Raw genomic sequence first — 115,343 nt, forward strand, 5'->3', positions numbered from 1 at the left:
ACCCAGCCTGACGATCCACCTGGTCCTCCCACGCGTGCAGTCACCACTGCACCGCCGCATCCGTACCGTCGCCAAAACCCTGGCACACGAGCTGCACTGGCTGCCGGACTGACGCGCAGCAGGTCACGCGAGACGCACGTCGGCGGTGGCGAGGCCGAAGACCTTGCGGCCCGCGGACTTCGCGGTAATGACGACGACGGCGGTCCTGTTGAATGTCCGACACGACCTCGCCGCGCTGGCGGATCAGCATCCGATATTGGCCTTTGCGATCTGCTTGCCTGGAGGTCGGGTCGCTGCGCCCTGTATTCGGCATTATGGTGCGTTCGCCGACCATCTAACCGGTGCGATCAGCAGGCCGGACCCACACAGCCACAGCCAACAACGGATCGCGGCTACTGGGCCTGGGGCTCGCCCACCGCCGGCCCGATCACGACCTGTGCAAGCACCCCCGGCAGATCGATGCCCAAATGCCGGGTCACCTCGCACAACGCGTTGTCCAGCGCCACCCGCGTGGACCCCGGCCGCGGGTGCAGCCGCAAAACAGTGTTCCGTCAGTAGGATTCCGGAGTAGCTCGCGAAAGTTTAGGCGTTGCACCGTGATTGGACGGGACTCCAGATCGTGCCGAAGAATTCCGGCAGGCTCCGCAAGGACGACGCCCATCACGGGCCGGAGTCTGGCCGAGGCGAAGTAGGGGCACGACAGATTCGGCGAGTCCGAGACGGTGTGCGGTATTCCTGCCGTCCTCGAGGATGCGCAACCGACCCCATCCGGCACTCAACTCCTCACCTCATCGAACCGCAGGTTGGCCGGATGCCCAGCGGGTCAGCGTTGCGAGGGCGGCGGCGCGGTCCGGGGCGGTGAGGTTCGCGGGCCGGGCGAGGTGGTGGGTGGTCGGGGCTATGTATACGGAGGAGTCTCGCGTGGCGGGGCCGGGTTGGAACGGCTCGGAGCGGGTTGGGTCGTATTCGCCGTAGACGAACAGCAGTTCCGACCCGGTTCGGCGCCCCCCTTTGCCCGACACCAGATGCACTACTGCCGGGATTCCATTGTCGCGGTCCGCATCCGGCTGATCTGCGGTGCCATGTTGCCGGTGATCGGCCATCTTCGCTCCTGAGGGTTCGGCGCATGCCCTCCATCGTCACGATGCGTGACGGTCAGCGATTCGGCCGATCGGCCGAATCCCGCAGCTGAACGGCCGATCCCCGAGCCCGGCCCGGGGCTTGGTCGACGGCTCGATCGCGCGACCACGCCACGCACTCCACGACCGCTCGATCCGCTCTCGAGCCAGATTCCCCATAGCGGGCTATTGGTGGCCGGTCAGGGTCCGGAATGCTGCGGCGATGCGGTCGATGCGTGCCTGCTCGACTTCGGGTCGGGGGTAGGTGGTGCGGAAGATGGCTTCGCCGTCGAACATGTGGATCAGGGAGGTAGCGATCAGGCGGGCGATCTCCGGTGAGACGTCGGGGGTCAGGGTGGTGACCGCCAGTTCTTCGATCTCGTTGATCAGCGCGCGGGCGACGGGTTCGAAGCGGGCGCGGAGTTCGGGTTCGGTACGGGCGGCCACGAACAATTCCAGCCACACGGTATTGGTGGTGTCGCGGATCTCGGTGCGCAGGATGTGCATGAGGGCGGCCAGGTCGACCGGGTGAGAGGTGTTTTCGGGGATGCGGAGGTTCTCGACCGCGGCCATGTGCCGGCGGCGGACCTCGTCCGCGGCGGCCACCACCAGATCGATGCGGGAGTCGAAGTGCCGGAAGATGCCGGCCTTCGATATGCCTGCGCGGCTACTGATTTCACCCAGGGAGGCGTTGTGGTAGCCGACTTCGGCGATGGCCTCGATGGTGGCGTCGACGAGTTTGGCGATGGTGGCGGCGCTGCGTTCGGCCTGGGTGCGTCGCGCGGTCGTCACTTACCCTCCAGCTCGTAGGAATCGGCAAGGCTCTGCCGTCGCCGATCGACGATCGACGATACCGGGAGCAGCGGCGTCCTCAGCCGCAGCGGGCGGGCACGCCCGCCAGACCGGCGGTGACGTGCATCGGGACGTTGGTCCGGACATAGGTCATCTGTCCGCCCGCACTACACCAGGAGTCGACGAGCCGATCGCCAGAATCCGTGGATGCTTCCGATATTCGGTGCCGGGCGAGGTCGTCGATGTTGGTGAACATGATCCACATCGGCGTCGCCGGGCGCCGTTCGATGTCCGGGCGCCGATGCCGAGACTGCTGAGGTTCATCGGGTGTCTTCCGTTCTGCGGTGTCGGGCAGCCATGCGCTGCCCGAACCCCACTTGACACTTAGTGACCGATCGGTTGCGATGTGCATGTGAGCTACGACACGATCATCAAGGGCGGCCGCTGGTTCGATGGCGCCGGTTCCCCTTCCACCATCCGCCATCTCGGCCTGCGCGGGGACCGTGTCGTCGCGATCTCCGCGATGCCGCTCGACGAGACCGGGTGCTCGAATGTCATTGATGCCGAAGGCAAGTGGGTGATGCCGGGGATGATCGACATCCACACCCACTACGACATCGAGGTCCTGCGCGCGCCGGGGTTGACCGAGTCGGTGCGGCACGGCATCACGACAGTGCTGCTGGGCTCGTGTTCGCTGTCCACGGTGCACACCGGAGCCGTCGAGGCCGGTGATCTGTTCGGCCGGGTCGAGGCGATTCCGCGACGGCATGTGATCGAGGCGGTATCGGGGAAGACCTGGAGAACTGCGCGCGAGTATGTCGCCGCGCTGGAAGCGCTGCCGCTGGGTCCGAATCTCGCTGCGATGCTCGGTCATTCGGATATTCGGACCGCGACCATGGGCCTGGATCGCGCGACTCGCAAACGGGTGCGACCCACCGCGGCCGAGCAGGCGGCGATGGAGGCCGCGCTGACCGAGGCGCTCGACGCCGGGTTCGTGGGGATGTCGGCGCAGCAACTGCTGTTCGACAAGCTCGACGGCGAAGTGGCCCGATCGCGCACGCTGCCCTCAACCTACGCCAAGGGCCGGGAACGGCGGCGGCTCAACGCGATTCTGCGGCGACGCGGCCGCGTGCTGCAGGGCGGACCGGACGTCACCTCGCCGCGCAGCATCGCGGCAATGACGTTCAGCAGCGTCGGCCTGTTCCGGCAGCGGCTCAAGACCACCCTGCTCTCGGCCGCCGACCTGAAGGCGAATCCGCTGCTGGTGTACCTGATCGGGGCGATCGCGCGCGTGGTGAACGCGCTGGGCGGCGACTTCCGCTGGCAGCATCTGCCGGTGCCGTTCGAGGTGTACGCCGACGGCATCGATCTGGTCATCTTCGAGGAATTCGGTTCCGGCGCAGCCGCTTTGCATCTGGCCGACCACGTGCAGCGCAATGCGCTGATGCAGGACGAGGCGTACCGCCGCCAGTTCCGCAAGGACTACGACTCGAAGTTCGGGATCCGGGTGTGGCACCGCGACTTCTTCGACGCCGAGATCGTCGACTGCCCCGACGACACTGTGATCGGCAAGACGTTCGGCCAGGTCGGTGAGGATCGCGGCGGTCTGCACCCGGTCGACGCGTTCCTGGATCTGGTGGTCGCGCACAGCACCAAACTGCGCTGGCGCACCACGATCTCCAACCACCGGCCCGCGATGCTGAACCGGATCAGCGCAGATCCCTTTGTCCAGCTGGGGTTCTCGGATGCGGGCGCACACCTGCGCAATATGGCCTTCTACAACTTCGGCCTGCGCTTCCTGCGCCGCGTACATCGCGCCGAGCAGTCCGGACACCCGTTCCTCACCCTCGAGCAAGCGGTGCACCGGATGACGGGCGAGCTGGCCGACTGGTATGGCCTCGACGCCGGGCACCTGCGCGAGGGTGACCGCGCCGATCTGGTCGTCATCGACCCGGCGGGCCTCGACGACTCACTCGACGCCTACGCCGAATGCGCGGTCCCCACCTACGACAACCTGCCCCGCATGGTCAACCGCAACGACCAAGCCGTCTCGGCCGTATTCATCGGCGGCCACTACGTCTTCGGCGACGGCATGCCCGCCGAGTCGCTGGGCACCCACCGTACCGGCCGATTCCTGCGAGCGGGAATTTGACGGGTACCGTGGAGATCGCCGTCGAAGGCGGGTGTATCCGGGGCAGGCTCGAAACGGATGTTGTTGCCTGGCAGGCGATCCCATATGCCGCGCCGCCGGTGGGCGAACTGCGCCTGAGGTCACCGCGGCCGGTACGGTCATGGCGTCGGGTCCGGGACGCTACGAGGTTCCGGGACGCACTACTGTCACATCCGCTCAGCTCTCCGCTGGGCACATTCCGGCGGCGGCGCAGAAGTCCCCGACGAAGTGCGCGGTCTGCCCGGGGGTGCCGCTACATCCGGTCAGAAGCAGGAGCCAGTCGCAGCAGCAACCAGATTCGACAAACTTGCAGTCCGTTACCTCGCCGCCGTTCACATCGCGGCCATCAACCAATGGCTACGAAACGAGTGAGGGCGGGAAACTGCCCGCCACCCACCACTTTCAAAACACGGCCTATGTGTACTGACCATGGACGTTGGTGACGGCGTGGCGAGCTGACATGGCGAAGACCTCCGAGTGAAGTGCGAGCTGTCGAGGAACGCATTCACTTCCGGAGGTTCTTCGTGTCCCACCGTAATGCCCCGTTGTCAGAGTTGGGTCGGTTGCGGCTCGCGCGTTGCGTCGTCGAGGAGGGTTGGCCACTACGGCGGGCCGCCGAACGGTTCCAGGTCGCACACACCACCGCCAAACGGTGGGCCGACCGCTACCGTGACCACGGCGCGGCCGCGATGGCCGATCGCTCCAGCCGACCGCGCCGCAGTCCGAATCGGACACCGACACGGATCGAACGCCGGATCGTCAAGGTCCGTCTGTTGCGCCGGTGGGGACCGGCGCGGATCGCTTACCTGCTGGACTTGAATCCCGCTACGGTGCACCGGGTTCTGCGGCGCTACAAGCTCGCCCGATTGGCGCATCTGGACCGAGCCACCGGCCGGGTGATCCGCCGCTACGAGCACCCCGCACCCGGTGATCTGATCCATCTCGACATCAAGAAACTGGGCAACATTCCCGACGGCGGCGACCACCGTATCCACGGCCGCCGCGCCGGGCAACGTCACCGCACCCGCACTGCCGGCAGAACCCTCGACCGCAGGTGAGTACACCTAGGCCGACGCCGGCAACCCGTCCTCGCGCTGGCCCGGACACGGTCTGCGCCCGAACCGCCACCCTGCCCGTGACCGACTGCCGGCGGCTCACCGATCACCGTCTCGTGCAGCAGACGGCCCTTGTCGCCGGCGACCTCACCGTCACCGCCAACTTCGGCACCCGGGACTACAAGGGCTTGTCCGGCGGCTGTGTCGATGTCCGATCGAAGGGCGATCCCACTCTGCGACGACCGTGCCCCGCCCGATGAGCGTCCTCCAGCGCGACGACCGGCGCCGCGCGGCCCGAACATGCGGCGACGGCGAGTGCCCAACTCGTTGATCAGCGAGGGAGGATCAAGAGCATGACCATCGAGGAGTTCATCGAGGCCCGGATCGACAAGCAGCAGGAAGCCGCTGAATTCGCCCTGCAACTCGAGCACGACTTCCGCGATTCCGGCCGGGTAATCAAGTACGAATGGGTCCGTTTCGTACGCCGGCCCGGCGTTCACACCGGGTCGTCGTCGGTGTTCGTGCCGGGCGCGCCCACACCGGCCCAATCGCTGCGGCAGTGCGCGGCACTGCGCCACGCGATCGCCGCCATCCGGCTGTCGCATGCCCAGCCCGACGGGTCCGGCCTCGATGAGGCGAACCTGGAACGAGATCTGCGGCCGATCGCCGCCATCTGGTCCGACCATCCCGGCTATCGACGCGAGTGGGCCATCCACCCGGGAGGATCGAACGGCTTCCCACCGCACTGATCCGTGACCGGCCGCACCGTCCGGTTATAGCCTGTAAAACAACCCCTCAACGGCGAGCTGATGAACAGGGTGATGGCGATGGCGCGGTGCGACCTGGTGATTCGCGGTGGCACGGTGTACGACGGCACCGGGAAGCCGCCGGTCCGGGCCGATATCGGCGTGGCCGACGGCAAGGTCACGGTCATCGGCGGCGAGATTCCCGAGGGTGATCGCACGATCGACGCCGCCGGCAAGTGGGTGATGCCCGGCATGCTCGACGTGCACACCCACTACGACGCCGAGGTGCTCGGAAGTCCCGGTCTCGGGGAATCGGTCCGGCACGGTGTCACCTCGGTGGTGCTCGGGAACTGTTCGCTGTCGACGGTGTATTCGGAGGCCGAGGACTGCGCCGACCTGTTCGCCCGGGTCGAGGCGCTGCCGTGGGACGCGGTGCATTCGGCCGTGAAGGAGCACAGGGAGTGGGACGGCCCGCACTCGTACGCGAAGGCCATCGCCGACCGTCCCCTCGGCGCGAATGTCGCTGCTTTCCTGGGACATTCGGATATGCGCGTCACGGTCATGGGTCTGGGCCGGGCGGTGGATGTCGCGGCCCGGCCGACGGAGGCCGAGCTGACCCGGATGTGCGGCATGCTGGAGGACGCGCTCGACGCCGGATTCCTGGGCCTGTCCACGATTCGCAGTTCGTTCTCCAAGCTGGAGGGCGTCCGATTCCCCACCCGGCAACTGCCGTCCACATATGCCACCTGGCGTGAATACCACGCCCTCAACACGATCCTGCGCCGCCGCGGCCGCGTACATCAGAGCACGCCCAACCTCACCGCGCGCGCCGAGATCGTCCGCTACTTCGCCGAGAGCGCGGGCCGATTCCGCAAGCCGCTCAAGACGACCCTCATCGCCGGCATGGACGTGAAGGCCGACCGCACGGTCGCCCGGGCCGCCACCACCGCGGCCTGGATCGTGAACACCGTCGGCGGCGCGCGATTCCGGTGGCAGCATCTGCCGGTCCCGTTCGAGGTGTACGCCGACGGCGTGGATCTGGTGGTGTTCGAGGAGTTCGGTTCCGGCGTGGCCGCCCTCAATATCCGCGATGTCATGAAGCGCGGTGAACTGCTGGCGGACGAGTCCTATCGCCGCGACTTCCGCAAGGACCTGGCCAAGAAGTACGGCCCGCGAGTGTGGAACCGCGACCTGTACGACGCGGTGATCGTCTCCTGCCCCGAGCAGGAGGTCGTCGGCAAATCCTTCGGCGCGGTCGCCGACGAGCGCGGCATCCACCCGGCCGACGCCCTGCTTGATCTGGCGGTGACGCACGGCCCGAAACTACGGTGGCGCACCGTCATCGCGAACGATCGCGAGGAGGTCCTGGACCGCCTGCAGCGCTCGCCGATGATGCAGGTGGGTTTCGCCGATTCCGGTGCGCACCTGCGCAATATGGCCTTCTACAACTTCGGCCTGCGCCTGCTGGAACGTGCGCATCAGCGCGGTTTCCTGCCGCTCGAGACCGCGATCCACCGGGTCACGGGCGAACTCGCGGACTGGTACGGCCTGGACGCGGGATACCTGAGGGCCGGCGGGCGCGCCGATATCGCCGTCATCGACCCCGCGGGTTTCGACGGCTCCAGCAGCGCCTACGCCGAGGCCCCGTTCCCCGGCGTCGCGGGCCTGCGGCGCATGGTGAACCGCAATGACGGTGCGGTGGCCGCCACCGTGGTCGGCGGCCACCTCGTCTACGAGTACGGAGAGTTCGCACCGGGTTTCGGCACCACGCTGCACGCGGGCACCTTCCTGACCGCGCAGCGCTGACGGCTACACCAGTTCGGGTATCCGGCCGCGCGCCCGGTATTCCTGTGGCGGACAGCCCTGCCAGCGTCGGAAGGCCCGGATGAAGGAGGCGGCCTCGGCGTAGCCGAGTCGTCCCGCCACCTGTTCGGTGGTCATATCGGTCCGGTTGAGCAGTTCTTCCGACAGCGCCTGCCGCACCTCCTCGAGCAGCGCACGGAAGGAGGTGCCCTCCTCGTGCAGCCGCCGCGACAGCGTGCGCGCACTGACGAACATTTCCGCGGCCACCGCCGACTGGTCCGGGATCACCCCCGGATTACGCACCAGCAGATTCCGCACCGCGCCCGCGACGCCGGTGCGAACGTGGCGTCGCGCCAGCAGATCCCGGCACATCTGCTCACACATGCTGCGCGCCCACTCATTGGCCTCCGGTAGCGCCACGTCCAGGTGGGCGGCGTCGAAGGCGAGCTCGATACGCGCCGCGCCGAAGTCGGGCTCGACCCCGAAAACCGACCGATATCGCGCGATATCGGCGGGTGCCGCATGACGGAAACTCAAGCGCCGCACCGGAACTCCCACCGTGAACAGTTCCCGGCTGATCACTTGGACACCGGCCATGACCCGCTCGGCCAGAAACGCGCGAAGGTCCTCGGGCAGCCCCTGATCGTCGAACCGCAGCCGCCCCTCGCCGCCCGACTCCTCGAAGCTCAACCGTCCGAAGGCGAAGGCAGGCTCGACACAGTGCAGGGCGACCTGCACGGCGTCCCGCAGCGTGCGGCTGGCCAGCAGAGCCAGCCCCCACGGCCCGTGCAGTGAGATGCGGTAGCGGAGTCCCGCCTCCATCCCCAGCCCCGGTTCGTCCCCGAACCGCGAGAGGAGGTTGCGCACGACCGTAAGCTCCTGCCGCCCAGAGAGTTCCGCATAGCGATCGATCACCGCCTCGGGCGCTACGCCCGTACCGGTCAGGCACTCGCCGGCCGGCATGCCGCGTTCCAGCGCGAGCCGCGTCATGATGTGCACGCCGGAGGTGTTGCTGACTAGATCCAAGTCGAACATGTACGCGTCGTCCTCTTCGACTACTCCCGACCAATTCTCTGTTCCCCATCGGGTTGGCGAAACATATCAACGAGAGACCGTCCGGTGTGGCGCATCCGACAGATTCGGATGCCACATATGACGAGTTTCCGGCGACACGCGATTCGTCACGTAACAGCCGCTGCACCCGTGCGATTCACCCACATCAGGTCCGGACGACGACCAGCAATCGAGGTCTTCCCACCATGAGTTCCACCGCCATACTGCTAGTTCCGGCACTCGCGACCCCTGCGTTCGCTGTCGGCATCTGGCTCGGCATCCGGTCGGTTACCGGTGAGGCGGCTGCCGAGCGCCGCCAGGCCCGCTGCATCACGGTCCTGCGCTCACCCACCTGGCCGGAGTCCCGCCGCGCCCGCTAGCGTCTCCCGTATGAGCAGCAATACGACCCGAACCGTGGTTGTCACCGGCGCGTCCTCCGGCATCGGCAAGGCCACCGCCGCTGCCTTCGCAGCCCGCGGGCACAGGGTGATCGGCACCAGCCGCAATCCCGACTCCATCGCCGCCGCAGACCGGGTTCCCGGCATCGAATACCGCGCGCTGGACATCACCGATCTCGACTCGATCGACAAGTTCACCACCGAACTCGGTGCGGTGGACGTGCTGATCAACAATGCCGGGGAGAGCCAGGCCGGACCGCTGGCCGAGTTGCCCCGCGAGGCCATCGAAAGGCTGTTCCAGCTCAACGTGTTCGGTGCGGTCTCGCTGACACAGGCGGTGTTGCCCGGAATGCGGGAGCGTGGCTATGGGCGGATCGTCATGGTCGGGTCCATGCTGGGTAGCTTCCCGATGCCCTACCGGTCGTCGTATGTGGCAACCAAGGCGGCAATACGCGGGTTCGCGACAGCGGCTCGGTTCGAAGAGTCGCCGTTCGGCGTTTGGATCACCACCGTCGAACCCGGCCAGATCAATACCGGGCTGAGCGAACGACGGATGAAGTACCTCGCCGAAGGCTCGCCGCACACTGCGGACTTCACCAAGTTCATGGCGAAGCTCGACAGCCAGATGAGCAAGGGGATCCCGCCGGAGAAGGTCGCGGAAACCATTGTGGCAGCGGTCGACTCGGATCGGCCGGAGCCGTTGTATGCGGTCGGAAGCAATGCGCCGCTGATGTTCGCTATTCGCCGCATCCTGCCCCGTACCGCGATGGAGCGGTTGATCGCTATCGCTCAAGGACTCAAACGATAAGAACGGCGATCAGCGCCAACCGCTGTGCCGAGTTGGGCCGTCGCTTGCCCCTCCGCGGTGCGACGGCCTGCCGGTGTGGTCAAGACCGATCCGTCAACCGCATGTCCCGGCCGATTATCTCGCGCATGATTTCCGAAGTCCCGCCATAAACGCGAGTAATCCGAGCATCAGCCGCGGCCCGGGCAATCGGATACTCCCGCATATACCCATACCCGCCGAACAACTGCTGACACCGATCGATACACCGGAATTCCATCTCCGAGGCCCACAGCTTGGCCTTGGCAGCATCGGCCGGTGTGAGACGGCCGGCGTTCAACTCGAGCACACACTTGTCGATGAACGCCTCCGCCACCGAGACCTCGGTGGCAACGTCGGCCAGCGTGAACTTGGTGTTCTGGAATCCCCCGATCGCCTGCCCGAAAGCCTCACGGCCACGCACGTATTCGACGGTCGTGCGCAGTGCGACCCGGGCCCGTGCCAAGCAGGCCACCGAGATCTGCATGCGTTCCTGAGCCAGGTTCCGCATCAGGTATTCGAACCCGCGCCCCACCCCACCGAGCACGTTCTCCTTGGGCACGCGAACGTCGGTGAAGATCAATTCGGCCGTGTCCTGCGAGTGCAGCCCGAGCTTGTCGAGGTTACGACCGCGTTCGAAGCCTTCCATGCCGCGTTCCAGCACCAGCAGGGTCACCCCCCTGTGCCGTTCGGCCGAGGTCCGCACCGCCGTGATCACCAGATCGGCATTGATCCCGTTGGTGATGAACGTCTTCGCGCCGTTCACCAGGAAGTGATCGCCCATATCCACTGCGGCCGTGCGGATCCCGGCGACATCGGACCCCGCGCCCGGCTCGGTCATACCGATGGCCGCGATCAGCGTCCCCGCCACGAATCCCGGCAGCCACCGCTGCCGCTGCTCCTCGGTCGTCAGTTCCACGAGATAGGGCGTGCAGATGTCATTGTGCAGCGCGAAATTCAGCCCGACTCCAGCGCTGTCGCCCTCCATGAATTCCTCGATGAGGATCTGATTGAACCGGAAATCCGAAACTCCGAGGCCGCCGTAGATCTGCGGCACCGCGAATCCGAGGAGCCCCAACTCTCCGGCCCGCGCGAAGACCGAGCGCGGCACGATCCCCGCCTCTTCCCATTCCAGATAGTGCGGCGCGACCTCCTTGCGCACGAATCCCCGCGCCAGTTCGGCGAATGCCCGATGATCGTCCCCATAGTGCCCACGCTCCATGAACCCCATCGTCGAGGACGATTCCCGTCCTGGACTAGAGATTCCCGGCCACACTCGATGGCTCGGCACGGTCGACGGATCCCCGCCGAAGTCCGGGCACGTCCGGGACCGAGACGAGGCACGTGGAGTTGCTCGAGCACCAGGCGACCCGCAGCCGAAAGCTATAGTGGCCCAACGTGGTTAGATTGACCGCACCTCTCCGCCGATCGTGGTCGACGACCGCTACTACATCGACGGCGGAGTGTGGTCGCCCACCAATGCCGACCTCGCTTCCGACGCGGAGGTGCTCCTGGTCATCGAGCTACTGGCGCACCAGGCCCCGCGCGAGCAACTTCAGGCCGAACTCGCGAAGACCACGGCTGACATCGTCCTGCATTTCGGCCCCGACGCCGCGATGATCGAGGTGTTCGCGGCGTTCGCCGCCGATCCGGACCCGCTGGCGAGCTGGCCGTCCGCTTTCCAGGCCGGTGTCCGCCAAGCACCCGACCTGGCCGAGCAGTTGGCGGACTCGCCCTGGCTGTCGACCGGTCGGTAGTCGTTCTCCAACCTGCGAGTGGGGCGGGCCACGCCCGCCCCACTCGCAGACCACGGCCTATTCGTCGACGGTGAGGACCGTGCCCGCGGCGACCGTCAGATTGCCCTCACGGACCGCGAAGCCCAGGCCCGGCTCCAGCGGGACCGCCCGGTCGAGCGTGACCGCCACCTCGACGGTCTCGCCCGGCATGGCGCGGCCCTCCGGCACCGCCACCTGACCGGAGACGTCGCCGGTGCGGACGAAGAACTGCGGCCGGTAGCCGGTGACGATCGGGGTGCGCCGACCGCCCTGGGACGCCGTGAGCAGCCGCACCCGGGCGGTGAACCCGGTGTGCACCGCTACGCTGCCGACCGCCGCGACGACCTGTCCGCGCGCCACCTGACCGCGTTGCACGCCGCGCAGCAGCAGCGCCACATTGTCGCCCGCCTCGGCCGATTCCATGGTCCGGCCGAAGGTTTCGAGGCTGGTGACCACCGACTCGACCGTGCCGCCGAAGCCGAGCACCGCGACGCGGTCGCCCACCTGTACTCGCCCGCGTTCCACCGCGCCGGTCACGACAGTGCCACGACCGGTGATGGTGAGCACGTTCTCCACCGGCATGAGGAACGGCGCGTCGATGTAGCGCTCGGGCATCGGCACATAGTCGTCGACGGCGTCCAGCAGCCGCAGCAGCTGCACCGACCAGTGCTCGTCGCCCTGCAGCGCCCGCAACCCGGACACCGGGACCACGGGAGCGCTGTCTCCGTCGTACCCGTTGGCGGACAACAGCTCTCGTACCTCGAGCTCGATCAGCTCCAGCAGCTCGACGTCGGCGATGTCGGCCTTGTTCAGCGCGACCACGATGTGCTCGACACCGACCTGCCGGGCCAGCAGCACGTGCTCGGCGGTCTGCGGCATGACGCCGTCGTCCGCCGACACCACCAGGATGGCCCCGTCCAGCTGGGCCGCCCCCGTGATCATGTTCTTCACGAAGTCGGCATGCCCCGGCATGTCCACGTGCGCGTAATGCCTTGTGGCCGTCTCGTATTCGACGTGCGCGATATTGATGGTGATGCCGCGCTCGATCTCCTCCGGCGCCCGGTCTATGCGGTCGAACGGGACGAAGGCGGTGCCGCCGCGCTCGGCCAGCACCTTGGTGATGGCGGCGGTCAGCGTGGTCTTGCCGTGGTCGACATGCCCCATGGTGCCGATGTTGAGGTGCGGCTTGGTGCGGACATAGGCCTGCTTGGCCATGACTGGTTCTCCATCTGGGAGTCAGGGATTCGAGGGGACCTCAGCAGCGAGCCGACCTTCCCCGTCTGAGGTCCCGGGACGTCCCGGAGAAGGTCAGCGTCGTGCGCCGTCGAATGCGAAGACCGCCGGGGCAGCAGCCATCGCACCCGCGACTGCGGTGTATGCGATGGACTGTGCGAACATGCCGACGATGGTGCCGGGCGAACCGGTTCAGGCGCAATCGGTTTTCGCGACCGCCGCCCCGCGCTACGGCACCCGCTCCCGGAAATCCAGCCGCACCCCATGGCATCCACCTCGGCGCGGACCCGCCGCACCACCAGATCCGCGGCCACCCGATACGACCGCGCCGCCTCACCGTCACCGCGCAGCTCGGCCAGATCCGCCAGCCGGGCGTCCATCGAGCCGAGATACAGTGCGCCACTGTCGAATCCGACGAGCGTGCCGCTGTAGGGCCGCAGCGTCGTCAGCAACTCCCCCGCCACCTCGCACAACTCGTTTCACGGATAACCGCCCTGGGCCACCCGAAACTTCTGGTCATAGACAATGCTCATCGGATCAGCGATTCCATAGCTATCACCTACCTGGAGCGATCTCCGGCCGCTGCGCCGGCCTGCACCGCCACAGTGTCGGCAGGGCGGTCGGACCGTCACGAAGGGCTCGGACGGGAGAGCGGCCGCGTCAGACCGATGCGGGTTCGGGGCGGCCCGGGCGCCGGGTCGCGGCGAGTTCGGCCGCCACCAGCAGCCAGACCACACCGGCCACGACGAGCAGTATCCGGCCCAGCATCCGCGCCCACGACAGCGACAGTTCGCCGCCGGTGGACATCAGCGCGACCGAGGTCATCCCGAGTGGGAACACGGTGGCCCAACGGCGCACATCGTAGTTGGGCCGGAACCGAACCACTTCTGCCACAACGAGAACCACGTACAGGGATAAATTGAGTCCGACGAGCGCCAAGGTCAGCGTCCGTAACCCGTGGTGCAGGAACACCGGCCAACCCTGCCATCCGTAGAGCTTCGACGCGGCCAGCGCGGAGATGGCCGGCGCACCGGTCATGACCCACTGGTCTCCGGCCCCACGCCAGATCTCGGTGATGTCGAAATGCGCGAATGCCGCCACGTACAACAGCAATCCGAGCACTAAGAGAGCCAGCGCCGCCACCGCCGGCCAGTCACCCACCCCGCCCTGCGCCAGGGTGATGCCCAGCACAGCCAGTCCCTCGGTCGCCACGCAGACCAGGAACACCGCGCCCGGCATGCGCCGGTTCCAATGGCGGAGCACGAGAGTGATCGCCACCGGCCATACGACCGCGACGAACACGAGCAGTACGGTGGCCGCGAAGTCCCAGCCGAGCAACGAGGTTCGTGTGCCGAGCACGGTCGTGGCCGCCACCGCCGTCAATGCCGCCGGGGTATCGGCCACGGCTTCCCAGCTGCGGTGCAGCAGCCGGGACGTGAGGTCACCGGCGAGCACGACCCACACAACAGCTGCGAGCACCAGCGCCGCCATCGACAAGGTGTCGAACCCGCCCATATCCAGTCCCACGGAGAGGATTCCGGTCGCCATCACGAAAGCGCCCATGGCCGCAGGCAATTCCTGCCGCCACTGCCCGGATTCGCCGGTGTCGCGGAGCGTGAGCGCGGCCGGCACCGCGGCGGCCAGGATCACCAGTGCCGAAACGAGCAGCGCCACATCGAGTCCGTGATGGAAGGCCGACGTCCCGGTCTTCAGCACGTCCGGCACCTTCGCCGCGTATTTCAGCATGGTGCCCAGGTCCACCCCGGACGGAATTCGGCCGCGTTCGACGGCATCGATGGCGGTGGGTTGCAGTTCGGTCGGCAGCCCCAGCTCGGTGAGCCGCTTCTTCAGATCCGCGATGAGGAACGCGTTCACCAGCGAACCCAGCACCGCGACACCGACCGCCGCGCCGACCTGCCGCATGGTGTTCGTGGCGGCGGCCGCCATGCCGGAATGCGCCCCGGGCACGCTGCTCAGGACCGCCGAGGTCAACGGGACCACGGCGACCCCGAAGCCGAGACCGGCGACCGCCAGTGCGGCCGCCAGCGGAGTGAAGCCCACCACCCCCTCGAGCGAATTGCGTGTCAGGAGAATGCCCGCCGCGCTCACCACGCATCCGGCGATCATCGGCGTGCGGGCGTCGGTCCGCGCCACCCAGAAACCCGCGGCCAGCGATCCCACCATGATCGCGACGGCCATCGGCGCGAACACCGCGGCCGTGCGCGCGGCCGAGTAGTGGATCATCACCTGCAGATACAGCGCGGTGAAGAAGAAGATCGAGAAGACGCCGAAGTAGATCGCGAATGCCACGCTCAGCGCACTCCGCACCGATGGCAGGCGCAGATACCGGAAATCGAAGACGGGATTGCGCACCCGGGTCTCGACCGCTACGAAGCCGAGAACGGCCAGTCCGCCCAGAATGAACAGCGTGACCACCGACGGCGCGCCGTAACCGCGGTTCTCCCCGCTGATCGCCGCGTAGATGACGGTGCCGAGTGCGACCGCGCCCAGCAGGGATCCGGCCCAGTCGATCGGTCCCGGTTGCGGGTCCGCGCTCTCGGGGACGTAACGCAGCGCGACCGCCAGCACCACTCCGCCGACGATCAGGTTGAGCCAGAAGATCGACCGCCAGCCGTAGGCGTCGACCAGCACCCCGCCCAGCACCGGACCGGCGGCCAGCGCGAGACCCGACACCGCGGCCCACACGCCCAGCGCCTTGGCCCGTGCCCGCGGGTCCGGAAAGACCTGGCGCAGTATCGATAACGTGCCCGGCTCGGACGCGGCAGCGCCCAGCCCCATGACCGCGCGCCCCGCGATCAGCGTCGGCACGCTGGTGGCCAGCGCCGAAATCACCGATCCCGCACAGAAGATCGCCAATCCGGCGATCATGACCTTCTTGCGTCCCCAGCGGTCGCCGAGAGATCCGGCGGCGAGCATGAGACTGGCGAAGACCAGCGTGTAGGCGTTGACCACCCACTGCAGCAGCGCCACATCGGTGCTGAGCTCCGACCGGATGTCGGCCAGCGCGACGCTGACCACGGTGGTGTCGAGGAAGGTCACGAACAGGACCGCGGTGAGGGTGGCCAGCGCGATTCCGGGGCGCGCCGCGCCGCGCGACGTGTCACCGATTGCCACGACCACAGGTTACGTGGCGGGCATTACCGGCCGTCCGGTTTCGATGGGCGTGGCGGACGGCCGGACCGCCCCCACCCTGGCCACCCTGTTCGCACCGGGACCGGTCAGTCAATAGAGAACGTTTATTCGCTTTTTATGGGCTCGTGGGAGCGTGCACACACGCGGGTTCCCCGGGTCTGCAACACCCGGGGTTCTCGCGCGCGATGAGGTCATGGCCGCGTGCGTGCGAGGGGTGCGCAGACGGCTCATGCGGGTCCGGACAGCCGCCGCCGGCACGGCCGGCGGCGCCTCCGGTCCACTCCCCCGGCTCTCTCAGGACAGGTCCGCGTCCAGGCGCATACCCAGTCGGCGCAGGTGCGCGGTGGCGCCACCCGCTTCGAACTCGGCGCGTTTGGCCGCGGTGAAGTAACGCTGCATCGGATAGTCCGAATAGATGCCGGTACTCGCGTGGATGTGGACGGCGGTGTGGGCGACGCGGTGCCCGGCCTCGGCCGCCCAGAATTTCGCCACGTCGATCTCGGATTCCGCCGGCAGCCCGTGGGATTCGCGCCAGGCGGCCTGCCAGAGGGTCAGGCGGACGGCTTCGACATCGATGTAGGCGTCGGCCAGGCGCTGGCGCACGGCCTGGAACGAGCCGATGGGTTTGTCGAATTGCTTTCTGGTGCGGGCATATTCGCAGGTCATCTCCAGCGCGCGCGCCAGGATGCCGAGTTGCAGGGCGCAGGCGGCCACCGCCGCGCGGCGCCGGGCCCAGGCCGCGGCCTCGGGCGCGGTGATCACGTCCCGGTCCGGGACCAGCACCTCGCGCAGTTCCAGGATCGCCGCGTCCGTCCCGTTCACCACGTGCTGCCCGGTGACCGTGACGCCCGCGGTGTCCCGATCAAGCAGGAGCAGCATCGAATCCGAGCCGGAGCCGGCCTCGACGAGGAAGCCGTCCGCGAAGGCCGCGGCGGCCACGACCGATTGCGAACCCGAGATGCGCCGGCCGCTTCCGTCCCGCTCGGCCTCGAACGAGACGAAGTCGCGTGCGAGCGCCGGTGCCAGGGTCGTCTCGCCCTGAAGCAATGGCCGCACCCAGCGCTCGATCTGCGCGGCATCGCCGAATTCGGCCAGCGTCGCCGCGACCACCGCGATACTCGTGGAATACGGTGCGGGAGCGACGGTCCGGCCGATCTCGGTCAGCAGTCCGCACTGTTCGAGCAGTCCGTAGCCACCGCCCGCCACCCGCTCGGGCAGTGCCGCCTCCAGCAGGCCCGTGCCCGCCATGGCCCGCCACAGGTCCGGGTCGAAGCCGGTATCGCCGGGCCGGGGATGGCGGCCGGACCAGTCCGCGAGCAGTTCACGAGCCAGCCCCGACAGTTCCCGCTGCGCTTCGGTGTATTCGAAATCCATGGTGCTACTCCTCTTCTCAGCGGGTGACGGGCAGGCCGAGGGCGGTCTTGGCGATGATGTCGCGCTGCACCTCGTTGACGCCGCCGCCGAAGGTCAGGATGAGCGCGGAGCGGTGAAAGCGTTCGAGGCGCCCGCGCAGCAGCGCGCCCGGGGAATCCGCCCGGATCACCGCCTCGGCGCCGAGCACCTCCATGAGCAGCCGATACCCCTCGAGGGCGAACTCGGTCCCGAAGACCTTGGTGGCGGAGGCATCGGCCGGTCCGAGTTCACCGCGATCGGCCGCCCACGCGGTCCGCCAGTTGCGCAGCTTCAGATATTCGGCGTGCGCGTGCACGCGGGCCAGGTGCAGCCGCACCCATTCGGCGTCCATGACCCGGGACCCGTCGGGCAGGACGGTGGCGCGCGCCCACTCGGTCACCTGCCGCAGCGATTCCCGCAGGGGCGCGGCCGAGGCCAGCGCCACGCGTTCGTGATTGAGCTGATTGGTGATCAGCGCCCAGCCCTGGTTCTCCCCGCCCACCAGGTTGGCGGCCGGCACCCGCACCTCGGAGTAGTAGGTGGCGCTGGTGCCGACCCCGGCCATGGTGTGCACCTTGGTCCACGAAAACCCCGGGGCCGTCGTGGGAACGATGAAGATCGAGAGCCCGGCGTGCTTGCCGGCGCCCGGATCGGTGCGGGCGGCCAGCCACACGTAGTCGGCGTATTCGATGAGACTGGTCCACATCTTCTCGCCGGTGATGACGTACTCGTCCCCGTCGCGCACGGCGCGGGTGCGCAGCGCGGCCAGATCCGTCCCGGCGTCCGGCTCGGAATAGCCGATGGAGAAGTGCAACTCGCCGCGGGCGATACGCGGCAGGAAGAACGCCCGCTGCTCGGCGGTCCCGTAACGCATGATGGTCGGCCCGACCGTATTGACCGTGAGATACGGCAGCGGCACGCCCGCGGCGGCGGCCTCGTCCAGGAAGATCAGCTGATCGAGCATCGAACGGCTTTGTCCGCCATGCTCTTCCGGTCGGCCGAGCGCCAGCCAGCCGTCGGCGCCCAGTCGGCGCACCACCTCCTTGTAGACGGTCCCGTCGCCGTGCTCGCCGCCGGGACCCGCGCGCAGACCGGCCCGCACCTCGGGTGTGACGAGGTCGGCGAAATACTCGCGCAGCCGCTTGCGCAGTCGGTTCTGTTCGTCGCTGAAACTGATGTGCATAGGCTGAAAGGTAGGAAGCCGCGAGGCCCGATCCGCCCGCCTGGCAGGAAGCTGCCAGATCCGCCGGGCGCGACCGGGCCCCGTGTCACGATCGGGGAAGTGATGCAGCGACAGCAGACCGGCGCCCTCGCCACCGGCATCGTCCGGTTCAGCCAGGAGGGGCACTGGGATCAGGATGTCCACCACCTGCTCCGGCATGCCCGGCGGGAGGCGGTGGTGGCGGTCTCCAACCCTACCCACTCCAGCGATCACCTGCGGCTCGGGCAGGTGGTCGTAGACGATCTGCTGGCCGCGGGCAAACAGGTCCGACTGCTCTACTCCCCCGACTATCTGGAACTGCGCGACCGCCGCCCCCTGCTGCGGCACTCCTCGCAGGGCGCGCAGATCCGGGTCACCGACAACGACTTTCACAATGTGCTGATCATCGATCGTGCCATCGCGGTGCTGTGGAGCGGCGCGGGAGCCGACCAGCCCTACGCCTACCTGGTGCGCGAACCGGCCCTGCTGCGCGCCCTGCACCAGTTCGCGCTGCTGAGCTGGCAATCCGGCCACGGCCTGGCCGGGCACCTCGACACCGCGGGCATCGAGATCACCCCCACCGACCGCGCCGTCCTCAACGCCCTCAATCTGGGGCTCATCGACGAGGCCGCCGCCCGCCGCCTCGGCATGTCGCTGCGCAGCTACCGCCGTCACATCGCCGGCCTGATGATCCGGCTCGAGGTGCGCAGCCGCTTCCAGATCGGTGTTCGCGCAGCGCAACTCGGCCTGCTCGACGACCTCCCGCACCCTGTCGCATCTCCCTGACGCACCCGGTACCACTGCCGATAGCACCGGCGGAGACCGCGCCTCTCACGGTGGTTGCGGATCCGCCGCGACCACCTGACAGGGGCAGCGAAGAGTGTTGCCGGGCAGCGGTTTCGGCATCGATATTGACTGAATGAACGTGGTGGCCGCGCTCCGGCTCAATATGACCAATGTCGACGACCCGGTGGCCGGGCATCGGGAACGGTATCGGGCCGCGCTGGAGATGGCGGAGTACGCGGACCGGGCCGGGTTCGCGGTGGTCAATTGCGAAGAGCACCACGGGTCGGGCACCGGGTGGCTACCGGCGCCACTACTGCTCGCCGCGGCGGTGGCAGCGCGCACCGAGCGGATGCGGATCAGTATCGGGGCGCTGCTGGTGCCACTGTACGAGCCGGTGCGGCTGGCCGAGGATCTCGCGGTGCTCGACAATCTGTGCGGCGGGCGGCTGACGGTGGTCGCCGGAATCGGCTACCGGCCAGCGGAATACGCCGCGCTGGGGCGGGACTTCAGGCGGCGGGGCAAGCTCATGGACGAGGCCCTGGAGATCATGTTCGCGGCCTGGGGGAAGGAACCCGTTCAGCTCCACGGGCGGCCGTTCGACGTCACGCCCAAGCCCTGCACCGAACCCCATCCACAACTGCTCATCGCCGGGATGAGCGCGGCGGCCGCGCGCCGGGCCGCGCGCTTCGGGCTGCCGCTGTCACTGCCGATGGCCATGCCGGAGGTCGAGGAGCTCTACTACGCGGAGCTGTCCCGCTGCGGCACAACGGGTTTCGTCCACAAGACCGAACCCGGCAGCAAGCTCACCCTGCTGCACCCGGATCCCGACACGGCCTGGCACAGCTACGGTCCACACATCCTGACCGAGATCCGGGAGTACGCGTCGTGGCGGCGTGACGGGGTGCCGCGCCCGCACGAGACCGTGCCGGATTCGGTGGAGGCGCTGCGGGCGCACGGCTACCTGGAGATCCTCACGCCCGAGGAGCTACGGGACCAGATCGCGGCCGGGCGTACCGAAATCCTGATCAATCCGTTGATCGGTGGTCTGCCGATCGAGGAGGGCTGGGCCGCGCTGCGCCTGCTCGGCGACGAGGTGCTCGCACGCCTCGACCTCGCACCGACCGTCGGCCGATCCGCATCTGCTGGCCAATCATCCTGAACCGCATACCTTTTCGCTTCCGAAGTACCCGATCGCAAGGACGAGCATGACCGATCTGCGCCCCGGGCGGCTCACGGCCGCCGCCAAGAAGTTCCTGACCTGGGACCCGAACCCGGCCGTCTTCGGCGTCACCATCCCCTGCCCGGTCCCGGTGGCGATGGGGCTGGAAGACGCTCAGCGGCTGGTCAATACGCTCATCGACACGCACGAGGCGCTGCGCAGCCGCTACAGCTACGGCGAGGGCGCGGCCTGCGAGATCGAGCCCGAATCCGGCGGCGTCATCGACCCGGCCCGCGTCGACGTGCGGACCATCGATATCGAGAGCCTCGATCCCGGCGCGCTCATGGAGCTGATCGAGACGGAATCCGCCGCGGCCAACCTGCGGCTGGATCCGCCCGCCGGCAAGGTCGTCACCGCGGTCCTGTTCACCCGCTCCCAGGACATGAACATCCTGCTGTTCACCGCCCATCACGTCGCCATCGACGGGGTCGCCATGTGGGTCCTGTGGGACGATATCGCCACCTATGTCCGGCAATGGGAAGCGGCAGAACAGATCTCACTGCCGCCCGAGTCGACCACCGGCTCGGAATGGGCGGAATTCCTCGACGACTACGCGCCCACCCGGGTCGGCGAACGGGACTACTGGCTGTCCACCTCCGACAGCGAGCCCAATCAGCAGATCCGCGCGGCCACAACGAAATCGGCGCACTTCGACGGCGTCATCGACGGCGCGCTCGCCCAGCGCCTGCTGGTCGACCTGCCCGGCGCCTTCGACGCCAGCTACACCCGGATCCTGCTCGTCGCACTGGGTCTGGCCATCGAGGACGCGACCGGCACGGCGCGACCCATCCAGGTGCAGAAGCACGGCCGCTACAGCCGCCTGCGGCCCGGCACCGACCTGTCGCGCACCGTCGCCTGGATCTCCGACGACTACCCGTGGCTGCTGCGGCCGATCCCGGGCAGTCTCGAGACGCGTCTGCGGGACGCCCTCGTCACCTATCCGCCGCACCCGGAGGACTTCACCCTGCTGTGCTGGCATCACCCCGAAAGCTGGCCGCACTTCCTGACCTACAACTTCCCCAAGTTCTACTTCAACTTCCTCGGCGACGTGGGGGTGTGGATCCCAGACGCGCAGTCGCGGGAACAGGCCCGGCTCACCATGTTCGACCTCAGCATGTTCCTCGGCACCAGCAAGCCCGAAGGCGTTGAGCAGGTGCACTATTCGGTGCACTCGCCCGACGGTGGGCTGGGCGCCGAGCGCATGCGGGCCATCGTCACCCGCTGGCTGTCGATCATCGAGACCGTGGAGCCGCGCTGAGCACGGGTGAAGGCCGTCGAGTCCCACCCGGCCACTTCCGCCCCGCCCGGGCACCGCTCACACCGGGTTCCGCGTCCCGGCTGTGGTTAGATTGCGCGCAGTTTCGCCCGAGGTTAGCTATGCATCGACACTATTAACGCTGATCAGCGGTGGAGGCGGGCCTTTGAACGTGCTGCGCGGGCACAAGACGCTGTTGTCGAATCTGTCTCTGATCCTGCTCTTCGCGGTCGGAGCCGGCTATCTGCTCATCCACGTGGCGCGTGTGCGCCCACCGGGCGGCAGTTACACCGTCACCGTGCAACTGGATCGCTCGGGCGGTTTACAGGCGGGCAACGACGTCACGTGGCGCGGGTTCCGGGTGGGCTCGGTCAAGCAGATCGCGATCCGCGACGGCGGCGCCGGGGTGTCGGCGGTCGCGGAAATCGAGAACAAGTACCGGATCCCGGCCGATGCCCAGATCGCGGTCTCGGCGCTGTCGGCCGCTGGCGAGCAGTACATCGACTTCCGGCCGAATACCGACAATCCGCCCTATCTGCGCGATGGCCAGGTGGTGCGATTCGACCGCGGCCGGATCTCCACGCCGACGCCCGTCTCGGAGACGCTGACCGATACCAGCGAGCTCATCGCACAGGTCGATCCGGAGAAGCTCGGCGTGATCCTCGACAATCTCGACACCGCGCTCAGCGGCGGGCCCGATCAGCTGCGCGGCCTCATCGACGGATTGAGCATCGCCACCACGGGTTTGGACAACCGGCTGCCGCAGACCATCAGCCTCATCGAGAATCTGCGCGTCATCGCCGGCACCACCTCGCACGCGCAGCCCGATCTCGCCACGCTGACCCACAATGCGTCCGGACTGGTCGACCAGGCCCGCGCGGCCGACAGCGAACTGCGGCGATTACTCGACCACGGGCCGGGAGAGCTGGGTGTCGCCGAGGCGGTCCTGGACCGGGACATGGATCCGATCCAGAGCCTGGTCACCAATATGTCGGCCATCGTGCGGTCCGCGCTGCTGCGGCAGCCCGCGCTGCGCGCCCTGTTCCCGGCGCTGGTGGTCGGGACCTCCGCGATGGGCGTGCCCGCCCACGACGGCGAGTTCTACACCATCGTGGACGCCTGGCTGCGGCCGTGGTGCAACTATCCGACCCGGACCGTGCCCGCGTCCATCGCGACCGTGCCGATCTTCAACCGCTGGAACTACTGCGACAATCCGCCCGACGACCAGCAGATTCGCGGGTCCGCCAACGCACCGCGCCCGGACGTCCCCAACAATGGCGCGCACCGGCCGACCGGGGCCGACCCGAATGATCGGACGCTGCCGCCGGTTCGGTGACACCTTGCATACCGATTCGGCGAAATCGGGCGTGTCGGCGCGCCTGCCGCGGTTTATCCCGCGAATCTCGTTTTCCACCCGTCAGAATGATCATCGGTACCCAGTGGTCCCATGCTTGTGCCAACGAAGAATGTCCCTTGCCCTGACAGCGGCATCGAACAGGGCGGCGGGCCGAGGCTAGGAGAGGGTCGAAACTCGATGATGAGCAGAAGTTCCCTCGGCTTGGCGGCGCGATCGGCGGTCATCGCCGGTGTGGCGGTCGCAGGATTCGCGGCGGCGCCCGCGCAAGCCGATCCATTGTGGCCGGGCGGACCGGATGTACCCGGTGTTCCGGCGATCGTCCCGGGCATCGCGCCCGGCGATGTCAACGCGCCGTGCCAGACGGCGGGCACTCGTGCCTGCCTCAAGCTCGGCAGCAATGAAGCGTGGCTGATGGACAACGGCAAGGTCGTCTTCGGCCCCACGCCGATCTCGCACGGCATGCCCGGATTCGAGACGCCGCCGGGGGTGTTCCACGTGTCGTTCAAGAAGCCGTTCCACTGGAGCACCATGCACAACGCTCCGATGGAGTACGCGGTGTTCTTCAACGGGGACATCGCCTTCCACATCGGACCGGTGGACAAGAAGTCGCACGGCTGCATCCGGATGACGCCGGACGGGGCGCGCGAATTCTTCAACTATCTGAACCCGGGCGACACGGTCGAGGTAGTGCCGTAAAGGCGACCGGAATCGGGATGGGAGGGCCCCCTCCGGCAGCTGTCCGGAGGGGGCTCGCTCATCTCCGGGTAGCGCCGGAGATCCGCGCGGCTAGGCCGCGCAGTTGTGGTACGAGGTCACCAGCCAGCGTCCGTCGCGATGAATCAGGGTCCAGGTGGCCACGATCCAGCCGTCGGCGGGCGGCTCGGACCGGCCCGCGAGCACCACGGCGCTGCGGCTGACCACGATGGCGGTGCCCGGGACCGGGAAACGCACCTGCTGCGGTTCGTCGACGGTGTGCGAATCCTTCAGCGGGCCCGCGAAACCGGCGGCCATGGAGGCCCGGACCGCCTCGCTGCCGACGTTCACCACGCCGCGCACGACGGAGGTGGCGTCGGGGTCGTAGTCGGCGATGAAGGCGTCGGCGTCATTGGCGGCCCAGGCGCGGTAGAGGTTCTTCAGGACATCGAGGACGGCCTCGCGGTCGGTGTGGCCTGCGGTCTCGGTCGGGTGCACAGCGGTGTCGGTCCTGGTTTCCTCCTCGGATGGCGGCCGCGGTGAGCGGCTCACGAGTACCTACCGGCGAGGTGTGCCCGATTCATCGCGGCGGGTGTACAAATTTCGGCAGAGCCTGGATTCGAGGAGTGAGGGCATGGCGAACACGGACTTCGAAGCGGACACCGGCCGCTACCGACGGGAATTGCTCGCGCATTGCTACCGCATGCTCGGGTCCGTCCACGACGCCGAGGATCTGGTGCAGGAAACCTATCTGCGGGCCTGGCGAGCCCGCGACAGCTACGACGAGAAGCGGGCCGGGATGCGAACCTGGCTGTACCGCATCGCGACCAATGCCTGCCTGACCGCGCTCGAACAGCGCGGGCGGCGGCCGATGCCGTCGGGACTCGGCCACGAGCCCGGCGACGATCCGCGCGAGACGCTGGTACACGGCGGGGAGATCCCGTGGCTGCAACCGATTCCGGACTCGCTGCTGGGCGATCCCTCGGAAGCCGCTGTGGCCCAGGGCAGTCTGCGGCTGGCGCTGGTCGCGGCCATGCAGCAGTTGCCCGCCAAGCAGCGGGCGGTGCTGGTGCTGCGCGAGGTGCTCGGCTGGCCCGCCGCCGAGGTGGCGCGGGCGCTGGACATGACCCCGGCGGCGGTGAACAGCGCGCTGCAGCGGGCACGGAAGACACTGGACCAGAACGGCATTCGAGAGGACGAGGTGTCCGAGTCCGCCGAGCAGCGGTCGGTGGTGGACAGCTACGTCACGGCCTTCCGCAATGCCGATCTGGCGGCGCTCGAGAAGCTGCTGTCCGACGACGTGATCATGGAAATGCCGCCCATGCTCAATTGGTACCTGGGGCGTGCGGCCTACATCGGTTTCATGGCACGCGTTTTCGACATGAACGGCACCGATTGGCGCCTGGAGCCGATCGGAGCCAACGGCCAGCCGGCACTGGCGGCCTACATCCGCGACGGCGACGGGTACGCCCTGCACACGCTGCAGGTCTTCACGATCCGCGACGGCCTGGTCACGAATCTGATCGCCTACCAGGTCGAGGAGATCTTCCGGCTCTTCGACCTGCCGGCCCGATTGCCCTGAGCCTCAGTCGTTCTCACCGACCGATACCAGCAGACCGTGGTCGTGCGCGAAGGCCGCGGCCTCGGTCCGGCTGGCCACGCCGAGCTTGGTGAGAATCCGGGAGACGTGCACGCCGGCGGTATTGGCACTGATGAACAGTTCGGCCGCCAGACCACGATTGCTCATGCCCCTGGCGACCAGCCGGAGCACGTCCAGTTCGCGCGGGGTCAGGCCATGCCGGCCGGATGTGGTGCCGCCCTGCGTTTTCGGTGCCGCTACGCCGTGCGCGGTGGTGAGGCGGGCCCGTTCGGCCAGCCGCTCGGCCGCCGCCAGCAGCGGCTGCGCGCCCAGCCGGGTCGCGATCTCGGTGGCCTCCCGCAGGTCCGCGTCGGCTGCGGCGCGATTCCCCTCGGCCGCATGCGATTCCGCGGCGTCGATCAGGGCGGCGGCCACCTCGAGCGGTCGTTCGAGCGCACGCCAGGCGGCGGCCGCCTCCGTCCAGCGGGCCGCCGAACCAGCGAGGCGCGCGGTGAACACGGTGCGGTAGGCCGCATCGACCGGCGATGGCGCGGGCAATGTGTCGCCCAGGGCGAGCAGTTCCGCGGGCGCGCCGACGGTGCGGGCGGCCAGCGCCACCAGCGGCCACGCGTCGTGCGGATGCGCGAACAGCGTTGCGACACCGTCGTCTTCGGCGAGCACCCCGGCCAGCGCCGCCGCCGCGCCGGCCTCGTCGCCCGCCACCAGGTCCACTGAGCAGTTCAGCGCGACGAGTTCGAGCCGGTACTGCGCGGCCCACCGGCTGTCACCGAGCAGGCGACCGGCTTCGGCCGCCGCCTCCCGCGCGTCGTCGACGTTCCCTTCCGCCAGCGAGATTCGCGCGAAGCACAGGGTCAGCGCCGCCCGGCTCAGGGGCGGCAGCTGGTCGAACTGCGTCTCGTCGACCACGGCCCGGGCCTCGTCCCAGCGGCCGAGCGCGGCCAGCGCCTGCGCCCATTTGACGAACAGGATCGGCGCGGATTCGGAGAACCGGAACGACTCGTGCGCCGCCCGCAGCCCCTGCCGGACCGCGGTGATCGCGGCGTCGTATCGACCGGCGGCGACCAGCACGGCCGACTCCCAGGTGGCGACATCGACCACGATCCGGGCGTCCCCGGCCGCGGCGGCCGCCCGATGCGCCTCCGCGAAATGATCCAGCGCCCAGTCGGTTTCGTCCGTACTCGCTCCGACGATCGCCAGCGCGTCATCCGCCGCTCCTTCGGCGGCCGCCGCGGCGCCCGCCAGCCCGAGATGGGCGTGCGCCCGCGCCACGAGCGCGTCCGCGCCGAGTCGCCGCGCGATAGCCAGCGCCGCACCGGCGTCCGCCGCCGACCCCGCCGCATCCCCTCGGAAGATCCGCGCGGAGGCCGACTGCACCAGCGCCTCGGCGCGCTCGGATCCGGCCGATTGCACCGGCAGCAGCGCCAGCGCCCGCGTCAGATCCGTGCCGGGCCCGGCCCCGGTGGTGCCCCGCAGATACGCCCGCCGCCGATACATGCGCGCCACCCGCTCGGTCGCGCGCGAATCGTCCTCCCCGTCGCCCGCCGACCGGCCATCGGACCTCGATTGGGCTGCGCCAGCGGCGGACTCGGCCACGAGGGGGATCCGCGGGGGCGGCGCCGTATCGCCCGCCGGGTCGAGCATGGCCAGCGCGGCGTCCGCGGCGGCGATGCCGCGCTCGGTCGCGCCGCAGGCCACGGCGACGTCGACGACCTGTTCCAGCACAGCAAGTTTCGTGGTGGGCAGGATCCGCGCGGCATCGGCCACCCGGTCCCAGAGCACGAGGATCTGTTCCAGCAGGCGGAGCCGTTCGGGGTGGGTGGCCGGGACGGCGGTGGCGGCCGACCAGTAGGCACGCAGGGCCTGCTCCAGGTCACCGGCGGCGCGGGCGTGGCGGGCCAGATCGGCGCGGGATTCGGCGTCGAGGGCGTCGCCGCGGGCGCGCAGGGTCGCGGCCGCGCGGGCGTGCAAGCGGGTGCGCTCGCCGGGCAGCAGCTGATCGTAGACGGCCTGGCGGATGAGGCCGTGCCGGAATTCGTAACCGGTGTCGGTGGTGTGCAGCAGGTGGCGGTCGACCAATTCCCGTAGCGCCCGGTGTAGTTCGTCCGGGGGTAGGTCGACGGCGGCGGCCAGCAGTTCGTGGTGGACCGGGGAGCCGAGCACCGCGGCCGGGGGCACCACGGCGAGAGCCGGTGCGGAGAGGCCGGATTGGAAGCCGAGCAGCAGGTCGGTCAGGTCGGCGGGCAGGTGGTCGGGACACTGGCCCAGCGCCTCGACGAACAGCGGGTTACCGCCACTGCGCTCGAAAACCCTGGTGATGAGCCCGGGTTCGGGCTCGCGGGCGAGCAGGGCGGCGAGCTGACGGCCCACCTCGTGCCGGGTCAGCGGGTGCACCTCGAGCACCCTCACCCCCGGGTTGCGGCGCAGTTCGGCGACCAGACCGCGCAGCGGACCGGCCTCACCGGGACGGTAGGTGCCGACCAGCAGCGCATCCGCGTCGGCGAGATTGGCGGCCAGGAAGGTGAGCAGTTCACGGCTGGCGTCATCGGCCCAGTGCAGATCCTCGAGAATGAGCACCACCGGCCGGGTCATGGCCAGTTGTTCCAGCAGCGTGAGGATTTCGCCGAACAGGCGGATCCGGTCGGCCTCCGGGGCGGCGCCGCCGGTCTGGACGGCCAACTGGGGCAGCCAGTTCGCCAGTGCCGGGTGCGGCGGAAGCAGGGTGGCCACCGCCTCGGCGCCGAGCTGCCGGACCAGTCCGCGCAACACCGTCAGGAAGGGCGCGTAGGCCACGCCACCGGTCCCGAGCTCCGGGCAGCGACCGAGCAGCACCAGCGTGCCGGCGGCCAGTCGCTCGGTGAACTCGCCCACCAGCCGGGATTTCCCGATGCCGGCCTCACCGGCGATCAGCACGGTCTGCGTGCCGGCGTCACCTACCGCCTCGACCAGCGCGGACACCTCAGCCGCCCGCCCAACCAGGACACTACTGCCGGGAAAACTCACCACTCCATGATCATGCCGCGACACGCACAATTCGCCCACTCGACAGGCCATTTCGCAGTCCGTTCACAGCTTCACGGGGCTTATAGTGCACGCGGCGCTATCGCCGGAGCTATCGGTATGTGGATGGGCAGGAATGACGGTCGAGAACCCGACAAGGGTGTCGGTGCACGAAGCGTGGGTGGCAACGGATCGCGACGGTGGCCGGCGGTGGTGGCCGGTGATCCTGACGCTGGTCGTGATCCTGGTGGTCGCGGCCGCGGTCGCGGGATGGATGATCGGCGGGCGCGGCGACCGGTCACCCGCGGCGGCGGCGCGCGCCGATCTGGACGCCGCCCGGGTGGCGCTGATCAACGCGCCCGGGGCGCATTACACCGGCCGCCTGACCGTGCCAGGCGGCAAGAAGGCGACCATCGACCTGCGGGTCACGAATGTCGGCGACGCGTCGGGAACCCTGGAGTTCGCACCGGGAAAACCGCTGTCGTACCTGAGAATCGGCGGCAAGACCTTCGTGCAGGGCAACACCGAGGCCTGGATCGGATACGGCTTCTCCGCCGACGACGCCGCCCGTTCCGACGGACAGCAACTGCTCGAACCCCCGGCGATCGGCGGCCTCGACGTGCCGGCGACCCTGACGCCCTCGGTCCTCGGGCGGCAGCTGGACCCCAATGCGGAAGCGCGCAAGGCGGTCACGGCGGGACCCTCCATCGCCATTGACGGCCGGCGGTCCACCCCGCTCATCAGCGGCGCGGTCACCACCTACGTGAGCTCCGGGCAGGTCGATCGGATCACCGAGCGGGCCTTCGACATTCAGGTGGCGCCCATGACCACGGACGAGGTCGCCGGGCTCTACGGCGACCTGCGGACCGCGGCCGCCGCGACCGAGAACGCCACCGACTCGGAAACCAAGATCACCGTCGCGGGCAGCTGGAGCGACCCGTGCGGACCGGACTGCACCGCGATCGAAACCCTGTCCAGCGCACGGCAACCGTTCGACGCGGCGACGGTCTCCGCGCCACCGGCGGACGACATCCCCGTGTGGTATCAGATGGTCCTCAACGTCAACGGGATCGTCATGCCCACCCCGCTGTGCACCGGCGTCCTGCCGATACCGATGAACGCAACGGCGACAGTGTCCTGTCCGTTCACCATCGAGGCCGAGGGCGGAACCGTCGACGCGGTCCTGAAGAACCACCCGCTGATGGGCCGGGTCCGTGCCGACGCCCTCGTCACCGCCGTCGACGGCAATGCCACGCGCAGCAGGGCCAAGACCGCGTGCCCGGTAGAACGGGTCGAGGGGTCCGCGTTCTGGACCAAGCCCGGCTGCTGATCACGGGGCGGTCAGGAACCCCTCGACGATTCGGCGCACCTTGCCGACCGCGCTGTCGTCGCCCAGGCGCAGTGCGGTATTCGCCGATCCGAGCACGGCGTCGATCTGGAAGGCCGCCAGATCGGCGTCCAGGTCGGCGATCTGGCCGTGGTCGCGGGCGTAGGCCAGCTCACCCGCGAGCAGATCGATCCAGTCCTGCTGATTGGCGGCCAGCGCATCGCGCACCGGCCCGGGGCGGCTGTCGAATTCGGCCAGGTTCGCGGACTGGAAGCAGCCGCCCGCCAACCGGGGCGCCACGGCATAGTCGTCGATCCAGTGCTCGATCAGGGCCCGGAGTCGTTCGGCCCCACGGGGTTCTGCCAGCGCGGGCCGGACGACGGTGTCCTGGAAGACCGTGCGGAAGTAGTCGATGGTGGCGAGCTGCAGGGTTTCCTTGGTGCGGAACAGTGTTTGGATGCCCGCCTTGCTGAGCCCGGTGTCGGCGGCCAGGCGGCCGAAGCTCAAGCCTTCCAGGCTGTCCAGCGAGGCGATGTCCACGGCCCGGCCGAGCACCACCTTGCGGGTGCGCGAGCCGCGCAGCAACCGCTTGTCGGTGATCTCGGTGTCGTCGGCGGCGGCTGCCGGAACCGGGTTTCCCATACGGCCGATCGTACTCCCGAATGTCCCCACGACCCGCCGCCCGGCTCGGCGCCCCCTGGCGGAACCGGTCAATGCATATTGCCGCACAAGGTGACCCGGGCTACAGTTACGCTCCAGTAGGAACGCTGGCGTTCCCAGAGAGCTGTGGAGGATCGCGCATGATCAAGGCAACGCAACCCCTCACGGCCGCACCGATTTCCGGACCGCTGCGCGATGCCCGCGGCCTGTCCACCGCCCTGGTCGCGCACTTCGCCGAACATGTGGCCCGCTGCGGCACCCTGCCCGGGGACGCGCTGCGCGGGGAGGTCACCGCCGTCACCCGTACCTGCCTGGAACTCGCCGCCGGAGTCCTCGAGGACCGAGACGTGAGCGCCAAAGTCGAACGGCTGCAACGCGCGGGCGCGGACTGGGCGCGCGAGGGCATCCCCATCGGGACCATCCACCGCGCCGTGCACGACGGCTTCGCCCTGGGTTTCGATCTCATCGTGGACGCCACCGGGCCCGAGGACTACGCCCGGCTCGCGGTCACCGCGCGCCGGCTGTTCGAGGTGCTGGCCATCGTGGACTCGGCGTTCGCGGTGGCCTATGTGCGCGAGCACCGGGCGGTGGTGGCCGAGCATCACACGGCGGTGCACACGGTGGCCTCGGCGCTGCTGGCCGGGCACCCCACCTCGACCATGGCCCGGGCCGGCGGCCTCGAGATCGACGAGTCGTATTACGTGCTGGCCCTGAGCATTCCGCCGCATCCGGGCGAGGACGATCCCCGTGTCGACGGCGAGGTGGTGGCCCGGCGCAAGCTGCGGCGGGTCCAGTCCGAGCTGGCCCGTGGCGGTCAGGGCCGGGCGCTGTCGCTGCTCAGCGCCGACGGCGGCACTGTGCTGCTGCCCGCGGGCGAGGTGACCGCGGCCGAGCTCGACGGCCTGGTCGACGGATTGTCCACGGCCGCACAGGTTCCGGTGACCGCAACCGTCATCCACGCCGAGACACACCGCATTCCGGACGCCGCCGAGCAGGCACACGAACTGCTGGACATGGTGCACCGGCTCGAATGCGCGCCCGGCCTGCACCGTTTCGACGATCTGGCCATGGAGTACCAGCTGACCCGCCCGGGCCCGGCCCGCGAATACCTCGGCACCCTCCTGGATCCGCTGGACGCCTACCCCGAACTGCTGGAAACCCTGCGCCGCCATATCGGCAACGACCTGAGCCGACGGCATACGGCGCGCGTGCTGGGCGTGCACACCAATACCGTCGACAATCGGCTCAAACGGATCGGGCAGCTCACCGGATTCGATCCGGCCCAGCCGTCCGGACTCTGGTACCTGCGGTCCGCACTGGTGGCGCGGAGCTATCGGAAGTCCGAGCGGGTGCGGATCGGGCGGCCCGACACCATGGTCGCCACCAGCCCGGCGAAGTGACGGTGCTCGGACAGGGCGCGCCGCGAAGCGGCCACCGACCAGACGGTGCGCACCTCGGAGGCCGGCAGCGGGCGGTCGGCGAGCCGGTCGGCCAGCCAGTCCACCATCACCGGAATCGCGATGAACTGCAGGGGAAGATGGGTGCTGAGCCGGTCGCGCAGATAGCGGACGTGCCCGCCGCGGGCGTGATAGCGCCGCACGTGCGCATCGACATCGGCGACCGCGATCACCTCGTCGTTGACGCCCTGGACGACGAACAGCGGCATGGCCGGTGCCTGCGCGCCCGGCTGGATGTCCTCGAGCACCGCGCGCATCTCGGGCCGTGTCAGCAGCGCGCCGAGGCCGCCTTTGATGTGCCGGTTGGCATTTCGCCCGGCGTAGCGCGCCAGCAGCGGGAAGGTCGCGATCGATTCCGCGCAGTCGAGCAGGTCGAGGTACTCCGCCGACACCAAACCCTGCACGCAGCCGTCCAGTTCCGGGTAGGCACGGCGCAGCCCGGAGGTGAACACCATTGCGAATCCCGCGAAGGGCGAACCGTTCAGGCGCACGAAGGCCGAGGCCGGATCGCCCACGGGTGAGCCCGCGACCGCGCCCGCGATATCGAGTTCGGGCGCGTAGCTCGCCGCGAGTTCCGCGGCCCACACGGTGGCCAGACCGCCACCGGAGTAGCCCCACAAGCCCATTCGGGTGCGCGGGTGCAGGCCCAGCGGCGCGAAGCGCAGCGCCGCGCGCAGCCCGTCGAGGGCGCGGTGCCCGGGCTCGCGGGCCGCGCCGAAGTGACCGTTGATGCCCTCGTGATCGGGGACCGAGACCGCCCACCCACGCGCCAGCGCGGCCGCGATGAGCGGGAACTCCACCTGCGGGATGGCGCCCACCGCGCGGGCGCGATGCTGTAATGCGTAGGAGGGGAAGCACTTCGGCGCGACGGCGTCGATGGCGCACTGGAACGACACCAGCGGTCGGTCGGCGGACGGTTCGGCGTCCCAGGGCAGCAGGACGGTGGTGACCGTCGCCTCCGGCAGGCCGTTGAGATCGGTGCTGCGGTACAGCAATTGCCAGGCTCGGACGCGCTGCGGAATGCGCCCGAACAGGCCCAGCCGCACCGGCCGCCAGCGCAGGATGGTGCCCGGCGCGACCGATGCCGGGTCGATCGGCGATCGGTAGAACGGATCCTCCCCGGGTAGCAGCGGTCGTCCGCGCGGCGGATCGAATTGCGTTGGGAGACTGTCTGCTTCGACCGCATCGTCGATGGTCATCGTGGTCCTTTCGGAGAGAAGACAGGGGGCCGGGGCATGGTCCCCGGCCTCCCTCGTGCTGGTGATTCGAGAGCGAGTGCCCCCGGAAGTCGCTCAGATGTGCCCGCTGCCGCCGATCATCCAGGGATTGAAGGTGCAGACCAGGTCGGGGTGCGCGGCCGGGTCCAGGGCGTGCAGAGCGATGGAGGCCGCGCGGGGCGAGTACATGACGGTGAGATGGTCGGAGACGTCCTGGGGGCAATCCTGTTGCAGCGTGATGTTTTCCACGGTGGCATCGGGGCCCGGCGTGAGGAAGGTCCAATCGTACGGGTTGGAGATCTCGTCGTGGGTGGTGCCGACGGCGGTGTAGGCCACGCCCGGCACGGTGTCGCCGTCGGCGTTCAGCTTGGCGTAGAACGGGGAACCGAGGACCTGCTCGACATTGGACTGACCGATCAGCGGCTCGTAGAAGCCGAGAACGTTCAGGCCGAGGTTGGTGATGATGCGCCCGAGGGTGGCGATGCCGAGCAGCGAGGTGCCATGGGTGGTCGCGCCGAAGGTGATGACCTTGCCGACTTTCCCGTTCCCGCCTTCGAACTTGAGGTACTGACTGGTGACCGGCCCGCCCTGGGAATGGGCGATCACGTCGACGGCGGCGGCTCCGGTGGCGGCCAGTACCCGATCGACGAACTGACCGAGCTGTCTGGCGGAGTCCTCCATCGGTCCGACACCGTACCGGCCCGGCAGGATCGGCCCGACGCCACCGCCGCCCAGCGGCGTTTCACGGCCGAAGTTGAAGGCGAAGACACAGAACCCGGCGCGGGCGACCTGCGGGGACAGGAACGAGAAGCTGTCGTAGGTATTGAGCCAGGTGCCGTGCACCAGCACCACCGGGTTGGGGTGCTCCGCGCTCGGCGTGCAGTCCCAATCGTTGGATCCGGGCGGCGCGGCGTCCGGGTGGCTCAGGCCGTAGCCGAAAGCGGCCAGGAAGGACGACATCTCCGGGCCCACGCCGACGGTGTCGGAGGCGGTGCTGACCGACGCCGACCCCGAGCTGCTGCCGGAGTCGGCGATGGAGTCCGGCTCGGAGCTCGCCACGCCGGTGGAGAACGCAACCGCGAAGGCGGTGGCACTGGCGAATACGGCGCTGCCGAGGGTACGAAAGGTCGGCCTCATGAAATCTCCTACTGCGTCCGGCGGATCCGACCGAACGCGTCGAATCCGATTGCGACCGTAGGAGCGTGCTGTGGCGCGTGTCACCGGCGTTGTGCCAGGTGACAGCCCGGCCCGGCCTGGCCGCCGGGCGATTGTGGAGACGAACAGCAGTCAGGCCGTCGTGTTCGCGATGGCGATGGCCGTGCGGGTGAACAGGGGCGCCAGTTCCGGCAGCGCCTGCGCGCCCTTGGTGTGCAGGCAGGCGCGCACCCGATCGTCGATGCCCCCGAGCAGCATGTCGATCAGCTGCCGATCGGGTTCGCCCGCCAGTTCGCCGTCGCGCACGCCGATCTGCACCACCGCCATGATGTAGTCCGCGAATCGCTCGTGCACGCGCAGCCGGTGTTCCACCAATCCCGGTCCGGCCGCGAGGGTTTCGACATACAGCGCGCGGGCCGCCGCCGGCTGGATGGACAGGAAGCCCAGGTAGATCTCGAAGGAAATCCGCACCCGGTCGGCGAAGGTCACGCCCTCCAGACCGGTGACCGTGTCCCGCAGCTGTTCCAGCGCCGCGCCGACCGCGAGATCGTATGCGGCGGCGAAACATTCGTCCTTCCCGCCGAACACCGAGTAGAAGGTGCGCCGCGCCACCTGCGCCCGGGTCACGATATCGGCGACCGTGGTGGCCGCGAACCCGAGTTCCCCCACCGCCTCCAGCACCGCGGTGCACAGGCGCCGGTACTGCGAGGCCTCCACCTGTTCGCGGGTCAGCCCGTGCCGGCCACGCGGCAGCGGTCCCGGTTCACCGATGGTTTCCACACTCACGTCCCCAGAATAGGTTTCCACGTCACCGAGCGACTAACGGTCCGGCCAATACCAGGGCGGTTCATCCACGAGCCTCCGGCCGGCCACCGTCGTCACACCTTCCTGTCTCAGCGATTCGATCATGTTCGCCTCCTCGGCATACCCGTCGATGACCCTGATCAAATCGTCCGAACGACTCACCGCCACGAGTTGGGCATCCTCGGCAGCACGAGCGATGCGCCGGCCCAGCGGGCCGAGCAGCTCCGGATGCGTGCTGGTCTCGGGCTGCGGCGGGCAGCGGGCACGGGGCCCCGGCGTCTGTGTGCAGGTGTTCGTAGCAGCGCCATGAGCGAATGCGCTCGGGCAGCATCGGCGGGTCGGAGGCGCGCTGATCGGCCAGCACCGTCGAAGGACGCGGCACCGGACCCGTCCACGCGACCTCGGCTTCGATCTCGGGGCCGGCTCTGGACACGGATTCACCCGGAATCGGCAGGCGCGGTAGAGGCTGGATTTGCCGCTGCCATTGACGCCGGTGACCACGGTCATGTGGCCGAGCGGTACCCGCGGCGTGCGCAGGGACCGGTAGTTCTCCACGGCCAACGTGGTCAGCATGGGGTCCAGAGTATTTGCCACCAACCGGTCGCCTCTCAGTTGGCGAGTCCGGCCCGCCACTCCCGATAGGCCGCGCGCGAGCACACCGCACATGGGCGATAGCCTGCCGCTATCGCGGTGTCCACGTCGGCGAAGAAGACACGATGCGCGGTGTATCCGCCGCGGGCGAGGGCGCGCAGCGCGGCCGGGCAGTCCAGGCGGCCGTAGATCTTCAGGCGGCGATGGCCGCCCAGGACGCCGGGGGTCCGGCTGGCATACGGGCGGCCGTCCGGGCCGAGCAGGGTGTACGCCATCACCCTTCCCTTTCAGGCGTCGTGGAAGACCAAACCCAGCGTGTGGCGCTGGCCGGACCGCACCAGACTCACCCCGTGCCGCATGGGCGCGGCCGACCAGCCGCGCGCACCGCGCACCGGGCGATCCCGGGTGGTGAAGATCAGGCCGTGACCCTGGGGCAGCGCCATGGCCGCGCCGCGGGACTGGGCGCGCGGGCGCTGCTCGACCATGAGGAACTCGCCGCCGGTGTAGTCCACGCCCGGCGCGTCCAGGCCGATCACGACCTGGAGCGGAAACACCATGTCGCCGAACAGGTCCCGGTGCAGAGCGTTCCAGTCGCCGGGTCCGTAGCGCAGCAGGATCTGCGAGCCCTTCACCTGACCGGCGCGATGGCACTGGGCCAGCCACTCGTCCAGACGTTCCGGCCAGGTCCCGGGACGGCCCAGCCGGGCGGCCCAATCCCGGGCGATGGGAAGCAGTTTCGGATAGAGAGCTGCTCGAAGCTCCGCGACGATGTCAGGGAGGTCGTGGGTGAAGTAGCGGTACTCGCCCGAGCCGAAGCGGTGACGGGCCATGTCGACCGTCGAACGGAAGTGCTCCTCATCGTCGTAAAGCGCTGCGAGGGCATGGCATTCACCGGCGGTGAGCAGCGGACCGGTGAGGGCGTGGCCATACTCGTCGAGCTCGCCGGCCAGTGCCGCCCATTCTTGCTGGGTGACCCGATCGGCCCACACCGAACCGAGGGCGGCGGTCATCACGCGGTCCGCTCGAGCTCCAGCAGCCGCTGCTTGCGCTCCACTCCCCCGGCATAGCCGGTGAGCGAGCCGTCGGACCCGATCACGCGGTGGCAGGGTCGCACGATCAGCAGCGGATTCGCACCGATGGCCGAGCCCACGGCACGCACGGCGGCCCGGGACGCGCCGATGCGCGCCGCGATCTCACCGTAGGTGGCGGTGGTCCCGTAGGGGATCTCGTCCAACGCACTCCATACGCGGCGCTGGAAATCGGTTCCGGCGTTGCCGAATCGGAGGTCGAAGCTGTCCCGCTCCCCGGCGAAGTAGGCGGTCAACTGCTCCGTCACGTCGGTGAGGGCCTCCGCGTCGGCTGTCCACTCCCCCTCCACAAGAACGCTCTTGCTCCCGGCCATCGACACCGCGGTCAGTTCCACCGAGGCGCCTCGGAGCTCGCCCACCAGCAGCAGCTCCCCCACCGGGCTGGCCATCGTCGTGTACACACGCATCGCTTCCTCCTTCGTCGTCTTCTCTGTTCCGCCCCCTACTCTGGCGCAGCCGATCCTCGAGGACCGGCGGGAATCCGCCACGGCGTTTGGCGACATTCGGACAGCTGTCGACACGCTGGAATCGGTCGCGGGGCCGGAACATTTCTTCAATACCCGCGGCGGAGTGCCGCCGATGCTGAAGGCATGTTCAGACACGACAGGAATAACAGGAACCACGCGGGTGACGTGGAGAGGCTGCCGTTCGGCATCCGGCTGCTGCACGCCCTGCGCAAGGACCCGGATTGGGAGGCACTCACCGCCGCGGAGCTGGCCGCCCACACCGAGGCGGCCAATCGCCTCACCGGTTCACGAGCGGCGCGGGTGATCACCGGCTTCCCGGAGCGCGACACCGAGATCGACTGGAAGGAGGTCGCGCTGGGTGACCGCGTGATCCCCGTCCGGGTGTATCGACCGGCGGGCGAGGGGCATGGCACGCTGCCGCTCGTGGTCCACGTCCACGGCGGCGGGTTCGCGGGAACAGCGGCCCAATGCGATTGGGGGAACAGCCATCTCGCCGCGCGGCTGCCCGCCGTGATCATATCGGTCGAGCATCGCCTGCTCGCGCCGGGGATTCCGTTGTCGGCGGCGGCCGACGACGGCTGGGATGTGCTGCGGCACATCGTGGATCACGCCGGGAATTGGGGAATCGACCCCACGCGGGTGGCGGTGGCCGGGGAGAGCACCGGCGCATTGATCACCGCCCTGTCCGCGATTCGCGCCAAAGCGTCCGGACTGACACTCCGGGCACAGGTACTGGTCAACCCCGCGTGTGATCTGGCCGGGTCGTTCGATGACTATCCATCGATCTCCCGATACGCGGACAGCCCGACGCTCAACCTGCCGAGGCTGCACCTGTTCCGGCGGTTGGCAGTACCGCAGGGCTCCGACCCTCGTGCCGTCTCACCGCTGTATGCCGGCGATCTCGGCGGGCTGGCACCGGCGCTGGTGGTGGTGCCGACCCTCGACCCGCTGGCCGACCAGGGCCGCCGCTATGCCGAGCGGCTACGCGAGTCCGGCACGCCCGCACGGCTTTCCGAGTATCCCGAGGCGACGCACGCGTTCATCACGATGCCCGGCCTGGTGCCGCAGGCCAAGCCCGCGCACAGGGAGGTCACCGAGTTCCTTCGTGATCGCCTGATCGGATCGACCACCGAAATTCGACAGGCAAACTTGCAAGTTTGACTTTCGTTGTGACATTCTGGCCCGGTGGGCGCGAACGGCAGGGACAGATCAGCCGCCGAGGTGGCCGCCGCCGCGAGCGAGTTGCGCGTGGCGGCCGGCCGGCTGCTGCGGCAGTTGCGAACGGCCCGAGCCGGAATCGAGTTGACGCCCTCCCAGGCGGTGGCCTTGAGCCGGCTCGGCCACGAGGGGCCGATGTCGGTCGCCGATCTGGCGCGTGCCGAGCGGGTGCGGCCGCAGTCCATGCGCACCACCCTCGCCGCGCTGGAGGAGCGCGAGCTGGTGGTGCGCGGGCCGCATCCGACCGATCAGCGGCAGGTGCTGATGTCGCTGTCACCGGCTGGGCAGCAGTTGCTGCGACAGGCGCACGACGCGAAGGAAGACTGGCTCGCCACCGCCATCACGACCAAACTCTCACCCGGCGAACAGGATTCGCTCATCGCCGCGATCCCGCTGCTCGCCCGGCTCACCGAGGACTGACCGGAATCTCCACTCCCAGAGAAGGATTGCACCTTGACCGACACCCTGCTGGACCCCAAGACCGCCCTGGTTCTCATCGACCTGCAGCGCGGCATCGTCGCCGCCCCGACCCAGCCGCACACCGCGGACGAGGTGGTGCGCCGGGGCACCGAGCTGGTCAAGGCCTTCCGTGACAAGGGCCTGCCGGTCGTCCTGGTGCGGGTCACCTTCGCCGAGGATGGCGGTGACATGCCGCCCGGCCGCACCATGCAGCCCGGCGGCAAGTTCACCCCGCCCGCCGGCTGGGACGAGATCATCGACGAGCTCGACGTCCAGCCCACCGACATCCGAATCACCAAGCGCCAGTGGGGCGCCTTCCACGGCACCGACCTCGACCTGCACCTGCGCCGCCGCGGCGTCACCGCCATCGTCCTGGGCGGCATCGCCACCAGCATCGGCGTCGAATCCACGGCCCGCGCCGCCCACGAACACGGCTACCACGTCATCGTCGCCACCGACGCCACCGCCGACCGCGACCCCGCCGCCCACACCCACTCCACCGAAAAGATCTTCCCCCGCCTCGGCGTCACCGCCACCACCGAGGAGATCCTGGACGCCCTCACCGACCTCTGAGGGCGGCGCGCGTTCCGAACTTGCCGGCGTGGTGCTCGATTCGGTGCCGAGCCGGGCGGCGAATTCGGCTATCTGCCCATTCCCAGGTGGTGATGGGCTCGATGTCGGCCCGTGAGGGACAACCGCACAAGAAGTAGCCCACCGTGCAGTCGACTTCGAACCATCGACAGGGCCCATTCCTGGGACCGCAACGGATTGGGCCGTCGGCAGGCAATTGCCCACCGACGGCCCAGCCACACCCGCCGTCAGACATAGGTGAAGGGCAGTGCGTTGCTGATGCCGTCCAGCTCCACCTTGACGGTGACGTCCACCGTGCCTGTCCCCGTCGGGGAGATGGCCGTGATCTGGGTGTCGGAATCGATGGTGAATGTGGTTGCCTTGGTACCGAATCGCACGGTCAAGGGACCGACATTACTGAACCCGGAGCCCGCGATCACCACAGAGCTGAAAACCGTCGCAGGGCCGGAAGAGGGTGTCAGGGAGGTGAGAACAGGTGCCATGGGCCGACTCCAAATCGAAATAGAATGAAAAGGGTTTCCTTGCAACGGATGCCGTCTTGCTGCGGCAACCGCTACATATCCAGTAAGCCTCCGGCGACGACACTTCGGCAACGGATCCACAGTTCGTTCTCTTCCGGTTTCGCTACGGTTTCTACCCGGTGATTCGCGGCGGGATCGGGACAACTCACCCCCGCACCCAGCCGGTCCGCGAGGTCGCGGTAGGCAGCCGACACCCGGACCGCAGCGTCGCCGATAGCCTCGGGATCGACATGCCGCGCCCGACGGCCCGAAGACCGCGGCCTCCAATGGATCTGATCCCGGATCCAGGGGCGATCCGCTAGTCGCGGTGGGCTCGGGACCAGAGGGCGGGCCAGCCGCCGGGGGTGAGGTAGGCGGTGGGGATCAGCAGGCCGTGGTCGGCGATGTGGTTCCAGAAGATCGCGTTGTCGCGGCCGGGGTCGGGGGATCCGAGTTCCAGGGCGGCGGGCCAGGCGGTGAGCCAGGGGCCGTCGGGGTCGGAGAGGGAGGTGGTGGGGTAGCCGGGGACGGTGGTGGCGCGCGGCGCGCTGATCGAGGTCACCGGCCCGGTAGGGGTGGGGGCGCAGGTGGTGGCGAGGATGAGAGGGCAGAGCAGGTCGGCGACGGGCTGGCGGACGAGGGCGTGGGTGAAGGCGGGATCGACGCGGCGGGCCAACCGGCCGAGGGCGGCGCGGACACGCTGGGCGACCAGGTTCATGCTGCGCGCGTTAGCGATGTCGGGTTCTTTCACCAAGGCGCGCAGTCGTTTCGACGGAATAGGCGCGTCATCCGTGATGGTGTGCAGGCGCGGGTAGCGGGCGAGCAGGGCGGCGTCGAGGGATTCGATCGCCGCGGTGAGAGGGCGGCTGCCGGTGGCTGCCCAGAGGGCGGGCAGGGCGGCGGGCTCAGCGCCCAGGAAGGCCGCGCACAGACCGGACAGGCGATCGACGCCCGAACGGCGCAGGGTGGTCAGCGTTTTGGGGTCGCCGTCGGGATCCCCCGCCAGGGCGGCGAGCACGCGCAGCGCGGCTTCCGAGTCGACCATCGCCTTGCGGACGGCCTCGTGCAGCGCCGGGCCGACCTCGCGGACCGGGTCGGGCGCCGAACGCCGCGCCCGCGCGGGCGGTTCCACATTCAGCACCTCGGCCGAACCGGCCTCCGGCTCCTCGGCGGGCAGGGTCGCGGCCCAGTCCCGGACCGCCTGCCGCACCGCGGGATCCGGGTCCTCGTTGAACCGCCCGGCGATCTCGGTGACCGCCCACCCGCGCCCGGTCCGGCGCAGCTCGGCATTGACCTGGAGGACGTCCCGCTCGTCCCGGAGGGCGATCAGAATGCTGCGGCCGCGTACCGCTCGAGTCTGATACCAGTGTCCCGCAATGCAATTACCCATGTAGTCCGACCATTCCGCAAGACGCGCGGCGGTGCGAGCGATCTGAATCCGCAATGCCGTCCCGGGCAGCAGACCGCCGTCGTGCTCGAGCACCGGCTCCGCGATCTCGAACTCGCTGCTGAGCGCCGCGGCCACCACACCGCTACCCATGAGTCCGGCACACAGCCGCGCCCATTCCCGGCATCGCGCGGGCGCCGCGGCTCCGAGGTCGAGCAGCTGAGCCGCCCCTGCCACCGCGAGCGGGATGGAGTCCGAGCGCGGGGTCAGCGGATCCGGTTGCCGCGCGGGCGGGTTGGTGTCGAACACGGGAACGCGGAAGTCATACTCGAGCACTGCCGCGTCGTGCCCGCGCGCCTGCGCCATGGCGTCGGCCAGGTCGGCCAGCCACAGCAGATCGCCCGCCCGTTCGGCCGCGGTGGGGTTCTCGGCCAGCCGCATCGAAAGGCTCGGCCGCCCCAGCGTGGGCGCCAGTGGCGCACAGTGCCAGTCCTGCGGCGCGCGCTGCGCGGTGTAGCCGGCCACCGCGCGCCAGGCACGCAAGGACTCCGAATCCCAGTTCTCCGGAAGCGAAGTCGCCGGAATCTCCTGGACGAGCAGTGCCCGGCACCGCTCCTGGACAACGGTCGCGTAGGCCAGCGCGGTCCGCATCCGAGCCCGCACGAACCGCTCGTAGGCGGTGTTGCGCGGCTGCTGCTGCCGCAGCCACGCGTCGATCTCGCGCACGTGGACGGCGGGTCGCGCGGGCAGCGCATTCAACTCGTCGACGGTGTATGCGGCCGATTGCAGATCTCGACGGCTCAGCATCCCGGAGACGACCGCGATCTCGTCGCGCACCCGGTCGATGCCCGCCACCACCCCGACTTCGCGCACCGCGACCGCCGCCCGCAGCAGCACCGTCGCCGCCAGCGCGTCCTGGATCAGCCGTTCCACACAGTGCTTCCAGAGCGTCCGCCAGGTCGGACGGAACCGAATGGCCTCCAGCAGGGTGAGCGTCGCGGAGTTCGCTCCCCGGGCCAGCTCGATCATCCGCCGCTCATCGAACTGGCGATGGCGTTCGCGCAGCGCCTCCAGCCCGCTCAGATCGTTGCTCGCCACCAGTCGTTCCCGCTCCAGTACGCCCTGCTGCCGCGCGCAGACCTCCGCCCAAAGATCCAGGACCAGTTCCAGACGCCCCGGCCGCGAATACTGTTCGAGGACCCGGCGCAGATTGGCCGCCAGCACCGACGCCGCCCCGTCGGGCACCGGGTCGATGCCGTCGGGCGCGCGCAGCTCGAGCACTCGCACCAGTTGCTCGGGCCCGAGCAGGTCGGCCGCCGCGGACGCCAATACGACTGCCGCCCAGCGTCCCTCTCCGATGGCCTGTTCGGCGGCCGCGCCCACGGGTTTGGTCGCGGTCACTCCGAACAGCGCGACCAGGGTCGCCGTCCGCTCCCCCAGCCGCCAGCCGCCCCCGACCTTCAGCACCCGCAGCGCCGCCAGTACGGCGTCCCGCCGGTCCCCGCCGGCTCCGGCCAGCCGCGCGGACACAAAGCCTTCACCGAGATCGATTCCAGCCCCGGCGATTACGGTGCCGCCGAGCTCGATGAGCCCGGCCAGGTCGGCGCAGGCGATGGCCACCCGCGCGGGATCGCTGTCCCGCCCGCCCAGGACGACGGCGGCGCCCTCGGGCCCGTCGTGGTCGATTTCCTCCCCGGTCTCGACCAGCCATGCGCGCCGATCACGTTCCGCGACGACACCGAAGGCCAACAGCACTGCCAAACCCGAACTCCCACCGATGAATTGCCGCGGGTGGCGGCACAGTCTCCCGCCCCGACCATACGATCGGGGCGCGAGCTCGGCAATCGAGTTTTCCGGCCGTTCACAATCGGCGGGCGTCGATCATCCAGATCTGGATATTGGCGGATTCGTGGGTGGAGCCGATCCGGCCGATCATGCGCACCAGATCGGTGACATCTTCGGTCCGGGCGAGCAATTCGACTCGCAGGCCGGCGGAGACGTCGGTTTCGAAACGCTGTCCGCGATAGCTTTGGACGCGGTTGTCACGGTCATCCACACGGTAGACCTGGGTGACCACCAGCCGCCGCACACCGAAGGCGGCGAGGGCCTGTTTGATCTGATCGAACAGGCCGGGCGGCACCACCAGCGTGAGGAGTTTCGCGTCCGCACCGCCGCCCGGGTCCATATTGTGGTAACCGACCATGCCGCCGAGCTGCAGCGGCGCCGACATCAGGATTCCTTGGCCGGAATCTCCGCATTGTCCTGCCGCACCGCCGTTTCCGCACGCGCCGTTTTCCGCACTACCGACGGTTGCGCGTGGACGAGCGCGTCATCCGGATACGCCTCTTCCTCGTGGGCTCCCACGTCACCGGTCTCGAGGATCTCATCCGGCATGCGCAGACTCATGAACAGACTGAACACCTTGAGAATGACGAAGGTGACGAAGGCATCCCAGACGATGACCGTCGCGGCCGCACCCGCCTGCCACAGCAGCAGTTTCGGATTGTGTCCGTAGAGCCAGCCGCCGTAGGTGGCATCGGCCGCGCCGCCGGTGCCCAGATACACCCGGATATTCGGGTCGGCCAGCACGCCGACCAGCATGCCGCCCGCCAGCCCGGCAACGCCGTGCGTGTGCACCACGCCGAGGGTGTCGTCGACCTTGCGGAAGAGCCGGGTCCGCCCGAGCTTGTTCCAGGACAGCCACACCAGCGTCGAGGCGATCAGTCCGATCACCATGGCCCCGAAGCTGTTCACGAAGCCCGCCGCCGGGGTGATGGCGACCAGGCCGGCGATCATGCCGTTGACCGCGCCCAGGAAGTTGGGCCGTCGCGCCGGACCGGCCAGCATGTCCCAGATCACCCAGGTCAGCACCGCGACCGCGGTGGCGAGGTTGGTATTGATCACCGCGAGTGAGGCGTCCGCGCCCGCGAAGTACGGGTCGCCGCCGTTGAAGCCGTTCCAGCCCAGCCACAGGATGCCCGCCCCGGCCGCGGCCATGGGCAGATTGTTGGGCACCGCACGTTCCCGGTCGCGGGCCAGCCGCGGGCCGATGACCGCCGCGGCCACGAAACCGGTGGTGCCCGCGGCCAAGTGGATGACGTATCCGCCGGAGTAGTCGAGCGCGCCCATTTGCGACCACCAGCCGCCGCCCCAGATGAGGAAGGCGTTGACCGAGTAGGCCAGGGTCGACCAGAGCGGGACGAAGATCAGCCACACCTTGAAATTGATGCGCCCGATCACGCTGCCCAGGAACAGCAGCGGCGTGATGGCGGCGAATACGAACTGGAAGTAGGCGAGCGTGGTCTCGGAGAATCGGAACTTGGGCATGAGTCCGTCGAGCAACGGAATCACAGCCTGCTCTTGATTATTGGTACCGAGAATTGTGTGCGGCTTGCCGATTGCGGCCCGCAGCATTCCTGGGCCCAGTTTGATCGGCTCGCCGAATCCCATCTTGAATCCCCACAGCACCCACACCACCAGGACCAGCGAGAATCCGGTGAATGCCATGAGCATGGTATTGACGGCCCACTTGCGTTGCACCAGACCGCCATACAAGATCGCGATACCGGGAATGCTCATGAGACCGACGAGAGTTGCGGCCACCAACTGCCAGGCATTGTCGCCGGGGTTCAGCCAGTCGGGATACGGTGACATGGTTCAGCGCTACCTCACCGCGGAGCGGACAGGCACCAGATCCGCTCCAGCACTAAATTACGTTGTGACATAAGGTGTCTAAGGTCACATCCGGTAAGCCAAGTGTTGTGCCGGAACGTTTCCCGGCGATTACCCGCGGTTAAATCTGGATTTCATGGTCCGGTCATTAATGCGTGCGCATTCGAAATGACCGACCCGGAAGATGAATTCCGACCGGTTCGAACTTGATCGACAGGGTGCGATCGCTACCGTACGATCTGGCTACGGGGAGCACCGGCCGGTCGAACGGGGGAAACGGAGTTGACGAGTCGCGTACCGGCGACCATTCGCAGTCGCTCGGCGGCGAACATTCGCAGCCGCTCAGCGGCGATCACTCGCAGGACCACGCAATGGGCACGGCGCTTCGCGCGCACCGCGCCCGGCGTCATCGGAGCGGTGGGCGCCGCGCTAGCGCTACTCGCTCTGCTGGGCGGTCTGGTGACCGCGAATCAGCAGAGCGCCAAGATCTCTCGCCACGACACCGTGCTGGCGCACACCGAACCGCTGGCGAATGCCGCGCAACGGCTGTACGTGGCGCTGTCCACCGCCGACGCGGCCGCGTCGACGGCCTATCTCTCCGGCGGCATCGAGTCGCCCGAGGTACGCATCCGCTACGAGAACGCGCTGACCGATGCGGCCGCCGCGCTCGCGGAGGCCACCACCGGCGCCGCGGACGCCGAGACCCGCACCATCCTGGGCCGGATTTCGGCCGAATTACCCAGCTACACCGGCTATGTCGAGGCGGCGCGGGCCAACAACCGGCAGGGCCTGCCGGTCGGCTCCGCGTATCTGCGGCAGGCCTCGGCGCTCATGCAGGGCTCGATCCTGAAGGACGCCGGCGAGCTGCAGCACATCCGCCTCGGCCAGCTGCACAGTGATCAGGACGCGATCACCGGACTGCCCTGGTGGAGCGCGGGCGCACTGGTGCTGCTGCTGGCGGCCTGCGGTTACGGCTCGTGGATTCTGGTGCGGCGCACCAATCGCTGGATCAATCCGGGCGTGGTCATCGCCGCCGGCCTGGGAGTGGTCGCCCTGCTATGGATTCTCGCCACCACGGCGGCGACCACGGCAGCCATCGACACCGGCGCCACCGCGCGCTTCGAAAAGCTGTCGCAGGCAAGGATTCTCGCCCAGCAGGCACGCACCGAGGAGACGCTGCAGCTCATCACCCGCGGTGACATCGACGCCAGCGAGCAGCGCTTCACCGCCGGCAGCAACCAGCTGCGCTCGGACCTGGCCGGCCTACTGAGCGCCGATTCCGCGGCGTCGAAGGCCTTCTCGGGCTGGCAGGACGGCCATCAGAAGGAGCTCGCCGCCTACAAGTCCAACGACTATCGCGGGGCGGTCGACCAGTCGATCAAGACCGACGGCGCGGGCTCCGCGGCCCAGTTCGCGGCCCTCGACGCCGCCTTGAAGACCGAACTCGAACGCACCCGCCAGGAAGTGCGTGACGATGTGAACACAGCCGGAAATGCCCTCACCCTCAGCCCGCTGGGCACGATGGTGCTGCTGCTGGCGGCGGCGGGATCGATTGTCGTCGGGGTGTGGCCGCGGTTGAAGGAGTTCCTGTGAAGCGGATGCGGATGCTGGTGGTGGCAGCCGTGGCGCTGCTGGCCGCCGCGTGCGGGTCGACGCCGGATGCCGCGCCCTTCCAGCTGCCGGCCGGGAGCCGGCTGCCGGCGGGCGCGACCGTCCTCACCACCGCGCCCAATCAGCGCGCCGACCAGTCCTGTAACCCGACGGCGAGCCTGCGGCCCGCGAGTCCGCAACCGCAGCCGGGGTCCATGCCCGCGCACTCGACGATGGCGAACATCGTCGCCAGCGGGAAGATCCGGATCGGGGTGGACCAGAACCAATTCCTGTTCGGTTTCCGCAATCCGGCGACCGGCGAGATCGAGGGCTTCGACATCGATCTGGCCCACGAGATCGCCCGCGACCTGTTCGGCGACCCGGGCCGGGTGGACCTGCATCCCATCGACTCCGCCGACCGCGCGGACGCGCTGGTGAAGAACGAGGTCGACCTGGTAGTGCAGAACTTCACGCCGACGTGTGCGCGCCGCCAGCAGGTCCAGTTCTCCAGCGTCTATTTCGAGACCGACCAGCGGGTACTGGTGACCAAGGGCTCGGGCATTCGCTCGGCGGCCGACCTGGGGGGCAAGAAGGTCTGCGGCATCCCCAACTCGACGACGCTGGACGCGGTGTTCGCGCTTCCCCAGCGCCCCATCGTGATCGGGATCGAGAACTGGCTGGACTGCCTGACCGCGCTGCAGCAGGGTGAGGTGGACGCCGCGAGCACCGACCTCCCGCTGCTGTACGGCCTGAAGATCCAGGACCCCAATCTCGAGGTCGTGGGCGGTCCGATGGCCACCGACGTGTACGCCATCGGAGTACAGAAGCAGAGCACCGATCTCGTGCAGTTCGTCAACGGCGTACTGGAGCGGGTGCGCAACGACGGTACCTGGCAGCGGATCTACGACAGGCGGCTGAGCGTGCTCGGGCCGTCCAACGGTCCCCCGGCGCCCAAGTACAGCGACTGAGCCGGTCATGCACGAGAATCCTGGGCACATTCTCAGCGTCGCCGAGATAGATCGGGAAATCGCCGAACGAGCACGCGAAATCGAGACCATCGCCGCGACCCTGGTCGAGCTGGACAAGCATCCCGGGCTGGTGCTGCTGCGCCGCTTCCCGCCCACCGGCGTCACCGAGCAGCACTGGGCGCCGGCACGGGCGGCGCTGGAGCTCATGTGGGAGGACTTCGGGCGGCTGGGCACCGTGCTGGATCGGGCACGGGCCGCGCGCGGGCGGCGACGCCTGGACGCGCTGGATCGGGAGGAGCTCACGCTCCTGTTGCGCGGGCAGCCGGTCGAGGTGTCGCGCAGCGCGATTCCCATGTCGGAGCGTTCGCTGAGCGGGCCGCGCGAGCAGATCGAGCTGATCGGCATCACCGAGATGCTCGACCGCATGCGCGCCGCCTTCCCGGCCGTGGTGCGGGTGCTCGACGCGGTGGAGGCGGTGCACAGCCGGGTGATGAACGATATCGCCCCGCTGCAGGCCGAGCTGACCCGCACCGGCATGTCGATTCCCGAATTGGATTCGCTGACAAACGATATCGACGAGCTCGCCATAGAGGTCGCCACCGATCCGCTGGCGCTGACCCCCGAGATGCTCGACCGCCGTCTCGGCGAGCTGTCGCGGCGCATGCGCGAGGCCGTGACGGTGCTGACCGAACTGCGGTCCATCTCGACGGATTGGGACGCCGCCATCGAGCGGGTGCGGGCGCGGGTGGAGGCACTGCACAAGACGTACGTGCGCGCCGAGCGCGCCCGCTCCGAGGTGGAGCGCATCATCCTGGCCGCGCCGCTGCCCCGGCATCCGGACGACAGTGCCGTGTACAGCGCGGAATTGACGGCGCTGGAGGCGAATCCGTCCGTGCCCAGCGTGCTGTGGGAGCTGCGCCGTCGCATCGACAGCGCGCTGGACACGGCGACCCGCATCGAACAACTCGCGCAGGGCCTGCTGGATCGGCGGGAGGAACTGAAGGGCCGCTTCAGCTCCTATCGCGCCAAGGCCGCCCGGCTGGGGGTGAGCGAGGACCAGGATGTGCTCGCCTCCGCCCGCATCGCCGCGGGGCTGCTCTCGCGCCGGCCCTGCGATCTGGCCGCGGTCACCCGCGCCATCACGGACTACCGCCAGCTCATCGCGCAGAAATCGGGAAGGCGATCATGAACTGCACCGAGCCCGGCTGCACCGGGACCATCGAGGACGGGTACTGCACCGTCTGTGGCACCGCCCCGAGCGCGGCGCCCCCGGCGAGCGCCGCCGGCTCCGACCGCTGTGCCGAACCCGGTTGTACCGGAACGATTGCCGACGGCTACTGCGATGTGTGCGGCAGCGCGCCCGCCTCGCCGTCGGCGCTGGCCACCACCGCCCGCGACGCCGGAAACACCTCGGCGATGAGCACCGGGGCGACGGTCAGCGGCCGGTCCTCCCACAGCGGTCGCTCGGTCCGCACCGGGCGGTCGGGCGCCTCGGGAGCCAGTCACAGCCGACTGGGCGCGGGCATGGTGAAGGTGCCGTCGGTGCCGCGCCGGGATCCGGCCGAGGCGGTGCTCGTCGATCCACAGGTGCCGGAGAACCATCGCGAATGCGGCAAGTGCAATCGTCCGGTCGGACAGAGCCGGGACGGTCAGCCCGGTCGCGCCGAAGGCTTCTGCGCCCACTGCGGCACGCGATTCTCCTTCACCCCCAAGCTGTCCGGCCGGGATGTGGTGGGTGGCCAGTACGAGGTGCTCGGCGCGCTGGCGCACGGCGGCCTGGGCTGGATCTATCTCGCGGTGGACCACAGGGTCGACGACCGGCCGGTGGTGCTCAAGGGCCTGCTCAATACCGGCGACGCGGACGCCATGCGCGCGGCTGTGGCCGAGAAGCGGTTCCTCGCCCAGGTCGATCACCCGAACATCGTGCGGATCTACAACTTCGCCGAGGACACCGGTCAGGACGGCAAGCCGGTCGGATACATCGTGATGGAGTACGTGGGCGGCAAATCGCTCAAACAGCTACTGCGCGAACAGCGCACGGCCGACCAGAGGTACCTGCCGCCGGCGCGGGCCATCGCCTACATCCTGGAGATACTGCCCGCGCTGGAGTACCTGCACGAGCGCGGGCTCGCCTACTGCGATTTCAAACCCGACAATGTGATGCAGACCGGGGAGCAGCTCAAGCTCATCGACCTCGGCGCGGTCGTCGGCCTGCACGACCAGAACGAAACCATCTACGGCACACCGGGATACCAGGCCAAGGAGATCGCCCGCACCGGGCCGACCGTGGCCTCGGAGGTGTACACGGTGGGCCGCACGCTGGCGGCGCTCATCATGCGCATCCCGCCGGTGAACAACGAGCTGGGCCCGCTGCCCGGGCCCGGGCTCGAACCGCTGATGGCCCGCCACGAGTCGCTGTACCGATTCCTGCTGCGCGCCACCGATATCGAGCCCGACGCGCGCTTCACCTCCATGGCCGAGATGGGCGATCAGCTCACCGGCATTCTGCGCGAGGTGCTGGCCGTCGAGGACGGGCGCCCGCGGCCGGGACTGTCGACCCGGTTCGGTCCGCCGCGCGGGGTGTTCGGCGTGGGTGACCAGCTGCCCGGCGATCCACGCGCCGTCATCGCGGCACTGCCGGTGCCGCTGGTCGATCCGAGCGACAGCGGCGCGGCGCTGCTGGCCTCCACCAGCGCCGTCACGCCCGAGGACCTGGAACACGAGATCGGCGCGGGACTGCAGGCGGTGGTCACCGGCCGGGAGGAATCGGTGGAGATCCCGCTCCGATTGATCCGCGCCGCACTGGAATTCGGCGATCCGGACGATGCGCTGCGACGGCTGGAGGAGGTGGGCGAGACGCTGTCCGGCGACTGGCGGCTGACCTGGTTCGCGGGCCTGGCCCGGCTGCTGAATCGCGATTGGCCCGCCGCCGCGGCCGAATTCGACGCCCTCTACAGCGCGCTGCCGGGTGAGGCCGCCCCGAAGCTGGCGCTGGCCGTCACCGCCGAGCTGATGGCCGCGGATGGCATGGATGCCGAGACCGCGCGCGAGCGGGCCGCCCGCTACTACGACCTGGTCTGGCGCACCGACCGCTCCTTCACCAGCGCCGCCTTCGGCGCGGCCCGGCTGCGGCGCGCGGCCGGCGACCGAGCGGGCGCGGTCCGGGTGCTCGATCAGGTCGACGCCGCCTCGGCGGTGCACACCGAGGCCGGGGTCACCGCCGTGGAGACCCTGCTGGCCGTCGCCGAGCCCGGCGAGCTGACCGAACAATTGGTTCGCGATGCCGGCAAACGCATCGATAGTCTGACCCTCGACTCGAAACACCGTGCCGCACAGGCCCGTCTGCGAGTCCTGGACGCGGCGCTGCGCTGGCTGCGCCTGGGCAGGGTGCCCACCGACCACTCCCCGCTGCTGGGGGTGGCGCTCGATCAACAAGGGGTACGCACCGGTTTGGAACGCTGTTATCGCGACCTGGCGCACGAGACCGACGACATGTGGGAACGGATCGCACTGGTGGAGCAGGCCAACGCCGTGCGCCCGAGGACGCTGCTGTGACGGCCCGCTGCCCGCACTGCGGCACCTTCGCCGCCGACACCGACCGCTTCTGCGAGGCCTGCGGCAGCAAACTCGGGATCCGGGTGATCGCCCTGCCGCCCAGGGAGTTCCGGCCCGGCTCCGGTTCGACCGTGCCGGTCGCCGAGGCGGCGCGCAATGCCCGGCTCGAACCCACCGGCACCACCGCCACCGTCGACTCCGGTCCACCACCCGACTGCTCCGGTTGCGGCGGAAGCGAATTCGATCCGGATGGCTACTGCGCCAGCTGCGGTGAGCTCGGGCCCGAACGGGACCGCTTCGAATTCGACCTGGGCACCGCGTGCTTGATCACCGACCGCGGCCTGCTGCACGCCCGCAACGAGGACGCGGTCGCGGCGGCGGTGCTGGCGGGCGCGACGCCCGACCGTCCGCACGCCGCGGTGATCACGGTCTGCGACGGGGTGTCGACCTCCGAGGATCCGCAGGCCGCCTCCGGTGCGGCGGTACGGGCCGGGCTGGACGCCTGCCTGGCCGCCCTCGCCGCCGGCCGGCCCGCCGAGGACTGCGTGATGGCCGGGCTCGCCGCGGCCGCCGACGCGGTCAAGGGAGTCGGCACGCCGGACGGCAGATCCCCGTCGTGCACCTATGTCTCGGCGATCGTGCAGTTCGACACCGACGGCGGCGCGGACATCACCGTCGCGAATGTCGGTGACAGCCGCGCCTATTGGCTGCGCCCCGGCGACGACTCCGACCGGCTCACCGTCGACGATTCACTCGCGCAGGCCATGGTCGACCAGGGCCTGCTGGACGCCGCCACCGCTATGGACGGCCCGCACGCGCACGTGCTCACCCGCTGGCTGGGAGCCGACAGCGAGCAGCAGTGGTCGCCCACCTGCGTGCGCACCCTGCGCACCGACGCGCCCGGGGTGCTGCTGGTGTGCACCGATGGGCTGTGGAACTACCTCCCGGAGGCAGCGGCCCTGTCCCGCTTCACCGGCTCGCTGCCGCCGCTACCCGCGGCGCGCGCCCTGGTGGAGCACGCGCTCGGCGCGGGCGGCAAGGACAACATCACCGTCGCCCTCGTTCCCGTACCGTCCCTCGCACCGTCAGGAGACACACCGTGACTTTTGCTGAGAACCAAGGTATTTCGGTCGCCATCGACCAGAACGCGTTCCTCGCCGAGGGGGTGCGCACGGTCGACGCCGTCGTCACCGTCGAGGCCACCGGCGACATGGTGGTGTCGGTGACCCCGCCGCCGCGGGTCGAGATTCTGATCATCGACACCTCCGGGTCCATGGGCGCGGCCGACAAGTTCGCGGGCGCGCGCCGGGCGGCGCTGGCGGCGCTGGACGTCATGCCCGACGGCACCCGGTTCGCGATCGTGGAGGGAACCGACAAGGCGCAGGTGGTGTTCCCGCACCGCGGGCCCTCGGCGGTGGCCGACCACCAGGAGCGTGCCAACGCGCGACGCGCGCTGGACAAGCTGGTTCCCCACGGCGGCACCGCGATCGGGACCTGGCTGGGGGTGTCGCGGCTGATCGCGCAGCAGCACCCGGGGTGCATGGTGCACGCGATCCTGCTCACCGACGGCAAGAACGAGCACGAGGCGCCCGAGCGACTGGCGGAGGAGATCCGTCAGTCCATCGGTGTCTTCACCTGTGACTGCCGCGGCGTCGGGGCGGACTGGGACCCGAACGAGGTGCGGCCCATCGCCTCCGCGCTGCACGGCACGATCGATACGGTGGCGACCGCGGATCTGCTGGCCCAGGATTTCGCGGCCACCATGGCCTCGTCCATGGAGAAGGCGATTCCGGACCTGACCATGCGGGTGTGGACGCCGGTGGGCGCGAAGATCGTGTTCCTCAAGCAGGTCGCACCGTTCATCGAGGATCTCACCGCGCGGCGCACCGAGGTCGCGCCGCAGGTGGGCGAATATCCGCTGGGTTCCTGGGGCGCCGAGGATCGTGACTATCACATTCAGCTGGAGCTCGAGCCGGCCGCGCCGGATCGCGAGAAGCTGGCCGCGCGGGTGAGCGTGCTGGCCGAGGGCGAGGTCCTCGGGCAGGGTCTGGTCAAGGCGGCCTGGACCACCGACACCGAGAAGTCGGCGATCATCAGTCGCCGGGTCGCCCATTACACCGGGCAGGCCGAGCTGGCCCAGACCGTCCAGGAAGGTCTGACCGCGCGCAAGCAGGGCGACTTCGCCACGGCCACGGCCAAACTCCAGCGCGCGTACCACCTGGCCACCGAGTCGGGCAATGAGAACACCGCCAAGCTGCTGCTCAGCGTCGTCGACGTGGTGGACGAGCGGACCGGGACCATCCGCCTGCGCAACAAGATCGACCCTGCCGACGAGATCGCGCTCGACGTCCGCTCCACCAAGACCGCCCGAGTCCGCAAGGAGCCGTGATGGCGCTCTGCATCGAGGGGCACGACTCCGCCGCCACCGACTACTGCGACGTCTGCGGCGCGCCGATGGGCGGGCAGTTCGGCGGCGCCGCACCGCAACTCACGGTGTGCCCGTCCTGCGGGGCGCCGTCGGAGGGGCGGTTCTGCGAGAACTGCGGGCATGATTCGGCGCTGCCGCCGCCACCCGCGCCACCGGTGACCGGGGAACCTGAGACGACGGCCGGCGTGGCCACCGAGAACGGCTCCCGCCCGGCGGTCTGGGTCGCCACCATTTCCGCCGACCCGGCGCACTACGCGCGCATGCAGGCGCAGAAGGGACCCGATCTGGAACGGGTCGACTTCCCCGGCTACTACCCCGATCGCCGAATTCCCTTGCAGGGCCCCACCATCCTGATCGGCAAGCGCAGCGTGTCCCAGGGCGTCCACCCCGATATCGACCTCTCGATCGCGCCCGCCGATATCGCGGTCTCGCGCTCGCACGCCATCCTGCACATCGACGGCACGACGCTCACCGTCACCGATCTGGGCTCCACCAACGGCACCTGTCTCAATGACAGCCCCAATCCCATCCCCCCGAAAACTCCTGTCCCCCTACAGGAGGGCGACCGCATCCACGTGGGCGGCTGGACCACCATCACCGTGACCTCAGAACCGGGCTGATCACTCAATTCAGGCAAAACGGCGATCTTGGTCCATTGTCCAGGTTAGGCTCCCCGCTCTATGAGCTTGACCCGCCGAGACTTCGCCCGCACTACCCTGGCCGCCGCCGCAGGCGCGCTCGTCACCGGCCTGAGCGTCCCTGCGGCACAGGCGATCCCGCACGCACGAACGGTCGGCGCACCACCCCAGGCGTGGATGTCGGCGCTCCCCGACGCCACCTCCCTACTGCGCCTGACCATTCCCGGCACCCACGACTCCTGCTGCACCAGCGTCGCCAACGGCACCGAGTGGGCGCACACCCAGAACTGGTCGCTGCCCGACCAATTCGCACACGGCATCCGTTTCCTGGACATCCGCTGCAACGGCCTGCAAGACCACACCGCCGACTCCTTCGGCGTGTACCACGGCGCCTTCTATCAGGGCATCACCTTCGACCAGGTGCTCGACCAGTGCCGGGCATTCCTGGCCCGTAATCCGGGCGAAGTCCTCATCATGCGAGTCAAGAAGGAGGACGGCACCAACAACGATGTCGGCGCCAATTTCGAGCGGATCTTCGACGGCTACCTGGACACCAAGGGCTACCGCTCACTGTTCTTCCTGGAGAACCGGTTCCCCGCACTGGGCGAGGCCCGCGGCCGCATCGTCCTCATCGCTCAATTCGCCAATTCCCTGGGCTGCCTGCAATGGCCCGGCGGCGACAACGGCGTCTTCACCACCGACCACATCTACCTCCAGGACCACTACAAGAACCATGGCCTCGCCGGCGTCGACTCCGGCTCCTCCAACTTCGGCTCCTCCGGCGGCGACAAGTTCGACTACGTCAAATCCTGTCTCGACAAAGCGGCCGCCGACCCCGCCAACACCCTCGAATACATCAACTTCACCAGCTTCGCCGACAACGCCTGGCCCAAAGACAATGCGGCAGCGATCATGCCGAAGCTGGCCGACTACCTCACCACCCACAGCACCCAGTCAGCCCACTACGGCATCATCCCCATGGACTTCCCGGACCAGTACACCCGAGTCCTCGACCTCCTACTCGCCGAGAACCCTGCTTAGACCTCGACTTCGGCGAGCATCGTATCGGCGACTTCCCCTGGTCGCAGCTCGGTGGTGTCGATGATCCGGGCTTCGCCGCGATGCCGAGACCTGGCCGACTTCGTAGTCGTCGAGGTGTTCGAGACGCCAGGGCGAGTTCGGCATGGCGGGGTCGGATGCTATGCGGCGGGTGAGTTCGGCGCGCCCGGCGTGAAGAACGAAGTGGCGCAGGCGGATTCCGGCCATTTCGAGTCCCGCGCGGATCTCGTGCCAGTACTGCTGGAAGAGCACCGATTGCGGAACGATGAGCACGCCGCCGACATAGTCGAGAATCTGGGCCGCCGCCACGACCAACCGCGCCACGGCTGCCGGTCCTGGAAGTCGCGCACGGGCATTGAACCCAGAACGTGGCGGAGCATTGCTCCGACCTCCTCGGTGTCGAAGATTCTCGACTCCGGCAGTAGGCGCGCCAATTCGGCTGCCGTGGTGGTTTTTCCGGCTCCGAAGGTTGCCGTTCAGCCAGATGATCATGCTGGCCGAGGTTAGTGAGGTTCGGGCGAATGGCGGTTCGGGACGGGCGATCGCGCTCGACCGCGCCGTGTTGCGCAGGTCGGCCGCGGCTTCGATGACGCGCTGCCGATGCTGGTCGCGTGCCGACGCCGTGCCATCGGATTCGATTTCGACGGGGTCGCCGCCCTGGCCTCCGAGATCACGGGCCGAACCATCAAGCGCGTCACCGTTTCCGACGAGGACTTCCGGCAGCAGATGGTGAGCTACGGCGTCCCGCTATGGCAGGCGGACATGATGGTGGATATCTTCACCGCCGCCCGAGCCGGTGAATTCGCCACGGTCGAACCGACATTGGCGGAGTTGATCGGCCGCGAACCGATCGGCTTGGACACGGTGCTGCGCGAGGCGTTGCCCGTGGGCCGATCTTATTGCCGAAAACTCTGTAAGGTATTACAGGAATTGCTAGCGTCGGCCAGCATGACACCGCAATGCCGCCCCACCTCTTCGACCGGTCTCGCGAACGGCGGCAGGAGGGGCGGCGGGGCCGCGGCGGCGATGCTGGCGGCGCTGGCCGTGCACGGAATGGCCCCGGCCGCAGCCGAACCGGTGCCCGATTCGGGCGTCGGCGCGCATTGGGTGAGCACGTGGATGGCGGCGCCTTCGGATTCGTTCAGCGTCGTGGATCCGTCCGTAGCGCCGCAGCTTCATCTGTCGGACCAGACCTACCGGCTGATCGCGACCCCGCATCGGGGCGGTGCCACGTTGCGCATCCACCTCACCAACCGCACCCGGCCGACCCCGGTCGAGTTCACCCATGTCACCATCGCCAAGCAGTCCGAAGGCGCTGCGGTGCAGCCGGACTCGATGCGCGAGGTCACCTTCGACGGCAGCCCGAGCGTGACGGCCGCCGCGTACGGCGAGGTCCTCAGCGATCCGATCGACCTGCCCTTCGGCGCGTTCGAGCCGCTGGCGGTGAGCGTGTATGTCGCCGGACCCGCGGTCCTGCCCACCGAGCATTTCGACGCGAACGCCACCAGCTTCTACAGCCTCCCGTTCGCCGGGGACACGACCGGCGACCCCGCCGGGGCCGGCCTGCCGCTGCGCACCACCTCGATGCCGTTCCTGTCCGGCCTCGATGTCCGGGCCCCGGAGGCGGTGAGTACCATTGTCGCCCTCGGTGATTCGATCACCGACGGCTATGTCGCCTCGAACGTGCTCGGCATCCCGCAGGACCCCGTCGTCGTCGACCGCGCCCAGCGCTACCCCGATTTCCTGCAGCACCGACTGGATCAGGCCGGACTGCCCTTCAGCGTCGTCGACGCCGGCATCTCCGGAAACCGGCTCACCAGGGACGGGCTCATCCCCCAGTTCGGTCCCGCCGCGCCCACCCGGCTCCAACCCGACATCCTCGATCAGCCCGGCGTCACCGACGTCATCATCTTGGAGGGCATCAACGATCTGGGCATCCCGGTCGGCGCGAGCTACGACCAACTGGCGAGCGGCTACACCAACCTCATCGACCGATTACACGCCGCCGGCCTGCGCGTCCACCTCGGCACCATCCTGCCCGCCGCCAATGCCCTCAACGACGGCATCCTTACCTTCCCCACCGCCGACCCTGTTCGCCGGCAACTGAATTCCTGGATCCGCGGCCAGCAACTCGCCGACAGCGTCATCGATTTCGACGCTGCCCTCCGGGACCCGGCCGACCCCTCGGTGCTGGCCCCGCGCTACGCGGGAGCCGACAACCTGCACCCGAACGCCGCCGGACATCGGGCCATGGCCGACGCCATCGACCTCACCAGCTTCGGAGGCCGGAGCTGATATTCCGCCGCATCGCACCGGGAGACAATCGCATTCGGAAATTCCGGACACCCCGTCTCAGGTATTCCCCTTTGTCAGTTCGATTGCCGCGCAAATGGTCTCGAATGGATTACGATGATCTTGTGAGTGACCCGATTCCGTCGGCGAAGGTGCTGTTGGAGAGTCGCCTGCGGATGGTGCTGGACGGCAGCCCCTATTCCGTACGCTCGGTCCACGATGGCCTGCGGGTCGAACGGCCCTATGACAAGGACCGGACCCGAACCCCCTACAGCTATTCGCTGCGGCTCAACGAAAAGCACAGCCGCGCAAGGTTCTTCCGGCTCTACTGGCCGAACAGCGAGGGCGAGCGCCCACACCATTGGAATCGCGATCCCGACCGGATCGGCGAATCCATCAAATCGGAACTGGCCATGATGGGCTGGAAACTGGGACGCACCCGAAGGGAATGGCTCTCCGCCATTCTCGGCACGATCATCTGGCTCGCGCTCCCGGGCACCATTGCCGCATACTCCGGGCAGGCCTGGTTCCTTGCGATATTCGGTGCCGTTCTCCTCGCGGTCGGGACCGTCATCGTGGTCGGGGTCGTCGTCCTCCTGCGCCGGTCACGTTCCGGAGCGTGACCCACGGACCGATCCCGGAATTCGCTGCGGCACATCGCTGTTCGGACAGATCAGCGCAGTAGGTTGGCCAGTTGCCGGTAAGCAGCGCGGGTGGGCGGCGCGAGTCGGCGCCAGCTGACCGGGCCACCGGACCCCAGATGCGCGTCGTATGGGATCTCGGCCACCGCCCGGACCACATCGCCCAGGTACTTCCGGACATGCTCGGTCACGAGCGGCCCGTCCTTGGGGTGTTGCCGGGTGACGACGATGACCGCCTCGGCCAGGTGGTACTGGCTGTAGTTGTCGTCCAGCCAGATGAGCGCGGGTTTGAGCCGGTTGACAGCGTCGGGCCGGGCGGCGAGCGTGATCACCAGCGAGATCCGCGAATCCGACAGCAGCGGCGCCACCATCCGATTGGTGACCGGTGCGCCACCGTCGTACACCGGCAGACACCCCGCCTCGACCAGGTCGCGATGGACCGAGGAGTAGGTCTCGCGCCGGGGCAGCGCCTCGGGCCCGCGCGGCAATACGCCCACGCCCGAACTGTTTTCGCCGCAGCTGTCGATCACGGTGGACGGCAGACTGCGGTGGGTCATGCTCAGCCAGGACTGGACGGTGCCGGCGGCGTCGATGGTGTCGCAGCCACGGGCGGCGAGGTCACCACCCGTGGTGGTGGCGTCCACCACGATCGGCGAGTGTTCGCCGTAGTCGTAGGCGGCCGCGCCCGCGATGCCCAGGGCGGTGGTGGTCGCGCCGGAGCCGCCGGAGCTGCCCAGCACGAGGACGGGTGGCAGGTCGGCCCACAGCAGGTAGCCGTTGCGCGGGTGCATGCGCACCACGTCGGTGGGCGCTCCGGGCGGGGCCGGACGCAACAGCAGGGAAAGGTCGGTGGGAGTGGAGGAAAGAGCGGCGGGATGATCCGGGAAATTTTCGGACACTCTAGATTCCTTTGATGCGAGCGGCAGACGATGCTGCGGAATCTTCTGGTCACCACGTCGCGGAGGACGGCAACGTCGGCGTCATCCATCGCGTGCACGATCGTCGGCGCAGCCGGCCCCCTGGTCTTCTCGCCGTCGACACCCACACCGCGTCGACAAGCGACCCCTGCGCCTCGACAACTTCGCTGAAGTCTCGAGTTGTGTCCCCCCGGATACCCCCTACCCGCCTAGCTGTCGATCAAGAGTGCAAAAGGGTTGCTGTGCAGCCCCTTTCAATGTGGCCAGATATTACCTGATCTTGTCATGCCGGCAGCGATATCCACAGCCGGGGCGAAACTCCGGCACTGAATGTCAGCGCACCGCCCGGAGGGGCACAACCGCGGCCGCACCCAGCACCGAAAGCAGACCCCCGACTCGGAATAGCGGCGGGTACCCACTGATGCTCACCATCGCCGACGCCAATAAAGGCCCCAAAGCATTCAGAGCGTGCGGACGGGCAACGGGTTCCGGCCGGAACCCGTTGCCCGTCGAGGCGATCAGCCGATGTCGGAGGTGAGGGGAAGCGTGGTCACCGAGGTGCCGACGTGCAGGGTGAAGGTTCCGGGTTCGATCGCCCAGCCCTGATCGGTCCAGTGCTGGAAGGCCCGCTTCGGCAGTTCGACGGTGGCGGTGACGGATTCCCCCGCGTCCGCCTCGACCACCGTGAAACCGGCCAGCCAGCGCACCGGCCGATCGATATCGCTGCGTTCCCGCGACAGATAGGCCTGCACGACCTGACGGCCCCGGCGCGCACCGGTATTGCGGGCGGTGACGGTCGCGGTCCGGCCGGACACTGCCAGCTCGTCCAGCTGCCAGGTGGTGTAGCCGAGCCCGTGACCGAACGGATAGGCCGGGGCCACACCGGATTTCAGCCAGGCCCGGTAGCCGATGTGAATGCCCTCGGAGTAGGGCAGCGCGTTGCCGGGCGCCGGCTTGGTGTCCAGCACCGGCACGTCGGCCATGGTCTCGGGCCAGGTGGTGGGCAGCCGGCCGCCGGGTTCGGCGGCGCCGGTGAGCACATCGGCGAGCGCGGCCCCGAATTCCTGACCGGGGAACCAGGTGAGCAGCACGGCGGCGACCTCGTCGCGCCACGGCATCTCCACGGGCGAGCCGGAATTCACCACCACGACGGTGCGCGGATTCACCGCAGCGACCGCGGCGACCAGGTCGTCCTGCCGGCCGGGCAGCCGCAGCGAGGTGCGGTCGAACCCCTCGGACTCGATCTGCTCGGTGGTGCCGACGACCACCACCGCCACCTCGGAGGTCCGCGCCAATTCGACTGCCGCCGCGAACTCCTCGTCATCGGAGCGGCGGGGGCGGCCGATCGCGGAGGTGATGCCCATGGCCGGGAGGCCGCCGCCGGGCACCATGCGCACCAGCACGTCGACTTCCTGGCCCTCGGTGAGGGTGCGGGTCACGAACCGCTGCGGCGGATTCAGCAGCATCTCGACCGGATCGGCGCCCGCGGGCAGCACGGTCTCCTCGAGCACCTGCTCGCCGTCCAGCGCCAGGGTCAGGGTGCCGACACCGGCGAAACCGATCCGCCATTCCCCTGCCGCGTCGGCCCGCAGCCGTCCGCGCAGCTCGATGGCCTTGGCCTGCAGCGCGTTCGGATTGCCGAACAGCATGAGGCTGCCCGCGGTGCGATGCTCGATGTCCAGCACCCGGTCGCCGTCGAGGTACCGCAGCGACAGCCCCGGCTCGCCGGTCTCGGGATCGGTGACCAGGTTCAACGGAACCGGAATCATGTTCTCGCTCAGGTACACACCCGGCGTGTGGACCACCGGCAGCACCGCCGACAGTCCCCGCAGCGGGGAGGTGGTGTGCGCCGGAATCACGGTCGCGCTGCCGCCGCCCATGAAACGCGGTTCGGCAGCTGCGGATCCGAGCAAAGCGACCTGCGCGGGCGCGCCGAGCGGCAGCGTGCCGTCATTGGACGCGAGCACCATGGCCTTGGCCGCGGCCTCGCGCACCAGGCGCTGCGACGCCTCGTCGCTGAAAGTCGGGACGGACCGGGGCGTTCCGTTCAACGCGCCGACCCGGACGGCGAAGCGCAGGATGCGCCGCACCTTCTCGTCGATCGCGGACTCGGGCACCTCGCCCTTGCGCACGGCCGCTTCCAGCGGCGCGCCCCACAGCTCCCACGGGCCGGGCATGGCGAGATCGTCGCCCTTGGCGGCGCCGAGGGTGGAACGCACGGCGGTCCAGTCCGATACGACGACCCCGTCGAAGCCCCACTCCCCCTTCAACGGTTCGTCGAGCAGATCGTTCTCGGTCATGGTGACGCCGTTGACCGAGTTGTAGGCGGCCATGATCATCCAGGCGCCCGCCTCGACCGACCGCTCGAACGGGTACAGGTACAGCTCCCGCAGGGTCCGCTCGTCGGCGACCACGTTAGCGGTGAAGCGCTCGGTCTCGGAGTCATTGGCCACGTAGTGCTTTGGGCACGCGCTCACCCCGTGCGCCTGCACGGCCCGCACATAGGCGTCGGCGATCTCGGCGGTGAGCATCGGATCCTCGGAGAAGCATTCGAAATGCCGTCCGCCGAGCGGGGATCGGTGCAGGTTGATGGTCGGCCCGAGCACCGCGTACACGTCCTTGCGGCGGGCCTCGGCGGCGATGAGCGCGCCGATCTCGGTCAGCAGGTCGCGATCCCAGGTGGCGGCCAGCGCGGTGCCCGAGGGCAGGCTGACCGAGGGGTCGCGCTCGTCCCACTGCTCGCCGCGCACGCCGGACGGGCCGTCGGAGACCGGCATCTCGGCCAGTCCGATGCCCGGCTCGCCGGCGAAGCGGAAGAAGTTCGCGCCCGAGATCAGGCGAATCTTGGCGGGAAGATCCAGCTTCCCGAGCAGGTCGTCGATGATGTCGGTCACGCCTGTTCCTTCCAGAAGGTCACCAGGTCCGCGCTGACCTGCGCGGGGACATCCTCGTTCGGTACATGACCGGAACCGGGATAGACGGCCGTCTTCGCGCTCAACTGTGCCGCGAAGCGCTCGTGCACCTCGGGCGTCCACAGGTCGTTGGTGTCTCCGAAGGCGACCAGGATCGGCACGCCCGAATCCCGCAGCACGGCCGGATCTTTCACCGGCGGGTCGGCCATGCAGGTGAGGATGCCGATGATGTTGGCCTTCTTGGTACGCAGGATCCGCTCCCGCAGGAACTCCATCCGCTGCGGCGAGGGCTGCTGGTCGGCCTGGGCCATGACCGCGCTCATCTGCTGCCAGATGGTCTCCTGCCCACCGGCTTCCACCATCTGCGCGACCAGCACGGCGGCGGGAAGTTGATGTCCTCGACGGAGGACGGGCCCGACGCGAGCAGGGTCAGACTGCGGAACCGCTGTGGCCGTTCGATGACCGCGACGCGGGAGACGTAGCCGCCGAAGGAATGCCCGACCAGATGAATGGGCTCGTCCGGCGAGATCTGATCCACCACTACCTGCAGGTCGCCGACGAAATCGGCCAGGGTGTACCCGGTCACCTCGTCCGGCCCCTCGGATTCCCACTGCCCGCGCTGGTCATAGGCGACCGCCCGGTACCCGGCCGCCGCGAGCAGCGGCAGCATCCCCTCGAAGTCCTCCTTGGAGCCGGTGAAGCCCGGCACCAGCAGCGCGGTGCCGAGACGCTCGATCCCGGCGGGCGGCTCGACTTCCCAGGCGGCCAGCTTTCCGGCCGCTCCGCGCAGCGTGATCGGCGTGATCGGGGCCTGACTCATCGGCAATCCCTTCCCTACGTACTGCCCTGTACGGCTGGCACGAGTGTGCCAGTGGAAATCCAGTTTACCGAGCGACCATTAGGTACTGTTATCGTTTCGTGACCATAGCCCAGTTTTGCCTGATCAAGCCGCATGACTAGTGTCCCACCTCATGACGCCCCACCCCCGACGCCGCAGACGGGGCGACGACCGCCGCGAGCAGATCATCGACGAGGCCCTGAAGGCCTTCGCCGACAACGGCTATCGCAATACCGCCATCGCCGAGATCGCCGAACGCTGCGGCCTGTCGCAGCCTGGGCTGCTGTACTACTTCCCGAACAAGGCCGCGCTGCTGTCCGCGGTCCTCGACTACCGCGACCGCCTCGACTACGACCGCCTCGGGTTCGGGCAGCAGCTGCGCGGCAAGGACGCCCTCGTCCGGCTGACACAGCTGGTCGACCACAATATGCATGTGCCCGGACTGGTCCGGCTGTTCACGGTGCTCACCAGCGAGGCCGTCACGGCCGACCATCCCGCACACGAGTGGGCGCTGAATCGCTATCGCCTGCTCCAGGACTATCTCGCCGGGGCGCTGGACGCGGGCCGGGCCGACGGCAGCATCCGCGCGGATATCGACCCCGCCGCGATCGCGCGTCAGGTCTTCGCCATGATGGACGGCCTGCAGCTGCAATGGCTGGTGGACCCCGACACCGTCGACATGGCCGCCCTCTTCCGCGCCTACATCGACGAGCTCATCGCCTACATCTCCTAGCGCCTCGGCCGGCCACGGCGGAGCGCTTCAGCCGGCCACAGCGTCGCGAAAGTGCGCGGCGAGATCGAGCCCGGCGGCCTGCTCCGGCGTGATCCAGGCGTGGTCGTCGTGCTCGTCCGGGTTGAGAGTCACCACGCCGCCGCCGTTTTCGCGCACATCGAAGACGCGCGCGTGAATCCGCAACGGGCGACCGGCCACATCCATCCACTCGTGCGCCGAGCGCTCCCCGAGCACCTCGATGCTCAGCCCGGTCTCCTCGGCGACCTCGCGCACCGCGGCCTGTTCGGGCCGCTCCCCAGGCTCGACGCCACCACCCGGCAGCTCCCACCGTCCGGCCAGGAAAACCCCTGCGGCCCTGCGGATCAGCAGAATCGTGCCGTCGCGCTCGATCCGGCAGTACACCAAGTGCTTTTCTTTCACCCGATGATCATGCGCGAACGCCGCGCGCTATCAACCGCAGCACGCCGTCGGTGTATGAACCTGGCGCAACGGGATTTTCGTGCCGGGCCGGCCTGCGGCCCGGTCCCGGCTACGCCGAATCCGCCGCGTACTGGTACTTGCCGCGATCGAGTTTGCGGACGTTGCTGTTGTCGCGCTGTGCCATCCGCCCCAGCGCCACGGCCACGTGGTGGCGGGCGCTGATCGGCAGCTCCACTCCGCGCCTCTGAAGCGCCGCGATCACTTCCGCCGGAGTCCAGGTCTGCTCCGGGTGCTCGGCGAGGAAGTCGGCTACCACTCTGGGCAGCGAGCGACCCTGGGTCGGTGCCGCCGAGTCCGCAACTTCCGGCACGTCGGTCAACTGCTCGTCGCGGGCGGTATCGAGCCAGTTCGCGACGGTGAGCAGCTTCGAGCAGGCGGCGCGCAACTCGGCGCCGGGCGACCGGATGTCACCGAGGTTGTACATCGCCTGGTAGTAGCGACCGATGTTGGTCAGCAGTTCGATGACTTGCTTCTCGGTGTCGGCGACGATGGCTTCGCTGCTGCGACCCGACTGCGCGGCCGCCGCCACTGCTCCCACGTCCACGTCCGACAATCCCTTCTCTGTTGATCTACAGATGCACGGCGCTCCCGACACTAGCCAAGCGTGGCGGCCGAATTGTGAAAGACTACAAGGTCATTGCCGCCGGCGCGCCACCAACGGCGTGTCGAAGAACTGAAATGTCTGGTTCGCCCAGTAAGGTACGCCCTCCGGCCACGATCCCGCATGATCGTTCCACCTCCGGCACACCGGAGGTTTCGGTGCGGGCGCCCAGCGCGATATTCATTCGGTGGGCAGCGCGCTCGAACCAGGCGAGGAGTTCGCCGGCTACCAGATCCTACGGAAACTGGGGGCCGGCGGGATGGGTACGGTTTATCAGGCGCGCGACCGGGGCCTGCCGCGATTCGTCGCCCTGAAGCTGCTGACGCTGCCCGGCGGCGAATCGCCGCATAGGGTGCGATTCCGGCGCGAGGCCGATACTGTTGCGCGGCTGCAGCATCCGAACATGGTGACGGTGTACGCGCGCGGCGGGGAACAGGACCGGCTCTGGATCTCCATGACCTTCGTGGACGGCACCGACGTGGCGCGCGCCCTCCGGCCCGGGGCGATGGTCCCGGCCCGGGCCGGATCGCGCGCGCCGACGGCGGTATCGGTATCGGCGCGACCGTTCAGGCCAAGCGCGGCAGCGGATCACGGATCCTGATGGCGCTGTTGCTGATCATCGCCCTGGCCGACCCCCACGCTGCAGGCCCTCGGCCGGCGCGGGACCGTCCAGCAATCCACCGTCAAGGTCACCGATCCGGCGAAGGCCGACAAGGTGATCACCCTGAATCCGGCGGCGGGCGCCACGCTCGCACTCGACGCGACAGTCACCCATCGGGGTCGGCAGCGTGAGCACCTACATCCCGACCAGCTGACACGCCGCGTCCGAGCCGATGTTCTCACCGCGCGTGGCCGCGGTACCAGGCCAGCAGTTCCGGCGCGTCGACCGCCGCCGGATCCACCACTCGCGCCGGATCCACGCCTTGCAGCAGGCGTTTCACCGGGACCTCCAGCTTCTTGCCGGTGCGGGTGTGCGGAATGCCCGGGGCGGCGAGGATGTCGTCCGGCACGTGTCGCGGCGACAGCTCGGCCCGGATGGCGGCGGTGATGCGCTGCCGCAATTCGGAGGTGAGTTCGAGTCCCGGCGCGAGCACCACGAACAGGGGCATCCAATATCCGCCGTTGGGCTGCTCGATACCCAGGACCATCGCCTCGGCGATCTCCGGCAGCCGCTCGACGACCTCATAGATGTCGGCGCTGCCCATCCGGATCCCATTGCGGTTCAGAGTGGAATCGGACCGGCCGTGGACGATCACGCTGCCGTGCGAAGTGCGGGTGATCCAGTCGCCGTGCCGCCAGACGCCGGGGTGCATGTCGAAATAGGCGTCCCGGTATCGCCTGCCGTCCGGATCGTTCCAGAAGGCGACGGGCATGGAGGGCATGGGCCGGGTGACGATCAGCTCGCCGACCGCATCGAGGACCGGGTGACCGGATTCGTCCCATGCCTCCAGTGCGACACCGAGATACGGTGTGGAAAGCTCGCCGGGCCGGACGGGCACGGTGCGGGTGCCGCCCATGAAGGCCGAGACGATGTCGGTACCGCCGCTGATCGAGGAGACCGGGATATCGCCGACATGGTCGCGCAACCAGATCGACGAGGTCGCGGGGAAGGCGGATCCGGTGATCCCGATCTGCCGCAGGGCGCGCAGATCGTGGGCGAGCGCCGGGCGTGAGCCCGCCTTCTCGCAGCCCAGGACGTACCCCGGGCTGGTCCCCAGGACCGTGGCGCGGGCGCGAGCCGCCAAGGCCCACAGGGCATCCGGCGATGGATAGGCGGGGCTGCCGTCGTAACAGACCATGGTCGCGCCCGCCAGCAGCCCGGAGACCTGGAAGTTCCACATCATCCAGCTGGGGCTCGTGTACCAGAAGAAGATGTCGTCGGGCCCGATGTCGGCGTGCAGGGCGACGGCTTTCAGGTGTTCGAGCAGCACCCCGCCATGGCCGTGCACGATGCCCTTGGGCTTGCCGGTGGTTCCGGAGGAGTAGAGCACCCACAGCGGATGCTCGAAGTCGACCGGCTCGGGGGTGAGGGCGGGAGGCGTGGACGTGAACAGGTCTTCGGTGGCGTCGTTCCAGTCGAGGATGCCGGGCAGCGTGCCGCCGAGCCGGGACACCAGGATGGTGCCGCGCAGTGCGGGCAATCCGGCTCGGAGAGCATCGATTTCGTCGAGCTTGTGGTGCGCCTTGCCGCCGTAGCGGTAGCCGTCGGCGGTGATGAGCACGACCGGTTCGAGCTGGCCCAGGCGGTCGAGCGCCGCCGCGGCCGTATAGTCCTGCCCGCACGCGCTCCAGACGGCTCCGATGCTGGCGGTGGCCAGGAAGGCGATCACGGCTTCGGGGATGTTCGGCAGGTAGCCCGCCACGCGGTCGCCCCGGCGGACACCGAGTTCTTGCAGGGAGCGCGCCAGCACGGCTGTGCGGGAGAGCATTTCGGACCAGGACAGTTCCCGCTGCGGGGTGTCCTCGCTCAGCGCGATGATGGCGGGGCGATCGGTGCGCGCATGCCTGATCACCTGGTCGACATAGTTGACCCGGGTACCCGGAAACCACCGCGTGCCCGGCATGGCGGTCGAGGCGAGCACCTCGGCGGGGTCGTCGCCCAGCTCGAAGTACTGCCATACCGCCCGCCAGAATCCGGCGATGTCGTCCACCGACCACTGCCACAGTTCGTCGTAGCCGGTGGTGCGGATTCCATAGCGCCGCTGTACGAATCGGCCGAAGTCGGTGATCCGCGCGGCTTCGATATCGGCCGCGCTCGGTGTCCACTGCGGTGCGTCCGCCACGATCTCGGTCACCGGGCGCTCCATCCGCCATCCATGGTGTACGAGGCCCCGGTCACCATGCGGGCGGCGTCGGAGGCGAGCCAGCCGACCAGCGAGGCCACCTCCTCCGGTTCCACCAGCCGCTTGATCGCGTTGTCGGTCAGCATGATCCGCTCCACCACCTCCTGTTCGGGTATGCCGTGGGCCGCGGCCTGATCGGCGATCTGCTTGTCCACCAGCGGGGTTCGCACATAGCCGGGGTTCACGCAGTTGCTGGTGACTCCGTGCGGCCCGCCCTCCAGGGCCGTCACCTTCGACAGCCCTTCCAGCGCGTGTTTGGCGGTCACATACGCGGATTTGAAGGCCGAGGCCCGCAATCCGTGCACCGACGAGAGATTGATGATCCGGCCGTACCCCTGGGCGTACATGTGCGGCAGGGCCGCGCGGGTGAGCAGGAACGGGGCCTCCACCATGAGCCGCAGCATCATGCGGAAGCGGTCGGGCGGGAAATCGGCGATCGGGCTGACGGTCTGGACTCCGGCATTGTTGACCAGGATGTCGGTCTCCAGCCGCAGGTCCTCCAGCGCGGTCACATCGGACAGGTCCACCTGCCAGGTGTGCCCGCCGAATTCGGCGGCCACCTTCTCGGCCCCGTCGCCGTCGATATCGGCGACGGTGACCGTCGCGCCGCGGGCGGCGAGCTCGCGGGCGCAGGCCGCCCCGATCCCGCTCGCCCCGCCCGTCACCAAGGCCCTGCGTCCCGTCAGTTCTCCCAGGGGTCCGGTCGTCTCGGTCATGCCACCTTCACCTCACCAATGGTCTGCTTCGAACTGTGCTGCGCGGCAATGCTTTCCGCGTCGGCCCGGTCGATGGCCGCCAGATCCGCGCCCTTGGTCTCGCGGGCGAACAGGACGGCCACCACGGTCACCGCCGCCGAGGCCGCCAGGTACCAGGCGATCGGCACCGAGGACTTGTAGGTCTCCAGCAGCCGCACGGCGATGATCGGCGCCAGCGATCCCGCCACCAGCGAGGTCACCTGATAGCCCAGGGACACACCGGAATACCGCATGCGGGTCGGGAACATCTCGGCCATGATCGCCGGCTGCGCCGAATACATGAGGGCGTGGAACACCAGTCCGATGATGACGGCGGACAGGATGATCGCGTTGTGCCCGCTGTCCATCATCGGGAAGGCGAAGAAGCCCCAGGTGGCGGCGGTGAGTGCGCCGACCAGGTAGACCGGGCGGCGTCCGATGCGATCGCTGAGCCGCCCGACCAGCGGGATGACCAGGAAGTGCACGGTGTGCGCCGCGAGCAGCCACCACAGAATCACCTTGGTGTTGGCTCCCACATGGACTTTCAGATAGGTGATGCTGAAAGTGACCACGAGGTAATAGAAGACGTTCTCGCCGAACCGGAGTCCCATGGCGGTGAGCACACCTCGCGGATACCGCTTCAGGACCTCGAGCGCGCTGAAGGAATTCGCCTTCTCCTCTTCGGCGACCTGTTGCGCGGCCACGAAGATCGGCGCGTCGGTGATCTTGGTGCGCACGTAGTAGCCGATCAGCACCACCACCGCCGACAGCCAGAAGGCCACCCGCCAGCCCCAGGACAGGAACGCCGCGTCCGACAGCGTCGAGGTCAGCACGAGCAGCACGATGGTCGCGAGCATATTGCCCACCGGCACCGCCGCCTGCGGCCACGACGCCCAGAACGCGCGACTGCGGCTCGGACTGTGCTCGGCGACCAGCAGCACCGCGCCACCCCACTCGCCGCCGACCGCGAAGCCCTGCACGAACCGCAGCACCACCAGCAGCACCGGGGCCAGATACCCGACCTGCCCGTAGGTCGGCAGGCAGCCCATCAGGAAGGTGGCCGCGCCGACCAGCACCAGGCTCAGCTGCAGCAGCTTCTTGCGCCCGTACCTGTCGCCGAAGTGGCCGAAGACGATGCCCCCCAGCGGCCGGGCCGCGAACCCGACCGCGTAGGTGACGAAGGCCGCCAGGATGGCGTCCAGGTCGCTGGTGCCCTTGGCGAAGAACACCTTGTTGAACACCAGCGTGGCCGCGGTGCCGTAGAGGAAGAACTCGTACCACTCGACCACGGTCCCCGCCATGGACGCGGCGACCACACGCCGCAATCCGGCCAGGCCGCCGCCGGCTTCCGGTTCGGTATCCGGGAGGCTCATCGCGCAACTCCTTCACGCCGGGGCCGCCCCACCCTCATCTGTGACGCGGCCCACACATACTTCGATGCCAAGGAGTATTCGTGCACATTCGCCCCGACAGCAATGACCAGATCCGCAAACCCAATCTGCAAGAATGCAGAAATGAGCGTGACCTCCACCACCAACCGGCCGAGCCCCGACGATCTGCTGGTGCTGCTCGCGGTCGGCCGGACGGGCCGCTACGTCTCCGCCGCGGAGGAGCTGGGCATCAACCACACCACCATCTCCCGCCGCATCGCCGCCCTCGAACAGGCCCTCGGCGGGCGGGTCCTGATTCGCGGCGCGAGCGGCTGGGAGCTCACCGAACTCGGGCGGGAGGCGCTCACCGCCGCCGAGGCCATCGAAACCGCCGTCCGCTCACTGACTTCCGACACCCCCGCCCTCGAAGGTGTGGTTCGCATGTCGGCCACGGACGGGTTCAGCGCCTACATCGCCGCACCCGCCATCGCCGCCCTGCAACGCCGTCACCCCAAGCTCTCGGTGGAGATCGTGACCGCCACCCGCCTCGCCTCCCTGCAGCGCTCGGGCTCGGATATCGAAGTGGTAGTGGGTAAACCGCAACTCCGCCGCGCCCGCGCCATCGAACTGGGCGAGTACACCCTCGGCCTCTACGCCGCGCACTCCTACCTCGCCGACCATCCCGCGCCCGCCACCGTCGACGATCTCGCGCGCCACCCGCTCGTCTACTTCATCGACTCCATGCTCCAGGTCGACGACCTCGACCTGGCCCCCACCTTCGCCCCGGCCATGCGCGAATCCCTCTCCTCCACCAATGTTTTCGTTCACGTCGAAGCGACCCGCGCGGCCGCGGGCCTGGGCCTGCTCCCCTGCTTCATGGCGGACCGCCACCCAGATCTGACCCGAGTTCTCTCGGATGTCTCAGTGCGCCTGACCTATTGGCTGGTGGTCCGTCCGGAAACCCTCCGTCGCCCCGAAGTGGCCACCCTCGTCGAAGCCCTCCGCGAGCAGGTCCACACCCAGCGCGACATGCTCATGGGCGCCCCGGATCCCGGACGGGAGTTACCTGAATCGTCCAGCTGATGCCGGAGCCCAGCGAGGCGGGCACGGTGTGGTGAAAGCGACGCGGCGGCAGGGATGGCAGGCCGGCGTGACGGGCCCGTTCGAGTCCGATTCGCGTCACCGCGCCGACAACGGTCCGCCACACCAACCGGTTCGCGGGAACCGTGTAGCTCAACCGGGTGTGCGGCGCGTATCGCGTTCCCGCGTCGTCGTTTTCGAGCCATCCGGTCAAGGCGATCCGACGCTGTCCCAGCGTTCCCGCGGTGAATGCGTGTCCGGTCAATCCGGCGCGGCGCTGTCCGGGCGGCACCAGCCCGGGCGGAACGGACAGGTTCAACCCGTCCGGTGACGGCTCCGCCGCCTGGATCGGCGCGACCATCGGATACCCGTCCGCCCCGACCCATCCGAGCAGACGATGCGGCAATGATCGCAGCTCACGGGCGACGCGGTCGACATCGACGCGTGCACCGGTACCGTTCGCGGGTGGCTTCTGCGAGGCCGGAGCATCATCGGGCGTGCGAGCCCGTCTACGAATGACGGTGCGCCACAGTCGATATCAGGGAACGCGATGATCCGCTCGGCCCGAATCCGCACGATGACCCGATCCCACCAGAACGGTTCCAGCCACCGATTCCACAGCGCTCCGCCGAGCTCATCCGGCCCGAGTGCGGTCCCCGCCCGCCGGTAGAAGTCCTGCAGCTCGTCGCGATCCGGATACCAGGAAAAACTCGCATCCCCCTGGACGACAACGAAATCCCCCCCGTTACCTTCTTCGTGATCCCGCTACGGGGTCACGGTCGCCAGGCCCGGTATGACTTCTTGCCCCTGTCTTTCGCATGATCCGGGGGGTGGTGTCGCCGGGTCCTGGTGGTGTCGATGGACCGCTGATGGGGACAGGGCCGAGCGCAGGTCTCTTCGTAACGTGGGTGCCGGACGTCGACGCCGGATCGGCGACCATTCAGGGTGCGACGCGATGAAGGGACACTCCCGAAGGTGACACAGGCGTATGCCGTGTTCTGCGGCGTTGACGTGGGCAAGGGCGAGCATCACGCGGTCGGGCTGGACCCGACCGGGAAACGGTTGCACGACAGAGCATTACCCAACGACGAAGCCCGCCTGCGTGCGGTGTTCGAGAAGCTGGCCGCACACGGGCCGCTGCTGATCGTGGTCGATCAACCCAACACCATTGGCGCGTTGCCGGTGACCGTCGCCCGCGCCATGGGCCACGACGTGGCCTATCTGCCCGGGCTGTCGATGCGCCGTATTGCCGATCTGTATCCGGGACAGGCGAAAACCGACGCTCGCGACGCGTTCATCATCGCCGACACCGCTCGCACCCTGCCGCATACGCTGCGCCGGGTCGATGTCGGCGATGAAGCGCTCACCGAGCTGGGCTTGTTGGTCGGCTACGACGACGATCTGGCTGGGGAAGCCACCCGCACCAGCAACCGTATCCGCGGCCTGCTCACCATCGTCCATCCCGCCCTCGAACGCGTCCTCGGCCCGCGCATCGCGCATCCGGCGGTGCTGGAGATCCTGTCGCGCTGCGGCGGACCGGAAGGCATCCGAGCGACCGGGAAACGCAAGCTCACAGCGCTGGCGGTCAAACACGCACCCCGCATGGGCGCGCGCCTGGCCGAGGAAATCTTTGCCGCGCTGCCCGCGCAGACGGTCACCGTCCCGGGCAGCAAGGCCGCCGAGGTCGTGCTCCCCAAACTCGCCGACTCGCTGAAATCGGTGCTGCTGCAGCGACAATCGATCGCCGCCGATATCGAGAGGATGCTCGATGCGCACCCTCTTGCCAAGGTCCTGACCTCGATGCCTGGCATCGGAGTCAGGACCGGAGCCCGCATCCTGCTCGAAGTCGGCGACGGCTCGGCTTTCCCCACCGCCGGGCACCTGGCCGCCTACGCCGGCATCGCCCCGATCACCCACCGCTCCGGCAGCTCCATCCGCGGCGAGCACCCCGCCCGCTCGGGCAACCACAAACTCAAACGCGCCCTGTTCCTGTCCGCGTTCGCGGCCCTGCACGACCCGGCCAGCCGCGCCTACTACACCCGAAAACGCGACGAGGGCAAAAAGCACAACGCCGCCCTGATCTGCCTGGCCCGCCGCCGCTGCGACGTCCTCTACGCCATGCTGAAAACCAAACAGCCCTACCGTGATTCACCCGCATCAGCGAGCACCGGCTAGCGCGACTCCTCCCGATCGGCGCGCACCACGATCACGACTGGGTCGTCGTCTTCGCCGACTGCCTGGTCGAGCCTCAACATCTGCCTGGACCGGGTTTCCTCGACGACATGTCGATAGGACGGGGACAGCAGCGACTCCACCTGACCGAGCATGCCCGAACCGACTCCAGCGGTCTTGGGCCGGTGACGCCAGTAGATCCAACCGCGGCGCTCCGCCCACACCGCGATCCGATCGATCACGGCCACCGCCACGACAAGCCCGGCCACCCCGATCGCCCAGTGCATGCTGCACCAGCCTCCCACCGCTCGAATCGACACCCGAAACCAACGTATCCGACGATCACCAGGAGAGCAGATCCACCGCAGCCGCAACTTGACGAAAACCATAGGGACACCCCCCCGAGCCTTCCCGTGCTCCCGAGCATGAAAGACCACCGCGACCCGTGGATTGCCCTCCAGCCGCCGCAACTTCTTGAACGCCGCCAAATCACTGGTGAACCGGAACGTCCGAGTCCCAGCCTCCCACCCGAAGCAGGCGCCCGCGGGTGGATGTCATCGGGTGGCGTCCGGTACCCAACGGCCCGGGACCCAGTTTTCTGCCACTGCCTGCGATGACCGAGCCGGCCGGCGCAGGGCAGCATCAGGTATCGAGCAACTCAATCACGTTGAGCCGCAAGGTCGGGGTGTGCGCGGCCGGCGACGACGGGTAGGTCCAGGCTGGATTTGAGGCCGGGGGATGCGGCGCACACGTATGGGATCGAGTTGACGCAGTGGTTTGCGGTCGCCACGATGCCGGGGTTGCGCTTCAAGCCTTCGGCGATGGTGGCGGGTTGCCAGCCGTGGATGACCACGAAAGTGTCGGGGTCGCCTTTGATCTCGATCTCGTAGCGTTCGCCCTCGGGGCCGAATTCCCAGGCGGGCTCGAGGTTCTCCTCCCCCATCAGCCAGTTGACCGCGATCCGGACAACCGGCCGGTCCCCCACCATGGCGTCCCACTGGAATCGCTGGCCCGCGACCTGACCGGGCTCGATGACTCCCATCGGCGACTCGATGGGCGCGGTGGCGACCGCGATGTCGTGCGAGGTGCGGATCTCGGCCTCGGCGAATCCGAGGGTATCCAGGCACATTCGCGCCGATTGGGTGAATCCGCCGGTCAGCAGTCCGAGCATCGGCGACTTGCGGGCCTGTTCGGGAGTGCCGCCGAAACCCATCACCCAGCGCAGTACGTCGGGGGCGTCGTAGGTGCGCATGTCGGAGAATTCCTCGGCCCGCACGAACGTCACCGCCGACGACATCGCCGAGAGCACCAGCGGATGCAGATCGGTCGTCCCGCCGGGATTGATGCCGATGCCGTGCAGGGTGACGCCGCCGTCGAGACAGGCTTGCACCAGTTCGGCATCACGATCGCTCGGATAGAACCAGCCGACCGGCGTGACAACGTTCTTTCCAGACCGCAGAATCCGCGCCACCTCATCGGGATTCGGAATCAGCGGCGCGTACACCACCGCGTCCGCCTCCAACGCCAGGATCTCCTCGACGTCGCTCGTCGCAACGACCCCGATCGAGCCCGTGCCGAGAATGTCACCGACATCCTTGCCGCTCTTGGCATCCGAGTGCACATAGCAACCGACCAACTCGAGCTCGGGATGCACCCGCACCGCTTCGATCGCCGCCTTGCCGACCCCACCGGTAGCCCACTGGACAACCCGCAACATGGGCCCTCCTCGAAATCGAGACCATAAAGATGAGAGTGACTCTCTCAATGAAGGCGAGTCTCGCAGAGGCGAGTGGCCATGACAACGGTCCGAGCGCGCACAGGAACCATCCGCCGCGGGTCTACCCACCCGGACGCCATGCCCCGAAGAGCAACAGCCCACACCATTCTCGGGGGACGGCGGCCGTCCGGGGCGAACGCCTGCGCGTCCGACCGGCATATCCGGCTGTCGCCGGTAGCATCAGCGACTGTGAGTGCCGATCCGAGGCCGGGCTCGTGACCGCGGCCGGAAGCGGGGACACGTCCTTCACCGGCTCGATCCCCGAGATCTACGACGAGCTGCTGGTTCCGATGATCTTCGAGGAACCGGCCCGGCTACTCGCGGAATCGGTGGCCGCGACCGACGCTGTCGACATCCTCGAAACCGCCGCCGGAACCGGCGCGCTGACCCGAGCCCTCGCCCGGCTGGGCGGTCACGACATCGTGGCCACCGATCTCAACGAACCCATGGTGAAAGCCGCAGCGACCCGCCTGGTCTCCGACCGCGTCCGGTGGCACGTGGCCGATGCCCAGCACCTGCCCTTCCCCGACCGCTCCTTCGACGTGGTGGCATGCCAATTCGGCGCCATGTTCCTTCCCGACAAGATGCACGGATATACCGAGGCCCTGCGGGTTCTACGGCCCGGCGGCATGTTCGCCTTCAACGTCTGGGACCGGCTCGACACCAACGCCGTAGCCCTGGTCATCACCGAGGCCCTGTGCGCCGCAGCCCCCGACGAACCCCTGGAATTCTTCCGCCGAACCCCCTACGGGTACTTCGACATCGACCAAATCCGCAGCGAGCTCACTTCAGCAGGCTTCGAACGAATCACTGGTGAATACATCGAAAGCTCCAGCCACACCACCCCGGAAACCGGCGCAATCGCCTTCTGCCAAGGAACCCCTCTTCGCGGCGAAATCGAACGTCACTCTTCCCTCGACCTCGAATCCGCAACCACCATCGCCACCACCGCACTGCGCCGGCGATACGGGCCGGACGCATTCGACGCACCCATCCGATGGCTGCAGCTGACAGCCTGGCGACCAGCCGATTAGGCAGACTCGGGCCGGCACTCCGCCGAAGCGGTCCGACGAATTGCCCAGAGAAGCAACAAGACTCGGCAGCCGGGGAACAGCCGTCCTGGACTGCCGTGGTGCCGCACCGAATCTGATTATCAGGCTCCGAACGCGGTGATCCGGTCCGGGATGACGCGCACGATCCAGCGTTGCACTTCCGACGGCTCCGGCGGCGGCAACTCCCCCACATACTTTCGGGACAACCGCGCCGGAAGTTCCTTGTCCGGATCCGGCACCAACTCGGCAGTTCCGGCGATGTCGATTGTCCGGTAAGGGTTTTGCGAGTCCAGGACGGTCACGCTGACGCGGGGGTCTCGGGCGAGATTGCGGCCTTTCCGGCGTTGCGCGGTCGTCGTGAACACCAGCGTGTCACCGTCACGATCAACCCAGATCACCGAGGTGTGTGGCGACCCGTCCTCGTTCATCGTCGCAACGACCGCGAAGTTTCTGCCATCCAACATGTTCCGCATGTGTTCATGAAGTTCGGTCACCCTGCGAAAACTACCCAGGCCGGGCATTCGCGTGAATGGCCCAAAAGCTCATCCCCATATCCCAATCGCTCATCGCACCGATCGCCGAGCTGCGGCCATTTCCGCGCCTGGCCCGGGCGACCTCTCCGGCGGCGGGGCTCCGATCGACGATCGCGCGGACGTCTCCTGGGTCGAATGTTCTGCACCGCGGGCAGGTATGGCATGTGCTGGTTGCATGTCTCGGATCGGCGGGGTCCAACGGGGCGGATTCGGGTGAGGCTGTCCGGCTCAGGCCCGGGCGGGTGACTGCTCCCGGCGGAGGGGTCGGGCCGCGTGATCATGGTTTGCCCGGCGGTGGCACAGTGGATCGGAGCAGGGCCTAGCGAGGAGGAAGTATTCCATGAGTGGACGTACCCCCAGCCAGTGGGAGGAACTCACCGCTGCCGACCCTGGGCATTCGACGTGGTACGTGGAGCGGTTCCGCACGTTGGCGGCCGAGGGCACGGATATCGTCGGGGAGGCGCGGCTGATCGACGCGATGCTCGATCGCGGTAGCCGGGTACTTGATGCGGGGTGTGGTCCGGGGCGGCTGGGTGGTTACCTGCACGGAGCTGGTCACGCGGTTGTCGGTGTGGACGTCGATCCGGTGTTGATCGCTGCGGCGGAGCACGACTATCCCGGTCCGACGTGGCTGGTCGGCGATCTCGCCGAGCTGGATCTGCCGGCGCGTGGGATCGCCGCCGATTTCGATGTCATCGTGTGCGCCGGGAATGTGATGACATTTCTGGCGCCGTCCACCCGAGAGGCGGTCCTGGCCGGGTTCGTCCGCCATCTCGCGCCGACCGGCCGGTTGGTTGTGGGATTCGGTGCGGATCGCGGTTACGAGTTCTCGCAGTTCCTGGCAGACGCCGAACGTGCCGGGCTCTCGGTGGATCTGCGGCTGTCGACTTGGGACCTCCGCCCATTCACCGACGAGTCCGACTTTCTCGTGGCGGTGTTCTCGCGCGCGAAGTGAAGCATGGAGAATCCCGACCCGGCGCCGAGCCGAGCCTCGAGTTCGGCGGGATCGCCGCGTTCCGACCGCAGGACGCGGCGGCGGGTCGAGACAGCGGGCACGTGGCGTCGATATCGCCGCCTCGACCCGCGCTGGAATGACCGATCAGGAATTCGAAACCGATTGCGGCAATTGAATACTCGACCGCTCCGACGACGAGACCGGGACCCGGCCGGTGCGCTCGGGAAAGACCCGGCTAGGAATCGCGAAACGCAGCTCACCGCGATGTCCACGAACGATCGGATCGAGGGGGCGCGACCACGGTGGTGGTCGGCAGCGAAAAGCGCTGCTTCTGAGGGGATTTCGGCCCGCAACCCAAACGGTACGCCGACCTGCGAAGTCAGGAGTCGAGGTTGGCGCGGTCGGCGGCGGCGCGGCCCGCGTGCCAGCCCTCGGCATCAGGTACCGAGACGCGCGACGCTTTCACGGCCGGGAACAGCGTCTCGAAGGCAGTGTCGACCCGTAGTTGATGCGAGGCGAGAACGGGCAGAAGTCGTTCGGAGTCAGCGGTTTTCGCGATCGTATCGGCGTTGGCGTGGGCGAGCCGCTCACCGATCCGGGTGGCGTAGGCGATGAGGAACGACTTGCGGAACGGCCGGGTGCGGGCCGAGGCGGCGCCACGATGGTCGCCACTGGCGATCATCGCCCTGGTCGCCTGAACCAACAGCGAGGTGGTCAGCAGCTCCGCGGCATCGAGGTCGGCCTCGTCACCGACGATGGCCACGAAGCCCCACTCGGCGGAAAAGATCGCGCGGCACCGGTTGGCGCCCGCGACAGCATCGACCAGTAGGGCCTTCGCGTCGGCATAGGGCGTGTCCAGCCAGAGTCTGCGCGCACCGGGCAGATCGGGCGCGGCGGTGCCGGCCTCGAGCAGCACCCGATCGATCGCGTATTTGGTCATCAACTCCTGCGCCTTGGCCGACAGCACCTCGGCTTCCTCCGGGAACGAGGTGGATTCGGCCTTCGCGAGCAATCCCCGAACCCTGACGAGCGCCTTCTCGTCCACCGGATGGCGCGCCGCGCGCTCGGGACGCGCCGACCCCGGCAACGGCCGGATCAGCTCCATCCTCGGCATCTGGAACAGCAGCGCCACCGCTTCGATCACCGCACCGACCGCCTCGGTGGCAATCAGCAGGTGCCTGCTCGCCCACTGCCCGAGATGCGGTTTCGATTGCTCCCACCAAACGCTCGCCTCCAGCTCCCCCAGCTGAGCCAGCCACGTCTCATCGACCGTCTCCGCCGCGAACTGCCCAACGTAGGCGCCCATCATGTCGACCAGATACGCGACCGCGAATTCCCCGACCCGCCGGCGCGCGGCCTGATGAATATCCCCGGGCAGCCAGCCACTCTCGAACGCCGTCGTAATAGCCTGCCGCCCAGCCAGATACGCACCCCGCTCCAACTCCGGCGTGAACCCACCCTTCCCCAGCTCCGCCGCGAACACCCCCACAGCCCGCGAATCCCCTTTGGCCGACTCCAAAGCCCCCGCCAGAATCGCGTTCCCGATCTCCTCCGGCCCAGCCTCCCCCGCTTCCCCGAGCGCCGGCCGCACCGTCTCGAACCGGCCGCCCGCAGCCCGCTCCTCGCGAGCACGCTGCGCAGCCGCCCGATGCCGCCGGTTCTTCCCCATTGCTCCGCCTCCACTCCTCCTCGAACCTTTGCACGATAGAGCCACCTACCGCCCGGCCGGGCACCCGGGCAGAGTCGCCAGCAGAGATTCAGCTATGACCAGCGCCCGGGCTGAAGGACGTCCAGCCAAAGTGCCGGCCAGCGGGGTGGATCTACGCGTACCTGACGCCGGTCCGGGCGAGCAAGCGATGGAAGTTCCGATAGCGCAATCTCCACGCATCGATCCGATCGAGCGCTCGACTGCACACGATCGCGAAATCGACTCCTCTGCAGTCGATCTCCGTTCAGGCCGGTTCGCGATCCCGGGAGGCGGCCCGGTTGGTCACGAGCATGGGGACCGGGCCGTCGGGCCCGCCGGTGAAGGAGAACTGGGGGCGGATCGGGGTGGTGGTGGCCAGATTCAGTTCGATGCGGCGAAGGGGCTGCTGACCACGCCGTGACGCGACGAGCGGGTTGACTCTGCGCGGTGGCCGGGCGCACCATCAGTCGCACAGCCGCTCAGGGGTGGAAGGGGTTCGCCATGGCCGACAGCCATCAGGAATTCTTCGAGAATCTCGACTGGTTCGACGAAAGCCACTGCGCGCGACTGGATGATCAGCTCGCGTGGGCGCGCGCCCAATGTCCGGTCGTACACACGGGTTTCGGCGGCGGAATGCACGTGGTCACGCGGTACGAAGACCTCGTCACGGTGGCCGCGCATCCGGAGATCTTCAGCTCCACGATGCCCGGATTGACCACCGTGCCAGTCGCTTTGCCGCCCATCGACGTGGATCCGCCACTGCACCATGACTTCCGGGCATTCCTGAACGGACCGTTCTCGCGGGCGGCACTGCGACGATACGAGCCGGTCGTGCAGCAGCTCGCCGACGAACTCATCGATGGCTTCGCCGGCCGCGGGGAGGTCGAGTTCGTGAGCGAGTTCGCGATCCCGTTCACCGCGGGCGCACTCGCGAAGATCGTGCTCGACGACGACAACCAGGAGCGGCTGGCGCGCGCGGTCGACGCCGTCACCCAGGTGTCGGTGCAGAACACGCCCGAAAGTTTCGCCGCCGTCGCGGCATTGGCGGCCGAGCTCATGGCCGAACGCGAGGCCGCGCCCCGCGCGGATCTGCTGCAGTCCATCGTCGATGCCACTGTCGCCGATGGCCGCCCGCTGAGCATGGAGGAACGGCTCGGCGTCGTCACCGTGCTGCTGCTGGGCGGGCTCGACACCACCCGCGGCGCACTCGCCTACATCGCCGAATACCTCGCAGAGGTACCCGGACTGGAAGCGAGGCTGCGCGAGCCAGATTGGGCGACCCGCGATCTCGACGAGTTACTGCGCTATACCTCGACCGTGAGCGTCATGGGCAGACTCGTCGTGGAGGACAACGACCTGCTCGGCGTGCCGATGGCCAAGGGCGACCGAGTCGCGGTGCACTGGCGTTCGGGCAACCGTGACAGCGACCGATTCGATAATCCGGAGCACCTCGATTTCGACCGTAACCGCAATCCGCACTTGGCTTTCGGCATCGGTATCCACCGCTGCCTCGGCCGCCACTTCGCCCGCATGCAACTCGACATCGGCATCACCCGGCTCCTGAACCGCCTCACCGCGTTCCGACTTGCTCCCGGCACCGGAATCCAGCGCTCGGTCGGCATCAGCGTCGGTGCGCCCCACGCTCTACACCTGCGCTTCGACCAGGTCACGCCCTGATCTGCGGCCACCGAACGGCAGCACCGTGACCTGACCTGTCGGTCTGCGGCCGTGCCGCCCGTGCGCCCGAAGCACTTCCATCAGAAACTGCCCGCAGAATGTGCCGCTCGCCTCGGTGTGCACGTCTGCGCACCGCCGGCCTCCGAGGCGGTCCGACCGGGGCGTGGCGAAGTCTCCGGTCACCCACACGGTGACCGGGTGGCCGATACCGCCGATGGCGGCGGACGCCACGATCTCCCAGCTTCCGGCCGGGATACGGGGACGCGCTTGGGGTTGATTTCTGTCAGCAGCTTTCCGAGGCCGGACGGTAGGTCTGCTCGACCTGCGGCCAGACACCGAGCACTACCAGCCGGCCCACCCGCGCCAACCGCGGATCCTGTTCCATGACCGCCAAGAACGCATCGAGCCCGCGCCGCGCGCGCCGGCTCCCGCACATCGGTGGCCAGCCCCCACCTCGACGACCGCGTCCTCCAGCCGGACCATGCACTCCTCGTACGCGGCGAGCAGCAGATCCTCGGTGGACTCGAAGAATTTCCGGTCCGCGACCCGCAGCTCACGGCTACCGCGTATCGTGGCCGTGCGATAACCGGTCATGCCCAGCACCTCCGAATCGGCGTCGAGAATCTGGCGCCGCCTGCGCCCGGGTGCGCTCCTGCACCGATTCGCCCGCGTAACCCCGGCTCGCTTTCACCGCCTGATTCCGTCACGCAGACGTCGAGGGGATGTGGTCGAGCAGGCGGCGTATCCGCCGATCCTGGCCCACCTCGAGGAGGTGCGAACGGTTACGGAATGAAGGCCGAGGGCGAAGACGCAGGTAGCGGCGCGGCTTCCGATTCGGCCGTGCACCCGGAAGAGTGCTTTGCACGACTGCGATCGCGTCTAGTATTTGCCGTTCAGTAACACGCCGCGGAAACGGGACGACGGTGTCCAAGCTCAGGAGTCGAACCGGATATGAAAGCTACCAACATTGTCTCCGAGTGGTGGCATGATCCGCTCGACTATCGGTGGCTCGTCCGGACTCTCGAATCGCGCGGCGCCCTGGGACCGATCAAAGGATTCGTCGCGGCCGGCGGCGCGATCATGGCAGCGATCACGATACTGAACCGGGCGTCCCAGGCCGGCCCGGTGGGATTGGGGCGTCTGCTCCTCGTATTCACCATTTCCGCCGCGCTGATCTGGACCGTGTACTGGTCGGTCGCACCCTGGCCGAGCGAGCGTCTCTCCCTGGCCCTGGTGGCCGGTGCGGACGTGCTCATCACCCTCGGCTGTCTGGTCGACCGGAATGCGCTCTACGGTTCGCTGCTGGTGATGACATTGATCGTCACGGGCGGCTACCTCACCATGTTCCACGGACCCCGAATTCTGGCCGTGCACGCCGGATGGTCACTGCTGTCGGTGCTGACGCTGGCCTGGCTCACGGTCGCGGATTCCGACGGCGATATCGCTCTGGCCGTTTCGGCCGTCCTGACCATGGCGTCGATAACTGTCGGGCTGCTGCCCGCGCTGCACTTCTGCTACTGGGTGCTGCGCATGGACGCGCTGACCGATCCGCTCACCCGTCTGCTGAACCGGCGCGGTCTGGACTACTACGTCTCGGCCTGGTTCGGATCTCACGACCACCGGCCCATCTGCGTGATGTCGATCGACCTCGACCGATTCAAAGCGGTCAACGACACCTACGGCCATTCGGCCGGCGACGAAGTGCTGATCCGTATCGCCGCCTGCCTGCTATCCGAATGCCCGCCGGCCGGAGTGGTAGCGCGCATCGGCGGCGAAGAATTCGTGGTGGCCGCATCCATGCCGGAGGATGCCGCCATCATCGAGGCCGAGCGCTTGCGCCGGGCGATCGAGGCGAACGCCGGTCGCGTGACAGCCAGCATCGGCGTGGCCGTGGCCGAACCGGACTCGGCCGACCGCGATCTGGAGGTCATGCTGCGCAATTCGGATTCGGCCATGTATCTCGGAAAACAGCTGGGCGGCAACACCGTCGTACTCGCGGTCTGAGTGAAGCCCGCGCTTCACACTCCGGGTATGAACCTGGGCGCACTACGCTGCGCGGTCGGCTGTTATGTTCTGCCGATGGGTGGGCAGGTCTCGGTCTGGGTACCGATAGTCGTTGCAGCGCTTGGGTTTGTCGGTGTTCTCGGAGCTCAGTTGATCGCGGCGTAGCGCGAAGACCGCAGGTGGCGGCGTGACAGTGCCCGGCAGGACGAGAACCGGCTCTACACCGCGCGCAGCGACGCCTACGCGCATCTGATCGGACGCATCGAGTACTGGGATGTCGCCCTGTTCCCGCTCGTCCGGGGCAAAGACAATCCGCCGGCGTCCGGTGCCCTGGAGCGTTTGGAGGCCGCTTACGACGCCGCGAATACGGGACAGGGCATGGTCAATCTATTTGCCCCGGAACATATTCGCGTGTGGATACTGGAGACGATTCGGCCGCGTCTGGACATGACGCGCTGGATCACGCGGGAGGGCGAGCCTGACCGCGAGAAGTTGACGGCCGCGTGGCGCGACGCTCAGATCGCTTACCGGACCCTGAGACCACTGATGCGCGCGGACCTGGGAATGGATGCCGAGCAAGACTTCCTCGACCACGCGAACATCAAGACGCCTCAACACATCACGCCATGGGAAAATCCGGAACCCGATCCGCCGGACGGGTCGGCGTAGGCCGCCACCACGAGCCCTTCCCGGGCTGCGACGTGTTCAGATGCAGAAGCCGACGGAGGCCGATCCCACGGGGACGAAGAAGCAGATGCTGGCCGAGCCGGCGACGGGTGTTGTTCGAATGTCGGAGGGGGATGCGGAAGCCGAGGCGGCTCCGGCGACTCCGAGACCCAGGACGACTGCGGTTGCGGCTATGCCGCTGACAATTCGGGTAATCATCTGACTATTCCTTCTGGTTCGAGCTGTGTGCACCACCCTGGCGCTGCAGAAACAAGCACGGCCGGAAGAGTCCACAAACCGCGCGGTACCAATCAATCGTCCACCTTCTCCGGAGGTTGGGAGCACCGATTCGCAATTTTCTGTGTCGCGGATGTCGAGTACGCGCGGGCAGCTCCGTCCCAGGGGTACGAGCAGCCGAAACGGCCTCCACCACACCGATGAAAGAGCGAACACCATGCAACCGAACGAGATCACCGAGATCCTGAACCTTCCGATCAGCCGGGGGCTGCTGGCTCGCGACCTGCTGCGCATGGCCTACGTCGCCAAGGACAGGCAGACCTCGCAACATTCCGATCGCATTCGCCTGGAACGGGTCAGAGATCGTCGTCTGCACCGCGAATAACGCCCCGAAACTGCCCTCACTGCGGCACAACCCGCAGGTCGCGCTGACGATCGACACCGAGGTGCACCGGCCGAAGATCCTGCTCATCCGCGGTCGAGCGGAGCTGGCCGTGCTGGACGGCATCCCGGAGGAGTACCTGCAGATGAACGGCAGCTACGAGATGACTCCGGAGCAGCCCGTCGAGTGGGAGGCCGAGGTTCGGTCACTCTACGACGGCATGGTCCGGATCGTCATCACCCCGACGTGGGTCAAACTTCGACTTCGACACCACCCTCCCCATGGCGGTCGAGGAGCTGGTCCGGCAGCGGGCCGAGCGCCAGCACGCCCGGAACCGATCTCGTGGGTGAGATCGGCTCTGGACATTCGCCGCCGATGCTGGACAGCGCCGGACCTCGGAAGATCGACGGGTCGAGCGCGATCGCTCTGAATGCGATGCCGTTGACAGAATGTGCGGAGTGCGCGTGCCGTCCTTGTCGCATCGTTGGAAGTCGTGTTCGGCGGTGCATTCTCGTGGCTGAATGACCGATTGAGTAACCGATTGCGCGACAGTCGATTTGCCGAGCCGAGATCGTATACTGCGAGCGTGGGTCAGGGGGTCGGACCGGAATATCCAGTGCTGTGGGGTCGGTCCGCGATGCGACGGGTGAGCGAGAGTTCGAAGCCGGTGAGCTGCGGCGAATTCTCGATCCGGGGTTCTGACTCATCGTCGGTGTCGCACCGGTCGTCTCAGCAGCGATCGTGACCGGTGCGGGCGTGGCAGGAATTCGAAGCGGAGGAGGCGGGCCGATGCGGACCGTGATGTGGGTGGTTTTCGCGCTGGTTATCGGGTTCTTCGGGATAGTGAACGGTTTCGAGCAGCTCACCGAGGCGAATGTGTCGTGCGGGTACCAGAAGATGGATCAGGGCGACCGGTGCGAGGAAACCTGGAGGAGTTCGACCGTCGTGCACAGCTACGACGATCAGCGGTCGTCGAATCGGATGGAGGGCCTGATCGAGATACTCGTGTGCGGCCTGATCGGGTTGGGCGGGTTGGGCTATGGAATCGTTCGTGTCGTACGAACGATCGAGGTTCGCCGGGAAGGATTCGAGTCCGCCTCGAGATAACAGCCGCGTCTGGGCCGGCCCAGCGGCCGGACTTGGAAGACCAACGGGCCGAGGTTGTTTCGGCCCGCGGGTTCTGTTCCGGTCAGACGACGTTGGCGGCGAGCAGGAGGGTCCAGATCTCGCCTTGGTCGACGACCTGGACGCCGAGTTTCTCCGCCTTGGTCAGTTTGGCGTCGCCGACTCCCGCGCCGGTGATGAGCATGTCGGTGTTCGCCGAGACCGAGGAGGCCGCGGTTGCTCCCGCTTTCTCACACAGGCGTTGGAACGTTGGGCGGGCGACCTTTTCGCCGGAGCGCGGGTCGCTGATGGCGCCGGTGATCACTACCGTCTTGCCTTCCAGAGGCGCGCCGGCCGCGACGACGGGGGGAAGGTCTTCCTCACGGACGTCCAGGGACACGCCTGCTGCGCGCAGCCGCTCCAGTTCGGGACGGAGCCGGGTGAGGTGCGAGGCCAGGGAGGCAGCGACTTTCGGTCCGATGTCCTCGACTTCCACGAGCCGCCCTTCGCCCGCGTCCGCGACCTCCTCCAGGGAGCCGAATCCGGCTCGGGCGAGACGGGCGGCGGTGCCGTCGGAGGCCATGGGGATCGCCAGACCGATCAGTGCACGGCGCAGGCCGACCTGACGGCTGGCATCGATCGAGTCGATCATGCGGGTAGCCGAAACCTCACCGACACGGTCGAATTCGAGCAGGCGTTCCTTGGTCAGCGTGTAGAAGTCCGACGGCTGCTCCAGGATGCCCGCCTCGGCGAGACGTTCGATCCAGACCGGGCCGATCGCATCGATGTCTGCGGCCGCGCGCGATGCCCAGTGGATCAGCCTCCGGACGGTCTGCGCGGGGCAGGAAACATTGGTGCAGAACAGCTCTCGGCTGTTGCCCTGCTCGGTGACGGATTGTCCGCACGACGGGCAGGCGGTGGGCGGCACGATCTCGCGCTCATCGCCGGTGCGTTTGGAGGCATCGAGCACTCCCGCCACGAACGGGATCACGTCTCCCGCGCGGCGCACCAGCACCGTGTCACCGACCTTGATGTCGCGGGCGCGGATGACCTCCTGGTTGGCAAGCGTCGCCTTGGTGACCGTTGTACCGCCTACGAATACCGGCTCCAGCCACGCGACAGGGACGATCTTGCCGGTCTTGCCGACATCCCAGACTACGTCGGCCAGCAGGGTGGTCTTCTCCTCTGCGGCGAACTTGAATGCCAGCGCACCGCGCGGCGAGTTCGATCGAGTGCCGGCCGCGGCATACGCCCCGCGGTCGGCCAGTCGCAGCACGGCGCCGTCGAGGTCGTAGTCGAGGTCGTTGCGGTCCGTCTCGACCGCGGTGATCGCCGCCTGCGCCTGCTCGGCGTCGAGGCAGTGACGCATCGCCGCGCCCGCGATCCCCACCGCGCGCAGCCCCTCCTCCAGATCGACTGCCGCGTCGCCGCTGGCGACATCCAGGTCGAAGCCGAAGAACTGCAGTCGCCGTTCGGACACCGTGGCCGGGTCCTTCGCGCGCAGCGTGCCCGCCGCGGCGTTGCGCGGATTGATCAGCGGCTTGTCCGGGTGGGCGACGTTGTAGGCGGCGAAGGTGGAACGCAGCATCACCGCCTCACCGCGCACCTCCACCCGCCCCGGCAGGTCGATCCGCTCGGGAACACCGTCGACCAGCGCGCGGACCAGCATGGTCACGTCGTCACCGGTGGTGCCGTCGCCCCGGGTGATCGCGCGCGCCAGCCTCCCGTCCTCGAAGACCAGGGCCAGGGACAACCCGTCGAGCTTCGGCATCACCACCACGGGCTGCCCCGGAAAACGGTCGAAGAATGCCGCGACCTGCTCCGGCTTGGTGGCCTTCTCGAGTGACAGCATCGGACGCGAATGCCGGATCGGGGCGTGCAGCACCGCGGGCGCGCCGACCTCGTCGAGCGGATTCGGGTCCGGCGTGAGCTCGGGGTTCGCCTCGATCAGACCACGCAGTTCGTCCTCGATCGCGTCATACTCCGCGTCCGCGACAAGCGGCGAGCCCTGATAGTAGGCGTCACGCAACGCCACGATACGGTCCGCGAGCTCTTGGATACGTTCCCCAGTTTCCACAGCCCAGACGCTACCGATACCCACTGACAGCGATGTGAACCGCCGCCCGCCCGCCGGTCGGCGAGTCGCTGCCGATCCCGACAGCCGGTGTAATCGAGCAATATTGGCCACACATCGCCCGGATTCCGCCAATTCCTCAGTGGTTGTGAGGGTTTAGACCGCATCACCTTCGGCTTCGACAAGCGCACGATTGGGCTCGATTCCGACCTTCCTGGGCGGAGCGCTGGTGTTCGCGCTCGGGCTGTTCGTCACCGCACTGACACTGGCGCATGCCTGTAGACGCCACACACGGCCGATGACCGACCGGCGGTCCGTCCTCGCCGACTCATGGTTCCGATAACCCCTGAATCAGAGCCGGGGTTCCCACTGGTGGCGGCGCTCGAGAGTCCGCCGACCACGTGCGCGCCTGCGCTGGGTCGGCGGCGATCCGGAGCTGCCCCCAGCTGGAAACCGGCTGGCCCGCATAGGTTCCGCGGCAGATCCGCGACTGCGGGGTGATCCGGTCCACCCGGCATGAGCACAGAACTCGCAGCGCGAGATAATAAGAGACTGAAAGTCTATGTATCTCATGGCCTGACGTGCTAGATATACGGCGAACGGCTAGGAGGCGGTTGTGACACGTCCGTATCGACTGATCATCTGGGGCCCCGGCGACATGGGCGGGCGGGCGCTGCGCACGGCGCTGGAATCACCCGACTTCGAGGTCGTCGGGGTCAAGGTGTTCAGCCCGCACAAGCACGGCAGGGATATCGGCGAGCTGGTGGGCCTACCGCCGGTGGGAATCAGGGCGACCACGTCGAAGGCGGAAATCCTTGCACTGGAAGCGGATTGTGTGGTGCACACGCCCACCACGCCCGCGCTCGTGCAGGGCGCGGACGCCGATGTGCTGGATCTGCTGGAGTCCGGCAAGAATGTGGTGTCCGCGGCCTCTTACCACAACCCCGCCATGCCGACCTGGCTGTCCGAATCGCGTACCCCACTGGAGGTAATGCGTACGGTGGCGCAGATGCGAGTGACCGGCAATGCCTTCGGACCGCAGTTACCCATGGCATTGTCGGCGCTGAAAACGCTGATGCGCGTGGTGGATTCGGGCCCGGCCCGGTTCGCCCGGCCGGTGCTCGATCGACTGGCAGGACCGCTGGTGGACCGGGCGATTCCGCGCCGCGCGTCGGGCGGACGACTGCAGGCGGCGTGCCTGCGAGGCGGGGTCTCGCTGCACGGCACCGGCCTGCATCCGGGGCTGATGGTAGAGCAACTCCTGCTGCGTTTGGCCGGGCTGCTGGACGAGGTACGCGAGGTGAAGTTCCTGGAGGTCGGCGATCTGTCGCCGGCGCCGGATGGCATGTGGGGCGGACTGGCCAGCCTCGGTTTCGGAATGCCGCTGAGCGCGGTCGACTCCGATCACGCGATCGCGCTCATGCAGCACTTCTACTTCGACGCGGTGCTCGCCAATGTCGCGCACACACTGTTCGGCGTCGGCGCCGATCGGGTCCGAGTGGAGCGGCACGTGTATCCGGTGCCGGCGCGGACCCGGGTGCAGGCGGGCGGCAGCGTGATCGAGCCCGGCTCGGTTGGTGCCATCCACATGAGCTACCGCGGGTACATCGACGACCGGCTGTTCATGACCAACGCGGAATGCTGGCACGTCGGGCCGGGCAATGCCCACCTCGGCCCGGATCATCCGCGTAGCCTGGCCGGTGGGCACGTGATCACGCTGGACGGCAGCCCGGCCCGGATCGAGATGCGCAACGAACTGGACGACAGCTCGTACGGCGGTGACTGGTCCGCGGTCACCGATATCTCGGTCAAGGCCATGCTCGATGTCATCCCGGAACTGTGCGCGGCGCCGCCCGGTATCGCGACGCCCGATCTGAGCCCCCGATTCCGTCTGGAGACCGCATGACCTCCCCGTTCCCGATCGCGGTGCTCGGCACCGGACCTCTCGCCGATCGGATCACCGCGCACCCGGACGTCGTTGTCGTGGAGCCTTCCTCGGCCGCGGCGGTCATCCACCTGTCAGCCGACATCAGCGAGATCCCGCTCCAGCTCGGGGCGGGTCGCAACGTGGTCACTGCGCTTCCCCTCGACGCCCTCCCGTTGGACGAAATCCGGGATGCCTGTCGCTCCGGATCGTCCACCCTGCACGCCACAGGCGGCTTCCAGTCGGCGGTCGCGGCCCGCCTGACCCGCTCGCTCGCCGCCGCGGCCGGGGAGATCACCCGGATCGAGTTGTTCGAGGAGATCGATCTGCCCGACGACACCGTGTATCCGTGGAATACGGTGCCCGCCGATGCCCTGCCCGCTTTCTACTTCGCCGGTCTCCGTGTGCTGGAGGACGCCGCCTTCGCGGACGTGCGCTCCGAAGCCCCGATCGTCGACACCGAGGAGTCCGGTGCGGTGCACACCCTCGCAGACCGGATCAGCTACCGCTCGACACGCACCCGAGGCATCGGCGCCGTCCCGCTGCGCTACCGCCTCGTCACCACCACTGCGGCCGGAACCGGAACGGCCACAGTCGATTTCCATCCCACCGACGGCGTCCATCCGGCCGATCAATTGACCTTCGTGGAGCTGTTGAACTCGGTCCGCCCGATCCATGCCGGCAAGCCCGGCATCATGCTGCGCGAGCTCGGCATCACCCATCTGGTCCCGGACGACCGGCCGGCAATCGTCGACGATCAGCAGAAACGGAGATAACAACCAATGCCGAAGATCGTGTTGTTCGGGGCCACCGGCTACACCGGGCGCCTGACCGCCGAAGCCCTGACCGCCCATGGCGATTCGCCGGTGCTGGCCGGGCGCAACGCCACCGCACTGGCGAAACTCGCCGCCGACCTCGGCGGCGCCCGGACCGCGGTCGCCGATGTCACCGACCCGGGCTCGGTGAAAGCCTTGCTCGATCGCGGAGATGTCCTGGTGACAACGGTCGGGCCGTTCTTGCGCCACGGCGGCCCCGCACTGGCCGCCGCGATCTCCGCCGGCGCCCACTACATCGATTCCACCGGGGAAGGGCCCTTCATCCGCACCGTGTTCGAGCACGACGGCCAGGCCCGCACCGCCGGCGTAGCGCTGCTGACCGCGTTCGGGTTCGATTACGTGCCAGGCAATCTGGCGGCCGGGTTGGCGCTGCGTGAGGCGCCCACTGCTGTCCGTGTCGATGTCGGCTACTTCATGGACGGACCCAGCACCAGCGGCGGAACCCGCGCCTCCATGGCCGGGATGCTGTTCGAACGGGGCTTCGCCCTGCGCGACGGCAAGATCGTCACCGAGCCCAGCGGAGCACACCTGCGCAGCTTCGACGTCGCCGGAAAAGCCCGCACCGCCGTGTCGATTCCCGGATCCGAGCACTTCGCATTCACGCGCTCCCACCCGAACCTGCGTACGGTCGACGTCTTCCTGGGCTTACCTCCGGTCGTGGCCCGTGGCCTGCAGATCGGTTCGAGGCTGGCCGCTGCCGCGGGACAGCTCGCACCGCTCAGGCACGGACTCGAAACCGCGCTGGCGCGGGCCGTCAAGGGCTCCACCGGAGGACCTGACGCTCAGGCCCGTGCCCGCACGCGCGGCTGGGTGGTCGCCGAAGCCTACGACGACCGCGATAACCTCGCGGCCTCGGTCACTCTCGGTGGCGGCGACCCGTACGATTTCACCGCACACATGCTGGCCTGGGCAGCACACGCAGCGCTGGCCGGTGGCTTGCTCGACACCGGCGCATTGGGCCCGGTCGAGGCGTTCGGCCTCGACGCACTGCAGGCCGCGGCCATCGATGCCGGTTGGCGCCGAAACCCAGCAACCCGTACGCCGGGACAGGGCCCTACCAGCTGACCGGAGTCGATTCGGTCGAGCCCTGGCCGAATGCGCACACCACCGTCGCCGCGACGGCGACCGAGGTCAGAATCATGCGCGTCTGCCACATGAACGCTCCTCCAGGAGCAGAAACCGTTGTGCGACATGGCCATCGAGCTGGACTCGGTCACCGGTCGCGCGGCGGTCGTCGACGGTGCGGTGTTCACGCGGCACTCCCGGTGCTCGAGTCGGAGGCGGTCGGCAGGACGGGCCCGGGCGGGCGAGCCGGCGGCGCGAACGCGCTCGGCGCGGACCCACGCCCGGACGATCGCCGCCGGCCCATCCGGACGGCGGCGATGAGATAGCTGACGAGGATGCAGCACGGCATGGGTCCATCTCGGGTGGCGGCCTGGTCTTACCAGGCCAGAACGGGTTTGATGGTGTGTCCCGCGCGGTGGTCGGCCAGAGCGGCATTGATTTCGGTGTACGGGTACACCCGCACCAGGCGATCCAGCGGCAGCCGTCCGTCGGCGTACAAGTCGAGCAGCTCGGGAATGAACCGTCGCGGCGCCGCATCGCCTTCGAGGCAGCCGCGAATCGTCTTGCCCGACAGCACGATGTCGCGCAGATCGATCGGCGGGATGCCCGATCCCAAGCCGACCGCGGCAACCGATCCCCCGACCGCCAGGCCCGCCACCGCGGCGGCGAGTACCTCAGGGCGACCCGTGGTGTCGAGAGCATGGGTCGCGCCCGTTCCCGTGAGATCCAGGATCGCCGCCACCGTGTCACCGTCCGCGGGATCCACGGCGTGCACCGCCCCGAGCTCCAGCGCGAGAGCCCTTCGGTGCGGCGAGGTTTCGACCACGATCACCGATGTGTCCTCGAGCGTGCGCGCGGCCAGCAGCGCCGCCATTCCGACCGCTCCGGCCCCGTAGATCACCAGTACCGACTCCGGCTCCGGGCGCAGCGCCTCGAGGACAGCTCCGGCTCCGGTCTGGAATCCGCAGCCCAGCGGGGCGGCGATGGCCAGATCCGTCGCGCCCGGCACGAGAACGGTGTTGTCCGCGGTGGTCAGGGCGTAGCCCGCGAAACTCGACTGGCCGAAGAACCCGTCGCGCACCGCGGTCCCATCGACGGTGACCCGCGCGCTACGGTCCGGGCGCGGCCCGAACTGGTTCAGGCGCGTGGCCCGGGCGCAGTAGGCCGGGCGGCCGAGACGGCAGTTGCGGCAGGCGCCGCAATGGCGGTAGGTCAGCACGACATGGTCCCCGGGGCGGACGTCCTCGACCTCCTCGCCAACGGCTTCCACGACTCCGGCGCCTTCATGTCCGAGCAGGACGGGCCGGTCCCGCGCGCCGATGTCACGGGCCACCAGATCGGTGTGGCAGATGCCCGAGGCCACGATGCGGACGAGAATCTCCGGGCCGCGTGGCTCGTCGAGGAGGACCGATTCGATCGTGAACGGGGTCTCCGGATCGCGAGAAAGAGCGGCGCGTGTGGCGGGCATCGCTCAGGCCCGCTCGAGCAGGAAGTAGAAGTGCCGGCCGTCGGCGAGGACCAGGTCGGGGCGGCCGTTCATGATGCCCATCAGCGTCGTCTCGTCGAGTCGCTTGAAGTGGTCGAACACCGGCCGGCCGTCATAGACCATGGTCGCGGTGACCTCGCCCCGGAACTCGACGTTCCACAGGGATGCCTCGCCGCCGAGGGCGGTGTCGGAGAACAGCGTTCCGTCCTCGGCCCGGCAGATCAGCGGCTTGACCTGCGACAGTGACACGAAAGTCTTGCCGTACCAGCGACTGCGCGCCAGCGCTCGGCACAGCGGATGACCGGTCTGGAAGGCCGCGCCTTTCCACTCACCCAGGATGTCCTCGGCACGCACCGTGTCCAGACCCCGCCACAGCTCGTCCAGATCCGCCGGGGACACCCCGTCGGGCAGCTCCGCCAGTTCGCGCCAGCGCTGGATCGTCTCGGTCATCGCCGCTCCCATTTCCCGAACCATTTGGTTCGGGAAACGTACACCCGAACCGACTGGTTCGGCAAGTAGGATGCGGGGATGCGTTCAGCCGGACACGCCACCAAGGAGCGAATCCTCGCCGCCGCCAAAGCCGAGTTCGCCCAGTACGGAGTCGCCGGTGCGCGGATCAATCGGATCGCCAAAGATGCCAACGCGAGCAAAGACCGCCTCTACGCGTATTTCGCCGGCAAGGACGAGCTGTATGCCGCGGTGACCGCGCAGTGGGCCAGCGACACCACGTCCGAAACCGCCCTCGACGCAGAGGATCTGCCGTCCTATGTCGGCCGGCTGTTCGATCACTACCTACGCAACCCCGACAACGCCCGGCTGCAAGCCTGGGCCGAAATCGAGGACACGCGCATCCCCGCCGCCGAGGAAGCGATCCGCAACGCGGTGGCTCCCAAGATCGCCGAGATTCGGCGCGGCCAGGACAATGGGCTCATCACCGACCTCTTCCAGCCCTTCACCCTGCTGACCCTGCTCACCGACCTGGCCCGCACCGCCGCTGTACACGCCCTGCACAACGACTGCGCCGACGCCGAGGACCGGCGCGCAGCCACGGTGCTCGCGGCCCGGCGACTGACCACCCCCGAACCGGCATGAGGACGGTCGAAGCGGTGTGTCAGATCGAATGGTGGTTCCACCGCGCGGAGTGAAAGCTGTTGCCGCCGAACGCGCCCGAGCCCGGCGGCGAACACGGTGTCCGTGCAATGGCCCGCCTTGACGTAGTCGACGTAGTTGGCGACGGTCTCGAGCATGTCGATCATCTCGCGGGCGTCGCCGGCGTCAAAGCCTGCGCGCTCGAAGTGGCGGAGTTCGACTTTCACCGCGACGGCGAAGCTCGGCGACACCCTTCGAGATACCAGTCCGGTGCAGGTTCGACCGATTGCGACAGGCCCCAATCGATATGGCGCGAAATAGGTCTGACGGCTTCCAGTATCGGAATCGATTGCGGTGAAAGCAGTTCCGCCTCGGTGACGTAGCGGCGATCGATCGCCGCGAACAGCCCCACCGCTCGCCGACTTCACCGGCAATCAGCCGGAGGAGCAGGTGACCCAGTGGATCGCCGCCGTGCGCGGCAAGCTCCCCGGCGTAGGGGCCCAGTCCGGCGCCGCCGAGCCCGGGGCCCCGAGTCGGCGGCGGCGAGGGCGGCGTCCGGATCGGCCGCGTGGGCGTCGGGCCGTCAGCTCCCGCGGCTCCTGCTCGCGCGACATGCCCACTATCACCGGCTCCCCGACCATCGGACTGCACACGGCCATCCACGCCGCCCGCTCCGGCCGGCAAGTCATCGCCACCATGCGGGACACCGCCCGCTCGACCGCACATACCGCACTGACCGCCCCGGCCAGGTCAGTCCTTCTTCAGCCGGTAACTGAGTAAGGATGTGCGCAGACCACTGAACGCGTAGCCGGCCGCCCACACTGAAATCACAATAAGGACAACGAACATCGGTAGCCAGCTGCTCTTTTGATGATCGACGCTCCACCACACCGCCGTAAACAGAATCGTGCAGATGAACAGCAGGATGTCGCGCAAACTGCCGCGATAGGAGGCGGCGGCTATGCGCAACGGCCGGTATCGGTTGACGGCCGCGACCAGGTCGTCGATGCGACTATCGATGCTCTCTTGGAGTTCGGCTCGCCGTTGCACCGCCTCCGAAGGTAGGCGGTCGAGCAGTTCCATATCCTGATTGATCGTCTTGCGGACGTCCGGGCCCTTCAGATATCCCGCCGCTGCACCGAGAGCCAATCCACCGGCAATGGGCGCGATCCCCACGGCAAGGTCAACCAGAGCGGGCATGCTTCCGTCTCCTCAGCCACACCATCGTTATCACGGCAAGAGCTGCCCGGATCATATGCCCGGTTACGTACCGTCGTGTCGATCGCAACGCCGACCTCGATGTATCCGGTCGTGCCTTTTGTCGAAGTCGATCCAACGGCAGGTGCCGCAGTGGCTGGCTGCGATACGGAATAGCCGGAGGCGTGCTGATGGGCAATTCCGTTGATCGCCTCGGCGATCCGTTGAATGGTGGTAGATCTGCCGGATCATGTGGCCGGTCCCGAAAATCATCGGTATCCGATACGACTACATCTCCACCGAGTTTCGCCCCTGACTCCGGACTGAACAAATTGGAACCCGGGTTCGCGTCGATAGACTCCGAACTATCGAGAACGAATCGTGCAACGATCCGCAGCGCCTGGCGGGCGCGACGTGCCGGGCGGAACTGTCAATCGCTATCGGGTGACCGGCGATGGTCCGCACCGCGATGTTCATGACGGTGGTCGACCTGAGTTCCCCGGTGCCAGAGTCATCGCGGATCAAGCTCTGCGACCGCCTGGCGCCAAGCGAGATCGAGGTCGAGTTCCTCTGTAACCCAACTCGACTCCGCGCCGGTGACGCCTCGAGCCACCAACATCTCGATCGGTGTTGTGCCGCAATCAGTTGGCGCGCACCTGGGCCTTCAGACGGGGCACTTCGTCCTCATGGAGTTCCCGCCCAGGTCGTCACCGGGCGTGAAAACCAAGTGGATAGAGCCGCCCGTGGTCTACGTCGAGGGGTTCACGGGTGCACTCTATCTCGATCAAGTGGACAAAGCGGACCGATACCGAAGCGCTCTTGTGGAAATCAAGCGCCGTGCGTTGGATGAGGAATGCACACGGGACTTGTTGGCCCACAATGCGAAGGAGTATGCATTATGAGCACCACCCGACAGGGTGCCCAGTGGTACAAGAGCAGCCGTTCAGCATCTCAGGACGCTTGTGTGGAAGTCGCCCACATCGGTGCCGAGACCGGCGTCCGGGACTCGAAAAACCCCGGCGGTCCTGAGCTGATGTTCCCCGCCGACCAGTGGGCTGTCTTCTACGCGGCTGTGCAGGCCGGAAGGTTCGATCGATCCTGATGGATCGTGCGAGTGGTGGGGAGTCCGGGCGTATCGTGCGGCCTCCCCTGCTTCATGTGTGCCAAGATGTCCGATCAGCTTCGACACGTACTCGACATGATCCGTTGAACATTCCTCAAAGGAGATGAGCAATGCAGGTTAGGTCAGCAGTGGTCGCCGGCGGCGTGGTGGTCGCCGGATTGTTCGCGGCGGTGGTTCCGGGGGTTGCGCGGGCGGATTTCATCGATCCGGCGCCGTATGTGGACGGCAATGGGGTGGCGTGGTTCAACATGGCCGGAAACAACTGTTCGATCACTCCGAATGGCGTGGTGGGGTGCGATCTTCCGAGTCCGGCGCTGATCATGTCGATGACTCTCGGAGGTATGACGATCCCGGTGCCCTACGTGCCCGCCGTGGCCATCGACACGGCTTACTTTCCCTCGCACCCGCAGTGGACGTCGAATGGCAGTCACACCCAGCCGGGCGGCAATGCGGTGATCGTGCCCGGGGTCAACCAGTACACGACCTCGGTCTTCTACGCCGGGACCACCTGCACGGTGTCGGTCCGCAATGATGTGGTGTGTTCGGGCATGAGCCACGAGTTCCGGGTCGCGGGCACGCAGGCGTCCGGAAACTGAACCAGGGCAATCTAATCCGCTGTGGTGCCCGTCTCCTGGTCTCGCATGAGAAGCGCCAGATAGAGGCGGGTGGCCACGGCGTCGAAAGGTTCGGCGCCGGGGTCGGAGTAGGTGCGTGCGCCAGGGAGAGCGGTAGCGTATTGCCGAGCAGCCTCCGCGAGTGCGCCCATGATGCCCGCTGAACGCTGGATCGCGGACTTCTTGGCCCACGCAAGGGATCGAGCGGACTCCGGCAGCAGCCCCTCGCAGGCGATTCGGACGCACAGCTTGTCTGCCAATGCTCCGTCATGCAGCCCGAAAAGTGTTGGAGGAGCTAGTGTTTCAGCGAGCTCCCAGAAGCGAACGGTCTGGTAGACGTGCACGAGCTGATCGGCGCGGTCGTCGAGGATACGGCGATAGAAGTCCGGAACGAGCCGATCGATCGTGAAATTGTGGGCGGATTCCCGGCGAGTGAGGGCATCGAGTTCCGCGGTTGCTTCGACCGAGTCGATCAGGTGCGCAAGGGTTTTGCCGCCAGCGAAGATGGCGTCGGCGCCACTGCCGGTGAGGATCGGGCCGGCGAACCCGAGGCGATCCAGGACCGGACCGATGGCGAGCATCGGGACCGCGTATGAAACCTCCCACAGCTCAGGAACTTCCAGCCGTTCCAACGATGCCCGCGCCAGCGATACCACGGCGGGACCGTCCAGTTCGATGATCTCGTGCGGCAGGCCGAGCGCCCTGGCGGCGGCAATGGCATTGGTGCGGTCGTTGCCGTCGGCGGTCAGCACCGTGAGGGCGTGCGGGCGGTGCCCCAGGGCAACCGCGGTGGCGGCCAACAGGATCGAGTCGACACCGCCGGACAGCAGGATCACGGGCTCGGCGGGCATGGCCTCGAACACCGCGCGCAACCGGTCCCGGGTCTCGGCCGCAATCAGTTCGGCGGCGTGCCGGGGATCGGTGAGAAATCGCGATCCCGGGTCGGGCGAGGCGATATCTCGCAGGTCGGCAACGAATTCCATGGGTGCGCCGCTCTGGGCGGCGGGTGCGGTGTGTACTGCGTCCGGTCGTCCCACACGGCTCAGCCTACTGCGACGCCGCGGCCGCTCAGGATTCCCAGCTTGCGCATAGGTCGGACCCATCACCCGCCAACATGCGGGCCTTTGGATAGGAGTCACGGCAGGCCGATCGGCCGGCCGTCCCTCCGAGAAAGGCTCTGCGCGTTGAATTCCTCGTCTGTGACCCCGTCCCGTATGCGCCGTCTGACCGCCCGCATCGCCGTGGCGGGTGCGCTCGCCGCGGTGCCGCCGGCCGGGCGACCAGGACCACGGCCCCGATCAGCCGCAGCCCCAGCCCGCCCCGCAGAACCAGCCGCAGCCGCCGTCGGGCTCCCTCGGCTGACCCGCCTCGCCGAGCCGGCCGACCGACACCGGCCGCTCGCCGCGCGCTCAGTCCGCGGCGGGCAGCCGCACCGTGAATTCGGTGTGGCCGGGACGGCTTTCGACCGCGATGGCGCCAGCGTGCGCCTTCACCACCGCCGCCACGATGGACAGGCCCAGCCCGGTGCTGCCGGCACGTCGCGAGCGCGACGAATCGCCGCGGGCGAATCGTTCGAAGACCTCCGGCTGCAGTTCCGCGGGGATGCCCGGTCCATCGTCGGTGACCCGCCAGATCGCCCCGCCCCGGCCGTCCTCGGCCAGGGCGGTGGTGACCCGGGTGCCGGGTCCGGTGTGCACGCGTGCATTGGCGAGCAGGTTGGCCAGCACCTGGTGCAGGCGCGCGGGATCGCCGCTGACAACGATCGGCTCGGGCGGTAATTCCAACGCCCACTGCAGATCCGGCCCGGCGATGTGGGCGTCGCTGACCGCGTCGACGGTGAGCCGGGTCAGATCGACCGGCGCGTGTTCGAGGCCGCGTCCAGCGTCCAGGCGGGCCAGCAGCAGCATGTCCTCCACCAGGGTGGTCATGCGCCGGGACTCCGAATCGACCCGGCCCATGGCGTGCGCGACCACGGGCGGCAGCGTATCCCGTTCTCGCAGCGCCAGTTCCGCGTAGCCGCGGATGGAGGACAGCGGGGTGCGCAGCTCGTGGCTGGCGTCGGCCAGGAACCGCCGGATCCGGGTCTCGCTGGCGTGCCGGGCCTCCAGCGCGCCGGCGATGTGGTCGAGCATGCGGTTGATGGCCATGGCGAGTTGGCCGACCTCGGTGTGCGCATCGGCGTCGGCGACCGGAACCCGCACGGGCAGCGTCACTTCCCCGCGATCCAGCCGCAGGTCCGCGACCCGCGCGGCGGTGGCGGCGACCCGATCCAGCGGGGTCAGGGCGCGCCGGACGAGCCAGATGCCCGCCGTCGTGGCGACCACCAGGACCACGGCGGTGACGATGAGCAGGATCAGGAACACCCGCATGAGAGTCGCATCGACCTGCGCCAGTGGCAGACCGGTGATCACGGTCTTGCCAGACCAACTGGTCTGGGCGAGCACGCGGTAGTGGCCCTGGCCCGGGATATCCAGCGAGGCCGGCTTCCCGGGGGTGACAGCGGCGAGCTCCTTGCGCGCCGACTCCGACAGGGCCGTTTGCACGCCATCGGAGCCGACGTGACCCGCGCTCACCGGTCGATCGTGATCGACGATCGCGCCGACCGTATCCGGTTGAATGTTGCGGCGATTCAGGAACTCCGGGCCGGGACCGGTCGCCTCGCCCGAGGACGGCGGCGGGCCGGGGACATTGTGCTGATCCGGCGGCGGGCCCAGGCTCGGACCGCCACCCGAATCGCCCAGCGCCCGATTCGCCGTCTCCTTCAGCGTCACATCCACCTGGTGCACCAGGAACTGTTGCAGCGCAAGCTCGGTCGCGATCCCGATGCCCGAGACCACGACCACCAGCAGCACGACCTGCCCGATCAGTAGGCGGGCGCGCAGCGACCAGCGACGGCGGGGTCGCGACTCGGCCAGGTCGTCGGTGAACTCACCGGGCTCTTTCGCGACCACGATTGATTGATTCCCCAACGCGCCGAACTGATTCCCTGACATCGGCTGATCCGCGGACACACCCGGCTGATTCGGAAGCGCCCCGAGATCGTTCATGACCGCACCGGGCAGGTTGGTGGATGCACCGAGCTCTTTCGTGGACTCACTGAGCTGGTTTGATGACATAACCCGCACCTCGCAATGTGTGGATCATCGGCGGACGACCGCTGTCGATCTTCTTGCGCAGATAGGAGACATAGAGTTCGACGATGTTGGATCGGCCGCCGAAGTCGTAGCTCCAGACCCGATCCAAGATCTGCGCCTTGCTCAGCACCCGGCGGGGATTGCGCATGAACAATCGCAGCAGCTCGAATTCCGTTGAGGTCAGCACGATGTCGACGCCGCCGCGAGTGACTTCGTGGCTGTCCTCGTCGAGCACCAGGTCGCCGACCACCAGCCGGGAAGCGCTTTCCTCGCTCGCGATGCCGGCGCGCCGCAGCAGCCCCCGCAGCCGCAACACCACCTCGTCGATGCTGAAGGGCTTGGTGACGTAGTCGTCGCCGCCCGCGGTGAGCCCGGCAATCCGGTCCTCGACCGAATCCTTCGCGGTCAGCAGCAGCACCGGCAGATCCGGGAGCAGGACTCGCAGCCGGTCGAGCACCTCGAGGCCGGTCATATCGGGCAGCATCACGTCGAGCACGACCACATCCGGCCGCAGCTCGCGGACTCCGGCGACGGCCGTGCGCCCATCCCCCGCGGTGCCGACGATCCAACCCTCGTAGCGCAGGGCGATGGCGAGCAGTTCGGCCAGCGCCGGTTCGTCGTCCACCACCAGTACGCTGACGGGGCTGCCGTCGGCGCGACGCATGGCGGCGCGCTCGATCGGGGTGTTTCCCGAGGTCAGAACTGACATTGTTACAGCGTCGGGGAAATCGCTGGGCCGAAGCTGTACCGAAGCTATGGGTCAGCTGTGAGAGCTGTGCGCCGGATCATCACCTGCCGCTGCCGGTTCTCGGCCGTGGGATATCCGAGGCGATCGCGGGCGCACGCTGCCACTGGCCGCGCAGGCGAGCACGACACCGAGCGCGGACATATCGGAGGGCGGTGTCGGCAGGGCATCTTCGTCCTGCTCCGTCGCAGGCGCGGAACTCATGTCGGTCTCGGGCGAAGGATCGGCCGCTTCCTCGTGTTCGCCCTCGGGCAGCGGGATGGCGATTTCGGCCAGGCGCACACCGTCTCGGGTGAGCGAGAGGGTATGGAGTCCGACCCGGCCACGGGTGAATCCGGCGGCGTGTACGGCCCGCAGGGCGGTGGCGAGACCGGCGGCCAGGGCGCGGAGCACGGGCTCGGGCAGCGCGCCATGCTCGGCGATCACGCTACTCAGGGGCATGGATGGTACGAACAGAGCTGCACGCCAGGGGTTTTCGTCGTCCGCGCCGGCACATCGGCAGTGTCGCCACGAACCGCCGAGCACCGGGCCGGACGGGCATTGTCATCGATCCTCTCGGGATGCGACCGCACGTCAGGCCGGCACGTCAGCTCAGCCGACAGGTCGGTCCGACCTCAGATCGTATGCCCCACGTCGGTGGCCACCAAGCGGTCCAGGGCGCGCTCGGCGAGGGCGGCGATGGTCATCGACGGGTTGCATGCCGCGGTGTTGCCCGGCATGAGCGCGCCGTCGATGACATACAGGCCGGGCTGGCCGAGCACGCGGCCGTCCAGGTCGCACACCGAACCCATGCTCGCGCCGCCCAGCGGATGCCAGGTGGACGGGAAGGCGAGGTTGGTGTCGAGCAGGACGCTGGACGGTCCGGCGATGCGCTGCACGGCGGGACCGATGTGGTTGTCCTGGATCGCGGCATCGCCGTCGGCGGGCCAGTAGAGGGTCGCGGCATCGGTCGCCGAGTCGTAGCGGAACTCGCCGCGGCCGGTGCTGAGGCCGTAGCCGACCATCATGGTGCTGTGCGCGTCCATCGACAGCGGCGGCATGGACGCCTGGATGACGGTGTGCGCGTTGTCCGGGTCATCCCAGTTCAGGCTGCCGTAGACGACCGGACCGCCCTGGGCGGGACCGAATTCCTCGGTGGGAGCGGACCACACGTAGATGCGGTCGGCATTGGTACCCCAGCCGCGGCCGAGTTCGTCCGGCAGATCGGGGATCTGGCCCTTCGCCTTGGCGCGCACCAGCAGACGGGTGGTATTCAGGCTGCCCGCGGCCATGACCAGGGCATTGGTGGTGAGGATCTTGTTCTCCAGCACGGTGCCCGCGGTGTCGGTGCGGTTCACGTGCACGACCCAGCGGCCGTCCGCGGCCCGCTCGATATCGGTGACCTCGTGCAGGGTCTCGACGGTGACGCGGCCGGTGGCCTCGGCGGCGGCGATATAGGTGACGTCGACCGAGTGCTTGCCGCCATTGTTGACACCCATGGCGCCGTCGCCATTGGTGTAGGAGGGGGCCATCTCGCCGCGGAGTTCCGCGAGCGCGAAGTTCCAGTCGATGGGCATCGGGATCTTCGACAGCGGGAGACCGGCCTGACGGACGTGGTCGGCGAAAACCCGTGCGGCGGTGTAGTTCGGCGTGTTGATCAGCTCGTCCGGCGCCACGGCCAGTCCCAGCATGCGGGCGACCCGGGGATAGTAGACGGAATTCAAGGTTTCCCAGCCGAGTCCGTCCGGGAAGTGGCGGCTGAAGACCGCCTCGGTCGGCTGCAGCGACATGCCTTGGTAGACAAGCGATCCGCCGCCCAGCCCGGCCGCGCACAGAGCGGTCATGTTCTGGCCCGCCACGGCTTCGACGAGTCCGGTGTATTTGTCGAAAGCCACCGGCTTGCCGAACAATTCGGGACTCGAGCGATGCCACAGGATGCGCTTGTCCGGCGAGCCGGCGTGCGGGAAGGTCTGCGCGTTCGGGCCGGTGGGCCAGCGCACGCCGCGCTCCAGCAGCAGCACGTCGACACCCGCTTCGGCCAGCCGCAACGCGGTAACTCCGCCGCCGAAACCCGAGCCGATGACGACGACCCGATGGTCCTCCCGGGTGAGTTCCACTCTGTTGACCCGGGCGGCGATTCCTGCGCGGGCGACCGGTGCGGTCGCGAGCAGAGCAGCGGTAGCGGCCGCTCCGGCTAGCAGGGAGCGGCGCGAGATATCTGGCATGTGACACCTTGAAAGGTTCGTACGGCTGCGGTTGAGTAACCTGGTTACTCAAGTAACGGCGTTACTGTAACTGCATGGCAAAGGAGACGGAAGAGGCATTGAGAGCGAGGATTCTCCTCGAGGTTCGCACTCTGCTCGAGTCCGACGGCTATGACGCCGTCCAGCTGCGCGAAGTCGCGCGCCGCGCCCACGTCTCCCTGACCACGATCTACAAGCTCTTCCCCACCCGCGACGAGCTGCTGGTCTCCGCCATCGAGGCGTGGATGGAAGAGAACACCTATGTCCCGATGGAGATCCCACCTCCCGGCGAGTCCATCCACGACGGGCTGATCCGCGTCATCCGCCACGTCTTCGACCCGTGGGAACGCCACCCGATCATGCTCGAGGCCTATCACCGCGCCCGCACCGGACCGGCGAACCAGCGGCTCGACAACCACGGCCTCGACGCCGTGCTCCCGATCGCCGCCGCCGTCCTCGCCGGCGCCAGTCCCCGCTATCTCGAGGACATCGCCGTCATCCTCTCCAACATGACCTTCTCCCTCCTCGGCCAATGCGCCGACGGCACCCTCGAGATCTCCCAGGTCCTCCCGATCCTCGAACGCGCCGTCCACCGCCTCACCGCCAACAACGAACCCGAGGCCACCGAAGCCCTCCGCCGCCGCGGCTCCTCCGACCCCCTCCGCCCCGACTCCTCCGGCCGCCTCCCCCTCCGCCCCGACGTAGCCGCCCCCTACCGCCGCACGCCCACGGATTCCCCTGCGCCAGAACAACCCTGACGCTCTCCCCGCACCCTGCCCGAGCCCGTCCGCACGGTACCGCGTCCTCGTCGCCCGAGATCACCAGGGCCCGCGGCGCATTCACTGCGGCGACCGATGCGGCCCGGGTAGTCGGCGACGACCTCGGGCAGCGCGCCCATGAGACGGCCGCGCGCCGCTACCAACCGGCAGGCGTCCCCGAGCGACCACAGACCCGCGACATACGCTGCCGCGATCTCGCCGATCGAATGACCGATCACCACGTCCGGGGTGACGCCGAACGACTCCAGCAGGCGGTACAGCGCCACCTCGAAGGCGAACAGGGCGGGCTGGGTGAACTCGGTCCGATCCAGCACCGGGGCGCCGCCATCGGCGGAGCCGCTGAACATGACGTCGCGGAGCGAGCACTCCAGCAACGGATCGAAATGGGCGCACACCGCGTCCAGTTCGGTGGCGACCACCGGGAAGGCCTCGTACGGCCCGGATCCCATGCCGATCCGCTGCGCGCCCTGCCCGGTGAACAGAAAGGCCGTCGTTCCCGCGCCGACGGTGCCCGTCACGACACCGGCGCGGGTTCCCGATTCGGCCAGAGTCGCCAGCAATTCGAGCACCTCGACGCGATCGCGACCGAGGACCACACCGCGCGAATCCAGCCGCCCCCGCGAATTCGCCAGTGCGCCGGCCGCATCCGCGATGTCGATCCACAGGGACCCTGGCCGAGGAGATGGTTCAGACCAGGTAAACCGACCCAGCTGTGCCGCCAGGATCAGTGCAACAATTGCTCAGCAACGATGCTGAAGACTGCCACGCTACCTGACCATGCCAACCGAATGAGGCATGTGTACCAGGGGTTTTCGAGCGGCGCGGGTCATCGTACTGAACAGTAGTTCGAACGATCTTGACTTGTCAATCGTCCAATTGCCCCTGAAATCATTGGCAGCACAGGCTAGGCAACCTACCCGAGCCACGGGCGGTCGCGAGGGCGGAAGACGATGGGCTCTCCGCTGTATTTCGCTGCCGCACAAACGATTTTGTACGTATGTCGAAACTTATTGCGATCCCATGTCGCGGCGCGGTGAGGGAGGCGCGTCCGAATCGCAAGCCGAGCGGCTCCACGACGACCTTTCCGGCACACGGAACCGACATCGTTCACGAACGCATCCCATCGGCTCGCCGACGACATATCCACCACCACACCCTCAGGCAACCCCCTCGATCAGTCACCCCGGACGCCGAGACCATCCAGCACGACAGGACCACGCGACGTGCCCAACCCGAGCGCCACACTCTCGACCCGTGGCCACCCAACCCCCTGCCAAGTGGCCACCACACGCCGAGTACCAGCCGATTTGTATATCCAGGGGGGTCCTGGGGTAATCTCATCGAGCACGAGCGAGAGCGAATGCAACGGGCTGTGGCGCAGCTTGGTAGCGCACTTGACTGGGGGTCAAGTGGTCGCAGGTTCAAATCCTGTCAGCCCGACCAAGAAATCCCCTCCGACCAGGGTCGGAGGGGATTTTTTCTGCCACCGAACTCGATCGAAATCGGCCGGATCTCACAGAAATCTCACATTTTCGGCCGATCTCCCCGCGCCCACCGCTCGCGAGAACCTCGCGATTGTCCGGCGCTGTTTCGGGGATGTCGATGTAGTGGGCCTTGGCCACCGCTTTGGTGTTGCCGAGTTGTCGCGCGGCACGCTCGGGATCACTGTAGGCATTGTCGACTGCCGTGCCGACCCCACGCCGGAACTTCCTCGGAGTGACCCAGGAGTAGTTCTCCCCGCGGGCGGCGCGCCAGCTGCGCCCGAAGTTGTTAGGGTTGCGAAGGGAACCGTTGCGTGCGGGAAACAGGACCCCGGTGGGTGTTCGGCTGCCCGGTGACCTCAAGATCTTTCAGCGCCTCACGGCAGGCTTGCGCGGAGTGTTCCGGCAGCAGCATCCGCCGCCACCCGTTCGTCGACTTCGGGAATGGCTGGCGCATCCACCCGCCGGTGCTGGCCCTCTTCACCTCTACCAGCGTCCCGGTGACGTCGACGTAGGGGATCGTGGCATCGAGATCGATATCCTCCAGCAGGACGGCGAAGACCTCGTGCGGCCGCAGCCCGGTGCCGCAGATCAGGTCGGTAACCCATACCACCGACCAGTCGCGCGGCGGGCCGGAGGTGTATGCCGGCGTGCCGGGAACAGCCTCCCCGGACGCCCAGGCACGCACCTGAGCCCTGAAGCCCGGCAGTGCATCCTGGTCTCCAGCCTTGCCACGGGCGCGGGTGCTGCGCTGGGTGAACGGGCTCACTCCGTCCACGGGATTGGTATCGACAGCACCGTGCCGGACGGCGATCTGCATCATCGCTCGCAGAATTATCTTGTGCTGCTTGGCCTTACGACGCATTCCCATCGCAACCAACCCCTTGAGATGTCGGTCGAGCTCGCCGGCAGTCGCCTGCCACACCTGCAGATTCTGCGACATAGAGGCGGTGGCGGTCGGAGTCGAGGGCCACGGCGCTGGGATCGCTGTGGTCTCCGACCGGGATGTAGGCGTTGACCGAGTCGGTGGCAGGGTCGATGACCGCGAGCGTGCCGCGTGCTCCGACGCTGAGCAGGTAGACGAGATGGGTCACAGGATCGATGACCAGCGGCTGGGTTTCGCGCACGAACACGTCGTTCACCGGGATCGTCGTGATGGCTGCGTGTGTCCGAGTGTCGAGCACCGTCACACTGACCGGATACGGCGGGGTAGCAGGGTCTTGGGTGACGACGTAGGCGCGGTGCAGTCCCGCATCGACGGCGATGCCTCGCGGCCCGTAGCCGACCTGGACGGTGCCGCAACCGCGGTAGGCTCCTACCCCGAGATCGTCGAAGTCGCGGTTGGTCGCTGGATCGGTCGTGGTCGGAGCTGTGGTCGAGGAGACGGAAACCGAGGCAGGTGATCCGCAGCCGCCGACTGCGAGCACTGCGACTGTGGCGATCCCTGTCGCCGCGAAAAGCCTTGACAGATATCGACAACGACCCGATCGGTACACGCACTTCCCCCGTTGATCTTGTTGAACACCTCGACGCTACCGCAATCCACGGTCTGTTCCGGGAAGCATCGGCTGGTCGCACCACCGAGGCCATCCCGATGGGGCTGAACGTCAACTCGGTCGACCCTGCGGCCGGTTTCGATGCTGCCGCCTTGATTTCGTCGTCGACGGAACCGGCGGTCGTCGCGCGACGCTACGGTTGTCCGTGGCCATGAGAAAGTCCCCGCTGGTGGCCATTTGTAGGTCCCCGCTGGCGGCCAGGTAAAAGTCCCCACTCTCTTGCTCGTCGTGTCATGCCCGGAGCTCGTGGCCTGGGCGGTGACGGTGATAGCGCCAACTGTCATCCGTCACTGCCCAGGGAGTTCCATTGAAGTCTGCGAGGGAGCGAATGGACATCATTTCCGCCTATCGAGAGGTCGGAAGCTATCGTGGGGCCGCCGAGTTGTGCGGCACCACGCCCAAGACGGTGAAACGTGTGATCGAGCGCGCCGAGGCCGGTGATTCCCGGCCCGAACGAGCGGCTCGGCCACGGAATTTCGATCAGGTGACCGAGTTGGTCGCCGAACGCGTGAAGAAATCCCAGGGCCGGATCTCGGCGAAGCGGTTGTTGCCGATCGTCCGCGCCGCCGGTTACGAGGGTTCGCCGCGGAACTTCCGCCGCTTGGTGGCCGAGCAGAAAGCTTTGTGGCGCAAGGATAATCATCGTGGTCGGCGTCCGGCGGTGTGGTCGCCGGGTGAGTATCTGGTGATCGACTGGGCCTAGGCGGCGCCCGGCCTGCAGCTGTTCTGCGCGGTGCTGGCGTTCTCGCGGTGGCGGTTCGCCGCGTTCGCGCCCGATCAGAAGCAGTCCACCACGCTGGCGTTGATCGCCGAAGCCTTGGCTGCGATCGGTGGTGTCCCGGCGAAGGTGCTCGCTGATCGGATGGGGTGTTTGAAAGGCGGTGTGGTCGCCGACGTCGTCGTCCCGACCCCCGAATACGTCAGGTTCGCAACGCATTACGGGTTCCGGCCGGATTGGTGCCGGGCCGCGGATCCGCAGTCGAAGGGCCTGGTGGAGAACTTGTGCGGGTATGCCCAGTCCGATCTGGCGGTCCCGTTGCTGACCGAAGCCGCGATGACCGGGCAGGCGGTGAGCCTGCGCGAGGCCAACGCGGCGGCGAAAACCTGGTGCGCGGAGGTGAATTCGGCCATGCATTCGGAGATCTGCGCGGTCCCCGATCAACAATTGGAAACCGAGCGAGAGTTGTTGGCGCCGTTGCCGTCTCTGCGTCTCGAGATCGGTCCGGCGGTGACACGCAAGGTCGACCGGCTGGCCTGCGTCCGTTACGGATCGGCGCGCTATTCGGTCCCGATGCGGCTGATCGGCACGGTCGTGAACATTGTCCTCGATCACGGCGCGCTGCTGGTGCTCGAGCCCGCGACCGGGGTGATCGTGGCCGAACACGAACTCGTCGCCCCGGGTGAGGCGTCGATCCTCGACGCCCACTACGACGGCCCGCGCCCGGCCCCCAACCGCGGACCGCGCCCGAAAACCACTGTCGAACACCAATTCTGCGCGCTCGGTGAGGATGCCGAGGCTTTCCTGGTCGGAGCTGCCGCCATCGGCAACACCCGCCTGGGCTCGGAGTTGGAGATCCTGCTCGCTCTCGGCGCCGCCCATGGCGAGGCGGCGCTGGTCGCCGCGTTGCGGCGGGCGGTGGCGTTCAAACGCTTCCGCGCCGCCGACGTCCGCTCGATCCTGGCCGCCGGCACCGGCACCCCGCAGCCCCGCCCGGCCGGGGACGCGCTGGTCCTGGACCTGCCGACCGCGCCGACCCGATCGCTGGACGCCTACAAAATCACCCAGGACGGGAGTGCTTCGTGACCACGACTCGATCGAAAACGACTGCACCCAAGCCGATCCCGGAACTCGCCGCCGATCTCGACGCCGGGTTGCGGCGGCTCAAGCTCGCCGCGATCCGCCGCACCGCGCCCGAGGTCCTGGCCGTCGCGAAGACCCAGCGCTGGACCCCGGAAGAGGTGCTGCGCACCCTGCTCGACGCCGAACTCGCGGCACGCGACGCCTCCAACGCCCGCAACCGGCTCAAGATCGCCGCGTTCCCGATCACCAAGACCCTCGAGGGCTTCGACGTCGCGGCCTCGTCGATCCCGCAAGCCACCTTCGACTACATGGCGAATCTGGAATGGGTTCGCGCGCAACAGAATCTGGCGTTGATCGGGCCACCGGGAACGGGCAAGAGCCACACCCTGATCGGGCTCGGCCACGCCGCGGTCACCGCCGGGCTCAAGGTCCGCTACTTCACCGCCTCCGACCTGATCGAGGTCCTCTACCGCGGCCTGGCCGACAACACCGTCGGCAAGGTCATCGACACGCTGCTACGCGCGGACCTGCTGATCCTCGACGAAATCGGGTTCGCCCCCTTGGACGACACCGGCACCCAACTACTGTTCCGCCTGGTCGCGGCCGCCTACGAACGACGCTCACTGGCCGTCGCCTCCCACTGGCCCTTCGAACAATGGGGCCGGTTCCTGCCCGAACACACCACCGCCGCCAGCATCCTCGACCGACTACTGCACCACGCCACCGTCGTCATCACCGACGGCGATTCCTACCGCATGAGAAACCGCACCAAGCGAGGTGAACGACCCTGAACTGACCACCCCACCCCGCAACGGGGTGGGGACTTTTACCTGGCCAAAAACGGGGACCACCAGATGGCCATTGACAGTCGAAGTAGATTTGAGTGAGCTGGGTCAGGTTCTGCCGATGTCACCGAAACTGGAAACCTGCCGAGCGATGGAATTGGGCGCGCCTACGGATCCGGTTGTACCTGTGCTACGGCCACCCGTCTCACCACCGACGAGCCCGGATCCTCGCCTCACGCGCGCAGCATCGCGCGGCCGGATGCAGTATCCACCGCCCCTCGATCAACCGATCGGCCGTCGACACGACGAGCCGTCAGGAACGGGTGACCGCGTTCCCGCGGCGAGCGGGACAGGCGGAGCTGTGCCCGTCGACAGTGCATGCAGAGCGCCACCACCGCTCTGCCACGGGCGACGCTCCGAAATACGCGACGAACGACATCTAGGAACTCGCTCGGAGAGGTGACGTGCCGCCGGTAGGATTTCCACCAGCCGGACACCGATTGATCGGCAGCGCCGGATCCTGGGCGAGGGTGTATATGGTGTCATCTAATCCGGTCGTGTCAGACGGCCGCCTTCGTTGTGCTGCCATGTCCGCCGGCCTTGACATGCCACTACAACGGGTCCCGCCCGCCCGTCTATCAGCAGGCCAGCACCCGCTACGGGCAGGCCGACCGCGGCACGTGCTGAGACAGCGTCACGAACTGATCTGGGTCGGAATTTCTTGCGAGCGATCCAAGTATTGTGCCGCTACCGATCAGCTTGAGCGAAGTTTACTCTGACGAGAGTTTTTCTATCGATCCGAGGGATTCAAGTAATGCAAGAAAGTTGGCGAACGTCCGCAAACAGCAGAGTTGCGATCCGCCAATTGCACGGAATTAACTCAAGGGTGGGAATCAACAATGGTATCGTCGTTACCTCGGTTCGGCCACGACCTCCGACCTTCGTTTGTCAAGCAGATCGGCGAGGCAGCCGAGGATCAGGGAATCGAACTCGATTGGCTTTCAGACTATTGGGTCGCCCGGCTACGTCGAGCCGAAACAACGAAGTACCTCACGGGGTACACCTTTCCGGTGAACGACGCGGCGGCGGCCAATATCGCCAACGACAAGGTTGCGAGCTTCGCCGTCCTAGACGATTATGGACTGCCTGCTGTAAGGCATGATCTATTCCGGTTCAAGGCGATATCCGAGTCCGACTGGGTAGACGCAGTAATTTCCGATATAGGGCTACCTGTGGTCCTCAAACCGTATTCGGACAGTGGCGGTATTGATGTTGAGCGTGCCACCACCCAGCATGAATTGACTGCAATTTTGACCAGCCTCTCGACGAGGCATCGAGCACTCGCACTGTCACCGTATCTGAATATTCAGCATGAGCATCGGATCGTCATGTTGGACGATCATGCTCTACTTGCCTACCAAAAAGTTCGACAACCAATCAACCACGCTGGCGAGCTGGAATGGAGACATAATCTACGGCTTGGAGCCCAGGCCGAGACCATTGTTTTGGAAACAGTCGCGCCGATGGTTACTCTAGCCCGGCAGACTATGCGAGCGCTAGGTCTCCGATTTGCGTCGGTCGATATCATCGAGGTTGCAAATCTGATAATGGTTCTCGAAGTCAACAGCGCCGTCACGCTTGAACATTTCAGCCAACAGAAGCCCGAATTCTTCATGCATGCGAGCGCAATCTACAGTGATGCAATCCAGCTTTGCTTTGGCGACCACCGGGAGTGGGTAAAACGCAGTGGATGATTCGGAGATCGTGCGGTTGTATCATCTTTTCGATGCAAAGTACCGGCTCGGTGAACTACGTGGAGCATCTACTACAGGCGCAACGCTGCTTCGCCGCACCGAGAGCCCCATTTTGCTGACGGCTCCGCACAGTGTCACCCAATGTCGGAACGGGCGAGAGAAGTTGGCGGAGTTCTGGACCGGCGCGTTTGCCGAGACGATAGCGGAGCTGCTCGGCGCCAACGTACTGACATCGCTGAGTCCGCGGATCGAAAACGAGAACGCTGCATCACGCGACCCATTCCTGGATGTACTGCAGCTCATGCTGTCGACCGACAGCATGTCCCTCGTTATCGACGTACACGGGCTACATGCTCGACATGAGATTGACATTAATATAGGGGCGGCAGGAATGCCCCATGCTAGCAATGTAGTCGCAATAGCCGAAACTCTTGCCTCGAGCTTCAAAGTAGCAGTCGATCATCCTTATAGCGGCGGAAGCGGAATTGCCGGAATGATAAACCGAAAGGAGCCCCGCGCGATATCGGCGCTTCAGCTGGAGCTCGGACCACGTTTGCGGTGCGACACCGTCGACGGCAGAGAATTGCGAATGGTAGCGGACGCAATCCGTTGTTTTGCGAGGTAGTACACCTTGGGGATAGACTGGGAACTTGAACTCATCAACGCGATTAACGCGGACAATGAGGACTCCATGCAATTGTGCATCAATTCCAGAACAAGGAAGATGCTGAGTAGCGCACCCGCGCAGTATCGCCACCATGCAGGCATGACGATGCGCGATTTCGATCGAAGTGCACATCAGCCGTTGGTAAACTTGCGATCCGATAATGTCGCGGATGAGTTTCGAGTCCATTTCAGCGTTGGCGACTCGTCGGCAATGAACCTATTCGTCGCTCGAATGACTGTCCCAGGTGGACCATGGCCCGGCCACTACGGGCTGGAAGGAATCCTATTCTCAGCTCGCCAGGTCTTCTTTCCAACGTGGTTTCCGTCGGCCGCATGGAGATCACAGCTCGTCTTCGGGAACGTCGCCAATGCTTCGCACGGATTCCTACGCGGTCAAGGCGCAGTGCTATTTCCAGAGCTACTTGCATTAGAACAACCTCTTGAGTACCAGGGATTCGGAGTCGTATTCGTCGATAAACTCGTGAGCCTGTTCACTGATCGTGTGGTCCCTGCCCTAGAGCTGCTGGGAATCGAAGGCAGCGACTACCTCGACATCCAGTCTCACCGCGAACTAGCTTTTCTAGCCCATGAATGGGGCCACCTGTCGGGGCCGGTCGCCTACGATGAGACGGTTCAGACTCGTCGTAGGCGGGTCCTTGCTGTTGTCAGCGAGTTGCATGCCGACTTGGCCGGTTTCACGATGTTGATGACTCGAGGAAGCGTCGAGTCCATAGCTGCCGCGAAAGTGCTCGTTCTTGACCGTATCTGCCGTGAAGCATGGTTGCCGCGAGCACATTCTCAGGTTGATAGCATAGCGGCTCGCCAAATGCTAATAATGTTGCGCGACAACGGCCTTTCGGTAATAGCCGGCGGTGACTTACGACTGGACTGGCAGAATGTCGCCCGCCGCCTGGCCGGTGAACTGCGGGTCGTGGAGTATGTCGATCAAGCGTGCCTCGGGGGGGAGGTTGAGCCCGCTCGGGCCTATCTAGCAAGTTACGGATGGAAAATTGGACCGAACGAGTTTCACATCAGTCTTGTGGACAATGTGGCTGCCGCTTTCCGTGCTGCCGCCAATACCAAAAACGCCACGCGACCATCTAGCAGTGGGGGCGTTGCAAGATGGGACGACAGACGATAGGCCGTCAATTCTCGCTCGAAAGCGTTGCCGGGCAAGGCTTTCGAGATCAGGTTTGTCGATCAAGACACGAACTTCCTGAGTTCTGTCTCGAATCGGCACGGTTACAAGAACATCGAATACGAGGCCTGACCGTCGTCGGGTACGACGGCGGTACCGATCTGATGCAAGCCCGCGTGGTCGGCGGTGGATGCGACTCAACTCCAGCGATCCAAACAAGGCGGTTCAACGCTCGAAGACACACAACCCCGCCCACGCCCAGGGCGCATCGCTCGGCATCGAGGTCCCGATCGCGCCTGGGATGGATACACGTTCCGGGCGTGATCGGTCGTACTGCAAGCGGGCCCGCCGCATCGCTTCTGCAGGCGAGACGCCGGCACCGAGTTCGTGTAGTGCCGTGGCCACTATGGTGCCAGTACACGCGTCGTCGGCGGGGAGGGCGAAAAGCCCGGCGATGGCAGTCGTGGCTCCGCCCAGAAGGCAGACGGTGGCTAGGTTGAGCAACTCACCAGATCGCGGCCCCATATAGCGGCCCGCGAAGCATGCCTCCAGCACTGCGACTGTGCCGTCGAGTGGGTGGGACAGCAGATCGATGGCGTCGACCACACGAGTCCCGTCGCTGGCAACGAGCGCGCCCTCCGCACGTTGGGTCGATTCACCGTGACAGCTGATGAGCAACAGCTGGTTTGGTCCTAGGCTTCTGCGTATCTCGCTCGCATAGTGCGTCCACTCAGTGAGGGCGGCACGCTCGGGATTCCACGACAAGGCCGGATCGAGGTAGGCGACGACGGTCTGCAGGTCGGGTTGTCTGCGGGCGGTGGTCGGGATCGGGAGTCGAGTTACCGCCGCACGGATGCCTACCGGAACCCCGGCGAGCATCACCGCCTCGAAGGGAATGTGGGCCAGAATCGGCGGGAGGACGACCGACAGTGCCGGAACGTGCTGTCGGAGCATCCATCGCTGCACGTCGACCGGCAACAGAACATCAGTCAGATCGGTTTGCCACGAACGCATCTGCGGATTCCAGAGGACATCGGCGCGATCGGAGGTGATGGCATAGCCGAGCGCGTCGATTTGATCGATGTGAGTCTCGTTGAGAGGAACCAACTCGACGGTGGTCTCTCCGCCGGGGATTCGGTAGGCCAGGGGCAGCTGGCTGTCGCGAGTCGGCGCCCCGTAAATGACAACCGCATCGGTGGGGTGGGCCTCGGCCAAGTCGTCGAAACCGATCGTGCAGGGTGCTTCGGACGGGTCGAGCACCGCAAGTTGGACTGAGGGGCCGGAAAGTTTTCGGACAGCGAGGTTTTGGTTATCTCAAGCTGCCTGATTCGCCTGGAACCAGGCGGACTCTACTTCGTTCGGTGTGTGGTAGTCAATTCCGGAGTGAAGCCGAATCTGGTTGTACCGCAACTCGATATAGCGGGTGATGTCGCGTCGGGCGTGTTCGCGGGTCGGGTATTGGGTGCGGTTCACTCGTTCGTTCTTCAGGGTTCCGTTGAACGATTCCGCCCAGGCGTTGTCGTAGCAGGTTCCTGTGCGGCCTACCGACCTTTGGATGCCGAGTTCTTTCGCCACTGCCGCGAATTCAGCGGAAAGATACTGGCTGCCGCGGTCGCTGTGGAAGATTGTTCTCCCGGCGGCGATGGGCAGGTTCCGGGCGGCCATGCGCAGTGCGTCGGTCACCAATTCGGTGCGCATGTGGTCGGCCATGGCGTAACCGACGACTTTCTTCGAATAGCAGTCGAGCACGGTGGCCAGATACAGCCATCCTTCCCAGGTGCGAATGTAGGTGATGTCGCCGACGAGTTTGCGTGCCGGCGCGTCGGCGGTGAAGTCGCGCGCCAGCAGGTCGGGCAGGTCGGCGGCGTCACCGGCGATGGTGGTGACCGGCCGGAACGGGCGGGGTTGGCACGGCACCAACCCCAGCTCACGCATGATCTTGCGCACGGTGTCCGGATCGACCACGGTGCCCCACCGGGCGAGCTGGGCGTGGACGCGGCGGTAGCCGTAGGTGCGGTCGGAATGGTCGAAGCAGAACCGGATCTCGGTTTCGAGGACTTCCCGCCACTGCGCCGTGGCTGACGGTTCACGACCGCGCCAATCGTAGAAACCCGAGCGGGACACCTCCGCCCACCGGCACATGTCGACCACGGAATGATTGCCTTCTTCGGACGCGATGAACGCGTATTTGGCCGTTACCGGTGCTTCTTCGCGAAGAAGGCCACCGATTTTCCCAGGAAGCGGTTCTCCTCTTCCAGTTCCCGGACCCGACGCTCCAATTCCTTCAACCGGGCGCGTTCCGGCATCGACAAACCGGTGTCCGCTGCCGAGTTCGTGCGCTGGAACTGTTTCACCCAGTTCCGGATCGTCTGATCGGTCACCCCGCAATCGCGCGCGACATCGGCAACCGGCCGAGACTTCTCGACCACCTCACGTGCCGCCGTTTCCCGGAACTCCGGGCTGAACTGACGCGACTTCCTCTGTGCCACAAACAACTCCGTTCAGTTACCCAATTCTACTTTGGGTCGCTGTCCGAAGAAGTTCCGGCACCTCAGACATTGAGTTGCTGAAGGAGATGGCGTTGAGAGTGCGGGTCGGTTCGGCTGCGCAGAGGAAGATCACGAACCCGGTCGAGAAAATCGGTGACTCGACTACTGAGATGGCCTGACTGCAGGGTGTTTCGCAGACCCAGCGGCGTCGCATCGATCAGCAGGTCGGCGGCCATCCGAGTAGTTTC

General features: G+C 67.7%; 107 protein-coding genes, 1 tRNA gene and 3 pseudogenes (1 of these 111 running past the window's edge). 56 read left to right on the forward strand and 55 right to left on the reverse strand.

Annotated features, from left to right (window positions below; genetic code table 11):
* Window positions 1-392 precede the first annotated feature (392 nt).
* The 4 genes from ON33_RS41945 to ON33_RS41955 form a co-directional block, all read right to left on the reverse strand.
* Window positions 393-539 carry a hypothetical protein gene (locus ON33_RS41945; protein ID WP_157184857.1) on the reverse strand — a complete coding sequence of 49 codons (147 nt, stop codon included), beginning with the start codon at window positions 537-539 and terminating at the stop codon, window positions 393-395.
* Between the two features lie 249 nt (window positions 540-788).
* A complete protein-coding gene (locus ON33_RS41950) occupies window positions 789-1,103 on the reverse strand; it encodes a hypothetical protein (protein WP_157184858.1) in 315 nt (104 codons plus the stop codon).
* A 201-nt stretch (window positions 1,104-1,304) separates the two neighbouring features.
* Window positions 1,305-1,910 carry a TetR/AcrR family transcriptional regulator gene (locus ON33_RS33535; RefSeq protein WP_040863180.1) on the reverse strand — a complete coding sequence of 202 codons (606 nt, stop codon included), beginning with the start codon at window positions 1,908-1,910 and terminating at the stop codon, window positions 1,305-1,307.
* 79 nt (window positions 1,911-1,989) lie between these two features.
* Window positions 1,990-2,322, reverse strand: a complete 333-nt coding sequence (locus ON33_RS41955; protein ID WP_157184859.1) for a hypothetical protein — start codon at window positions 2,320-2,322, stop codon at window positions 1,990-1,992.
* On the opposite strand from ON33_RS41955, the gene ON33_RS33545 reads away from it, so the two are divergent.
* The 5 genes and pseudogenes from ON33_RS33545 (at window position 2,323) to ON33_RS33565 (ending at window position 7,687) form a co-directional block, all read left to right on the forward strand.
* Window positions 2,323-4,062, forward strand: a complete 1,740-nt coding sequence (locus ON33_RS33545; RefSeq protein ID WP_040863182.1) for an N-acyl-D-amino-acid deacylase family protein — start codon at window positions 2,323-2,325, stop codon at window positions 4,060-4,062.
* 8 nt (window positions 4,063-4,070) lie between these two features.
* Window positions 4,071-4,523, forward strand: a complete 453-nt coding sequence (locus tag ON33_RS43725; protein WP_085996883.1) for a carboxylesterase family protein — start codon at window positions 4,071-4,073, stop codon at window positions 4,521-4,523.
* Window positions 4,524-4,604: 81 nt separating this feature from the next.
* Window positions 4,605-5,099, forward strand: a pseudogene (locus ON33_RS33550) (helix-turn-helix domain-containing protein); the annotation flags it as partial.
* Window positions 5,100-5,488: 389 nt separating this feature from the next.
* Window positions 5,489-5,884 (forward strand): DUF6221 family protein, encoded by a 396-nt coding sequence (locus ON33_RS33560; RefSeq protein WP_040863184.1) that lies wholly within the window; start codon window positions 5,489-5,491, stop codon window positions 5,882-5,884.
* A gap of 78 nt (window positions 5,885-5,962) precedes the next feature.
* Window positions 5,963-7,687 (forward strand): N-acyl-D-amino-acid deacylase family protein, encoded by a 1,725-nt coding sequence (locus ON33_RS33565; RefSeq protein ID WP_040863257.1) that lies wholly within the window; start codon window positions 5,963-5,965, stop codon window positions 7,685-7,687.
* A 3-nt stretch (window positions 7,688-7,690) separates the two neighbouring features.
* Here ON33_RS33565 and ON33_RS33570 read toward each other — a convergent pair whose 3' ends face one another.
* Complete coding sequence (locus ON33_RS33570; RefSeq protein ID WP_040863185.1) at window positions 7,691-8,719, reverse strand: AraC family transcriptional regulator; 1,029 nt, start codon at window positions 8,717-8,719, stop codon at window positions 7,691-7,693.
* 224 nt (window positions 8,720-8,943) lie between these two features.
* On the opposite strand from ON33_RS33570, the gene ON33_RS41965 reads away from it, so the two are divergent.
* Both ON33_RS41965 and ON33_RS33575 read left to right on the forward strand, forming a co-directional pair.
* The gene (locus tag ON33_RS41965) at window positions 8,944-9,117 is read left to right on the forward strand and encodes a hypothetical protein (protein WP_157184860.1); all 174 of its coding nucleotides are present in this window, start codon (window positions 8,944-8,946) and stop codon (window positions 9,115-9,117) included.
* Between the two features lie 10 nt (window positions 9,118-9,127).
* Window positions 9,128-9,943, forward strand: a complete 816-nt coding sequence (locus tag ON33_RS33575) for an SDR family oxidoreductase (protein ID WP_040863186.1) — start codon at window positions 9,128-9,130, stop codon at window positions 9,941-9,943.
* A 79-nt stretch (window positions 9,944-10,022) separates the two neighbouring features.
* On the opposite strand, the gene ON33_RS33580 is transcribed toward ON33_RS33575, so the two are convergent.
* Window positions 10,023-11,180 carry an acyl-CoA dehydrogenase family protein gene (locus tag ON33_RS33580; protein ID WP_040863258.1) on the reverse strand — a complete coding sequence of 386 codons (1,158 nt, stop codon included), beginning with the start codon at window positions 11,178-11,180 and terminating at the stop codon, window positions 10,023-10,025.
* A 208-nt stretch (window positions 11,181-11,388) separates the two neighbouring features.
* Between ON33_RS33580 and ON33_RS33585 the strand changes: the two genes are divergently transcribed.
* The gene (locus ON33_RS33585) at window positions 11,389-11,715 is read left to right on the forward strand and encodes a patatin-like phospholipase family protein (protein WP_040863187.1); all 327 of its coding nucleotides are present in this window, start codon (window positions 11,389-11,391) and stop codon (window positions 11,713-11,715) included.
* Window positions 11,716-11,772: 57 nt separating this feature from the next.
* Here the strand turns inward: ON33_RS33585 and tuf are convergent, their stop codons facing one another.
* The 4 genes from tuf to ON33_RS33605 form a co-directional block, all read right to left on the reverse strand.
* Complete coding sequence (gene tuf / locus ON33_RS33590) at window positions 11,773-12,948, reverse strand: elongation factor Tu (protein WP_040863188.1); 1,176 nt, start codon at window positions 12,946-12,948, stop codon at window positions 11,773-11,775.
* A 678-nt stretch (window positions 12,949-13,626) separates the two neighbouring features.
* Window positions 13,627-16,101 (reverse strand): MFS transporter, encoded by a 2,475-nt coding sequence (locus tag ON33_RS43730; RefSeq protein ID WP_245551033.1) that lies wholly within the window; start codon window positions 16,099-16,101, stop codon window positions 13,627-13,629.
* 312 nt (window positions 16,102-16,413) lie between these two features.
* A complete protein-coding gene (locus ON33_RS33600) occupies window positions 16,414-17,493 on the reverse strand; it encodes an acyl-CoA dehydrogenase family protein (protein ID WP_040863189.1) in 1,080 nt (359 codons plus the stop codon).
* 16 nt (window positions 17,494-17,509) lie between these two features.
* Window positions 17,510-18,694 (reverse strand): acyl-CoA dehydrogenase family protein, encoded by a 1,185-nt coding sequence (locus tag ON33_RS33605; protein ID WP_040863190.1) that lies wholly within the window; start codon window positions 18,692-18,694, stop codon window positions 17,510-17,512.
* Window positions 18,695-18,793: 99 nt separating this feature from the next.
* On the opposite strand from ON33_RS33605, the gene ON33_RS33610 reads away from it, so the two are divergent.
* The 5 genes from ON33_RS33610 (at window position 18,794) to ON33_RS33630 (ending at window position 24,025) form a co-directional block, all read left to right on the forward strand.
* On the forward strand, window positions 18,794-19,498 hold the full coding sequence (locus ON33_RS33610; RefSeq protein WP_051153296.1) for a helix-turn-helix domain-containing protein: 705 nt from the start codon (window positions 18,794-18,796) through the stop codon (window positions 19,496-19,498).
* Between the two features lie 133 nt (window positions 19,499-19,631).
* Window positions 19,632-20,657 (forward strand): LLM class flavin-dependent oxidoreductase, encoded by a 1,026-nt coding sequence (locus ON33_RS33615; RefSeq protein ID WP_051153297.1) that lies wholly within the window; start codon window positions 19,632-19,634, stop codon window positions 20,655-20,657.
* A 46-nt stretch (window positions 20,658-20,703) separates the two neighbouring features.
* Window positions 20,704-21,975, forward strand: coding sequence for a condensation domain-containing protein (locus ON33_RS33620; protein ID WP_040863191.1), 1,272 nt, complete (start codon window positions 20,704-20,706; stop codon window positions 21,973-21,975).
* Between the two features lie 169 nt (window positions 21,976-22,144).
* Window positions 22,145-23,308, forward strand: coding sequence for an MlaD family protein (locus tag ON33_RS33625; protein ID WP_306307533.1), 1,164 nt, complete (start codon window positions 22,145-22,147; stop codon window positions 23,306-23,308).
* Window positions 23,309-23,509: 201 nt separating this feature from the next.
* Window positions 23,510-24,025, forward strand: coding sequence for a L,D-transpeptidase (locus ON33_RS33630; protein WP_040863263.1), 516 nt, complete (start codon window positions 23,510-23,512; stop codon window positions 24,023-24,025).
* 90 nt (window positions 24,026-24,115) lie between these two features.
* On the opposite strand, the gene ON33_RS33635 is transcribed toward ON33_RS33630, so the two are convergent.
* Complete coding sequence (locus ON33_RS33635) at window positions 24,116-24,520, reverse strand: SgcJ/EcaC family oxidoreductase (RefSeq protein ID WP_040863192.1); 405 nt, start codon at window positions 24,518-24,520, stop codon at window positions 24,116-24,118.
* Window positions 24,521-24,614: 94 nt separating this feature from the next.
* On the opposite strand from ON33_RS33635, the gene ON33_RS33640 reads away from it, so the two are divergent.
* Window positions 24,615-25,604, forward strand: a complete 990-nt coding sequence (locus ON33_RS33640) for a sigma-70 family RNA polymerase sigma factor (RefSeq protein ID WP_306307532.1) — start codon at window positions 24,615-24,617, stop codon at window positions 25,602-25,604.
* Between the two features lie 3 nt (window positions 25,605-25,607).
* Here the strand turns inward: ON33_RS33640 and ON33_RS33645 are convergent, their stop codons facing one another.
* Window positions 25,608-28,622, reverse strand: coding sequence for a helix-turn-helix transcriptional regulator (locus ON33_RS33645; protein WP_169336867.1), 3,015 nt, complete (start codon window positions 28,620-28,622; stop codon window positions 25,608-25,610).
* A 133-nt stretch (window positions 28,623-28,755) separates the two neighbouring features.
* Here ON33_RS33645 and ON33_RS33650 point away from each other — a divergent pair, with 133 nt between their 5' ends.
* Window positions 28,756-29,949 carry a hypothetical protein gene (locus ON33_RS33650; protein WP_040863195.1) on the forward strand — a complete coding sequence of 398 codons (1,194 nt, stop codon included), beginning with the start codon at window positions 28,756-28,758 and terminating at the stop codon, window positions 29,947-29,949.
* On the opposite strand, the gene ON33_RS33655 is transcribed toward ON33_RS33650, so the two are convergent.
* Entirely contained in the window at window positions 29,950-30,588 is a 639-nt protein-coding gene (locus tag ON33_RS33655) for a TetR/AcrR family transcriptional regulator (RefSeq protein ID WP_040863196.1), read from the reverse strand.
* A 158-nt stretch (window positions 30,589-30,746) separates the two neighbouring features.
* Between ON33_RS33655 and ON33_RS33660 the strand changes: the two genes are divergently transcribed.
* On the forward strand, window positions 30,747-32,006 hold the full coding sequence (locus tag ON33_RS33660; protein ID WP_051153298.1) for a PucR family transcriptional regulator: 1,260 nt from the start codon (window positions 30,747-30,749) through the stop codon (window positions 32,004-32,006).
* Here the strand turns inward: ON33_RS33660 and ON33_RS33665 are convergent.
* The 7 genes and pseudogenes from ON33_RS33665 to ON33_RS33690 all read right to left on the reverse strand — a co-directional run bounded on the left by ON33_RS33665 (window position 31,937) and on the right by ON33_RS33690 (window position 37,325).
* Entirely contained in the window at window positions 31,937-33,262 is a 1,326-nt protein-coding gene (locus ON33_RS33665) for a lipase family protein (RefSeq protein WP_083869497.1), read from the reverse strand. The genes ON33_RS33660 and ON33_RS33665 overlap by 70 nt on opposite strands.
* A gap of 93 nt (window positions 33,263-33,355) precedes the next feature.
* Complete coding sequence (locus ON33_RS33670; RefSeq protein ID WP_051153299.1) at window positions 33,356-34,417, reverse strand: esterase/lipase family protein; 1,062 nt, start codon at window positions 34,415-34,417, stop codon at window positions 33,356-33,358.
* A 150-nt stretch (window positions 34,418-34,567) separates the two neighbouring features.
* Entirely contained in the window at window positions 34,568-35,221 is a 654-nt protein-coding gene (locus ON33_RS33675) for a TetR/AcrR family transcriptional regulator (RefSeq protein ID WP_040863198.1), read from the reverse strand.
* Window positions 35,222-35,686: 465 nt separating this feature from the next.
* Window positions 35,687-35,812: pseudogene (locus ON33_RS43735) on the reverse strand (AAA family ATPase); the annotation flags it as partial.
* Window positions 35,813-35,847: 35 nt separating this feature from the next.
* Window positions 35,848-36,105 (reverse strand): Ada metal-binding domain-containing protein, encoded by a 258-nt coding sequence (locus ON33_RS33680; protein WP_040863199.1) that lies wholly within the window; start codon window positions 36,103-36,105, stop codon window positions 35,848-35,850.
* 12 nt (window positions 36,106-36,117) lie between these two features.
* Window positions 36,118-36,840, reverse strand: a complete 723-nt coding sequence (locus ON33_RS33685) for a 2OG-Fe(II) oxygenase (RefSeq protein ID WP_040863200.1) — start codon at window positions 36,838-36,840, stop codon at window positions 36,118-36,120.
* A complete protein-coding gene (locus tag ON33_RS33690) occupies window positions 36,840-37,325 on the reverse strand; it encodes a methylated-DNA--[protein]-cysteine S-methyltransferase (protein ID WP_040863201.1) in 486 nt (161 codons plus the stop codon). Before ON33_RS33690 ends, ON33_RS33685 begins: the two co-directional genes overlap by 1 nt.
* A 225-nt stretch (window positions 37,326-37,550) precedes the next feature.
* Between ON33_RS33690 and ON33_RS33695 the strand changes: the two genes are divergently transcribed.
* From ON33_RS33695 to ON33_RS33705, 3 genes are read left to right on the forward strand one after another with little or no spacing between them, the layout of a single operon-like run.
* Window positions 37,551-38,546 carry an alpha/beta hydrolase gene (locus ON33_RS33695; protein ID WP_245551036.1) on the forward strand — a complete coding sequence of 332 codons (996 nt, stop codon included), beginning with the start codon at window positions 37,551-37,553 and terminating at the stop codon, window positions 38,544-38,546.
* Window positions 38,547-38,570: 24 nt separating this feature from the next.
* Entirely contained in the window at window positions 38,571-39,023 is a 453-nt protein-coding gene (locus ON33_RS33700; protein WP_051153300.1) for a MarR family winged helix-turn-helix transcriptional regulator, read from the forward strand.
* Between the two features lie 33 nt (window positions 39,024-39,056).
* A complete protein-coding gene (locus ON33_RS33705) occupies window positions 39,057-39,635 on the forward strand; it encodes a hydrolase (protein ID WP_040863202.1) in 579 nt (192 codons plus the stop codon).
* A 245-nt stretch (window positions 39,636-39,880) separates the two neighbouring features.
* Here ON33_RS33705 and ON33_RS33710 read toward each other — a convergent pair whose 3' ends face one another.
* The 4 genes from ON33_RS33710 to ON33_RS33725 form a co-directional block, all read right to left on the reverse strand.
* Entirely contained in the window at window positions 39,881-40,135 is a 255-nt protein-coding gene (locus tag ON33_RS33710) for an IPT/TIG domain-containing protein (protein WP_083869499.1), read from the reverse strand.
* Window positions 40,136-40,472: 337 nt separating this feature from the next.
* Window positions 40,473-43,301 carry a hypothetical protein gene (locus ON33_RS33715; RefSeq protein WP_157184861.1) on the reverse strand — a complete coding sequence of 943 codons (2,829 nt, stop codon included), beginning with the start codon at window positions 43,299-43,301 and terminating at the stop codon, window positions 40,473-40,475.
* A 100-nt stretch (window positions 43,302-43,401) separates the two neighbouring features.
* Entirely contained in the window at window positions 43,402-43,770 is a 369-nt protein-coding gene (locus ON33_RS33720; RefSeq protein WP_040863205.1) for a P-II family nitrogen regulator, read from the reverse strand.
* A complete protein-coding gene (locus ON33_RS33725) occupies window positions 43,770-45,194 on the reverse strand; it encodes an ammonium transporter (RefSeq protein WP_083869500.1) in 1,425 nt (474 codons plus the stop codon). Before ON33_RS33725 ends, ON33_RS33720 begins: the two co-directional genes overlap by 1 nt.
* Window positions 45,195-45,494: 300 nt before the next feature.
* On the opposite strand from ON33_RS33725, the gene ON33_RS33730 reads away from it, so the two are divergent.
* From ON33_RS33730 to ON33_RS33775, 11 genes are all read left to right on the forward strand, one after another.
* On the forward strand, window positions 45,495-46,805 hold the full coding sequence (locus tag ON33_RS33730; RefSeq protein ID WP_245551038.1) for a GlnX family signal transduction membrane protein: 1,311 nt from the start codon (window positions 45,495-45,497) through the stop codon (window positions 46,803-46,805).
* Between the two features lie 5 nt (window positions 46,806-46,810).
* Window positions 46,811-47,770, forward strand: a complete 960-nt coding sequence (locus ON33_RS33735) for a glutamate ABC transporter substrate-binding protein (RefSeq protein ID WP_040863270.1) — start codon at window positions 46,811-46,813, stop codon at window positions 47,768-47,770.
* Between the two features lie 7 nt (window positions 47,771-47,777).
* Window positions 47,778-48,959, forward strand: coding sequence for a hypothetical protein (locus ON33_RS33740; RefSeq protein ID WP_040863206.1), 1,182 nt, complete (start codon window positions 47,778-47,780; stop codon window positions 48,957-48,959).
* On the forward strand, window positions 48,956-51,325 hold the full coding sequence (locus ON33_RS33745; protein ID WP_040863207.1) for a serine/threonine-protein kinase: 2,370 nt from the start codon (window positions 48,956-48,958) through the stop codon (window positions 51,323-51,325). Before ON33_RS33740 ends, ON33_RS33745 begins: the two co-directional genes overlap by 4 nt.
* Window positions 51,322-52,428, forward strand: coding sequence for a PP2C family protein-serine/threonine phosphatase (locus ON33_RS33750; protein ID WP_040863208.1), 1,107 nt, complete (start codon window positions 51,322-51,324; stop codon window positions 52,426-52,428). Before ON33_RS33745 ends, ON33_RS33750 begins: the two co-directional genes overlap by 4 nt.
* A complete protein-coding gene (locus ON33_RS33755; protein ID WP_040863209.1) occupies window positions 52,425-53,714 on the forward strand; it encodes a vWA domain-containing protein in 1,290 nt (429 codons plus the stop codon). Before ON33_RS33750 ends, ON33_RS33755 begins: the two co-directional genes overlap by 4 nt.
* Window positions 53,714-54,373, forward strand: a complete 660-nt coding sequence (locus ON33_RS33760) for a double zinc ribbon and FHA domain-containing protein (protein WP_040863210.1) — start codon at window positions 53,714-53,716, stop codon at window positions 54,371-54,373. Before ON33_RS33755 ends, ON33_RS33760 begins: the two co-directional genes overlap by 1 nt.
* 60 nt (window positions 54,374-54,433) lie before the next feature.
* Window positions 54,434-55,432 carry a phosphatidylinositol-specific phospholipase C gene (locus tag ON33_RS38815; RefSeq protein WP_083869502.1) on the forward strand — a complete coding sequence of 333 codons (999 nt, stop codon included), beginning with the start codon at window positions 54,434-54,436 and terminating at the stop codon, window positions 55,430-55,432.
* A 60-nt stretch (window positions 55,433-55,492) separates the two neighbouring features.
* Entirely contained in the window at window positions 55,493-55,957 is a 465-nt protein-coding gene (locus tag ON33_RS41970; RefSeq protein WP_157184862.1) for a hypothetical protein, read from the forward strand.
* A gap of 93 nt (window positions 55,958-56,050) precedes the next feature.
* A complete protein-coding gene (locus tag ON33_RS33770; protein ID WP_245551040.1) occupies window positions 56,051-57,745 on the forward strand; it encodes a GDSL-type esterase/lipase family protein in 1,695 nt (564 codons plus the stop codon).
* A 122-nt stretch (window positions 57,746-57,867) separates the two neighbouring features.
* On the forward strand, window positions 57,868-58,365 hold the full coding sequence (locus ON33_RS33775) for a hypothetical protein (protein WP_157184863.1): 498 nt from the start codon (window positions 57,868-57,870) through the stop codon (window positions 58,363-58,365).
* A gap of 50 nt (window positions 58,366-58,415) precedes the next feature.
* On the opposite strand, the gene ON33_RS33780 is transcribed toward ON33_RS33775, so the two are convergent.
* The 4 genes from ON33_RS33780 to ON33_RS38820 all read right to left on the reverse strand — a co-directional run bounded on the left by ON33_RS33780 (window position 58,416) and on the right by ON33_RS38820 (window position 63,032).
* Window positions 58,416-59,282, reverse strand: coding sequence for a MinD/ParA family ATP-binding protein (locus ON33_RS33780; protein ID WP_051153302.1), 867 nt, complete (start codon window positions 59,280-59,282; stop codon window positions 58,416-58,418).
* A gap of 536 nt (window positions 59,283-59,818) precedes the next feature.
* Entirely contained in the window at window positions 59,819-62,194 is a 2,376-nt protein-coding gene (locus ON33_RS33785) for a beta-glucosidase (RefSeq protein ID WP_040863212.1), read from the reverse strand.
* Window positions 62,191-62,574, reverse strand: a complete 384-nt coding sequence (locus ON33_RS33790; protein ID WP_169336868.1) for an alpha/beta fold hydrolase — start codon at window positions 62,572-62,574, stop codon at window positions 62,191-62,193. Before ON33_RS33790 ends, ON33_RS33785 begins: the two co-directional genes overlap by 4 nt.
* Complete coding sequence (locus tag ON33_RS38820) at window positions 62,532-63,032, reverse strand: alpha/beta hydrolase (protein WP_051153303.1); 501 nt, start codon at window positions 63,030-63,032, stop codon at window positions 62,532-62,534. The genes ON33_RS33790 and ON33_RS38820 overlap by 43 nt, the downstream gene beginning before the upstream one ends.
* Window positions 63,033-63,183: 151 nt before the next feature.
* Here ON33_RS38820 and ON33_RS33800 point away from each other — a divergent pair, with 151 nt between their 5' ends.
* Entirely contained in the window at window positions 63,184-63,783 is a 600-nt protein-coding gene (locus ON33_RS33800) for a TetR/AcrR family transcriptional regulator (RefSeq protein ID WP_040863214.1), read from the forward strand.
* 27 nt (window positions 63,784-63,810) lie between these two features.
* Here ON33_RS33800 and ON33_RS33805 read toward each other — a convergent pair whose 3' ends face one another.
* Window positions 63,811-64,203, reverse strand: coding sequence for an NUDIX domain-containing protein (locus ON33_RS33805; protein ID WP_040863215.1), 393 nt, complete (start codon window positions 64,201-64,203; stop codon window positions 63,811-63,813).
* Window positions 64,204-64,312: 109 nt separating this feature from the next.
* The gene (locus ON33_RS33810; protein ID WP_040863216.1) at window positions 64,313-64,792 is read right to left on the reverse strand and encodes a hypothetical protein; all 480 of its coding nucleotides are present in this window, start codon (window positions 64,790-64,792) and stop codon (window positions 64,313-64,315) included.
* 259 nt (window positions 64,793-65,051) lie between these two features.
* Here ON33_RS33810 and ON33_RS33815 point away from each other — a divergent pair, with 259 nt between their 5' ends.
* Complete coding sequence (locus ON33_RS33815; protein WP_040863217.1) at window positions 65,052-65,465, forward strand: protein kinase domain-containing protein; 414 nt, start codon at window positions 65,052-65,054, stop codon at window positions 65,463-65,465.
* A 238-nt stretch (window positions 65,466-65,703) separates the two neighbouring features.
* Here the strand turns inward: ON33_RS33815 and ON33_RS33820 are convergent, their stop codons facing one another.
* The 3 genes from ON33_RS33820 to ON33_RS33830 are packed head-to-tail and all read right to left on the reverse strand — an operon-like array spanning window position 65,704 to window position 69,814.
* Window positions 65,704-67,671: an acetoacetate--CoA ligase gene (locus ON33_RS33820; RefSeq protein ID WP_051153304.1), complete on the reverse strand. Its 1,968-nt coding sequence runs from the start codon at window positions 67,669-67,671 to the stop codon at window positions 65,704-65,706.
* Window positions 67,656-68,402: a 3-hydroxybutyrate dehydrogenase gene (locus ON33_RS33825; RefSeq protein ID WP_040863276.1), complete on the reverse strand. Its 747-nt coding sequence runs from the start codon at window positions 68,400-68,402 to the stop codon at window positions 67,656-67,658. The genes ON33_RS33820 and ON33_RS33825 overlap by 16 nt, the downstream gene beginning before the upstream one ends.
* 17 nt (window positions 68,403-68,419) lie before the next feature.
* Window positions 68,420-69,814 (reverse strand): MFS transporter, encoded by a 1,395-nt coding sequence (locus tag ON33_RS33830; protein WP_040863218.1) that lies wholly within the window; start codon window positions 69,812-69,814, stop codon window positions 68,420-68,422.
* A gap of 141 nt (window positions 69,815-69,955) precedes the next feature.
* Between ON33_RS33830 and ON33_RS33835 the strand changes: the two genes are divergently transcribed.
* Window positions 69,956-70,894, forward strand: coding sequence for a LysR family transcriptional regulator (locus ON33_RS33835; RefSeq protein ID WP_245551042.1), 939 nt, complete (start codon window positions 69,956-69,958; stop codon window positions 70,892-70,894).
* Here ON33_RS33835 and ON33_RS38825 read toward each other — a convergent pair.
* A complete protein-coding gene (locus tag ON33_RS38825; RefSeq protein WP_051153306.1) occupies window positions 70,845-71,297 on the reverse strand; it encodes a hypothetical protein in 453 nt (150 codons plus the stop codon). The two genes, ON33_RS33835 and ON33_RS38825, sit on opposite strands and share 50 nt — an antisense overlap.
* Before the next feature lie 569 nt (window positions 71,298-71,866).
* Between ON33_RS38825 and ON33_RS33845 the strand changes: the two genes are divergently transcribed.
* Window positions 71,867-73,066 carry an IS110 family RNA-guided transposase gene (locus ON33_RS33845; RefSeq protein WP_040863219.1) on the forward strand — a complete coding sequence of 400 codons (1,200 nt, stop codon included), beginning with the start codon at window positions 71,867-71,869 and terminating at the stop codon, window positions 73,064-73,066.
* Here ON33_RS33845 and ON33_RS33850 read toward each other — a convergent pair.
* Entirely contained in the window at window positions 73,063-73,350 is a 288-nt protein-coding gene (locus tag ON33_RS33850) for a hypothetical protein (protein ID WP_051153307.1), read from the reverse strand. The genes ON33_RS33845 and ON33_RS33850 overlap by 4 nt on opposite strands.
* Window positions 73,351-73,721: 371 nt before the next feature.
* Complete coding sequence (locus tag ON33_RS33855) at window positions 73,722-74,780, reverse strand: NAD(P)H-dependent amine dehydrogenase family protein (protein WP_040863220.1); 1,059 nt, start codon at window positions 74,778-74,780, stop codon at window positions 73,722-73,724.
* Between the two features lie 275 nt (window positions 74,781-75,055).
* Here ON33_RS33855 and ON33_RS33860 point away from each other — a divergent pair, with 275 nt between their 5' ends.
* Window positions 75,056-75,874 carry a class I SAM-dependent methyltransferase gene (locus ON33_RS33860; protein WP_040863221.1) on the forward strand — a complete coding sequence of 273 codons (819 nt, stop codon included), beginning with the start codon at window positions 75,056-75,058 and terminating at the stop codon, window positions 75,872-75,874.
* Between the two features lie 119 nt (window positions 75,875-75,993).
* Here ON33_RS33860 and ON33_RS33865 read toward each other — a convergent pair whose 3' ends face one another.
* The gene (locus ON33_RS33865) at window positions 75,994-76,413 is read right to left on the reverse strand and encodes a PPOX class F420-dependent oxidoreductase (protein ID WP_051153308.1); all 420 of its coding nucleotides are present in this window, start codon (window positions 76,411-76,413) and stop codon (window positions 75,994-75,996) included.
* Window positions 76,414-76,765: 352 nt separating this feature from the next.
* Here ON33_RS33865 and ON33_RS33870 point away from each other — a divergent pair, with 352 nt between their 5' ends.
* Window positions 76,766-77,380, forward strand: a complete 615-nt coding sequence (locus tag ON33_RS33870) for a class I SAM-dependent methyltransferase (RefSeq protein WP_040863223.1) — start codon at window positions 76,766-76,768, stop codon at window positions 77,378-77,380.
* A 379-nt stretch (window positions 77,381-77,759) separates the two neighbouring features.
* Here ON33_RS33870 and ON33_RS33875 read toward each other — a convergent pair whose 3' ends face one another.
* Window positions 77,760-78,971, reverse strand: a complete 1,212-nt coding sequence (locus tag ON33_RS33875) for a DUF2786 domain-containing protein (RefSeq protein ID WP_245551044.1) — start codon at window positions 78,969-78,971, stop codon at window positions 77,760-77,762.
* A 172-nt stretch (window positions 78,972-79,143) separates the two neighbouring features.
* Here ON33_RS33875 and ON33_RS41980 point away from each other — a divergent pair, with 172 nt between their 5' ends.
* Complete coding sequence (locus ON33_RS41980; RefSeq protein ID WP_157184864.1) at window positions 79,144-79,488, forward strand: hypothetical protein; 345 nt, start codon at window positions 79,144-79,146, stop codon at window positions 79,486-79,488.
* Between the two features lie 80 nt (window positions 79,489-79,568).
* Window positions 79,569-80,744 (forward strand): cytochrome P450, encoded by a 1,176-nt coding sequence (locus ON33_RS33880; RefSeq protein WP_040863225.1) that lies wholly within the window; start codon window positions 79,569-79,571, stop codon window positions 80,742-80,744.
* Between the two features lie 342 nt (window positions 80,745-81,086).
* Here the strand turns inward: ON33_RS33880 and ON33_RS33885 are convergent, their stop codons facing one another.
* The gene (locus tag ON33_RS33885; RefSeq protein WP_157184865.1) at window positions 81,087-81,338 is read right to left on the reverse strand and encodes a hypothetical protein; all 252 of its coding nucleotides are present in this window, start codon (window positions 81,336-81,338) and stop codon (window positions 81,087-81,089) included.
* A gap of 357 nt (window positions 81,339-81,695) precedes the next feature.
* Between ON33_RS33885 and ON33_RS33890 the strand changes: the two genes are divergently transcribed.
* The 4 genes from ON33_RS33890 (at window position 81,696) to ON33_RS33910 (ending at window position 85,140) form a co-directional block, all read left to right on the forward strand.
* A complete protein-coding gene (locus ON33_RS33890; RefSeq protein WP_051153309.1) occupies window positions 81,696-82,748 on the forward strand; it encodes a GGDEF domain-containing protein in 1,053 nt (350 codons plus the stop codon).
* A 339-nt stretch (window positions 82,749-83,087) separates the two neighbouring features.
* Window positions 83,088-83,417: a hypothetical protein gene (locus tag ON33_RS33895; RefSeq protein WP_040863227.1), complete on the forward strand. Its 330-nt coding sequence runs from the start codon at window positions 83,088-83,090 to the stop codon at window positions 83,415-83,417.
* Between the two features lie 451 nt (window positions 83,418-83,868).
* Window positions 83,869-84,036, forward strand: coding sequence for a hypothetical protein (locus ON33_RS43740; RefSeq protein WP_245551046.1), 168 nt, complete (start codon window positions 83,869-83,871; stop codon window positions 84,034-84,036).
* A gap of 786 nt (window positions 84,037-84,822) precedes the next feature.
* Window positions 84,823-85,140 (forward strand): hypothetical protein, encoded by a 318-nt coding sequence (locus ON33_RS33910; protein WP_040863229.1) that lies wholly within the window; start codon window positions 84,823-84,825, stop codon window positions 85,138-85,140.
* A gap of 82 nt (window positions 85,141-85,222) precedes the next feature.
* Here the strand turns inward: ON33_RS33910 and ligA are convergent, their stop codons facing one another.
* Window positions 85,223-87,214: an NAD-dependent DNA ligase LigA gene (gene ligA, locus ON33_RS33915; RefSeq protein ID WP_040863230.1), complete on the reverse strand. Its 1,992-nt coding sequence runs from the start codon at window positions 87,212-87,214 to the stop codon at window positions 85,223-85,225.
* Window positions 87,215-87,827: 613 nt separating this feature from the next.
* Here ligA and ON33_RS33920 point away from each other — a divergent pair.
* Genes ON33_RS33920 through ON33_RS33930 form a run of 3 tightly spaced genes read left to right on the forward strand, consistent with a single transcriptional unit; the run spans window position 87,828 to window position 91,036 of the window.
* On the forward strand, window positions 87,828-89,117 hold the full coding sequence (locus ON33_RS33920; protein WP_040863231.1) for a hypothetical protein: 1,290 nt from the start codon (window positions 87,828-87,830) through the stop codon (window positions 89,115-89,117).
* Window positions 89,114-89,911, forward strand: coding sequence for a hypothetical protein (locus tag ON33_RS33925; RefSeq protein WP_040863232.1), 798 nt, complete (start codon window positions 89,114-89,116; stop codon window positions 89,909-89,911). The genes ON33_RS33920 and ON33_RS33925 overlap by 4 nt, the downstream gene beginning before the upstream one ends.
* A gap of 6 nt (window positions 89,912-89,917) precedes the next feature.
* The gene (locus ON33_RS33930) at window positions 89,918-91,036 is read left to right on the forward strand and encodes a saccharopine dehydrogenase family protein (protein ID WP_040863233.1); all 1,119 of its coding nucleotides are present in this window, start codon (window positions 89,918-89,920) and stop codon (window positions 91,034-91,036) included.
* 376 nt (window positions 91,037-91,412) lie between these two features.
* Here ON33_RS33930 and ON33_RS33935 read toward each other — a convergent pair whose 3' ends face one another.
* On the reverse strand, window positions 91,413-92,504 hold the full coding sequence (locus tag ON33_RS33935; protein WP_040863234.1) for an NAD(P)-dependent alcohol dehydrogenase: 1,092 nt from the start codon (window positions 92,502-92,504) through the stop codon (window positions 91,413-91,415).
* A 3-nt stretch (window positions 92,505-92,507) separates the two neighbouring features.
* Window positions 92,508-92,972: a DUF4334 domain-containing protein gene (locus tag ON33_RS33940; protein ID WP_040863235.1), complete on the reverse strand. Its 465-nt coding sequence runs from the start codon at window positions 92,970-92,972 to the stop codon at window positions 92,508-92,510.
* Between the two features lie 78 nt (window positions 92,973-93,050).
* Here ON33_RS33940 and ON33_RS33945 point away from each other — a divergent pair, with 78 nt between their 5' ends.
* Window positions 93,051-93,614: a TetR/AcrR family transcriptional regulator gene (locus tag ON33_RS33945; RefSeq protein ID WP_040863236.1), complete on the forward strand. Its 564-nt coding sequence runs from the start codon at window positions 93,051-93,053 to the stop codon at window positions 93,612-93,614.
* Window positions 93,615-93,834: 220 nt separating this feature from the next.
* Here ON33_RS33945 and ON33_RS41985 read toward each other — a convergent pair whose 3' ends face one another.
* The gene (locus tag ON33_RS41985) at window positions 93,835-94,023 is read right to left on the reverse strand and encodes a hypothetical protein (protein WP_157184866.1); all 189 of its coding nucleotides are present in this window, start codon (window positions 94,021-94,023) and stop codon (window positions 93,835-93,837) included.
* Window positions 94,024-94,361: 338 nt separating this feature from the next.
* Window positions 94,362-94,811, reverse strand: a complete 450-nt coding sequence (locus ON33_RS33950; protein ID WP_040863237.1) for a hypothetical protein — start codon at window positions 94,809-94,811, stop codon at window positions 94,362-94,364.
* Between the two features lie 593 nt (window positions 94,812-95,404).
* Here ON33_RS33950 and ON33_RS44565 point away from each other — a divergent pair.
* From ON33_RS44565 to ON33_RS33965, 3 genes are all read left to right on the forward strand, one after another.
* The gene (locus ON33_RS44565; protein ID WP_373281081.1) at window positions 95,405-95,710 is read left to right on the forward strand and encodes a Scr1 family TA system antitoxin-like transcriptional regulator; all 306 of its coding nucleotides are present in this window, start codon (window positions 95,405-95,407) and stop codon (window positions 95,708-95,710) included.
* Entirely contained in the window at window positions 95,707-95,910 is a 204-nt protein-coding gene (locus tag ON33_RS33960; protein WP_040863238.1) for a DUF397 domain-containing protein, read from the forward strand. The genes ON33_RS44565 and ON33_RS33960 overlap by 4 nt, the downstream gene beginning before the upstream one ends.
* 131 nt (window positions 95,911-96,041) lie before the next feature.
* Complete coding sequence (locus tag ON33_RS33965) at window positions 96,042-96,527, forward strand: hypothetical protein (protein WP_157184867.1); 486 nt, start codon at window positions 96,042-96,044, stop codon at window positions 96,525-96,527.
* Between the two features lie 11 nt (window positions 96,528-96,538).
* On the opposite strand, the gene ON33_RS33970 is transcribed toward ON33_RS33965, so the two are convergent.
* The 5 genes from ON33_RS33970 to ON33_RS33990 form a co-directional block, all read right to left on the reverse strand.
* Complete coding sequence (locus ON33_RS33970) at window positions 96,539-97,582, reverse strand: asparagine synthase C-terminal domain-containing protein (protein WP_157184868.1); 1,044 nt, start codon at window positions 97,580-97,582, stop codon at window positions 96,539-96,541.
* Window positions 97,583-97,954: 372 nt separating this feature from the next.
* On the reverse strand, window positions 97,955-99,496 hold the full coding sequence (locus tag ON33_RS33975) for a sensor histidine kinase (protein ID WP_281033263.1): 1,542 nt from the start codon (window positions 99,494-99,496) through the stop codon (window positions 97,955-97,957).
* 142 nt (window positions 99,497-99,638) lie between these two features.
* Window positions 99,639-100,388: a response regulator transcription factor gene (locus tag ON33_RS33980; protein ID WP_040863241.1), complete on the reverse strand. Its 750-nt coding sequence runs from the start codon at window positions 100,386-100,388 to the stop codon at window positions 99,639-99,641.
* 51 nt (window positions 100,389-100,439) lie between these two features.
* Window positions 100,440-100,865 (reverse strand): hypothetical protein, encoded by a 426-nt coding sequence (locus ON33_RS33985; protein WP_157184869.1) that lies wholly within the window; start codon window positions 100,863-100,865, stop codon window positions 100,440-100,442.
* Between the two features lie 173 nt (window positions 100,866-101,038).
* Window positions 101,039-102,628, reverse strand: coding sequence for a GMC oxidoreductase (locus ON33_RS33990; RefSeq protein ID WP_083869504.1), 1,590 nt, complete (start codon window positions 102,626-102,628; stop codon window positions 101,039-101,041).
* A gap of 74 nt (window positions 102,629-102,702) precedes the next feature.
* Here ON33_RS33990 and ON33_RS33995 point away from each other — a divergent pair, with 74 nt between their 5' ends.
* The gene (locus tag ON33_RS33995) at window positions 102,703-103,404 is read left to right on the forward strand and encodes a TetR/AcrR family transcriptional regulator (protein ID WP_063711131.1); all 702 of its coding nucleotides are present in this window, start codon (window positions 102,703-102,705) and stop codon (window positions 103,402-103,404) included.
* On the opposite strand, the gene ON33_RS42960 is transcribed toward ON33_RS33995, so the two are convergent.
* The gene (locus tag ON33_RS42960) at window positions 103,359-104,021 is read right to left on the reverse strand and encodes an acyltransferase domain-containing protein (protein WP_040863242.1); all 663 of its coding nucleotides are present in this window, start codon (window positions 104,019-104,021) and stop codon (window positions 103,359-103,361) included. The genes ON33_RS33995 and ON33_RS42960 overlap by 46 nt on opposite strands.
* A gap of 770 nt (window positions 104,022-104,791) precedes the next feature.
* Here ON33_RS42960 and ON33_RS34005 point away from each other — a divergent pair.
* Window positions 104,792-104,868, forward strand: a tRNA-Pro gene (locus tag ON33_RS34005).
* A gap of 327 nt (window positions 104,869-105,195) precedes the next feature.
* Here ON33_RS34005 and ON33_RS34010 read toward each other — a convergent pair.
* On the reverse strand, window positions 105,196-105,849 hold the full coding sequence (locus ON33_RS34010; RefSeq protein WP_169336869.1) for a site-specific integrase: 654 nt from the start codon (window positions 105,847-105,849) through the stop codon (window positions 105,196-105,198).
* Window positions 105,761-106,333, reverse strand: coding sequence for a YncE family protein (locus ON33_RS38830; RefSeq protein WP_051153313.1), 573 nt, complete (start codon window positions 106,331-106,333; stop codon window positions 105,761-105,763). The genes ON33_RS34010 and ON33_RS38830 overlap by 89 nt, the downstream gene beginning before the upstream one ends.
* Window positions 106,334-106,368: 35 nt before the next feature.
* Here ON33_RS38830 and ON33_RS41990 point away from each other — a divergent pair, with 35 nt between their 5' ends.
* The 5 genes and pseudogenes from ON33_RS41990 to ON33_RS41995 all read left to right on the forward strand — a co-directional run bounded on the left by ON33_RS41990 (window position 106,369) and on the right by ON33_RS41995 (window position 112,609).
* Window positions 106,369-106,617, forward strand: a complete 249-nt coding sequence (locus ON33_RS41990) for a hypothetical protein (protein ID WP_157184871.1) — start codon at window positions 106,369-106,371, stop codon at window positions 106,615-106,617.
* Between the two features lie 152 nt (window positions 106,618-106,769).
* Window positions 106,770-108,266, forward strand: a pseudogene (gene istA / locus ON33_RS34020) (IS21 family transposase).
* Window positions 108,263-109,054, forward strand: coding sequence for an IS21-like element helper ATPase IstB (gene istB, locus ON33_RS34025; protein WP_040863244.1), 792 nt, complete (start codon window positions 108,263-108,265; stop codon window positions 109,052-109,054). Before istA ends, istB begins: the two are co-directional and overlap by 4 nt.
* Before the next feature lie 1,064 nt (window positions 109,055-110,118).
* Entirely contained in the window at window positions 110,119-110,802 is a 684-nt protein-coding gene (locus ON33_RS40285) for an ATP-grasp domain-containing protein (protein ID WP_169336870.1), read from the forward strand.
* A 766-nt stretch (window positions 110,803-111,568) separates the two neighbouring features.
* Entirely contained in the window at window positions 111,569-112,609 is a 1,041-nt protein-coding gene (locus ON33_RS41995) for a hypothetical protein (RefSeq protein ID WP_157184872.1), read from the forward strand.
* A gap of 222 nt (window positions 112,610-112,831) precedes the next feature.
* On the opposite strand, the gene ON33_RS34030 is transcribed toward ON33_RS41995, so the two are convergent.
* From ON33_RS34030 to ON33_RS34045, 3 genes are all read right to left on the reverse strand, one after another.
* Complete coding sequence (locus ON33_RS34030; RefSeq protein WP_040863245.1) at window positions 112,832-113,866, reverse strand: CHAT domain-containing protein; 1,035 nt, start codon at window positions 113,864-113,866, stop codon at window positions 112,832-112,834.
* Between the two features lie 54 nt (window positions 113,867-113,920).
* A protein-coding gene (locus ON33_RS34035) for an IS3 family transposase (RefSeq protein ID WP_085996885.1) occupies window positions 113,921-115,095 on the reverse strand; the annotation gives its coding sequence in 2 pieces (ribosomal slippage) (window positions 113,921-114,840 and window positions 114,840-115,095; 1,176 coding nt in all).
* Between the two features lie 62 nt (window positions 115,096-115,157).
* Window positions 115,158-115,343, reverse strand: partial view of an ATP-binding protein gene (locus ON33_RS34045; protein WP_157184873.1) — the final stretch only. Its footprint extends 1,428 nt past the window's final position; 186 of the gene's 1,614 nt are visible here — the last part of the coding sequence; the start codon falls outside the window, past its right edge; the stop codon is at window positions 115,158-115,160.

The sequence above is a fragment of the Nocardia niigatensis NBRC 100131 genome (assembly GCF_000308655.1).
In the GTDB taxonomy this organism is placed as follows: domain Bacteria; phylum Actinomycetota; class Actinomycetes; order Mycobacteriales; family Mycobacteriaceae; genus Nocardia; species Nocardia niigatensis.

What these genes read in the sequence shown, in the direction of transcription:
- ON33_RS41950 (WP_157184858.1), bottom strand. Translation starts at nt 1,103, where the DNA reads ATGGCCGATCACCGGCAACATGGCACCGCAGATCAGCCGGATGCGGAC.
- ON33_RS41955 (WP_157184859.1), bottom strand. Translation starts at nt 2,322, where the DNA reads ATGCACATCGCAACCGATCGGTCACTAAGTGTCAAGTGGGGTTCGGGC.
- ON33_RS33560 (WP_040863184.1), top strand. Translation starts at nt 5,489, where the DNA reads ATGACCATCGAGGAGTTCATCGAGGCCCGGATCGACAAGCAGCAGGAA.
- ON33_RS33565 (WP_040863257.1), top strand. Translation starts at nt 5,963, where the DNA reads ATGGCGCGGTGCGACCTGGTGATTCGCGGTGGCACGGTGTACGACGGC.
- ON33_RS33570 (WP_040863185.1), bottom strand. Translation starts at nt 8,719, where the DNA reads ATGTTCGACTTGGATCTAGTCAGCAACACCTCCGGCGTGCACATCATG.
- ON33_RS41965 (WP_157184860.1), top strand. Translation starts at nt 8,944, where the DNA reads ATGAGTTCCACCGCCATACTGCTAGTTCCGGCACTCGCGACCCCTGCG.
- ON33_RS33575 (WP_040863186.1), top strand. Translation starts at nt 9,128, where the DNA reads ATGAGCAGCAATACGACCCGAACCGTGGTTGTCACCGGCGCGTCCTCC.
- ON33_RS33580 (WP_040863258.1), bottom strand. Translation starts at nt 11,180, where the DNA reads ATGGAGCGTGGGCACTATGGGGACGATCATCGGGCATTCGCCGAACTG.
- tuf (WP_040863188.1), bottom strand. Translation starts at nt 12,948, where the DNA reads ATGGCCAAGCAGGCCTATGTCCGCACCAAGCCGCACCTCAACATCGGC.
- ON33_RS33600 (WP_040863189.1), bottom strand. Translation starts at nt 17,493, where the DNA reads ATGGATTTCGAATACACCGAAGCGCAGCGGGAACTGTCGGGGCTGGCT.
- ON33_RS33605 (WP_040863190.1), bottom strand. Translation starts at nt 18,694, where the DNA reads ATGCACATCAGTTTCAGCGACGAACAGAACCGACTGCGCAAGCGGCTG.
- ON33_RS33615 (WP_051153297.1), top strand. Translation starts at nt 19,632, where the DNA reads ATGAACGTGGTGGCCGCGCTCCGGCTCAATATGACCAATGTCGACGAC.
- ON33_RS33620 (WP_040863191.1), top strand. Translation starts at nt 20,704, where the DNA reads ATGACCGATCTGCGCCCCGGGCGGCTCACGGCCGCCGCCAAGAAGTTC.
- ON33_RS33630 (WP_040863263.1), top strand. Translation starts at nt 23,510, where the DNA reads ATGAGCAGAAGTTCCCTCGGCTTGGCGGCGCGATCGGCGGTCATCGCC.
- ON33_RS33650 (WP_040863195.1), top strand. Translation starts at nt 28,756, where the DNA reads ATGACGGTCGAGAACCCGACAAGGGTGTCGGTGCACGAAGCGTGGGTG.
- ON33_RS33655 (WP_040863196.1), bottom strand. Translation starts at nt 30,588, where the DNA reads ATGGGAAACCCGGTTCCGGCAGCCGCCGCCGACGACACCGAGATCACC.
- ON33_RS33660 (WP_051153298.1), top strand. Translation starts at nt 30,747, where the DNA reads ATGATCAAGGCAACGCAACCCCTCACGGCCGCACCGATTTCCGGACCG.
- ON33_RS33665 (WP_083869497.1), bottom strand. Translation starts at nt 33,262, where the DNA reads ATGACCATCGACGATGCGGTCGAAGCAGACAGTCTCCCAACGCAATTC.
- ON33_RS33670 (WP_051153299.1), bottom strand. Translation starts at nt 34,417, where the DNA reads ATGAGGCCGACCTTTCGTACCCTCGGCAGCGCCGTATTCGCCAGTGCC.
- ON33_RS33680 (WP_040863199.1), bottom strand. Translation starts at nt 36,105, where the DNA reads ATGGCGTACACCCTGCTCGGCCCGGACGGCCGCCCGTATGCCAGCCGG.
- ON33_RS33685 (WP_040863200.1), bottom strand. Translation starts at nt 36,840, where the DNA reads ATGACCGCCGCCCTCGGTTCGGTGTGGGCCGATCGGGTCACCCAGCAA.
- ON33_RS33690 (WP_040863201.1), bottom strand. Translation starts at nt 37,325, where the DNA reads ATGCGTGTGTACACGACGATGGCCAGCCCGGTGGGGGAGCTGCTGCTG.
- ON33_RS33710 (WP_083869499.1), bottom strand. Translation starts at nt 40,135, where the DNA reads ATGGCACCTGTTCTCACCTCCCTGACACCCTCTTCCGGCCCTGCGACG.
- ON33_RS33720 (WP_040863205.1), bottom strand. Translation starts at nt 43,770, where the DNA reads ATGTCGGCGCCGCTGCAGCTCGGCGGCATGGTCGGTTACCACAATATG.
- ON33_RS33725 (WP_083869500.1), bottom strand. Translation starts at nt 45,194, where the DNA reads ATGTCACCGTATCCCGACTGGCTGAACCCCGGCGACAATGCCTGGCAG.
- ON33_RS33735 (WP_040863270.1), top strand. Translation starts at nt 46,811, where the DNA reads ATGCGGATGCTGGTGGTGGCAGCCGTGGCGCTGCTGGCCGCCGCGTGC.
- ON33_RS33740 (WP_040863206.1), top strand. Translation starts at nt 47,778, where the DNA reads ATGCACGAGAATCCTGGGCACATTCTCAGCGTCGCCGAGATAGATCGG.
- ON33_RS33745 (WP_040863207.1), top strand. Translation starts at nt 48,956, where the DNA reads ATGAACTGCACCGAGCCCGGCTGCACCGGGACCATCGAGGACGGGTAC.
- ON33_RS33760 (WP_040863210.1), top strand. Translation starts at nt 53,714, where the DNA reads ATGGCGCTCTGCATCGAGGGGCACGACTCCGCCGCCACCGACTACTGC.
- ON33_RS38815 (WP_083869502.1), top strand. Translation starts at nt 54,434, where the DNA reads ATGAGCTTGACCCGCCGAGACTTCGCCCGCACTACCCTGGCCGCCGCC.
- ON33_RS41970 (WP_157184862.1), top strand. Translation starts at nt 55,493, where the DNA reads ATGATCCGGGCTTCGCCGCGATGCCGAGACCTGGCCGACTTCGTAGTC.
- ON33_RS33770 (WP_245551040.1), top strand. Translation starts at nt 56,051, where the DNA reads ATGCTGGTCGCGTGCCGACGCCGTGCCATCGGATTCGATTTCGACGGG.
- ON33_RS33790 (WP_169336868.1), bottom strand. Translation starts at nt 62,574, where the DNA reads ATGGTGGAAGCCGGTGGGCAGGAGACCATCTGGCAGCAGATGAGCGCG.
- ON33_RS38820 (WP_051153303.1), bottom strand. Translation starts at nt 63,032, where the DNA reads ATGAGTCAGGCCCCGATCACGCCGATCACGCTGCGCGGAGCGGCCGGA.
- ON33_RS33800 (WP_040863214.1), top strand. Translation starts at nt 63,184, where the DNA reads ATGACGCCCCACCCCCGACGCCGCAGACGGGGCGACGACCGCCGCGAG.
- ON33_RS33820 (WP_051153304.1), bottom strand. Translation starts at nt 67,671, where the DNA reads ATGGAGCGCCCGGTGACCGAGATCGTGGCGGACGCACCGCAGTGGACA.
- ON33_RS33830 (WP_040863218.1), bottom strand. Translation starts at nt 69,814, where the DNA reads ATGAGCCTCCCGGATACCGAACCGGAAGCCGGCGGCGGCCTGGCCGGA.
- ON33_RS33835 (WP_245551042.1), top strand. Translation starts at nt 69,956, where the DNA reads ATGAGCGTGACCTCCACCACCAACCGGCCGAGCCCCGACGATCTGCTG.
- ON33_RS33850 (WP_051153307.1), bottom strand. Translation starts at nt 73,350, where the DNA reads ATGCACTGGGCGATCGGGGTGGCCGGGCTTGTCGTGGCGGTGGCCGTG.
- ON33_RS33855 (WP_040863220.1), bottom strand. Translation starts at nt 74,780, where the DNA reads ATGTTGCGGGTTGTCCAGTGGGCTACCGGTGGGGTCGGCAAGGCGGCG.
- ON33_RS33865 (WP_051153308.1), bottom strand. Translation starts at nt 76,413, where the DNA reads ATGCCCGGCCTGGGTAGTTTTCGCAGGGTGACCGAACTTCATGAACAC.
- ON33_RS33870 (WP_040863223.1), top strand. Translation starts at nt 76,766, where the DNA reads ATGAGTGGACGTACCCCCAGCCAGTGGGAGGAACTCACCGCTGCCGAC.
- ON33_RS41980 (WP_157184864.1), top strand. Translation starts at nt 79,144, where the DNA reads ATGACCAGCGCCCGGGCTGAAGGACGTCCAGCCAAAGTGCCGGCCAGC.
- ON33_RS33880 (WP_040863225.1), top strand. Translation starts at nt 79,569, where the DNA reads ATGGCCGACAGCCATCAGGAATTCTTCGAGAATCTCGACTGGTTCGAC.
- ON33_RS33885 (WP_157184865.1), bottom strand. Translation starts at nt 81,338, where the DNA reads ATGACCGGTTATCGCACGGCCACGATACGCGGTAGCCGTGAGCTGCGG.
- ON33_RS33890 (WP_051153309.1), top strand. Translation starts at nt 81,696, where the DNA reads ATGAAAGCTACCAACATTGTCTCCGAGTGGTGGCATGATCCGCTCGAC.
- ON33_RS43740 (WP_245551046.1), top strand. Translation starts at nt 83,869, where the DNA reads ATGCAACCGAACGAGATCACCGAGATCCTGAACCTTCCGATCAGCCGG.
- ON33_RS33910 (WP_040863229.1), top strand. Translation starts at nt 84,823, where the DNA reads ATGCGGACCGTGATGTGGGTGGTTTTCGCGCTGGTTATCGGGTTCTTC.
- ON33_RS33925 (WP_040863232.1), top strand. Translation starts at nt 89,114, where the DNA reads ATGACCTCCCCGTTCCCGATCGCGGTGCTCGGCACCGGACCTCTCGCC.
- ON33_RS33930 (WP_040863233.1), top strand. Translation starts at nt 89,918, where the DNA reads ATGCCGAAGATCGTGTTGTTCGGGGCCACCGGCTACACCGGGCGCCTG.
- ON33_RS33935 (WP_040863234.1), bottom strand. Translation starts at nt 92,504, where the DNA reads ATGCCCGCCACACGCGCCGCTCTTTCTCGCGATCCGGAGACCCCGTTC.
- ON33_RS33940 (WP_040863235.1), bottom strand. Translation starts at nt 92,972, where the DNA reads ATGACCGAGACGATCCAGCGCTGGCGCGAACTGGCGGAGCTGCCCGAC.
- ON33_RS33945 (WP_040863236.1), top strand. Translation starts at nt 93,051, where the DNA reads ATGCGTTCAGCCGGACACGCCACCAAGGAGCGAATCCTCGCCGCCGCC.
- ON33_RS33950 (WP_040863237.1), bottom strand. Translation starts at nt 94,811, where the DNA reads ATGCCCGCTCTGGTTGACCTTGCCGTGGGGATCGCGCCCATTGCCGGT.
- ON33_RS33960 (WP_040863238.1), top strand. Translation starts at nt 95,707, where the DNA reads ATGAGCACCACCCGACAGGGTGCCCAGTGGTACAAGAGCAGCCGTTCA.
- ON33_RS33965 (WP_157184867.1), top strand. Translation starts at nt 96,042, where the DNA reads ATGCAGGTTAGGTCAGCAGTGGTCGCCGGCGGCGTGGTGGTCGCCGGA.
- ON33_RS33980 (WP_040863241.1), bottom strand. Translation starts at nt 100,388, where the DNA reads ATGTCAGTTCTGACCTCGGGAAACACCCCGATCGAGCGCGCCGCCATG.
- ON33_RS33985 (WP_157184869.1), bottom strand. Translation starts at nt 100,865, where the DNA reads ATGCCCCTGAGTAGCGTGATCGCCGAGCATGGCGCGCTGCCCGAGCCC.
- ON33_RS33990 (WP_083869504.1), bottom strand. Translation starts at nt 102,628, where the DNA reads ATGCCAGATATCTCGCGCCGCTCCCTGCTAGCCGGAGCGGCCGCTACC.
- ON33_RS33995 (WP_063711131.1), top strand. Translation starts at nt 102,703, where the DNA reads ATGGCAAAGGAGACGGAAGAGGCATTGAGAGCGAGGATTCTCCTCGAG.
- ON33_RS34010 (WP_169336869.1), bottom strand. Translation starts at nt 105,849, where the DNA reads ATGTCGCAGAATCTGCAGGTGTGGCAGGCGACTGCCGGCGAGCTCGAC.
- ON33_RS41995 (WP_157184872.1), top strand. Translation starts at nt 111,569, where the DNA reads ATGACGATGCGCGATTTCGATCGAAGTGCACATCAGCCGTTGGTAAAC.